Source organism: Actinoallomurus spadix, assembly GCF_024055725.1.
GTDB lineage: Bacteria > Actinomycetota > Actinomycetes > Streptosporangiales > Streptosporangiaceae > Actinoallomurus > Actinoallomurus spadix.
In genome coordinates this window covers 344,293-444,586 of sequence record NZ_JAMXMX010000002.1, presented here as the reverse complement: position 1 = coordinate 444,586, position 100,294 = coordinate 344,293, and the positions used below count along the sequence as shown (strand labels likewise).

100 protein-coding genes, 1 pseudogene and 1 riboswitch (1 of these 102 cut by a window edge) are annotated in these 100,294 nt (G+C 72.4%); of the genes and pseudogenes, 50 read left to right on the top strand and 51 right to left on the bottom strand.

From position 1 onward, the window contains the following. Positions 1-54: 54 nt before the first annotated feature. Positions 55-1,092, bottom strand: a complete 1,038-nt coding sequence (locus NE235_RS04165; RefSeq protein ID WP_252799490.1) for a beta propeller repeat protein — start codon at positions 1,090-1,092, stop codon at positions 55-57. A 210-nt stretch (positions 1,093-1,302) separates the two neighbouring features. Here NE235_RS04165 and NE235_RS04160 point away from each other — a divergent pair, with 210 nt between their 5' ends. The 3 genes from NE235_RS04160 (at position 1,303) to NE235_RS37140 (ending at position 7,355) form a co-directional block, all read left to right on the top strand. After that, complete coding sequence (locus NE235_RS04160) at positions 1,303-4,179, top strand: helix-turn-helix transcriptional regulator (protein ID WP_252799489.1); 2,877 nt, start codon at positions 1,303-1,305, stop codon at positions 4,177-4,179. 125 nt (positions 4,180-4,304) lie between these two features. After that, entirely contained in the window at positions 4,305-4,454 is a 150-nt protein-coding gene (locus tag NE235_RS04155; RefSeq protein ID WP_252799487.1) for a hypothetical protein, read from the top strand. A gap of 9 nt (positions 4,455-4,463) precedes the next feature. Then, positions 4,464-7,355 carry an ATP-binding protein gene (locus NE235_RS37140; RefSeq protein WP_289848109.1) on the top strand — a complete coding sequence of 964 codons (2,892 nt, stop codon included), beginning with the start codon at positions 4,464-4,466 and terminating at the stop codon, positions 7,353-7,355. 66 nt (positions 7,356-7,421) lie between these two features. Here the strand turns inward: NE235_RS37140 and NE235_RS04140 are convergent, their stop codons facing one another. Further along, positions 7,422-7,520, bottom strand: coding sequence for a DUF397 domain-containing protein (locus NE235_RS04140; RefSeq protein WP_252799486.1), 99 nt, complete (start codon positions 7,518-7,520; stop codon positions 7,422-7,424). Positions 7,521-7,535: 15 nt separating this feature from the next. Here NE235_RS04140 and NE235_RS04135 point away from each other — a divergent pair, with 15 nt between their 5' ends. Then, positions 7,536-7,721, top strand: a complete 186-nt coding sequence (locus NE235_RS04135; RefSeq protein ID WP_252799484.1) for a hypothetical protein — start codon at positions 7,536-7,538, stop codon at positions 7,719-7,721. A gap of 858 nt (positions 7,722-8,579) precedes the next feature. Here the strand turns inward: NE235_RS04135 and NE235_RS04130 are convergent. Both NE235_RS04130 and NE235_RS04125 read right to left on the bottom strand, forming a co-directional pair. Further along, complete coding sequence (locus NE235_RS04130; RefSeq protein ID WP_252799481.1) at positions 8,580-9,377, bottom strand: class I SAM-dependent methyltransferase; 798 nt, start codon at positions 9,375-9,377, stop codon at positions 8,580-8,582. A 261-nt stretch (positions 9,378-9,638) separates the two neighbouring features. Continuing rightward, the gene (locus NE235_RS04125) at positions 9,639-10,385 is read right to left on the bottom strand and encodes an IclR family transcriptional regulator (RefSeq protein WP_252799479.1); all 747 of its coding nucleotides are present in this window, start codon (positions 10,383-10,385) and stop codon (positions 9,639-9,641) included. Positions 10,386-10,547: 162 nt separating this feature from the next. On the opposite strand from NE235_RS04125, the gene NE235_RS04120 reads away from it, so the two are divergent. From NE235_RS04120 to NE235_RS04090, 7 genes are all read left to right on the top strand, one after another. Then, positions 10,548-11,036, top strand: a complete 489-nt coding sequence (locus tag NE235_RS04120; RefSeq protein WP_252799478.1) for a DUF5666 domain-containing protein — start codon at positions 10,548-10,550, stop codon at positions 11,034-11,036. Between the two features lie 134 nt (positions 11,037-11,170). Next, a complete protein-coding gene (locus NE235_RS04115) occupies positions 11,171-11,869 on the top strand; it encodes a response regulator transcription factor (RefSeq protein ID WP_406567532.1) in 699 nt (232 codons plus the stop codon). Beyond that, positions 11,866-13,236, top strand: coding sequence for a sensor histidine kinase (locus NE235_RS04110; RefSeq protein WP_252799475.1), 1,371 nt, complete (start codon positions 11,866-11,868; stop codon positions 13,234-13,236). Before NE235_RS04115 ends, NE235_RS04110 begins: the two co-directional genes overlap by 4 nt. 32 nt (positions 13,237-13,268) lie before the next feature. Continuing rightward, positions 13,269-15,155, top strand: coding sequence for an acyl-CoA dehydrogenase family protein (locus NE235_RS04105; protein WP_252799473.1), 1,887 nt, complete (start codon positions 13,269-13,271; stop codon positions 15,153-15,155). Between the two features lie 144 nt (positions 15,156-15,299). Continuing rightward, positions 15,300-15,845, top strand: coding sequence for an RNA polymerase sigma factor (locus NE235_RS04100; protein WP_252799471.1), 546 nt, complete (start codon positions 15,300-15,302; stop codon positions 15,843-15,845). Continuing rightward, positions 15,838-16,935 (top strand): CU044_5270 family protein, encoded by a 1,098-nt coding sequence (locus NE235_RS04095; protein WP_252799469.1) that lies wholly within the window; start codon positions 15,838-15,840, stop codon positions 16,933-16,935. Before NE235_RS04100 ends, NE235_RS04095 begins: the two co-directional genes overlap by 8 nt. Before the next feature lie 153 nt (positions 16,936-17,088). Beyond that, a complete protein-coding gene (locus tag NE235_RS04090) occupies positions 17,089-18,039 on the top strand; it encodes a DUF6891 domain-containing protein (protein ID WP_252799467.1) in 951 nt (316 codons plus the stop codon). Between the two features lie 39 nt (positions 18,040-18,078). Here the strand turns inward: NE235_RS04090 and NE235_RS04085 are convergent, their stop codons facing one another. The 4 genes from NE235_RS04085 to NE235_RS04070 form a co-directional block, all read right to left on the bottom strand. After that, complete coding sequence (locus tag NE235_RS04085; protein ID WP_252799466.1) at positions 18,079-18,480, bottom strand: MerR family transcriptional regulator; 402 nt, start codon at positions 18,478-18,480, stop codon at positions 18,079-18,081. A gap of 87 nt (positions 18,481-18,567) precedes the next feature. After that, positions 18,568-19,713: an acetyl-CoA C-acetyltransferase gene (locus tag NE235_RS04080; protein ID WP_252799463.1), complete on the bottom strand. Its 1,146-nt coding sequence runs from the start codon at positions 19,711-19,713 to the stop codon at positions 18,568-18,570. A gap of 141 nt (positions 19,714-19,854) precedes the next feature. Further along, on the bottom strand, positions 19,855-20,175 hold the full coding sequence (locus NE235_RS04075) for a DMT family transporter (protein ID WP_252799461.1): 321 nt from the start codon (positions 20,173-20,175) through the stop codon (positions 19,855-19,857). Beyond that, on the bottom strand, positions 20,172-20,825 hold the full coding sequence (locus NE235_RS04070) for an FMN-dependent NADH-azoreductase (protein ID WP_252799460.1): 654 nt from the start codon (positions 20,823-20,825) through the stop codon (positions 20,172-20,174). The genes NE235_RS04075 and NE235_RS04070 overlap by 4 nt, the downstream gene beginning before the upstream one ends. A gap of 90 nt (positions 20,826-20,915) precedes the next feature. Between NE235_RS04070 and NE235_RS04065 the strand changes: the two genes are divergently transcribed. Further along, a complete protein-coding gene (locus NE235_RS04065; RefSeq protein ID WP_252799458.1) occupies positions 20,916-21,548 on the top strand; it encodes a TetR/AcrR family transcriptional regulator in 633 nt (210 codons plus the stop codon). 11 nt (positions 21,549-21,559) lie between these two features. Next, positions 21,560-22,099, top strand: coding sequence for a redox-sensitive transcriptional activator SoxR (gene soxR / locus NE235_RS04060; protein ID WP_252799456.1), 540 nt, complete (start codon positions 21,560-21,562; stop codon positions 22,097-22,099). Here the strand turns inward: soxR and NE235_RS04055 are convergent. Then, positions 22,087-22,464, bottom strand: a complete 378-nt coding sequence (locus tag NE235_RS04055) for an ArsR/SmtB family transcription factor (RefSeq protein ID WP_252799455.1) — start codon at positions 22,462-22,464, stop codon at positions 22,087-22,089. The two genes, soxR and NE235_RS04055, sit on opposite strands and share 13 nt — an antisense overlap. 62 nt (positions 22,465-22,526) lie before the next feature. Here NE235_RS04055 and NE235_RS38565 point away from each other — a divergent pair. After that, positions 22,527-22,802 (top strand): annotated as a pseudogene (locus NE235_RS38565) (alcohol dehydrogenase catalytic domain-containing protein); the annotation flags it as partial. Here NE235_RS38565 and NE235_RS04050 read toward each other — a convergent pair. Beyond that, a complete protein-coding gene (locus NE235_RS04050) occupies positions 22,685-22,927 on the bottom strand; it encodes a hypothetical protein (RefSeq protein ID WP_252799453.1) in 243 nt (80 codons plus the stop codon). The pseudogene NE235_RS38565 and the gene NE235_RS04050 sit on opposite strands and share 118 nt — an antisense overlap. A 69-nt stretch (positions 22,928-22,996) precedes the next feature. Between NE235_RS04050 and NE235_RS04045 the strand changes: the two genes are divergently transcribed. Continuing rightward, entirely contained in the window at positions 22,997-23,545 is a 549-nt protein-coding gene (locus tag NE235_RS04045; protein WP_252799452.1) for a zinc-binding dehydrogenase, read from the top strand. A 168-nt stretch (positions 23,546-23,713) separates the two neighbouring features. Then, entirely contained in the window at positions 23,714-24,757 is a 1,044-nt protein-coding gene (locus tag NE235_RS04040; protein WP_252799450.1) for an FUSC family protein, read from the top strand. A gap of 5 nt (positions 24,758-24,762) precedes the next feature. Here the strand turns inward: NE235_RS04040 and NE235_RS04035 are convergent, their stop codons facing one another. Continuing rightward, positions 24,763-25,344: a DUF4142 domain-containing protein gene (locus tag NE235_RS04035; RefSeq protein ID WP_252799448.1), complete on the bottom strand. Its 582-nt coding sequence runs from the start codon at positions 25,342-25,344 to the stop codon at positions 24,763-24,765. A gap of 135 nt (positions 25,345-25,479) precedes the next feature. On the opposite strand from NE235_RS04035, the gene NE235_RS04030 reads away from it, so the two are divergent. Beyond that, positions 25,480-25,647, top strand: a complete 168-nt coding sequence (locus tag NE235_RS04030) for a hypothetical protein (protein ID WP_252799446.1) — start codon at positions 25,480-25,482, stop codon at positions 25,645-25,647. Between the two features lie 74 nt (positions 25,648-25,721). Then, positions 25,722-26,330 carry a class I SAM-dependent methyltransferase gene (locus tag NE235_RS04025; RefSeq protein WP_252799445.1) on the top strand — a complete coding sequence of 203 codons (609 nt, stop codon included), beginning with the start codon at positions 25,722-25,724 and terminating at the stop codon, positions 26,328-26,330. Here NE235_RS04025 and NE235_RS04020 read toward each other — a convergent pair. Beyond that, positions 26,318-27,322 carry a zinc-dependent alcohol dehydrogenase family protein gene (locus tag NE235_RS04020; RefSeq protein ID WP_252799443.1) on the bottom strand — a complete coding sequence of 335 codons (1,005 nt, stop codon included), beginning with the start codon at positions 27,320-27,322 and terminating at the stop codon, positions 26,318-26,320. The genes NE235_RS04025 and NE235_RS04020 overlap by 13 nt on opposite strands. A 91-nt stretch (positions 27,323-27,413) precedes the next feature. Here NE235_RS04020 and NE235_RS04015 point away from each other — a divergent pair, with 91 nt between their 5' ends. Together NE235_RS04015 and NE235_RS04010 are read left to right on the top strand one after the other, a co-directional pair. Next, positions 27,414-27,971, top strand: a complete 558-nt coding sequence (locus NE235_RS04015) for an RNA polymerase sigma factor (RefSeq protein ID WP_252799441.1) — start codon at positions 27,414-27,416, stop codon at positions 27,969-27,971. After that, positions 27,964-29,133 (top strand): CU044_5270 family protein, encoded by a 1,170-nt coding sequence (locus NE235_RS04010; protein WP_252799439.1) that lies wholly within the window; start codon positions 27,964-27,966, stop codon positions 29,131-29,133. Before NE235_RS04015 ends, NE235_RS04010 begins: the two co-directional genes overlap by 8 nt. Before the next feature lie 58 nt (positions 29,134-29,191). Here the strand turns inward: NE235_RS04010 and NE235_RS04005 are convergent, their stop codons facing one another. Together NE235_RS04005 and NE235_RS04000 are read right to left on the bottom strand one after the other, a co-directional pair. Beyond that, positions 29,192-31,423, bottom strand: a complete 2,232-nt coding sequence (locus NE235_RS04005; RefSeq protein ID WP_252799437.1) for an ATP-binding SpoIIE family protein phosphatase — start codon at positions 31,421-31,423, stop codon at positions 29,192-29,194. Positions 31,424-31,522: 99 nt separating this feature from the next. Next, a complete protein-coding gene (locus NE235_RS04000; RefSeq protein WP_289848106.1) occupies positions 31,523-32,236 on the bottom strand; it encodes a metal-dependent transcriptional regulator in 714 nt (237 codons plus the stop codon). A 162-nt stretch (positions 32,237-32,398) separates the two neighbouring features. On the opposite strand from NE235_RS04000, the gene NE235_RS03995 reads away from it, so the two are divergent. Further along, entirely contained in the window at positions 32,399-33,046 is a 648-nt protein-coding gene (locus tag NE235_RS03995; protein WP_252799435.1) for a UdgX family uracil-DNA binding protein, read from the top strand. 4 nt (positions 33,047-33,050) lie between these two features. On the opposite strand, the gene NE235_RS03990 is transcribed toward NE235_RS03995, so the two are convergent. The 3 genes from NE235_RS03990 to pdxH form a co-directional block, all read right to left on the bottom strand. Further along, entirely contained in the window at positions 33,051-34,322 is a 1,272-nt protein-coding gene (locus NE235_RS03990) for an FG-GAP and VCBS repeat-containing protein (protein WP_252799433.1), read from the bottom strand. A gap of 123 nt (positions 34,323-34,445) precedes the next feature. Beyond that, positions 34,446-35,780: an MFS transporter gene (locus tag NE235_RS03985; RefSeq protein WP_252799431.1), complete on the bottom strand. Its 1,335-nt coding sequence runs from the start codon at positions 35,778-35,780 to the stop codon at positions 34,446-34,448. After that, positions 35,777-36,433: a pyridoxamine 5'-phosphate oxidase gene (gene pdxH / locus NE235_RS03980; protein WP_252799430.1), complete on the bottom strand. Its 657-nt coding sequence runs from the start codon at positions 36,431-36,433 to the stop codon at positions 35,777-35,779. The genes NE235_RS03985 and pdxH overlap by 4 nt, the downstream gene beginning before the upstream one ends. A gap of 174 nt (positions 36,434-36,607) precedes the next feature. Between pdxH and NE235_RS03975 the strand changes: the two genes are divergently transcribed. The 4 genes from NE235_RS03975 (at position 36,608) to NE235_RS03960 (ending at position 39,908) form a co-directional block, all read left to right on the top strand. Beyond that, on the top strand, positions 36,608-37,714 hold the full coding sequence (locus tag NE235_RS03975; RefSeq protein WP_252799428.1) for a citrate synthase 2: 1,107 nt from the start codon (positions 36,608-36,610) through the stop codon (positions 37,712-37,714). 73 nt (positions 37,715-37,787) lie between these two features. Next, complete coding sequence (locus tag NE235_RS03970) at positions 37,788-38,069, top strand: hypothetical protein (RefSeq protein WP_252799426.1); 282 nt, start codon at positions 37,788-37,790, stop codon at positions 38,067-38,069. A gap of 85 nt (positions 38,070-38,154) precedes the next feature. After that, positions 38,155-39,261: a phosphoserine transaminase gene (gene serC / locus NE235_RS03965; protein ID WP_252799424.1), complete on the top strand. Its 1,107-nt coding sequence runs from the start codon at positions 38,155-38,157 to the stop codon at positions 39,259-39,261. Between the two features lie 8 nt (positions 39,262-39,269). Beyond that, on the top strand, positions 39,270-39,908 hold the full coding sequence (locus NE235_RS03960) for a hypothetical protein (RefSeq protein WP_252799423.1): 639 nt from the start codon (positions 39,270-39,272) through the stop codon (positions 39,906-39,908). A gap of 857 nt (positions 39,909-40,765) precedes the next feature. Here NE235_RS03960 and NE235_RS03955 read toward each other — a convergent pair. Next, entirely contained in the window at positions 40,766-41,146 is a 381-nt protein-coding gene (locus NE235_RS03955; protein ID WP_252799421.1) for a winged helix-turn-helix transcriptional regulator, read from the bottom strand. Positions 41,147-41,222: 76 nt separating this feature from the next. Between NE235_RS03955 and NE235_RS03950 the strand changes: the two genes are divergently transcribed. Continuing rightward, complete coding sequence (locus tag NE235_RS03950; RefSeq protein ID WP_252799420.1) at positions 41,223-41,633, top strand: RidA family protein; 411 nt, start codon at positions 41,223-41,225, stop codon at positions 41,631-41,633. A 63-nt stretch (positions 41,634-41,696) separates the two neighbouring features. On the opposite strand, the gene NE235_RS03945 is transcribed toward NE235_RS03950, so the two are convergent. Continuing rightward, positions 41,697-43,103: a hypothetical protein gene (locus tag NE235_RS03945; protein ID WP_252799419.1), complete on the bottom strand. Its 1,407-nt coding sequence runs from the start codon at positions 43,101-43,103 to the stop codon at positions 41,697-41,699. 101 nt (positions 43,104-43,204) lie between these two features. On the opposite strand from NE235_RS03945, the gene NE235_RS03940 reads away from it, so the two are divergent. Together NE235_RS03940 and NE235_RS03935 are read left to right on the top strand one after the other, a co-directional pair. After that, positions 43,205-43,582 carry a hypothetical protein gene (locus NE235_RS03940; RefSeq protein WP_252799417.1) on the top strand — a complete coding sequence of 126 codons (378 nt, stop codon included), beginning with the start codon at positions 43,205-43,207 and terminating at the stop codon, positions 43,580-43,582. After that, the gene (locus NE235_RS03935; protein ID WP_252799415.1) at positions 43,579-43,854 is read left to right on the top strand and encodes a hypothetical protein; all 276 of its coding nucleotides are present in this window, start codon (positions 43,579-43,581) and stop codon (positions 43,852-43,854) included. Before NE235_RS03940 ends, NE235_RS03935 begins: the two co-directional genes overlap by 4 nt. Positions 43,855-43,940: 86 nt before the next feature. On the opposite strand, the gene NE235_RS03930 is transcribed toward NE235_RS03935, so the two are convergent. The 4 genes from NE235_RS03930 to NE235_RS03915 form a co-directional block, all read right to left on the bottom strand. Then, entirely contained in the window at positions 43,941-45,881 is a 1,941-nt protein-coding gene (locus tag NE235_RS03930; protein ID WP_252799414.1) for a hypothetical protein, read from the bottom strand. A 34-nt stretch (positions 45,882-45,915) separates the two neighbouring features. Continuing rightward, positions 45,916-46,950 carry a hypothetical protein gene (locus tag NE235_RS03925; protein ID WP_252799412.1) on the bottom strand — a complete coding sequence of 345 codons (1,035 nt, stop codon included), beginning with the start codon at positions 46,948-46,950 and terminating at the stop codon, positions 45,916-45,918. A gap of 166 nt (positions 46,951-47,116) precedes the next feature. Further along, positions 47,117-47,635, bottom strand: coding sequence for a Uma2 family endonuclease (locus NE235_RS03920; RefSeq protein WP_252799410.1), 519 nt, complete (start codon positions 47,633-47,635; stop codon positions 47,117-47,119). Between the two features lie 214 nt (positions 47,636-47,849). Then, on the bottom strand, positions 47,850-48,179 hold the full coding sequence (locus NE235_RS03915; protein WP_252799408.1) for a tudor domain-containing protein: 330 nt from the start codon (positions 48,177-48,179) through the stop codon (positions 47,850-47,852). Between the two features lie 82 nt (positions 48,180-48,261). Here NE235_RS03915 and recD2 point away from each other — a divergent pair, with 82 nt between their 5' ends. Beyond that, positions 48,262-50,481 (top strand): SF1B family DNA helicase RecD2, encoded by a 2,220-nt coding sequence (recD2, locus tag NE235_RS03910; protein WP_252799405.1) that lies wholly within the window; start codon positions 48,262-48,264, stop codon positions 50,479-50,481. A gap of 26 nt (positions 50,482-50,507) precedes the next feature. Here recD2 and secY read toward each other — a convergent pair whose 3' ends face one another. Together secY and NE235_RS03900 are read right to left on the bottom strand one after the other, a co-directional pair. Further along, positions 50,508-51,806 carry a preprotein translocase subunit SecY gene (secY, locus tag NE235_RS03905; protein WP_252799403.1) on the bottom strand — a complete coding sequence of 433 codons (1,299 nt, stop codon included), beginning with the start codon at positions 51,804-51,806 and terminating at the stop codon, positions 50,508-50,510. A 182-nt stretch (positions 51,807-51,988) separates the two neighbouring features. Continuing rightward, complete coding sequence (locus NE235_RS03900; protein ID WP_252799401.1) at positions 51,989-52,507, bottom strand: hypothetical protein; 519 nt, start codon at positions 52,505-52,507, stop codon at positions 51,989-51,991. A gap of 278 nt (positions 52,508-52,785) precedes the next feature. On the opposite strand from NE235_RS03900, the gene NE235_RS03895 reads away from it, so the two are divergent. The 3 genes from NE235_RS03895 (at position 52,786) to NE235_RS03885 (ending at position 55,054) form a co-directional block, all read left to right on the top strand. After that, the gene (locus NE235_RS03895) at positions 52,786-53,238 is read left to right on the top strand and encodes a nuclear transport factor 2 family protein (protein ID WP_252799398.1); all 453 of its coding nucleotides are present in this window, start codon (positions 52,786-52,788) and stop codon (positions 53,236-53,238) included. A gap of 49 nt (positions 53,239-53,287) precedes the next feature. Beyond that, positions 53,288-54,028 (top strand): SDR family NAD(P)-dependent oxidoreductase, encoded by a 741-nt coding sequence (locus NE235_RS03890; protein WP_252799397.1) that lies wholly within the window; start codon positions 53,288-53,290, stop codon positions 54,026-54,028. A 186-nt stretch (positions 54,029-54,214) separates the two neighbouring features. Then, the gene (locus tag NE235_RS03885) at positions 54,215-55,054 is read left to right on the top strand and encodes a phosphoribosylaminoimidazolesuccinocarboxamide synthase (protein WP_252799395.1); all 840 of its coding nucleotides are present in this window, start codon (positions 54,215-54,217) and stop codon (positions 55,052-55,054) included. A gap of 99 nt (positions 55,055-55,153) precedes the next feature. Here the strand turns inward: NE235_RS03885 and NE235_RS03880 are convergent, their stop codons facing one another. The 5 genes from NE235_RS03880 to NE235_RS03860 all read right to left on the bottom strand — a co-directional run bounded on the left by NE235_RS03880 (position 55,154) and on the right by NE235_RS03860 (position 58,869). Beyond that, a complete protein-coding gene (locus NE235_RS03880) occupies positions 55,154-56,176 on the bottom strand; it encodes a C40 family peptidase (RefSeq protein ID WP_252799393.1) in 1,023 nt (340 codons plus the stop codon). 9 nt (positions 56,177-56,185) lie between these two features. Beyond that, positions 56,186-56,497, bottom strand: a complete 312-nt coding sequence (locus tag NE235_RS03875; RefSeq protein ID WP_252799391.1) for a hypothetical protein — start codon at positions 56,495-56,497, stop codon at positions 56,186-56,188. Positions 56,498-56,639: 142 nt separating this feature from the next. Further along, the gene (gene thpR / locus NE235_RS03870) at positions 56,640-57,179 is read right to left on the bottom strand and encodes an RNA 2',3'-cyclic phosphodiesterase (RefSeq protein WP_252799388.1); all 540 of its coding nucleotides are present in this window, start codon (positions 57,177-57,179) and stop codon (positions 56,640-56,642) included. Between the two features lie 92 nt (positions 57,180-57,271). After that, a complete protein-coding gene (locus tag NE235_RS03865) occupies positions 57,272-58,516 on the bottom strand; it encodes an MFS transporter (RefSeq protein WP_252799513.1) in 1,245 nt (414 codons plus the stop codon). After that, positions 58,513-58,869 (bottom strand): MarR family transcriptional regulator, encoded by a 357-nt coding sequence (locus tag NE235_RS03860; protein WP_406567531.1) that lies wholly within the window; start codon positions 58,867-58,869, stop codon positions 58,513-58,515. The genes NE235_RS03865 and NE235_RS03860 overlap by 4 nt, the downstream gene beginning before the upstream one ends. Before the next feature lie 393 nt (positions 58,870-59,262). On the opposite strand from NE235_RS03860, the gene NE235_RS03855 reads away from it, so the two are divergent. Then, complete coding sequence (locus NE235_RS03855) at positions 59,263-59,508, top strand: DUF2530 domain-containing protein (protein ID WP_252799383.1); 246 nt, start codon at positions 59,263-59,265, stop codon at positions 59,506-59,508. Positions 59,509-59,578: 70 nt separating this feature from the next. Here NE235_RS03855 and NE235_RS38065 read toward each other — a convergent pair whose 3' ends face one another. Both NE235_RS38065 and NE235_RS03845 read right to left on the bottom strand, forming a co-directional pair. Further along, positions 59,579-62,845 carry a sugar transferase gene (locus tag NE235_RS38065; RefSeq protein WP_252799382.1) on the bottom strand — a complete coding sequence of 1,089 codons (3,267 nt, stop codon included), beginning with the start codon at positions 62,843-62,845 and terminating at the stop codon, positions 59,579-59,581. Between the two features lie 134 nt (positions 62,846-62,979). Then, positions 62,980-63,825, bottom strand: coding sequence for an NAD(P)H-binding protein (locus NE235_RS03845; RefSeq protein WP_252799380.1), 846 nt, complete (start codon positions 63,823-63,825; stop codon positions 62,980-62,982). A gap of 80 nt (positions 63,826-63,905) precedes the next feature. On the opposite strand from NE235_RS03845, the gene NE235_RS03840 reads away from it, so the two are divergent. Next, a complete protein-coding gene (locus NE235_RS03840; protein WP_252799378.1) occupies positions 63,906-64,502 on the top strand; it encodes a TetR/AcrR family transcriptional regulator in 597 nt (198 codons plus the stop codon). A gap of 105 nt (positions 64,503-64,607) precedes the next feature. Here NE235_RS03840 and NE235_RS03835 read toward each other — a convergent pair whose 3' ends face one another. Then, positions 64,608-67,604 carry a sacsin N-terminal ATP-binding-like domain-containing protein gene (locus NE235_RS03835; protein WP_308206017.1) on the bottom strand — a complete coding sequence of 999 codons (2,997 nt, stop codon included), beginning with the start codon at positions 67,602-67,604 and terminating at the stop codon, positions 64,608-64,610. 53 nt (positions 67,605-67,657) lie between these two features. Then, positions 67,658-68,470, bottom strand: coding sequence for a DUF3027 domain-containing protein (locus tag NE235_RS03830; RefSeq protein WP_252799377.1), 813 nt, complete (start codon positions 68,468-68,470; stop codon positions 67,658-67,660). Positions 68,471-68,530: 60 nt separating this feature from the next. On the opposite strand from NE235_RS03830, the gene NE235_RS03825 reads away from it, so the two are divergent. Further along, positions 68,531-69,958 carry an MFS transporter gene (locus NE235_RS03825; protein ID WP_252799376.1) on the top strand — a complete coding sequence of 476 codons (1,428 nt, stop codon included), beginning with the start codon at positions 68,531-68,533 and terminating at the stop codon, positions 69,956-69,958. 99 nt (positions 69,959-70,057) lie between these two features. Here NE235_RS03825 and NE235_RS37130 read toward each other — a convergent pair whose 3' ends face one another. Both NE235_RS37130 and NE235_RS03815 read right to left on the bottom strand, forming a co-directional pair. After that, positions 70,058-70,444: a cold-shock protein gene (locus NE235_RS37130; protein ID WP_308206016.1), complete on the bottom strand. Its 387-nt coding sequence runs from the start codon at positions 70,442-70,444 to the stop codon at positions 70,058-70,060. 45 nt (positions 70,445-70,489) lie between these two features. Then, positions 70,490-71,113 carry an HAD family hydrolase gene (locus NE235_RS03815; RefSeq protein WP_252799374.1) on the bottom strand — a complete coding sequence of 208 codons (624 nt, stop codon included), beginning with the start codon at positions 71,111-71,113 and terminating at the stop codon, positions 70,490-70,492. Positions 71,114-71,355: 242 nt separating this feature from the next. On the opposite strand from NE235_RS03815, the gene NE235_RS03810 reads away from it, so the two are divergent. Together NE235_RS03810 and NE235_RS03805 are read left to right on the top strand one after the other, a co-directional pair. Further along, complete coding sequence (locus NE235_RS03810) at positions 71,356-71,784, top strand: hypothetical protein (RefSeq protein ID WP_252799372.1); 429 nt, start codon at positions 71,356-71,358, stop codon at positions 71,782-71,784. A gap of 106 nt (positions 71,785-71,890) precedes the next feature. Next, the gene (locus tag NE235_RS03805) at positions 71,891-72,508 is read left to right on the top strand and encodes a TetR/AcrR family transcriptional regulator (RefSeq protein ID WP_252799371.1); all 618 of its coding nucleotides are present in this window, start codon (positions 71,891-71,893) and stop codon (positions 72,506-72,508) included. A gap of 24 nt (positions 72,509-72,532) precedes the next feature. Here the strand turns inward: NE235_RS03805 and NE235_RS03800 are convergent, their stop codons facing one another. The 3 genes from NE235_RS03800 to NE235_RS03790 are packed head-to-tail and all read right to left on the bottom strand — an operon-like array spanning position 72,533 to position 74,683. Next, on the bottom strand, positions 72,533-73,405 hold the full coding sequence (locus NE235_RS03800) for an ABC transporter permease (protein WP_252799369.1): 873 nt from the start codon (positions 73,403-73,405) through the stop codon (positions 72,533-72,535). After that, positions 73,317-74,141, bottom strand: coding sequence for an ABC transporter ATP-binding protein (locus tag NE235_RS03795; RefSeq protein ID WP_252799367.1), 825 nt, complete (start codon positions 74,139-74,141; stop codon positions 73,317-73,319). Before NE235_RS03795 ends, NE235_RS03800 begins: the two co-directional genes overlap by 89 nt. Then, positions 74,138-74,683: a MarR family winged helix-turn-helix transcriptional regulator gene (locus tag NE235_RS03790; RefSeq protein ID WP_252799365.1), complete on the bottom strand. Its 546-nt coding sequence runs from the start codon at positions 74,681-74,683 to the stop codon at positions 74,138-74,140. The genes NE235_RS03795 and NE235_RS03790 overlap by 4 nt, the downstream gene beginning before the upstream one ends. A 260-nt stretch (positions 74,684-74,943) precedes the next feature. Between NE235_RS03790 and NE235_RS03785 the strand changes: the two genes are divergently transcribed. Both NE235_RS03785 and NE235_RS03780 read left to right on the top strand, forming a co-directional pair. After that, positions 74,944-76,197: an MFS transporter gene (locus tag NE235_RS03785; RefSeq protein ID WP_252799363.1), complete on the top strand. Its 1,254-nt coding sequence runs from the start codon at positions 74,944-74,946 to the stop codon at positions 76,195-76,197. A gap of 66 nt (positions 76,198-76,263) precedes the next feature. Beyond that, complete coding sequence (locus NE235_RS03780; protein ID WP_252799362.1) at positions 76,264-78,603, top strand: helicase-associated domain-containing protein; 2,340 nt, start codon at positions 76,264-76,266, stop codon at positions 78,601-78,603. 6 nt (positions 78,604-78,609) lie between these two features. On the opposite strand, the gene NE235_RS03775 is transcribed toward NE235_RS03780, so the two are convergent. Together NE235_RS03775 and NE235_RS03770 are read right to left on the bottom strand one after the other, a co-directional pair. Then, entirely contained in the window at positions 78,610-79,047 is a 438-nt protein-coding gene (locus tag NE235_RS03775; protein ID WP_252799361.1) for a pyridoxamine 5'-phosphate oxidase family protein, read from the bottom strand. Between the two features lie 54 nt (positions 79,048-79,101). Beyond that, a complete protein-coding gene (locus tag NE235_RS03770; RefSeq protein WP_252799359.1) occupies positions 79,102-79,854 on the bottom strand; it encodes an AraC family transcriptional regulator in 753 nt (250 codons plus the stop codon). A 78-nt stretch (positions 79,855-79,932) separates the two neighbouring features. On the opposite strand from NE235_RS03770, the gene NE235_RS03765 reads away from it, so the two are divergent. The 3 genes from NE235_RS03765 to NE235_RS03755 all read left to right on the top strand — a co-directional run bounded on the left by NE235_RS03765 (position 79,933) and on the right by NE235_RS03755 (position 83,450). Beyond that, complete coding sequence (locus tag NE235_RS03765; protein ID WP_252799357.1) at positions 79,933-81,150, top strand: MFS transporter; 1,218 nt, start codon at positions 79,933-79,935, stop codon at positions 81,148-81,150. 108 nt (positions 81,151-81,258) lie between these two features. Next, positions 81,259-81,723 (top strand): hypothetical protein, encoded by a 465-nt coding sequence (locus NE235_RS03760; protein WP_252799356.1) that lies wholly within the window; start codon positions 81,259-81,261, stop codon positions 81,721-81,723. Positions 81,724-81,797: 74 nt separating this feature from the next. Next, positions 81,798-83,450 carry a DNA repair helicase XPB gene (locus tag NE235_RS03755; protein ID WP_252799353.1) on the top strand — a complete coding sequence of 551 codons (1,653 nt, stop codon included), beginning with the start codon at positions 81,798-81,800 and terminating at the stop codon, positions 83,448-83,450. A 58-nt stretch (positions 83,451-83,508) separates the two neighbouring features. On the opposite strand, the gene NE235_RS03750 is transcribed toward NE235_RS03755, so the two are convergent. Next, a complete protein-coding gene (locus NE235_RS03750; RefSeq protein WP_252799351.1) occupies positions 83,509-83,955 on the bottom strand; it encodes a nitroreductase/quinone reductase family protein in 447 nt (148 codons plus the stop codon). 123 nt (positions 83,956-84,078) lie between these two features. On the opposite strand from NE235_RS03750, the gene NE235_RS03745 reads away from it, so the two are divergent. Next, the gene (locus NE235_RS03745; RefSeq protein WP_252799346.1) at positions 84,079-84,792 is read left to right on the top strand and encodes a TetR/AcrR family transcriptional regulator; all 714 of its coding nucleotides are present in this window, start codon (positions 84,079-84,081) and stop codon (positions 84,790-84,792) included. Between the two features lie 83 nt (positions 84,793-84,875). Continuing rightward, on the top strand, positions 84,876-85,211 hold the full coding sequence (locus tag NE235_RS03740) for an XRE family transcriptional regulator (RefSeq protein ID WP_252799345.1): 336 nt from the start codon (positions 84,876-84,878) through the stop codon (positions 85,209-85,211). 115 nt (positions 85,212-85,326) lie between these two features. On the opposite strand, the gene NE235_RS03735 is transcribed toward NE235_RS03740, so the two are convergent. Both NE235_RS03735 and NE235_RS03730 read right to left on the bottom strand, forming a co-directional pair. After that, on the bottom strand, positions 85,327-85,917 hold the full coding sequence (locus tag NE235_RS03735) for an LURP-one-related/scramblase family protein (RefSeq protein ID WP_252799343.1): 591 nt from the start codon (positions 85,915-85,917) through the stop codon (positions 85,327-85,329). 34 nt (positions 85,918-85,951) lie between these two features. After that, positions 85,952-86,524 (bottom strand): TetR/AcrR family transcriptional regulator, encoded by a 573-nt coding sequence (locus NE235_RS03730; RefSeq protein ID WP_252799342.1) that lies wholly within the window; start codon positions 86,522-86,524, stop codon positions 85,952-85,954. Between the two features lie 60 nt (positions 86,525-86,584). On the opposite strand from NE235_RS03730, the gene NE235_RS03725 reads away from it, so the two are divergent. Together NE235_RS03725 and dacB are read left to right on the top strand one after the other, a co-directional pair. Next, positions 86,585-87,079: an HXXEE domain-containing protein gene (locus NE235_RS03725; protein WP_252799340.1), complete on the top strand. Its 495-nt coding sequence runs from the start codon at positions 86,585-86,587 to the stop codon at positions 87,077-87,079. 77 nt (positions 87,080-87,156) lie between these two features. After that, positions 87,157-88,716: a D-alanyl-D-alanine carboxypeptidase/D-alanyl-D-alanine endopeptidase gene (gene dacB / locus NE235_RS03720; protein ID WP_252799338.1), complete on the top strand. Its 1,560-nt coding sequence runs from the start codon at positions 87,157-87,159 to the stop codon at positions 88,714-88,716. Positions 88,717-89,132: 416 nt separating this feature from the next. Here the strand turns inward: dacB and groL are convergent, their stop codons facing one another. The 4 genes from groL to thrC all read right to left on the bottom strand — a co-directional run bounded on the left by groL (position 89,133) and on the right by thrC (position 93,411). Then, a complete protein-coding gene (gene groL / locus NE235_RS03715; protein ID WP_252799337.1) occupies positions 89,133-90,764 on the bottom strand; it encodes a chaperonin GroEL in 1,632 nt (543 codons plus the stop codon). 496 nt (positions 90,765-91,260) lie between these two features. After that, positions 91,261-91,461 (bottom strand): cold-shock protein, encoded by a 201-nt coding sequence (locus NE235_RS03710; protein WP_252799336.1) that lies wholly within the window; start codon positions 91,459-91,461, stop codon positions 91,261-91,263. Positions 91,462-91,891: 430 nt separating this feature from the next. Then, entirely contained in the window at positions 91,892-92,170 is a 279-nt protein-coding gene (locus NE235_RS03705) for a MoaD/ThiS family protein (protein ID WP_252778086.1), read from the bottom strand. Further along, a complete protein-coding gene (gene thrC / locus NE235_RS03700; protein ID WP_252799334.1) occupies positions 92,167-93,411 on the bottom strand; it encodes a threonine synthase in 1,245 nt (414 codons plus the stop codon). Before thrC ends, NE235_RS03705 begins: the two co-directional genes overlap by 4 nt. 15 nt (positions 93,412-93,426) lie before the next feature. Further along, positions 93,427-93,592, bottom strand: a riboswitch (SAM riboswitch). Between the two features lie 298 nt (positions 93,593-93,890). On the opposite strand from thrC, the gene NE235_RS03695 reads away from it, so the two are divergent. Continuing rightward, complete coding sequence (locus NE235_RS03695; protein ID WP_252799333.1) at positions 93,891-95,312, top strand: alpha,alpha-trehalose-phosphate synthase (UDP-forming); 1,422 nt, start codon at positions 93,891-93,893, stop codon at positions 95,310-95,312. Positions 95,313-95,426: 114 nt separating this feature from the next. On the opposite strand, the gene NE235_RS03690 is transcribed toward NE235_RS03695, so the two are convergent. Next, positions 95,427-95,993 (bottom strand): RNA polymerase sigma factor, encoded by a 567-nt coding sequence (locus NE235_RS03690; RefSeq protein WP_252799331.1) that lies wholly within the window; start codon positions 95,991-95,993, stop codon positions 95,427-95,429. A 48-nt stretch (positions 95,994-96,041) separates the two neighbouring features. Between NE235_RS03690 and NE235_RS03685 the strand changes: the two genes are divergently transcribed. Continuing rightward, positions 96,042-97,865, top strand: a complete 1,824-nt coding sequence (locus NE235_RS03685; protein ID WP_252799330.1) for a serine/threonine-protein kinase — start codon at positions 96,042-96,044, stop codon at positions 97,863-97,865. A gap of 44 nt (positions 97,866-97,909) precedes the next feature. Continuing rightward, positions 97,910-98,449, top strand: coding sequence for a PadR family transcriptional regulator (locus NE235_RS03680; protein WP_252799327.1), 540 nt, complete (start codon positions 97,910-97,912; stop codon positions 98,447-98,449). A gap of 87 nt (positions 98,450-98,536) precedes the next feature. On the opposite strand, the gene otsB is transcribed toward NE235_RS03680, so the two are convergent. After that, complete coding sequence (otsB, locus tag NE235_RS03675; RefSeq protein WP_252799326.1) at positions 98,537-99,349, bottom strand: trehalose-phosphatase; 813 nt, start codon at positions 99,347-99,349, stop codon at positions 98,537-98,539. 111 nt (positions 99,350-99,460) lie between these two features. Continuing rightward, positions 99,461-99,766: a DUF3263 domain-containing protein gene (locus tag NE235_RS03670; RefSeq protein WP_252799324.1), complete on the bottom strand. Its 306-nt coding sequence runs from the start codon at positions 99,764-99,766 to the stop codon at positions 99,461-99,463. Between the two features lie 99 nt (positions 99,767-99,865). On the opposite strand from NE235_RS03670, the gene NE235_RS03665 reads away from it, so the two are divergent. Beyond that, a protein-coding gene (locus NE235_RS03665) for an SAM hydrolase/SAM-dependent halogenase family protein (RefSeq protein WP_252799323.1) crosses the window boundary here: on the top strand, positions 99,866-100,294 show its 5' portion. 390 nt of this gene lie beyond the right edge of the window; only the first 429 of its 819 coding nucleotides appear in the window; its start codon is at positions 99,866-99,868; the stop codon falls past the right edge of the window.

The following is a 100,294-nucleotide window of genomic DNA, read 5'->3' as shown; positions in this document are numbered from 1 at the left end:
GGGGGGGGGGGGGGGCCGGCGGTTGGGGGGCCCGCCCCCGGGTACGCGTCGTGATCAGCGGCCGTACTTGACGGTCACGTCGGCCTGCTCGACGTCGTCGTCTCCCTTGGCCACGGTCAGGACGCCGACGCCCCAGACGGACGTCGTCCCCTTCACCTGGGCCAGCGCCTCGATCCGCGTGGTGTGGCCGGCGCGCTGCGGCAGGACCGACACGCTCCAGTGACCCGCGTGGTACCGCAGGAGCCGGGTCCCGTCCGCGACCGCCCACAGGCCCTTGGCGCCGTCGGACGCGAGGGCGCCGACGAGCCCGACCCCGTGGCCCGGCGACAGGGCCGCCCACTTCTTGCCGTTCCAGTGCAGGACCTTGCCGCCCATCGATCCGGACACCCAGACGTTCTTCGCGCCGAGGGCCCGGACGCTGTCGTACATGACGTCCTCGGTGCCGGTGGAGACCCGGCGCCAGGTCTTGCCGTTCCAGTGCGTGACGGCCGCCTCGTAGCCGTTCTTCCCGCGTACGAGGCCGATGGCCCAGATGTCACGGCTCGACACGGCGCTGACGTCGGACACGGAGCCGGGCACCGAGACGGTCTTCCAGTGCTTGCCGTCGAAGTGCCGGGCGTGACCCGCGGCGAGGTCGTTCGTACCCCTGCCCAGCAGCCAGACGTCCTTCTTGCCGATGGCCGCGACCGCGTCACCGCCCGGTTCGTAGGTGGTGTGGGTGGGGCCGGTGTGCCACTTCTTGCCGTCCCAGCGGAGCGAGTAGGCCTTGTCGCGGCCGTCCGTGCCGGTGACCCAGACGTTCGTGCCCGACGAGGCGGCCACGTGGTCGAGGTAGATCCCCTTGAGGGCGGCCGGGACCGCCACCTTCTTCCAGGTCTTGCCGTTCCAATGCCGTACGAGCGCACGGTTCTTGCCCGAGACGGTCTCGCCGCCGACGGCCCAGGCGTCCTTCGCGCTGACGGTCGCGACGGCGCGGAGCGCGGCGTTGGCGTGGGTGGCCGTGATCCGCCAGCCGGTGGCGGCGGCGGCCGAGGAGGCGAAGACGGCCGTGAGGGCCGTGGCCGTACCGGCCACGGCGATGAAGCGTCGCATCGACAACCTTCTGGTCGAGAGAGGAGAGGCCGGAGCAAGATCGATAATTTACGCGAACCGCCCCTTCGAGGCGGCGGCTTTCGACGGAGGCCGAAACCGGGATGCTCGATCCACCGCCACCGGGGGGCCGTGCCCGATCTGGGCGGCGCGTACGGGTGGACGGAACGAAATTGAGTCTGTTCTGTCCCTGTTCGATGGCATTCTTGGGGCGTGCGGAGTCATCAGGGGGTCAGTGCCGTCCTGGCCGGGAGAGGGAGTGAGCTCGCCTTCCTGAACCGGGCTCTGCGGGAGGCGTCCGGCGCCCTGCTGGTCGGCGGCGAGGCCGGCGTCGGCAAGAGCCGGTTGATCAAGGAGTTCCTGGACGCGAACCCCGGCGTACGGACCTTCGTCGGCGGCTGCCTCCAGATCAGCGCCGAAGGCCTGCCGTTCGCCCCGTTCAGCGCGATGCTGCGCCGTCTGGTCCGGGAGATCGGCGTCGACGGTGTCGCCGCGCTGCTGCCCGGCGGAACGCCCGCGGGACTGGCCCGGCTGCTCCCGGAGTTCGGGCAACCCGACACCGAGACCGGTACGGCAGAGGCGCGCGTCCGGCTGTTCGACCACGTCCTGCTGCTGTTCGAACGGCTCACCGAGAAGGAGCCCGCCGTCCTGGTCATCGAGGACGTGCACTGGGCGGAACGTTCCACCCGCGACCTGCTCAGCTACCTGATCCGCAACCTGCCGGCCGGCCTGCTCGTCATCGCGACGTACCGCTCCGACGAGCTGCACCGCGACCATCCGCTGCGCCCGCTGCTCGCCGAGCTCGGCCGGGTCGACTGGGTCCGGCGGCTCGACCTCGACCGCCTGCCCCGCCGCGCCGTCGCCGAGCAGGCCCGCGGCATCCTCGGCCGGGACCTCGACCAGCCCTCCCTCGACGCGGTGTACGAGCGCAGCGAGGGGAACCCGCTGTTCGTCGAGGCCCTCCTGTCCTGCGACGGCCAGATCAACGACGAGCTGCCCGAGTCGCTGCGGGACCTGATCCTCGGCAGTGTCCGCAAACTGCCGGAGGAGACGCAGGAGGTCCTGCGCGTCGCCAGCGCCGGCGGCGACCGGGTCGAGCACGCGCTGCTCGCCGCCGTCACCGGCCTGGACGACGGCGCGCTGTCCCGGGTCCTGCGGCCCGCCGTCGCCGCGAACGTCCTGGTCGTCGACGGCGAGGCGTACGGCTTCCGGCACGCCCTCATGCGCGAGGCCGTCCACGGCGACCTGCTGCCCGGCGAGCACACCCGCACGCACACCCGGTTCGCCGAGGCGCTGGAGAACGATCCCTCCCTGGTCCCGATGGGCCGCGCGGCCGCCGAGCTCGCCCACCACTGGTACTCCGCCCATGACGCCACCTGGGCGCTGATCAGCGCGTGGAAGGCGGCGCAGGTCGCCAAGGAGGCCACCGCGTACACCGAGTGCCTGCGCATGCTCGACCGCGTCCTCGAACTGTGGGACAAGGTGCCGGACGCCGCCGAACACCTGGGCGCCGACCACGTCACGGTCCTGGAGCGCGCCATCGACGCCTCCGACCTGGCCGGGGAGACCGAGCGCGGCGTGGCCTTCGCGAAGGCGGCGCTGAAGGAGATCGACGATCCGATCCGCGCCGCCGGGGTGCTGGAGCACCGCGGCCGGCTCAAGATCCGTCTCGGCCATCCGAAGGCACTGGAGGATCTGCGGGAGGCCGCCCGGCTCGTGCCCGCCGATCCGCCCAGCACGGCGCGGGCGCGGGTCCTGTCCACGCTCGCCCAGCAGCTCTACCTGCTGCCGACCGGGCTGGAGGAGGCACGCGCGCTCGCCGCCGAGGCGTTGCACACCGCCCGCGCGGTCGGCGACGCGACGGTCGAGGCGCACGCGCTGACGACGATCGCCGGCTGCGACTTCTCCGACGCCGACGGCGAGGGCCACCTGACCGAGCTGGCCAGGGCCGAAGCACTGTACGCGCGGGGCGGCGTCGACGACTCGGCCATGTTGCGCATCGCCACGAACGAGTCGCACGTCCTGGAGGGGATGGGCGAGCACGAGCGCGCCGTCGAGGTGGCACGGCGCGGCGTCGCACTCGCCGGCAAGCACGGCCTCGCGCGCACCTCCGGCGCGTTCCTGACCATCAACCTGGCCGAGCCCCTGATGTCGCTCGGCCGCTGGGACGAGGCCCTCGAAGTCGTCGAGCACGCGCTGGAGCTGTCCCCGCCGCCGCTCACCCGAGCCTCGCTGCACCACATCATCGGCGTCATCGCGGTGGCGCGCGGCGACCTCGACACGGCCGCCCGCGCCGTCGCCACGCTCGACGCGGTGCTCGCGCCGACGTTCTCCCGCACCCAGGAACTCTTCCCCTCCGAGGGTCTCCGGATCGACCTGCGACTCGCCCAGGGCGACCTCGACGGCGCCCTGGACGCGGTCGAGGTCGTCCTGACGGAGTTGCGGCCGTCCGTCAGCGCGCGGTACGGCCTGCCGCTGCTGTGCTCGGCCGCGCGGGCGTGCGCGGAGGCCGGTGGTGAACGCGCCGCACGGCTGCTGACCGGAATCCGCGCGGCCGCCGAGAAGACGCCCGACGGAGGCTGCGTCCAGCGGGCGTACGCCCTGCGACTCGAAGCCGAGGCGGCCCGCGCCGAGGGCGTGCGCGACCGGGCGGCGTGGGCGGCCGTCGCCGCCGCCTTCGAGGCGCTCAAGGAGCCCTACCCCCTGGCGTACGCGCTGCTGCAGACCGCCGAGGCGGGCGACCCGCAGGACGGCGACACGCGGGAGGACACGGCCGCGCGGCTCCGGCGGGCCGCCGAGATCGCCGACGACCTCGGCGCCCGGCCGCTGCGGGAGCGGATCGAGGCGCACGCCCGGCGGTCCAGGATCGCGCTGGGCGGCCGGACCGACGCGCCCGTGCTCGGCCTCACCCCGCGGGAGCTGGAGGTCCTCCGGCTCGTCGCCGAGGGGTGCGGCAACCGCGAGATCGCCGGCCGGCTGTTCATCTCCGCCAAGACCGCGAGCGTCCACGTCTCCAACATCCTGGCGAAACTGCAGGTCGCGAGCCGTGGCGAGGCCGCCGCGGCCGCGCACCGCCTGGGCATCGTCTGACGCGTCTTAGTCCCTTAGGGCCGCTCAGGAGGCGGGCGCGCGCCGGATAAGGCGTTCACCCGATGTGCCGGGTCCCCTCTTAGAACGAGCCTTGATGGTGTCAGCGACTCACGCAGGAGGACACCATGCACCCCGACATCATGTACGCGCTCAGCACCGAGCGTACGCGGGACCTGCGCCGTGAGGCGGCGCGGGAGCGCCGGGCCCGGCGTCTCCCCCGCACCCGGCGACTGCGCCTCCGGACGCCGCGGCCGCGTGCCGTCTGGGCGTCCTAAGGACCGGACATGCGTGGCATTCTGGACGGCGTGCGCGCGCATGAGGTGAGCCCCGCCTTCGTAGGACGGCGCTCGGAGCTCGCCGTCCTGACCGACGCCCTCCGGCGGGCCGAGGCCGGCACCCCCGGAGCCGTGCTGATCGGCGGAGAGGCCGGCGGCGGCAAGACCCGCCTCGTCGGGGAGTTCGCCGAGCGGGCCTGCCGGGAAACGCTCGTCCTCACCGGCGCCTGCCTGCAGCTCAGCACCGTCGGCTTCCCGTACGCCCCGTTCACCGCCGCGCTCCGCCAGCTCGTACGAGAGGCGGGCGCGGCGGAGATCGCCGCCCTCATGCCGCGCGACGGCGCCCGCGACCTGGCCCGCCTGCTCCCGGAGTTCGGTGAGCCGGCCGCCGAGCGGGACCCGGACAGCGCACGGGTCCGGCTGTTCGAACAGATGCTGGTGCTGCTGGAACGACTGGCCGAACGCCGCCCGCTCGTCCTCATCGTCGAGGACGCCCACTGGGCCGACCGGTCGACGCGCGACCTGCTCATCTTCCTGCTGCGCAACCTCCGGCACGCCGCCGTGCTCCTCGTCATCACCTTCCGCTCCGACGAACTGCACCGCTCCCACCCGATGCGCCCGGTCATCGCGGAGCTGGAGCGCATCGAGGGCGTGGTCCGGCTCGATCTGCCCCGCCTGACCCGTACGGAGACCGCAGGGCAGCTCGCCGGCATCCTCGGCCGCGAACCCGACCCCACGGTCGTCGACGCGGTCTACGAGCGCAGCGCCGGCATTCCCCTGCTCGTCGAGGCGACCGCCGACTCCCCCGACTGCGGCCTGTCCGAGTCCGTACGGGACCTCGTCCTCGCCGGTGTCAACCGGCTGCCCGAGGAGACGCAGGACGTGCTCCGGCTCGCGTCGACCGCGGGCGTACGGTTCGGGCACGCGCTGCTCGCCGCGGTCACGGGACTGGACGACGGGAGGCTGTCGTCGCTCCTGCGGCCGGCCGTCGACGGCAACGTCCTGGTGGCCGACGAGCGGGCGTACGCCTTCCGCCACGCGCTGATCTGGGAGGCCCTGCACGACGAGCTCCTCCCCGGCGAACACTCCCGCGCCCACCAGCGGTTCGCGGAGGCCCTGGAGGCGGACCCGGCGCTGAGCGCCGGCGGCCGGCCCACCGTCGAGATCGCCATGCACTGGCAGAACGCGCACGATCCCGAACGCGCCCTGCGCGCCGCCTGGCGGGCGGCCCGCGAGTCCGAGGCCGCGTTCGCCTACGCCGAGCAGCTGCAGATGCTCGAACGCGTCCTGGAACTCTGGGAACGCGTGCCCGACGCGGCGGAGTGCACGGGCGTGGACCACGTCCGCGTGCTCAGGAAGGCCGCCGAGGCGGCCGACGCCAGCGGCGAGCCCGACCGCGGCCTCGCCTTCGTCCGTTCCGCCCTCGCCGAGGTCGACGAGGAACGCGACCCCGAGCAGGTCGCGTCGATCCTGGGACGGCGCGCACGGCTGAAGCGCGACCGCGGGCACGCCGGCCACCTGGACGACCTGTGGCGCGCCGAGCGCCTGGTACCCGCCCCCTCGCCGACGCGTGCCCTGCTCCTCACCCGGCTGAGCCGCAGCCTCATCCTGCTGGGCCGGGACGACGAGGCCCTGCCGATCATCGAGGAGACGCTGGAGCTGGCCGACCGGTTCGGCGACGACTGCGTCGCGGCGGACGCCCTGAACAACCTGGCCATCGCCGACGCCCACCAGGGCCGGTACACCGAGGCCCTGGAGGGACTCCAGAAGGCGACCGCACGAGCCGAACGCTCAGGGGACGACGACGGGCGGCTCCGCGCGCTGGTCAACGTCTCCGACGCCCTCCAGGCCCAGGGCCGCTCCGAGGACGCCGCCGTCGCCGCGCAGAAGGCCCTCACGACGGCCGAGAACCTCGGCCGCGCCCGTACGCACGGGGTCTTCGCCGCCGGCAACCTGGCCGAGGCCCAGCTGTCACTCGGCCGGTGGGACGACGCCCTGGAGACGCTCGAACGGGCCGACGAGCTCTCCCCCGTGCCGGGCCTGCGCGGGCAACTGCTGCTGAACCGCGCCGCCATCGCCATCGCCCGCGGGGAGGGCGATGTGGCCGAACCGATCGTCACGGAGCTGACCGCGATGTCCTCGGCCGGCGATCCGTACCCGCAGCAGATCCTTCCGCTGGCCGGCCTGCTGATCGAGTGGCGCCTCGCCGAAGGCGACGGCCCCGGCGCCGTCGCGGCAGCCGAACGCGCCATCACCGACCATGAGCTGACCGGGGACGCCCGGCACATCTGGCCGATCCTCCTCGCGGGCATCCGCGCCTGCGCCCTGCACCCCGCCGCCGCGCTCGCCGCCCGGCTGCGCGAGGTCGCCGCCGCGACGCCCGCGCACGGCGCGGTCATGACGGCCGAACGCGCGACCTTCGAGGCCGAGTCCGCCCGCGCCGGCGGCAGGCCGGACCGCGCCGCCTGGACGGCCGCCGTCGCCGCCTGGGACGCACTCGGCCGGCCGTACCCGCTGGCGCGGGCACTGCTGCGGGCCGCCGAGGCCGCCGTCGCCGACGGCGACCGCGATGAGGCGTCGGCCCTCCTGGGCCGCGCGGCCGGCCTCGCCGACCGCCTGAAGGCCAGGCCGCTGCGCGCCGACCTCGACCTGATCGCCCGGCGCGCCCGCCTCCGCCTGGACGGCGGACCGGCCGGTCAGGCGCCGCTCGGGCTCACGCCCCGCGAACAGGAGGTGCTGCGCCTCCTCGCGGAGGGCCGCAGCAACCGCGAGATCGCCGAGGAGCTGTTCATCTCCGCCAAGACAGCCAGCGTCCACGTCTCCAACATCCTCGCCAAACTGAACGTCCCCACCCGGGGCGCCGCCGCGGCCGCCGCCCACCGCCTCCGCCTGACGGGCTGACGGGCTGACGGGCTGACGGGAAGAACCAGGTCACCGATCGGGGAGCGTTTACGTCCGGCCGGCGAATCAGCTCTCGACGAGGACGACCTCGACACAGGCACCTTGCTGCTCGGAACGGCGGGACTTTCGCCAGTCGAGGGCAGGGGGAAGATCACGCTGGGTCATGAGCACCGTCTCTCCATGAGGGGTCGTGAATCGGCCGCCTGTCGCCGGATGCGGGCCGGCGTCAAAGGGGTCACCTGGAGGGTGATGTTCGGCCGGGCCGCCATCTCCCTCAGGTACGGCAAGACGGTAAACGTCGTCATGGCCGCACCCGGCATCGAATTGACGACCATCGAACTCGCCGAAGTCAGACGACTGGCATGAATGAGGCAACGACGGTGGTCGCATCCTGCACAGAAACACCGACCAGGCACCACGAACCCCGTATCTTCGCTCCGCGCGCATGACACTGTTCTGCCGACGGATGGGTTCCCGGGCTGTCCCATCGTGTCTCAGGCCGTCTACTCAGGCGAGAAGTTCTCGGCTGGCTCAGATTTCGTGATGGTGGCCTGTCGTCGCCGTACGCTCAGGGATACAACGCGCCATCTCGGGCAGAGCGGGCACCACCGGGAGGCACCTTGTTCCCGTGAGCGTCTACTGAGAGAAGAATCCTCTCGCTTGGGTAGACACCCCTGGAAAACAAGCCGGCACCCCCGGGCGCCGGCCAGGACCAAGCCCGCACTGTGCAGGTGGAAACACTCAGCCAACGACGAGCCGCAGGCATCACGGAAAGTGAGCCAGGACCACGGCCTTTGGGTCTGTCGCGCGCTGGCCGGCTTCCTGCACCTTCCTAACGACGGCACGAGGGTCGAGGTCATCGAAGGGGAGATCGTCGTGTCGCCCGGGCCATCGAGGTCACCCCCCAATCGAATGCCGCCAAGGATGGGGAACCCGGGGCGTCCCGCATCACGTCGTACGCTCGTCCGGGGACACGATCCGGCTTCCGGAGCCGTTCAAGCTGGACGTTCCGACCGGCGAGTGGGAGCCCTGTGGCTGTGTAGGTGGGAAGTGGCCGCGTTCTTCGGCCGGAGCTGACCGCAGGGCCAGCCCGATCTCGGCAGCCGGATACGCCGTTCGCCTGCTCTCCGAACGCGGGCTGTACATCGCTACACCTCTGAGAGCCGAAACGCCGAGGGTCCTGGCCGTATCGACGGCCAGGACCCTCGGCGTTACGTGTTGGGGTTACTCGGGGACGCGGGCGACGCAGAAGACGGTCTGGCCGAAGGGCGGGCGGATGACGCGCTCGATGAGGCGGGTCGTCGGCACGACGGTCCGGTCGTAGATCTTGACGAGCTTCGGGTCGGGGTAGCCGGCGCCGCCGCGGCGGACCGCGGCCCACCAGGCGATGCCGCCGAGGAAGTTGATCGGCTTGAGCACGTCGATGCCGAGCCCGGCGCCGGTGACGGTCGCGGCGAGGGTCTTCGGCGTGTAGCGGGTGACGTGACCGACCTTGCGGTCGAAGTCGCCGTACAGCTGCATGTAGCCGGGCACCCAGATGACGATGCGCCCGCCGGGCTCGACCACGGCGGCGAGGTCCTTCAGCGCCTGGACGTCGTCCTTGATGTGCTCCAGGACGTTCATCATGACGACGGTGTCGACCTTGCGCCTGATCTTGATCTCGGCGGGCAGCGCGAGGTCGAGGACCTCGACGTCGTCGTTGCCCTGGTAGCGCTTGGTCAGCTGCTCGACGCAGTAGGGGTCGTTGTCGCTGACGACCAGGTAGTCGAGACGGCCCGCGAACTGCTCAGAGAAGTGGCCCAGGCCGGAACCGACCTCCAGGAGGGACCGGCCGACGTGCGGGGCGACCATGTCGTACTCGTACTGGCGGTAGTTCTTCGCCTCATCGCCGCCGAGGTGGTTCTCCAGCTGGCCTTCGCCGGCCGCGGGCTGATCACCTTCGAAGGTCTCCGGTGCCGGCCGGTTGCTGCCGAGCAGGCCGAGCAGGGAACGTGCGATGGAATTCTTCTGCGCTGAAGGCATGCGATCACTCGCTGAAATGTCGACGACGTGGCCCGGGTGGGTGAAGAGTCTATCCACAGCCGGTGCTCGTGCGAGCACCGTCGACCGGTGCGGGAGGTGCCCCGCCCCGGGCCATGGTGGCCGGAAGGCCGGACCCTTCGACAGCCGTGGCCATGAGCACATCGAGGTCGGACCAGGGCCCGGGACGGGAATCTGTGGGGGCCGCTGCCCTTATTGCACAAAGGTTCACGATAACGCGGGATAGCCGCAAGACGACGGTTTTCAGATGGTGAGTGCCAGGTTGATCCGGGCGGCGGCGTCCCTGATGCGCGGCGCGGACGCCTCGATCCTCGCCAGCTTCACCGGGCTGCAGGAGACCGCCACCGCTCCGATCGTCTCGCCCGACGCGTCGGTGACGGGGACGGCGGCGCACCCGATGCCCAGGACGTACTCCTCCCGGTCCAGCGCGAGCGGAGAGCCGAGCCGGCGTTCGAGCTCGCCCTCGTGGGTGATGGTGTGCGGGGTCAGGCCGATCAGCGGATGCCGGGACAGGTGGTCACGGCGGGCCGGCGGGGGCAGCTGGGCCAGGACGCACTTGCCGATCGCGGTGGCGTGCGCGGTCTGGCTCAGCCCCGCCGACAGGTCGACCCGGGGCGTCCGGGGGCCGTCCGCGATCTCGACGACGCGGATCTCGCCGTCCTCGTACAGGCTGAGGTACGCCGCCGCCCCCAGCTCGTCGCGGAGCGACCGCAACGCCACGCGGACGCGGGCGAGCCGGTCCTGGGCGCGCCGGTCGCCGGAGAGGGAGTCCACCCGGTCGCCGAGAAGGTAGGCCCCCTCCCTCGTGCGGACGACGTATCCCTCGTGGACGAGGGTGCGCAGCAGGTGGTACGTCGTGGCGAGCGGCAGTCCGACCTGGCGGGCGAGCTGTTTGGCCGGCGCGCCGCCGGGGTGCGACGCCACCGCCTCCATGAGGTGCAGCCCGCGCTGGACCGAGACGATGAGGGTCGGCCTCCGTGTCTCTTTCATCACGGACAGCGAACCCCGGCTTGACCTTTCGGTCAAGCGATTCGCCGAATCTATCGGCCTTGGACCGTTCCTGGACACCTCCCACCGTTTTCCCAGAATCCTCCCCCAGGTTCTTGAAGTCCTTGCTCTTCACTGGGTGACGGCAACCTGAAGGAGGCCGAGATGAACAAGAAGATTCTGGGCGGTGTGTCCGCGCTGGCCGTCGGAGTCGTCGGCACGGGCGTCTACCTGGCGGTTCCGGCGGCGGCCGGTCCGTCGCCGAGCACGCCCGCCAGGGCGAAGGCGGCCGAGCGGCATCCGGGGCGGCACCCGCGTGCCGCCCGCGCCGCCCGCGGCATCCACGGACAGGCCACCGTCCGTACGAAGCAGGGGTTCGCCCAGGTCGACTGGCAGCGGGGCACGCTGACCGCGGTGAACGGCGGGACGCTCAGCGTCCGCAGCGCGGACGGCGTCACCTGGCAGTGGAGGACCGACGGCACCACGAAGGTCCGCAAGAACGGCGCCAGGTCGACCGTGTCCGGCCTGACCGCGGGCGACTTCGTCGTCGTCCTCGGCAGGGACGCGAGCGGCACCCGTACGGCCAGGCGGGTGATCATCCCGAAGAAGATCCCGGCCCGCGCGACCGCGTCGCCCGCTCCCTCACACGGCTGAGCCGGCGCGCTCGGGCCGAGCCCCCGACCCGGGGGCCACGTCCCCTCACGCGGCCGAGGCGCCGCCCGGGCCGGGAGGGCCGCGCCCTTCCCGGCCCGGGACGCGGGAGCAGCACGTTCGACGACGGCGCGATGATGGAGCCGATGGACGATCCCCGAGTGCTCGTCGTCGACGACGAGCCGAACATCCGCGACCTCGTGAAGGTCGCCCTGCGCTTCCACGGGTTCGCCGTCGTGACGGCGGCGACGGGCGACGAGGCGCTGCGCCGGGTCCGCGAGGACCGGCCCGCGCTGATCGTGCTGGACGTCATGCTGCCCGACCTGGACGGCTTCGAGGTGTGCCGCCGCCTGCGGGGGAACGGCGACGAGACGCCGGTCATCTTCCTCACCGCCCGGGACACCTCGTCGGACACGGTGACGGGGCTGGCGCTCGGCGGCGACGACTACGTCACCAAGCCGTTCGCGGTGGACGCCCTGGTCGCCCGCGTACGGGCGGTGCTGCGCCGCGCCCGGCCGCAGGGCTCCGCCGGCGACGCCGCCGACGAGGTGCTGCGCGTGGCCGACCTGGAGGTCGACGTCGCCCACTGGACGGTGCGCCGGGCGGGCGCCGAGATCGAGCTGTCGCCGACCGAGTTCCGGCTGCTGACCTACTTCATGCGCAACCCCGGCCGGGTGCTCACCCGCGCGCAGCTGCTGGAGAACGTCTGGGGCTGGGACCACTCAGCGGGCTCCCCGGTCGTCGAGACCTACGTGAGCTATCTGCGCCGCAAGCTCGGCCCGGACCTGATCCACACCCAGCGTGGCGTCGGTTACGCGCTGCGGCCTCCCACGTGAGGTCGCTCAACGCCCGGCTCGTCGCCGGACTGCTCGCGGTGACGGCGGTGGGGCTGACGCTGATGGGCCTGGTCAGCGCGGTCGTGCTGCGCGGCTACCTGCTGCACCGGGCCGACAACCAGCTCGAGGGCGTCCGCCGGCGGCCCGCGCTCGCCCACGCGGCCGACACCGCGGCCCCCGGCCGGTACATCGTGCTCACGGTGACGCGGGACGGCCGGATGCGCGCGGCCGCCGGCGGCCCGGATCCGGCACGGGCACTCGACCGCGCGGCCCGGGTCGGTCCTGGGCCGCTGTTCGCCGAGGGGCAGGGCGGCAGGCCGTTCCGGTTCGGCAGGATGCGCGCGATCGCCCGGGTGAACGCGCGCGGGAACCTCACCGTCATCGTCGATCCGCTCACCGAGGTGCACGCGGCCGTCGCGGGCCTTCTCGTCGTCGAGTCGGCGACGGGGGTGCTTCTGCTGTGCCTGGTGGCGCTGCTCGGCCGGGGGCTGGTCCGGCGGGGGCTCGCGCCGCTGTCGCGGATGGCGGCCACGGTCCACGGGATCGCGAGCGGCGGGGACCTGAGCGCCCGGATGGAGGAGTCGCCGTCGGAGGTGGGCCGGCTGGCGGGCGCGATCAACGTGATGCTGGGCCGGATCGAGCAGGCGTTCCTCGCGCGGCTGCGGTCGGAGGCGAAGGTACGGGAGTTCGCCGCGGAGGCGTCGCACGAGCTGCGTACGCCGCTGACGACGATCCGCGGCTACTCGGACCTGTACGAGCAGGGCGCGGTGAGCGCCGAGGAGGCGATGCGGCGGATCTCCGGGGAGGCCGCGCGGATGGGGCGCCTCGTCGACGAGCTGCTGGAGCTGGCGCGCCTGGACAAGGGGTCGGCGCTGTCCCCGGCGCCGGCCGACCTGGCCGTGCTCGCGCGGGACGCGGTGGCGGACGCGGCGGTCGTCGAGCCGGACCGGCCGATCACGCTGGACGCGCCGGACTCGCTGGTCACGGTGGCCGACGAGGCCCGGGTCCGGCAGGTCCTGGCGAATCTGCTGGCCAACGTGCGCGCGCACACGCCGCCGCGCACGCCGGTGACCGTACGGCTGAGGGCGGCGGACACCATGGTCGTCCTGGAGGTCGCCGACGAGGGGCCGGGGATGGCGCCGGAGGAGGCGGAACGGGCGTTCGACCGGTTCCACCACGCGCGGGACAGCGACGGCAGCGGGCTGGGCCTGGCGATCGTCGCGGCGATCGCGGCGGCGCACGGTGGGCGTGCCGCGCTGCGTTCGGCGCCGGGCGCGGGCACGGTCGTACGGGTCGAGCTGCCGCGTCTCGCGCCACTCCGGGACGCTGCGGGCGACCCTCCGCATACCGGACCTACTGGCGGGTAGAACCAGAGAGTAACTTCCTACGGAGGTGACTCATGGCGCACGTGGACGAACGCACCGCCCGCCGCGTCGCCGAAGAGGCCCGCGAGAAGGCGTGGCGTCTGCCCAGCTTCGGCAAGCAGCTCTTCCTCGGCGACTTCCGGCTCGACCTCATCCACCCCCATCCACGGCCGGATGAGGAGGATCAGGGCAAGGGAGAGGAGTTCCTCGCCCGGCTCCGGGAGTTCTGCGAGACGAAGGTCGACCCGCGGGTCATCGAGCGCGAGGCCCGGATCCCCGACGACGTGATCAAGGGGCTGAAGGCCCTCGGCGCCTTCGGCATGAAGATCCCCGAGGAGTACGGCGGCCTCGGCCTCAGCCAGGTCTACTACAACAAGGCGCTCATGCTCGCCGGGTCGACCCACTCCGCGCTCGGCGCGCTGCTGTCGGCCCACCAGTCCATCGGCGTACCCCAGCCGATCAAGCTGTTCGGCACCGACCGGCAGAAGCGGGAGTTCCTGCCCCGCTGCGTCAACGAGATCAGCGCGTTCCTGCTCACCGAGCCCGACGTCGGCTCCGACCCGGCCCGGCTGCGCACCACGGCCGTCCCGGACGGCGACGAGTACGTCATCGACGGCGTCAAGCTGTGGACCACCAACGGCGTCATCGCCGACCTGCTCGTCGTCATGGCCCGGGTCCCGAAGTCGGAGGGCCACCGCGGCGGCATCACGGCGTTCGTCGTCGAGGCGAAGAGCGAGGGCGTCACCGTCGAGAACCGCAACGCCTTCATGGGCCTGCGCGGCATCGAGAACGGCGTCACCCGCCTCCACCAGGTCCGCGTGCCCGCCGCCAACCGCGTCGGCGAGGAGGGCCAGGGCCTGAAGATCGCGCTGACCACCCTCAACACCGGCCGCCTGTCCCTGCCCGCCATGTGCGCCGGGGCCGCCAAGTGGGCCACGATGATCGCCCGCGAGTGGTCGCGGGAACGCGTCCAGTGGGGACGCCCGGTCGGCGAGCACGAGGCCGTCGCCGCCAAGATCTCCTTCATCGCCGCGACCGCGTACGCGCTGGAGGCGATGGTCGACCTGTCCAGCGCCCTCGCCGACGACAGCCGCAACGACATCCGCATCGAGGCCGCGCTCGCCAAGCTGTACGCCTCGGAGATGGCCTGCCGCGTGGCCGACGAGCTCGTGCAGATCCGCGGCGGGCGCGGCTACGAGACCGCCGAGTCCCTGGCCGCGCGCGGCGAGCGCGGCGTGCCCGCCGAGCAGCTCCTGCGCGACCTGCGCATCAACCGCATCTTCGAGGGCTCCTCGGAGATCATGCGGCTCCTCATCGCCCGCGAGGCCGTGGACACGCACCTGTCCGTGGCGGGCGACATCATCGACCCCGACGCCGACCTGAAGGCCAAGGCCAAGGCCGTCGGCCGCGCGGGCGGCTTCTACTCCACCTGGTTCCCGACCCTCCTCGCCGGGGCGGGGCAGCGGCCCGGGTCGTACGCCGGGTTCGGCCCGCTCGCCCGGCACCTGCGCTACGTCGAGCGCTCCTCGCGCAAGCTCGCCCGCTCGGTGTTCTACGCCGCCGGGCGCTGGCAGGGCGGCCTCGAACGCCGGCAGGGCTTCCTCGGCCGCATGGTCGACATCGGCGCCGAGCTGTTCGCGATGAGCGCCGTCTGCGTCCGCGCGAAGGCCGACGACCGGCCCGAGGCGTACGAGCTGGCGGAGGCGTTCTGCGCGCAGGCGCGGGTCCGGATCGGCGAGCTGTTCGACCGGCTCTGGCACAACACCGACGCCCTCGACGCCAGGCTCGCCCGCCGGGTCATGGACGGCCGGTACACCTGGCTGGAGGAGGGCGTCCTGGACCCGTCCATCCCCGGCCCGTGGATCGCCGAGCCCGCCCCCGGCCCGAGCCGGCGCAAGAACGTCCACCACACCGTCGCCTGACCGGAGAGCACCCTCCGATCCCCGGCGCGTCGCATACGGCGACCGCCGGGGATCGATCATGTGGCGGGAAAGCGTTCGAGACTTCGTCGGAGTACCGGTGACAGCTCTCGCTCACCGGAAGGTGCCCACGATGGACGACCGCCCATGAGGGGCGCGCGGGTCGCCGAACCCGCCGTACGACCACCCGACGCGTTCGCGGCGCTGTACGACGAGCACTTCCCCTCGATCTACAACTACGTCGCGAGCCGCCTGGGCAGGGACGTGGCCGACGACCTCGCCGCCGACACGTTCGTCATCGCCCTGCGCAAGCAGGGCGAGTACGACCCGGAGAAGGGCGCGGTACGCCCCTGGCTCTTCGGCATCGCCACCCGGCTCGTCGCCCAGCACCGGCGCCAGGAGACGCGCCGGTACCGCGCCCTGGCCAGGGTCGGCCGGGAGGAGATCGCAGACAGCCACGAGAACCGGGTGATCAACTGGGTCAGCGCCGAGGGCCTTCAGCCACGCCTCGCCATCGCGCTGGCCGCGCTGCCGCGCGGTCAGCGCGACGTCCTGCTGCTCAGCGCCCTCGCGCAGTTCTCCCACGAGGAGATCGCCCAGGCGCTCGGCATCTCGTACGGAACGGTCGGCTCCCGGCTGAGCCGGGCCCGCAAGAAGGTGCGCGACGCACTCGGGGAGGACAACGATGGATGACGAGCGCATGATCCGCAGCCTCCTCCAGGAGGCTCCGCCGTCCGCCGAGGTGATCGCCGAGGGACGGCACCGGCTGTACGCCGAGCCGCCGCGCCGGCGCCGGTGGAGGACACCCGGGCTCGGCATCGCCGGGCTGGGCCTGGCCGCGGCGGCCACGGCCGCCGTCCTCGCCGTCACCACCGGCGGTTCACCGACGGCACCGGTTCACCAGGCGCCTCCCCGGCAGCTGAGCGCGCGGCAGGTGCTCCTCGCGGCCGCGGAGAAGGCGGCGAGCGAGCCCGTCGGACGGTACTGGCACACGCACGTGATCAGCGGTCAGGCCTACCACGTCGCGAAGGGCGACTACGTGATCGACGGCGCCCGGCACGAGATCGACCAGTGGACCGCGCGCAGCGCCCAGGACGACGACGTCTTCCGCAGCCGGTTCGCCGGCGCGGTCCCGCAGACGGCGGCCGACCGGGCGGCCTGGCGGCGGGCGGGGTCGCCGGCGACCTGGCGCGTGCTGTCGAACGGTCAGTACATCCGGCAGACCGCCACCCCGGACCGCTGGGACCTCGCCCGGCTGACGCCCGCCGAGAAGAAGGGCTACGACAAGCTGGTCGCCCGGGTACGGAAGCAGTGCGCCGGCCGCTCGCGGGGCTGCCCCCAGCCGGAGCTCACCCAGGCCGAACGGGAGGCGCTCGCCGACGACCCGGCGGCGCTGCGCCAGCGGCTGCTCACGACCTCGGGCAAGGGCGGACCGGGCAACGTCCTCACCCGGGCCGGTGACTTCCTCGCCCGGCCCGGCTCGTCGAAGCTCAGCGCGGCCGTCTTCCGCGTGCTGGCGGACGCGCCGGGCATCCGCAACGCCGGGCCGGTGACGGACCTGCGAGGACGCGCCGCGATCGCGCTCACCGCCCGCTCCTCGGACCGGAGCGGCACGTTCGACACTCAGCTCCTGCTGCAACCCGGCACGTACCGCGTGCTCGGCACCCAGACGGTGCTGGTGGCGGGCGGCCGGGGGCCCGAGACGGCGGGGATGAAGCCGGGGACCGTCTTCACGGAGCAGCTCTTCCTCGAGATGGGCTGGACGGACTCCGCGCCCCGTTGAGCGTGCCCGGGCCCCGGTGGCCGCGCTGGCCGCGCCGTTCCAGCAGCGGGACCACCGATGCGGCGCTGCGGCAACCGGTACACGGCCCGGCGGCACTACGACCGCACGCGTTCCTGAGCGGGAGATGTCTCCGCGGTCTGCGATGATCGCCGCGTGAACGGCACAGTGGACCGCGACGAGCTCCGGAACGACATCCGCGAGGCCCTCGCCATCGGTGACCAGGACTTCGACACCATCATCGAGGACTGCGTCGAATACCTTCACGGCGTGGCGGAGGCCGGCGCGGTGCGCGCGGCGGCGACCGAGATCGCGGCGGAGGAGTTCGCGGCGTACCGGGCCGAGCAGAAGTCCTGGCCGGACGTCCTCGACACCGACCGGCTCATCGGCGCGTTCCGGGAACTGGAGACCGCCGGGATCATCGCCCGGGAGAACTTCACCTGCTGCCAGAGCTGCGGCACCGCCGAGATCGGCGGGGAGGCGCCGGAGGGCGCCGAGCCGCGTGGATACGTCTTCTGCCACCACCAGGACGTCCAGGCCGCCGTCGACGGCCAGGGGGTGCACCTCTCGTACGGCGCCTTCGACGGCGGCGAGGCCGCGGCAGAACGGATCGGCGAGGAGGTCGTCGCCGTGCTGCGCCGCCACGGCCTCGCGCCGGAGTGGAACGGCGCCCCCGGCCGGCGGATCCTGGTGCCCATGACATGGCGGCGGCGGCGCTTCGGGCGGCTCGCCGCCTGGCCCGGCGGCCCCGCACCGGAGGACGCCGCCCCGCTCAAGGTGACCTACCGCGACTACGCGCGCGGGTGCGGCGAGGACGCCCCGGTCCCGATGCCGCTCGCCGCGGCCCGCCGGGTCCTGCTCGACCTGACGCCGAGGACCGGTGGCTTCGCGACGTTCGAGGGCCGGTCCGGCGCCATCGTCCAGGTGATCTGGGAGGACGGGCCCCGGCTGTGGCTGGAGAGCCCGGACGCCGCGACGCGGAGCTCGCGGGGCCGCCACGTCACGCCGGCCGAGGCGGAGGAGATGATCCGCGTCCTCGCCGACGAGGACCGCGCGGACCTGACCCGGCTCGGTGGCCTGGAGATCCGGCCCTGGTCGGCGGACTGAACCGCCGACCGGCCCGGCGGCGCCCCGCCGGGTGAGCCGTCAGATCGGCGGGATCCGCTCGCGGCGCATCCGCGGGATCATCGGGCGCCGCTCCAGCTGGATGACGCGGTCCCAGGCGGCGTCGAGCTGGGCCTCCAGCTCCCGGATGCGCTTCTCCAGGCCCATGATGTGGCGGATGCCGGCCAGCGTGACGCCCTCGTCGGCGAGTTCGATGACGCGGCGGATCCGGCCGATCTCGTACGCCGAGTAGCGCCGGTGGCCGCCCGGCGTGCGCCGGGGGCTGACCACGCCGTACCGGTCGAGGCGGTGCAGGAACCGCCGGCGCGTCTCCAGCATCGCGGCGGCCTGGCCGACGGAGTACAGCGGCCGGTGTTCTTCTTCAGTGAGGACCATGACGCGTGCCATCGTGGGGCACGCCGTGCCGCTCGGCTGCCCGTACACGCCCGGGTTGTGCGCTTCTTTACGCCTGAAGGGCTTTACGCGGAGAGGGCGGGGCGCCGGCGCCCCGCCCCCTCCGATGGTCCTCGGTCAGAGGCGCTCGATGATGGTGGCGTTGGCCTGGCCGCCGCCCTCGCACATCGTCTGCAGGCCGTAACGGCCGCCCGTGCGCTCCAGCTCGTGCAGGAGCTTGGTCATCAGGATGCTGCCCGTGGCGCCCAGCGGGTGGCCGAGCGCGATGGCGCCGCCGTTCGGGTTGGTCTTCTCCAGCGAGGCGCCCGTCTCGCGCGCCCAGGCGAGCGGGACCGGCGCGAACGCCTCGTTGACCTCGAACACGTCGATGTCGTCGATCGACAGTCCGCCCCGCCGCAGGGCCTTCTCGGTGGCGGGGATCGGCCCGGTCAGCATGTACACCGGGTCGGAGCCCTCGACGACGAGCGTGTGGATGCGGGCGCGGGGCGTCAGGCCGTGCTCGCGGACCGCCTCCTCGGAGGCGATCAGGAGCGCGCCGGCGCCGACCGAGATCTGGGAGGCGATCGCGGCGGTGAGCTCCCAGCCCTCGCGCAGCGGCTGCAGGCCCGCCATCTTCTCCAGCGAGGTGTCCGGGCGGGCGCCCTCGTCCTTGGCCACGCCCGCGATCGGCGCGGTCTCCCGGTCGAAGTAGCCGTTCTCGATGGCCTTGACGGCGCGCTGGTGGCTCTCCAGCGCGAACGCCTCGAGGTCTCCCCGCTTGAAACCCCACTTCTCGCACATCAGCTGCGCGCCGCGGAACTGGGAGATCTCCTGGTCGCCGTAGCGCGCGGACCAGCCTTCGCCGTACGGGAAGGGCATGCCCTTCTCCAGCGCCATGACGACGTTGGAGCCCATGGGGACCATGCCCATGTTCTCGACGCCGGAGGCCACGACGAGGTCCTGGGTGCCGGACAGGACGCCCTGGGCGGCGAAGTGGATCGCCTGCTGCGACGACCCGCACTGCCGGTCGATGGTGACGCCGGGGACCCGCTCGGGCAGGCCCGCGGACAGCCAGGCGGTACGCGCGAGGTCGAGCGCCTGCGGGCCGACCTGGCTGACGCAGCCCATGATCACGTCGTCGACCGCCTCGGGGTCGACGCCCGTGCGCTCGACGAGCTCCTTCAGCACGTGCGCGCCCAGGTCGGCCGGGTGCACGGCCGCGAGGGCGCCCTTCTTGGTGCCGACGGGGGTACGGACCGCTCCGACGATGTACGCCTCGGCCACGACGCCTCCAAGTATCTTCCCGGGTTCCGTCCCATGAGAACCGAACAACATTCGGTCAGTACGAGGTTACCTCGCTCCGCGCCCCCGTCCATATGATGACGCCCACTCTCGGCCCGGCGCCCGGCGCCCGGCGCCGTCCCGTCAGGCGGGTCCGGTGAACCGGGCGAGTACCACGCCGCCGACGATCAGCGCGAGCGCGGCCAGCCGTCCCACCGTGACGGGATCGCGGTTCACGACCACGCCGAGGCCGATCGCGCCCACCGCGCCGATGCCCGTGAACACGGCGTACGCGGTGCCGACCGGCAGCGTCTCCATGGCCCGTGACAGCAGGTAGACGGCGGAGGCGGCCAGCAGGAAGCACACCAGGGTGGGCAGGGGGCGCGTGAACCCGTGCGTCGGCCTGATGCTCTGCGACCAGGCCACCTCGATCAGGCCGGCGGCCCCCAGCAGGACCCAGTTCACGAAGCCTCCCCGCCGAGAGCGCGTACGGCGGCGAGCGCGGCCTCGTACGAATCGGCGTGCTCGGCGCGCAGGTGCGCCAGCCGGGGGTCGATGAGCGCGTTGGACAGTTCGGCATTGACGAAGACGGCGTCGTCGACGCCGAAGTGGCCGCCGAAGAAGTCACGGAGGTAGCGCTCCTGGTGGTCGAAGGGCGCGCGCGGCGTCCCCGGCCCGTACGCCCCGCCACGGGCCGCGACGACCACGAAGCGCCGGCCCTTGAGCGACATGCGCGGGAAGGTGATCTGGTCGATCCACGCCTTGAGCGCCGCGGGGACCGAGAAGTTGTACATGGGCGTCCCGATCAGGACGACGTCGGCGGCGACGACCTCCGACAGCAGCGGCTCGACGATCGACCAGGCGCGCGCCTGCCCGGGCGTGCGAACCGCCTCGGCGTACCGGCCGATCTCGGTGATCTCGTGCTCCAGCACGTGGTCGCACAGCTGGGTCCACGCCTCGTCGATGTGGGGCACCGGGTCGGCGGCGAGGTCGCGGTACACGTAGCCGCCGCCCGGGTGGGCGGCGCGCCAGGCGTCCGCGAACGCGGCGCTGAGCCTGCGGGACAGCGAGTTCCGCCGCGCGCTGGCGTCGAGGTGAAGCAGGTTTCGTGACATGACACTCCCATAAGTGGACGCTTCGTCCAGTTCGTGTCGACACTTTAGGAGACAACCGGACGCAATGTCCACTTAGGTAGAATGGTGGTCATGAACCGACGGACGGACCTGCTCACCGGCGCGGAGATGGGCGGCGTCCACGAACGCGCCGACGCGGCACGCAACCGCCGCAAGATCCTGGCCGCCGCCGAGGAGCTGTTCGCCGAGCGCCGCGCGGTCACGATGGAGGAGATCGCCCGCGCCGCGGGCGTCGGCCGCGGCACCCTCTACCGCCGCTATCCCGACCCCGCGGCGATCGCGCTCGCCCTGCTCGACCAGCACGAACGCGACCTGCAGCAGCGCCTCCTGTCCGGGGAGCCACCGCTGGGCCCCGGCGCGCCGCCGCGCGACCGTCTCGTCGCCTTCTACGGCGCGATGACCGAGCTGCTGGACCGCCACGCCCACCTCGCCCTGGGCGCCGAGACCGGCCGGTCGCGCTTCGCCACCGGCGCCTACGGATTCTGGCGCGCGCATGTGCGGGCCCTGCTGTCCGAGGCCGGTGTCCCCGACCCCGACACGCTGGCCGACCAGCTCCTCGCCCCCCTGGCACCCGAGGTCTACGATCACCAGCGCCGCCGGCTCGGGCTCTCCAACGACCGGATCGTCGCCGCCCTCACGCGCATCGCCGACGGGCTCCTGCCGGCCCCTCCGTCACCGGTGTCGAGCGGCGAGCCCGGCTCCTAGAGTGGGGTCTCATGGAGCAGCCGCCGTGGGACGCCCGTGAGCTCACCGTCGGGCAGGTCGCCGCGCGGAGCGGCGTCGCCGTCTCCGCGCTGCACTTCTACGAGGCCAAGGGCCTGATCCGCAGCCGGCGCACGGCGGGCAACCAGCGCCGTTACACGCGGGACGTCCTGCGGCGCGTGGCGTTCATCCGGGTCTCCCAGCGGGTCGGCATTCCCCTCAGCGAGATCCGGGAGGCTCTGGCGCGGCTTCCGGACGAGCGCACTCCCACGCCGAGGGACTGGGCGCGGCTCTCCGCCACCTGGCGCCGTGAGCTCGACGCCCGCATCGAGCAGCTGCAGCGGCTGCGCGACGACCTGACCGACTGCATCGGCTGCGGCTGCCTGTCACTGAGCCGGTGCCGCCTGTCCAACCCGAACGACCAACTGGGCGCCCAGGGCCCCGGCCCCCGCCGGCTGCTCACCGAGACGGCGGCCGGCTCCGCGTCCGAGCGGGTACCGGCCTCCGCGTCCACCCCGGAACCGGATCCCTGCGACGGGGCTCACTGCGGCTGAGGCGACGGGCTTTCGAGCTGCCGCTCGTACGCCGTGACGAGGGCGTCGAGGACGCCGGGGAAGCGGGTGTCGAGGTCGTCGAGGCGCAGGGCGGTCCAGCGCCGGTTGCCGTCCTCGCGCTGACGGATCACGCCGGCCTCGCGGAGCACCCGGAAGTGGTGGGTGAGCGTGGACGGCGCGACGTCCACGGGGAACGTCCCGCAGGCGCGCTCCGGGTCGGCGCGCAGCGTCCGGACGATCGTCATCCGCGTGGGATCCGACAGCGCGTGCAGAACGTCCAGCAGGTCGATCTCGGCGGCGTCGGGGTGGGTGAGCGCGCGACGCTGCGATCGGGGCATGGCGGTGACCTCTCTTTCGACAATCATCGTACAACCGTGATACGACTTTCGTCGTACGACGAACGTCGAAAGTCGAAAGAGGGAACGTCATGCGTGCTCTGGTGATGACCGCGCCGTCGGAAGGCCCGGACCGTACCGAGGTGCGGGAGGTCGAGACGCCGCGTCCCGGCCCCGGCGAGGTGGCCATCGACGTGACCCACGCCGGAATCAACTTCCTCGACGTGATGGCCCGCCGCGGCGACGCCGGCTACGTCCCCGCGTGGCCGCACACGCCGGGCAAGGAGGTCGCCGGGACGGTCCGCGAGGTCGGCGAGGGCGTGCCGGGCCTGGCCGTCGGGCGGCGGGTCGCGGCGTTCACGCCCGGATCCGGCGGCCTGGCCGAGGTCGCCCTCGCGCCGGCGGCGCTCACCGTGCCGATCCCGGACGCGGTGCCGTCGGCCGTCGCGGCGGCGACCCCGCTGATGCTCGCGACCGCGCTGCTCCTGCTCACCGACGCCGCCCGGTTCAACCCCGGTGAGACCGTGGTGGTGCACTCCGCGAGCGGCGGCGTCGGCGGGCGGTGGCCCGGCTGGTCCCCGCTTTGGGCGGCGGGCGCCTCATCGGCACCGTCGGCCGCGCCGACAAGATCCCCGCTGCGCGGGAGAGCGGCTACGACGTCGTGGTCTCCCGGGACGGCGATCCGGCCGAGGCGATCCGCGCCGCCGGCGGCACGGTGGACGTCGTCCTGGACCCCCTCGGCACCACGATGCTGGAGACCGACCTGGCGGTCACCGCGCCGGGCGGGCGCATCGTGCTGTTCGGCAACGCGGGCGGCGGTGAGACGGCCGCGCTGCCCGACCTGCAGCGGCTGCGCGCCGGCAACGTCGCCGTCGCCGGATTCAGCATCAGCTCCCTCGCGGTCACCGCCCCGGACCGCGTGGCGAGGGCGCTGCGCCGCCTCCTCGGCCTCCTCGCGGACGGCCGGCTGACCTTCCCCGTGACCGAGGTCGGCTCCCTCGCCGAGGTCCCCGGCGTCCACCAGCGTCTCGCCGAGGGCCGCGGCACTGGCAAGTACGTCGCGCGTGTGGCGGAATCCTGGGGGAAAGTGGCGCTGCCCGCGGGCCGCTGATGATCGATCGTGCCCCGCGGGTCACAGGTTAAACGGCCGCGCGATCCGGGCACCAGGGTGAAGATGCGCAGGACTCCCCCCACCGAATGGCCTCGTCCACGACCGCGGAACCTGCTGCGCTCGGCCGGGAACGCCGTGCGTCATCCCGGACGGGAGCGGGACATCGTCGTGCAGTCTCTCAAGGCGGCCGGGGCGGCGCTGCTCGCCTGGGTGATCGCAGCCATCTGGCTCGACGCGCCGCTGGCCTACCTCGCCCCCTGGGTCGCGCTGCTGATGGTGAACGCCACCGTCTACCGCTCGATCGTGAAGGGGGTGCGGCAGCTCGCCGCCGTCGTCGTCGGCCTGCTGGCCGCCACGGGCGCCCATCTCCTCGTCGGCGACCGCACCCTGACACTCGCCTCCGTGCTCATCGTGATGACGCCGCTGGCGTACTGGCGCAGGTTCGGCGACGAGGGCATCTACGCGGCCACGACCGCGATCCTGGTGCTCACCTCGGGTGCTCCGTCCGCGCACCAGCTCGTCTCCCGGCTGCTGGAGACCGGGCTGGGCACGCTCGTCGGGGTCGGGGTGAACGCCCTCATCGTGCCGCCGGTCCACCTGCGGGGTGCCCGCCGGACCATCGAGTCCGTCGCCGACGAACTCGCCGGACTGCTCGAAGGAGCGGCCACGGCGCTCCGGGACACCTGGCGAGCGGACACGGCCACCGAGTGGCTCCGCAAGGCCGAGCGGACGTGCGCGCACGCCGAGGACGCCTGGACGGCGATCGAGCGGGGCCGGGAGAGTCTCTGGCTGAACCCCCGCCGGCCGCAGGCCGAGGACCCGGACCCGGATCCGGCGCCCGCCCTGCTGCCGCTGGAGGTCGTCGCCAAGCGCACGGCGAGCCTGCAGCGCACGCTCGTCGACGCCTTCGCCGCCGGCATGCCCGAACCCGGCCGGGAGCTCGTCGCGCTCTACTGTGACGTGCTCGACCACTGCGCCGACACCGTACGGGCGTTCCGGTGCCGGCACTTCGAGACGTCCTGGCCGCCACCGGCCGAGGACGACGCGCTCCGAGAGGCGGACGAACGGCTGCGGGAGCGGCTGCGCGCCCGCCGGTCCGGTGCGGACGGCGGGTCGGCCGACGAGGCCCTGTGCATCCCGATCGACCGGCTCCTCAGCGCGCTCGACGACCTGCTCACCTCCGAGCCCGCCTCCGCAGCGGCGAGCCGGTGACGGGGTCAGCCGGACGACTGGGCCTTCCGCAGCATGGCCAGGTGGTCCTGCAGGTGGGGCAGGGTCTGCTTGGCGAGGGAGACGACCTCCGGCGACGCCCCCTGGGAGACCTGCCGCTTGGTCTTCGCGATCGCGCCCTCGTGCCCGCTGATCATCGTGCTGAGGAAGTCCTGGTCGAACGTCTTGCCCGACTCGTTGCGCATCCGGTCCGCCGCGTTCGTGTCGGCGGGCGCCGGTGTGGTCGGCAGTGACACGCCGAGCCGCCGGGCGGTCGCGACCACCTTCCGGTCGAGGCCGGTGTGGTCCTTCACGAGCTTGCGGCCCGCCTCGCGCACGGCCTTGGTGGCGCCCTTCTTCGCCGCCAGCCCGCCGGCCTCGACCTCCGCGAGGTTCGCCTGGTGGATGTCGGCCAGCCAGGTGCGGTCCTGCTCGGACGGTTGCCCCGTGGCCGCCGGCGACGCCGTCGGGGAGACCGCCGGAGTGGCCGTCCTCGCCGACGGCTGCGCGCCGCCGGCGCCGCAGGCCGTGCCCGCCGCGGCGAGGACGGCCGCCGCCGGTAGCGCGAGCAGGTACCCATGACGCTGCATTGAGTGCCCCCTGTGAGTAGTCACTATGTCACTCATCGTAGTCGACCATCGGCCTGCCCGCGGAGCAACGGCGTCCTGCGGCCGGGGCACGCGCCGGGTTACGCTGGGCGCGGGTCGGACCGGAGGAGAAATAGCGTGAGTGGGGTCGTAACCCTCGCACTGTTGGCGATCCTGCTGGCGTTCATCGCCAGCCGCGCCTTGAAGCGGGTCGGGCTCGGCATGTCCCGGGACCGCGTGATCGGGCTCATGGTCGTCTTCGTGATCGTGGTACTCATGATGTGGGGGCAGCAGGCCGGGAAATAGCGCCGTCCCTGAACCAGAGGTGCCGCCGTGGCGTCATATCGCGTACGGAGCACCCTTCTGCCGGGAGACGATCGATGCCACAAGTCAGCGCGCACGTCAGCGAGACCGCCTGTCATCTGCGCAGACTCGTGGACTTCGCCGAGCCCCGGCCGGAGGACACCTGTCTCGACGTCGGCTGCGGCGCGTCCGGCGTCCTCGGCCCGTGGGTGCGCGAGGTGACCAGCGCGGACGCCGGGGCCGTGCCCGAAGGGCCGTTCACGCTCATCACCGCCCGCCTGACCCCGACGCCGGACGCCGACCCCGTCGCCCTGATCCGGCGGCTCCTCGGCGTCTGCGCCGGACGGCTCGTCCTCGCCGACGTCGTACGGACCCGGGCCGGTGACAGCGGCTGCGTCGAGCGCGTCCGCGACCCGGACCGTACGACGACGCGCACCTTCGGCGAGCTGGCCGACCTCGTGCGCCAGGCCGGCGGCGAGACGCGCCGCTTCGACGTGTTCACGATCGAACGGCCGGTCGAGCCGTGGCTCGCCGCGTCGGGCGGCTCTGACGACGTCCGCGCGGAGCTGACCGCCGAGCTCGACGGCGGGCCGAAGACCGGCGCCCGGCCCCGTCTCATCGGCCGGGAGCTGTGGTTCACCCAGTCGTGGGCGTACGTCGCGGCCGAGCCCGCTCAGCGGGGGTAGCCGGGCGGGAGCAGCACCGCCGCGCCGTTCACCCGGTCCCCGGCCAGGTCCGCCAGGGCGCGGTCCGCCTCGCTCAGGGGATAGGGCGTCACCGTGACCTTCAGCCCGAGCCGGTCGGCGAGCCGGAGGAACTCCTCACCGTCCGCCCGGGTGTTCGCGGTGACACTGCGGAGCCGGCGCTCCTGGAACAGGTGGTCCTGGTAGTTCAGCACCGGAAGGTCGGTCAGGTGGATGCCGGCGATCGCGAGGGTGCCGCCGCGGTCGAGGCGTTCGAGGGCGGCCGGGACGAGCTCTCCGGCGGGCGCGAAGATGATCGCCGAGTCGAGGGGTTCCGGGCTCGGGTCGAACGAGTCCTGCGCCGACGCCGCGCCGAGGTCCAGGGCGAGCCCGCGGGCGGCCGCCGCCCGCGTGAACACGTGCACGACGGCACCCTGGGCGATGGCGACCTGCGCCGCCAGGTGCGCCGACCCGCCGAAGCCCCAGATGCCGAGCCGGCCGGCCGGCGGGACCGCGGCGGCGCGCAGCGCGCGGTAGCCGATGATTCCCGCGCACAGCAGCGGCGCGAGCTCCGCGTCGGGCCGGTCGCCGGGCAGCGGATAGGCGTACGCCTCCGGGGCGACCGCGAACTCGGCGTACCCGCCGTGCGCGTCCCAGCCGGTGTACACGGAGTGGGGGCAGAGGTTCTCGTCGCCGCGCCGGCAGTAGGCGCACATGCCGCAGGTGCCGCGCAGCCACGCGACGCCGATCCGGTCCCCCGCCGCGAACCGGGCCCCCGGGGTGACGACCTCACCGACGATCTCGTGGCCGGGGGTCACCCCGGGCAGGTGCGGCGGCAGGTCTCCCTCCGCGACGTGCAGGTCGGTCCGGCACACGCCGCAGGCGCGGACGCGCAGCAGCACCTCCCCGGCCCCGGGCTCGGGGACCGGCCGGTCGACCGCCCGCAGCGGCCCGGTCCCGATCGGCCCGGGCGCGCGGACCCCCCACGCCAGCACGCCTCCAGATTAGTTTCCGCCGCGCGGGAAAGCGGCGACCGGCCGCGGGTGATACCCAGTGACCGCCATCCGCGCCATGGAAAGGCACCTGATGACAGGGGACCCCCCACCCGCCCCGGCTGAGCGCTTCGACGACGTCTTCGACGCGCACTTCGCCGAGATCCACCGGTACGCGGCCAAACGGCTCGGCCCGGACGCCGCCTCCGACGTCGCGGCGCAGACGTTCCTGGAGGCGTTCCGGCAGCGCCGGCGCTACGACCCGGCTCGCGGGAGCGTGCGCACCTGGCTGTACGGCATCGCGACCAAGGTCGTCGGCCGGCACCAGCGGGCCGAGACGCGCGCGCTGCGGGCGCGCGCCCGCCTCGGCCCCGGCCGCGACGCCGAAGGGCACGCCGACCGGACCGACGAGCGGGTCAGCGCCGAGGGCCTCCGTGGCGAGCTCGCCGGGGCGATCGCGGCGCTGCCGCGCGGCCAGCGCGACGTGCTGCTGCTCGTCGCCCTGGCCGACCTCAGCCACGAAGAGGTCGCGGCGGCGCTGGGGATCTCCTATGGCACGGTCGGCTCCCGGCTGAGCCGTGCCCGAACCAAACTGCGCAAGGCGCTCGGCGGGACCAACCCGATGCTCACTCTGGAGGAACAACATGGATGAGGTGCGGATGGTCCGGGACGCCTACCCCGAGCCCGCCCCGCCCACCGGCCGCGAGATCGCCCGGGCGAAGGCACTGCTGACCAGGCCGCCGCGCCGTACGGCGCCCCGCCTGTGGTGGGGCCTCGGCGGCGTCGTCGCGGCGGGCGCGGCCGCGACCGTGGCCATCACGCTCGTCGGCGGCAACACGCCCTCCGGGGGCCACACGCCCGCAGCGTCCGGCACGGTGCGACTCGACGCCAAGAGCGCCTTCCTCGCGGCGGCGACGAAGGCCGAACAGCAGGCGACCGGCAATTACTGGTACGTCGACATCATCGACGGCCAGTCCTACATCATGCGGCCGAAGACGGGAACCTACGCGATCACCGGAGCGACCACGGAGCAGTTCATCTGGCACGGCGCGAAGCGCGGCATGGGCGAGGCCTACTACGGCCGTGATCTTCCGGCTCACCCGGTGACCACGCAGGATCAGGCGCTGTGGCGCAAGGCCGGGTCGCCGAAGAGCTTCCACGTCTGGTCAGGCGATCATCACTACACCTACTCCGCCAAGGGGACGAAGTGGAGCGCGGACGGCCCGGAACGCGGGTTCGTCCCCAAAGGCGGCGGCGAGTTCATGGGTCAGTCGACCGCGAAGCTCCAGAACCTCCCGACCGACCCCACCGAGCTCGCCCAGATGTTCCTGAGCGAGTCGGCGTTGGATCCGAAGAAGATGGGTCTGCCGCGGAAGCCGTCGCCGACCGCGGTGGCCAACGGGAAGATGCAGAAGGTGGCGGCCCTGGTGGGGTGGACTCCGACGCCGCCGAAGGTCCGGGCGGGCCTGATGCGGGCGCTGGCCGCCCAGCCGGGCGTCCACGCGATCGGGCACGACACCGACCCGCTGGGTCGCCGGGGCGTCGCGCTGGCCGCCGGCGAGATGACGGCGACGAGGACCGGCGAGTACGGCGGCCCGAAGGCCGAGCAGGGGACCTACAGCTGGCGCAAGGTCGACATCTTCGACGAGCGCACCGGTGCGCTGCTGTCCGTGCAGACCGAGCTGACCAAGCCCGGCGGCCCGTACGCGGAGATGAAGCCGGGCTTCATCATCGACTACCAGGCCAACCGCTCGGCGGGTTGGAGTGGCACCAAGCCGACGCCGCCGCCCACGCTGCCGTTCGACCTGCGTTAGAAGACGCGCATCGGGCCTGGAGGCCGTCCCTGCGGACGGCGTCCAGGCCCGAGGTGGTTCAGGTGGACTTCAGGGGGATCTCGAACCAGACGGCCTTGCCGTCGCTGGTGGGGCGGGAGCCCCAGCGGGCGGCGAGCTGGTCGACGAGGTAGAGGCCACGGCCGCCCTCGTCGGTCTCCCCCGCGCTCCTGATGCGGGGCAGCCGCATGTCCTTGTCCAGCACCTCCACCCACGCGGCCTTCTCACCGCGCCGCAACCGGAGGGTGAACTCCTTGGTCGCGGGCTCGCGTCGGCTCAGGTCGGGCAGGTCCCAGGAGTCGTCGAGACCACCGGGGCCGTCGAGGCCCAGCGCGCCCTCGAGCACGAACTCGCGCCGGGGGGCGGGGGTGTTGGCCGCGTGCAGCACGACGTTGGTGACGACCTCGGAGACCAGCAGGCAGGCGAGCTCGGACTGCTCGTCCAGCATGCCCCAGTCGGCGAACGTCTCGGCGGCGAGCCGGCGCGCCTCGGACACCATGATCGGCTCGGCGGGGAAGGTGCGCTCCTCGAACCGGAGCCGGGTCGGCGCGGTGCGCACCACCACGATGGCCACGTCGTCGTCGATGTCGCCGGGCACCGCGTCGTACGCCGCGTTGGCGATCGCCTCGACGCCGCCGCGCGCGGCCCTGCGGACGGCGTCGTACAGCAGCTCCCGGGCCTCCTCGCGGCTGTGGTAGTCGCCGTCCTCCTTCGGGCGGCGCTCGATCAGGCCGTCGGTGTAGAGGACGAGGGTGCTGCCGGGCGGTAGCTCGCGGGTCTCCTCTTCGTACCGGATGTCGCCGCCCAGGCCCGGCTGGCGGACGCCGAGCATGGCGCCCCGGCCGGTGGCCTCGAGCTCCCCCACCTCGCCGTCGAGGACCAGCAACGGCGGCTGGTGGCCGGCGTTCGCGAAGGACAGGATCCGGGACCAGGCGTCGTACACGAAGTAGGTGACGGAGACCAGTGGGGTCTCCTCGCCCTCGGCCGCGTCGCCGGAGCCGGCCGGGGTGCTCATCGTGCGCACCCATTCGTCCAGCTTCGTGAGGATGTCGGCCGGCGGCTTGTCGTCCTGCGCGAACGCGCGCAGCGCGGCCCGCAGCTGGCCCATGACGGCGGCGGCGCGGGCGCCACGGCCCTCGACGTCGCCGATGACCAGGCCGACCCGGCCCGCCGACAGCGGGATCACGTCGTACCAGTCGCCGCCGACCTGCGTCTGGATGCCCTGGCCGTGCGACTCCAGGGGGCGGGCCGGTTCGTACCGCCAGGCGATCTCCAGGCCGTCGGGGGTCGGCGGCCGGTCGCCCGGCAGGAGGTGCTTCTGGAACGCCAGGGCGGTCTCCCGCTCCTCCTCGAACAGCATCGCGTTGTCGATCGCGAGGGCGACCCGGCTGGCGATGGCGCCGATGAGGTCACGGTCGAACCCGTCGTAGTGCGGGTCGGGCCGGACGGTGACGCCGGACAGGGCCAGGCTCATCACGCCCAGCAGCTCGCCGCGCGCGAGCAGCGGAGCGGAGATGATCGAGGTCACGCCGACCTCCTCGGCGAGCCGCTTGCTCGCCGGGGTCGGCGCCTTCATGTAGTCGGCGATGACGTCCTCGACCAGCACCGCGTCCCGCCGGGTCATGGCCTTGGCGTTGAAGTGCCCGGCGGGGTACTCCACCGTCTCGCCGACGTCGGCCCACGTGCCCGGCGGCGGGGTCCAGTCGGCGGCGTGCCGGGACACCCGGCGGACGAGCTTGTCCCCGCTGAACAGGTCGATGAAGCAGTGGTCGGCGAACTGCGGGACGAGCGTGTCGGCGACACGCCGCAGCGTCTGCGGCAGCTCCAGCGAGGCGGCCAGCCGCTCACCGACCCGCTCCAGCAGGCCGTAGCGGTCCTGGTCGCGCTGGTTGCTGCGCAGCGCCTCCCGGCCGAAGATGACGATGCCCTCGATGCCGCCCGAGGGATGGCGCAGGGGCACGGCGTACGCGCGGGTGTAGATGGTGCCGCCGTCGGCCCGGACGTTGCAGAAGGTCCCCTCCCACACCGCGCCGCGCAGCACCCGCCGGGCCAGGTCCTTGGCCTGCTCGTGATCCTCCTCGGCGACGCCGAGCGAGAGCCACGACCGGCCGATGTACTCCGGGCCGCCGAAGCCCAGCAACGTCTCGGTGAAGGCGTTGGTGTACAGGACGTTGCCGAACCGGTCACAGACGACGACCGCCATCTCGACGGCGTCCAGGACGGTCTTCGGCGGCAGGAGAGCGTCGATGGGCGGATCACCCCTACGCTTCATGGGCCTGTCACCTTGCGATCGCTCACTCGGCCCCCCGGATATGGTCCCCCCGGACTATTGAACGACGAACGCCGCACCGGGATACGTCGAACCGGCAACTCAGCGCTTCGAGACGAAGACGTGAGCGGCGACACGATGCGGAATCTCAGTGGAACGGCTGTCGGCTGCGTCGTCACAGGTCACTCGAATGCCTTCGTCGGCGGCCGCAAGCGTCACCTCTCGTCCCGGTTGAATCCCGATCTCCTTGAGCCTGAGCATCAGCGCGCGATCGCCCTGCACCTGCTCGCTGATCCGCTGGACGACCACGGGCACTCCGGTCGCGGTCGCGACCTCGGTCATCAGCGCCAGCGGCTCCGCCGTCCGCGGGTCGGCCCACGCCTCGACGTCGGCACCGAGCTCGGCCAGGCCGGGGATGGGGTTGCCGTGCGGGCACGTCGACGGGCCGTCGAGCAAGGTGACCAGGCGCCGCTCGACCTCCTCCGACATCACGTGCTCCCAGCGGCACGCCTCGACGTGGACGTCCTCCCAGGGCAGGCCGATGACGTTGACCAGCAGGCACTCGGCGAGACGGTGCTTGCGCATGACCCGGACGGCCAGCGACCGGCCGGTGTCGGTGAGCTCCAGGTGACGGTCGCCCTCGACCTTGAGCAGTCCGTCGCGCTCCATCCGCGCCACCGTCTGGCTGACCGTCGGACCGCTCTGCGACAACCGCTCGGCGATACGCGCGCGAAGCGGGACGATGCCCTCCTCTTCGAGCTCGAAGATCGTCCGGAGGTACATCTCCGTGGTGTCGATCAAGCCGTGTGCGGTCAAGGCTTCCTCCAGTCTCGCCCCATGCTACGGCGGATCAGCGACGGTTGGGGAACCGAAGACGACGGGGGACGATGCTCCTACGCTTTTGTTACGAACGTTCCGCGCGGACCCGGTCTTCCCCTACGGGCACGGGCCGCGCGACCTGGGGAGATTGGCCGCGCGATGACACGTTTCGAGGGAGCCGAGCACTACGTCCCGGCGGGGGCGGACCTCGACGGTCTGCGCCGTGCCGTCCAGGACTGCCGGGGCTGTGACCTGTACGAGCACGCCACCCAGGCGGTTCTCGGGTCGGGCGTCGCGGCCGCGCGGGTGGTGCTGGTCGGCGAGCAGCCCGGCGATCAGGAGGACCGGCAGGGCGCGCCGTTCGTGGGCCCGGCCGGCCGGCTGCTGGACAAGGCGCTGGCCGAGGCGGGCATCGAGCGAGGTGACGCGTATGTCACCAACTCGGTGAAACATTTCAGATTCAACCAGTCGGGGCCCGGCAAGCGCCGCATCCACCAGACGCCCGACGCCGCCCACATCACGGCGTGCAGGCCGTGGCTCACCTCCGAGCTGCGGATCATCGACCCGGAGGTGATCGTCATTCTCGGCGCGACGGCCGGCAAGGCGCTCCTGGGCCCTTCGTTCCGGGTGACGAAGCAGCGCGGCCAGTTGATCCCGCGGCCGCCGCTGGACGACGAGTCGGCCACGCAGAACGGCTTCTACGTCCCGACCGTCCACCCGTCGGCCGTCCTGCGCGCCGACGACCGCGACGCGGCGTTCGCCGGCCTGGTCGCGGACCTGAAGGTCGCCGCCCAGGTCCTCCACTAGACGGTCAGCCGGACAAGGCGCCGCCGAAGGCGGCTTTGACGGCGGACAGACCGGCCGCCTTCCCGCCGAACACCGTCATGCCCGCGATGCCCTGCCCCGGATAGACCGAGACGCCGCCGTCGCCGCCGTTCTCGCCTGGGGTGCCGACGGTGAGGTCGAGCCTCGTGTCGCCGTCGAGGTCGGCCAGGGACAGCGCGGCGCCGTACCGGTCGCCGGTCTCCGCGACGCCCGGCACGCCCTCGGTGTCCTGACTGAACGACGAGGAGCCCGCGCCGAGGCTCCAGTGGGCGTCACCGCGCAGGACGGTGACGGCCCCGGCGTTCCGGCGCTCGCCGATCGCCTCGCCGGGCGCGCCGACCACCACGTCCGCGCGCCCGTCACCGTCGCGGTCGCGGGCGACGACCGCCGCACCGAACTCGTCCCCCGTCTCGCCCTTTCCGGGCACGCCCTCGGTGTCCTGCCCGTACGCCCGGGGATGGCCCAGGTCACCGCCCGGGTAGACCTTCACGAGACCGCCGTGCGCGCCGCCGGGGTCGCCCGCGACGACGTCGCCGCGCCGGTCCCCGTTCACGTCGGCGATCGCGAGGCCGCCGGTGGACCCGACGCTCGCCGTTCCCGGCACCGGGCGCAGGCCGGTCCGCGATCCGTGGAGGAGCCGGAGGACGCCGTCGGCGTTCCAGGCCGCGTCCGCGTACCCGTCACCGTTCAGGTCCCCGGCCGCGATCGCGACCCGGCGGGACGCGTGGCCCTTGACGGTGGTCACGATCTTCGGGACGCCGGCGGTGAAACCGATGATCAGGAGCGCGGAGTTCCCCGCCGCCAGGAGGTCGGGACGCCCGTCGTGGTCGACGTCGCCGACCGCCAGGGCCCGGCCCGCCCCGTCGCCCGGGGTCAGGACGGCCCGGCGGCTCAGGCCGGACCGGGTCCCGCCGAAGATCTCGATCGTGCCGTGGCCGGGCGCGCCCACGGCCAGGTCCGTACGGCCGTCCCCGTCGAAGTCCGCGGTCACGACGGCCGTCCCGAACGCCCCGCCGGACCGGAGCGGCGCGAGGACCTGGTGGTGCCCGAGGTCGACGCCGTTCCGGGAGCCGTACACGACCGTCACCCGGCCGCCGCCGCTCGCGGCCGGCGCCCCGATCACCAGGTCGCCGTAACCGTCTCCGTCGAGGTCGGCGACTCCAGGGGTACGGGCGGCGGCGTGGGCGGGGGCCGCGCCGAGCGCCGCGGGCAGGCCGATCAGGGCGAGCGTCATCGCCGCTCGCATGCGTCGTCGCATGAGGGTCCTCGGTTCCGGGCGGGTCGGAAGATCACGTAGGCGGTGCGAACGGTAGTGCGCCGGCCCCTCCCGGGCAATGCCCCGCCGCGGCGAGTCCCTCCCCTGTTCGGATCTTCGTCCCGGTCATCCGTCGGTCGTGTACCGGAGGAAGGAGGGGACGGCCAGCCCGACGAGGACGACGAGGATCGCGCAGGCGAGGCCGCCGCCGACCCAGGAGGCGGTCGCGCCGGCCGCGGCGCCCACGGCCCCGGCGCGCAGGTCGCCCAGCCGGGGACCGCCCGCGACGACGACCGTGAAGACCCCCTGCAGGCGGCCGCGCATCTCGTCCGGGGCGTACGTCTGCAGGATCGTCTGCCGGAACACCGCCGACACGAGGTCGGCCGCGCCGCCGAGGGCGAGGAACAGCAGCGCCAGCCACAGCGCGTGCGCGAGCCCGGCCGCCGCGACGGCCAGCCCCCAGGCCGCGATCACGGCGATCAGGGCGATGCCCTGGCGGCGGATGCGGCCGATCCAGCCGGACATGAGGCCGCCGAGGACCGCGCCGACGGCGATGGCCGCGACGAGCCAGCCGACGGCCTGCTCACCGCCGAACCGGGTGTCGGCGACCTCGGGGAACAGCGCCCGCGGCATGGCCACGCCCATCGCGATGATGTCGACGACGAACGACATCATCAGCACCGGGCGGGTGCCGAGGAACCGCAGGCCCTCGAAGACCGAGCGCAGCCCGGGACGGCGGCCGGTCTCGTCGCCGAGGGGCGGCATCGCCGGCAGGCGGATCGCGGCGTACAGGCCGACCGTGAACAGCGCGGCGTCGAGGCCGTACGCCAGCGCGTACCGGCCGCTGCCGATCACGACACCGGCCAGCACGGGGCCGATGAAGGTCGCGGTCTGGGACGCGGTGAAGTTCAGGGTGTTGGCCGCCGGGACGAGCGTGACCGGCAGCAGACGCGGGATCACGGCGCCCCGCGTCGGCGAGGTGATCGCGAACCCGACCGACTGGACGACGACCAGCCCGATGATCAGTGGAACGTTCCCGACGTGGAGGAGCGCCTGGAGGAACAGGCCCAGAGTCGACGCCCACGTGACGAGGGACGCCAGGACGAGCAACCGCCGGCGGTCCATGGCGTCGGCGACCGCGCCGCCCCAGAGCCCGAAGACGATCAGCGGTACGAGGTTGGCCGGGCCGAGCAGTCCCACCCACAGCGAGGACTTCGTCAGGGTGTACACCTGGACGGAGATCGCCACCGAGGTCAGCTGGAAGCCGGTGAACGAGACGGCCTGCCCGAGCCACAGCCGCCGGAACGCCGCGTGGCTCAGGGGACGCGTGTCGATCGCCGCCCGCCGCGCCAGCCCGCGCAGCCGCGAGGTCCGGGCGGGTCGCGAAGCCGCGGCGGGGGCGTCCTCGGTCAGAGAGTCGAGCTCGGAGGAAGAGGAGGGGGGATCGGGGTTGGGACTCACGGCCTAAGTCTCTCGATGACCCATTCGCCCTCTTCGTTCGGGTGGGCGCGCCGGTAGCGGAGCCGGTCGTGCAGGCGGTTCGTACGGCCCTGCCAGAACTCCACGGTCGCCGGGAGCACCCGGTAACCGCCCCAGAAGTCCGGCATGGGCACCTCGTCCGGCCAGCGCGCGGCGAGTTCGGCGTACCGGCTCTCCATCTCGCTCCGGCCGGCGACGACCGCGGACTGGTACTCGCTCGCCCAGGCCCCGATCTGCGAGCCGTGCGGGCGGCTGCGGAAGTACTCCTCTGACTCCTCCCGCGACAACCGCTCGGCGACGCCCTCGACGATCACCTGGCGGCGCAGCGGGTGCCAGGGGAACAGCAGGGCGACGCGAGGGTCGGTGGAGATCGCCTGCGCCTTGCGGGACCGATGGTTCGTGAAGAAGCGGAATCCTTCCGGGCCGTACCCCTTCAGCAGGACCGTCCGCGCGCTCGGCCGCCCGTCGGCGTCGACGGTGGACAGGACCATGGCGTTCGGCTCGGGCAGGCCCGCCCCGACGGCGTCGGTGAACCAGGTTCCGAACTGCGTCAGGGGGTCGGCCGCGAGGTCGCGGGCATGTAGGCCCACACCGGCGTAGGACTCACGGAGGGCGGCGACATCAAGGTGCTCCACGACAGGACATCCTCTCGCGAGAGACCATGGACGACGAGACAAGGTTCCCGCGAGAGTTGCTCAAACGGAAAGAATTGCGCATCTCACACCCCCCCGGGTACGGCTCACGGAGGATGAAGCGGTTCAATTACCAGTTGGCGCTGTACATCAAGGGGACGAAAGGCAGGACAGAACATGTCCGACTTCAAACCCGGCCTCGAGGGCGTAGTCGCCTTCGAGACTGAGATCGCGGAACCGGACAAGGAGGGCGGCGCTCTCCGGTACCGGGGAGTCGACATCGAGGATCTCGTTGGCCGCGTCTCCTTCGGTGACGCGTGGGGGCTGCTGGTCGACAACAGCTTCACCCCCGGGCTCACTCCGGCCGAGCCTCACGTGCTGCCCGTGCACTCCGGTGACGTCCGCGTCGACGTCCAGAGCGCGCTGCCGATCATCGCTCCGGCGTACGGCATGCGCCCGCTGCTGGACATCAGCGACGAGCAGGCCCGCGAGGACCTCGCCCGCACGTCCGTGACCGCCCTGTCGTTCGTGGCGCAGAGCGCCCGCGGCCTCGGCCTGCCGATGGTCTCGCAGAACCGCGTGAACGAGGGCAAGACGATCACGGAGCGGTTCATGATCCGCTGGCGTGGCGAGCCGGACCCGAAGCACGTGAAGGCCATCGACGCGTACTGGGTCTCCGCCGCCGAGCACGGCATGAACGCCTCCACCTTCACCGCCCGCGTCATCGCCTCCACCGGCGCCGACGTGGCGGCCTCGATCTCCGGCGCCATCGGCGCGATGTCCGGCCCGCTGCACGGCGGCGCCCCGGCCCGCGTGCTGCCGATGATCGAGAAGGTCGAGCAGCTCGGTGACGCCCGCAAGGTCGTGACCGACATCCTGGACAACCACGAGCGCCTCATGGGTTTCGGACACCGCGTCTACCGCGCCGAGGACCCGCGCGCCCGCGTGCTGCGCCGTACCGCCAAGGAGCTGAACGCCCCGCGGTACGAAGCGGCCAAGGCGCTGGAGGACGCCGCCCTCGCCGAGCTGCGCGAGCGCCGTCCCGACCGCGCGATCGAGACGAACGTGGAGTTCTGGGCCGCGGTGATCCTCGACTTCGCCGAGGTTCCGCCGCACATGATGCCGGCCATGTTCACCTGCGCCCGCACCGCGGGCTGGGCCGCGCACATCCTGGAGCAGAAGCGCACCGGCCGTCTGGTCCGCCCGAGCGCCCACTACGTCGGCCCGGCGTCCCGCCCGGTCACCGACGTCGAGGGCGCCTCGGAGGTGCTGGACCGGCACTGAAGGAGTCCGGCTCCGTACGGCCCGTGATGCCCCCGGCACCACGGGCCGTTTCTGCGGGAGGGAGGAGCTGACCGTGTACACCGGTCCCCGCGACGAGGAGCCCGACGAGCGCGACGTCGAGCTGCTGCGGTACGAACGCGAGCGGCGCGAGCGAGCCCGGCGGCGCGACGCGGTCTCCTGGCGGATCATCGCCTGGGTGATGGCCGGGGCCCTGGCCCTGCTGGCGTACGACTCCGGCGGCGCGGCACTGGACGCCCACCGCGCGGGCCGCCCGTGGCTGTACCCGGCGACCGTCTCCGTCGCCTGCGCCCTCGGCCTCCTCGCCCTGATCGCCTGGGCCCTCCGCCGCCGCTGAACCGGGCGGACCCGGCCCGGCTCGGTGTCTCAACCTGTGGAAAAGTCCGCTGCGGATCGCCGATGCTGAACTAGTCTTACTGCACGTGACCGACATCGTGATCCCCGACAGCCTCAAGCCCGCCGACGGCCGCTTCGGCTCCGGGCCGTCGAAGGTCCGCCTCGAGCAGCTCGCCGCGCTGGCCGAGTCCGGCGGCACCTACCTCGGCACCTCGCACCGGCAGCGGCCGGTCAAGTCCCTCGTGGGGCGGGTCCGCGAAGGTCTGGCGCGGCTGTTCTCGCTGCCCGACGGCTACGAGGTCGTGCTGAGCAACGGCGGCACCACGGCGTTCTGGGACGCCGCCGCGTTCGGGCTCGTACGGGAGCGGTCCCAGCACCTGGTGTTCGGCGAGTTCTCCTCGAAGTTCGCCAAGGTCACGAAGAAGGCGCCCTGGCTGGCCGACCCGTCGGTGATCCAGAGCGAGCCGGGGTCGCGCCCGTCCCCGGTGGGGGACGACACGGTCGACGTGTACGCCTTCACCCACAACGAGACCTCCACCGGCGTCGCCATGCCGATCGAGCGGCCGTCGGGCTCCGGCCTCGTTCTCGTCGACGCCACCAGCGGCGCCGCCGGCCTGCCGGTCGACGTGGCCGAGACCGACGTCTACTACTTCGCGCCGCAGAAGGGCTTCGCCTCCGACGGCGGGCTCTGGCTGGCGCTGATGTCCCCGGCCGCGCTCGCCCGGGTCGAGGAGATCGCCGCGTCCGGCCGCTACATCCCGGACTTCTACGACCTGACGGTCGTGGTGAACAACTCCCGCAAGGACCAGACGTACAACACCCCGGCGGTGGCCACCCTGCTGCTCATGGCCGAGCAGGTCGAGTGGTTCCTGGAGCACGGCGGCCTGGAGTGGTCGACCGGCCGCAGCGCCGACTCCGCGCGGCGTCTCTATACCTGGGCGGAGAAGACCTCCTACACGACCCCGTTCGTCGCCGACCCCGCCCACCGCTCCAACGTCGTCGGCACGATCGACTTCGAGGGCGTCGACGCCGCCGAGGTCGCGAAGGTGCTGCGCGCCAACGGCATCGTCGACACCGAGCCGTACCGCAGCCTGGGTCGCAACCAGCTGCGCATCGCGATGTACCCGGCGATCGACCCGGACGACGTCGAGGCGCTCACCGCCTGCATCGACCACGTCGTCGAGCGCCTCTGACGCGACGAATGGGCCTCCCCGACACCGCTCCGCCCGCGACGACCGGCCCGGAGCGGCCCCTCTCTCCTACCCGCCGGCTGCTCGGCTCGTCGGCATGGGCCTGTGCGATCCCCGTCCTGTTCGTTCTCGGCGCGTTGCTCGCCCAGTACCCGCACGGCCTGATCGTGGTCGGCGTGATCGTTGCACTCGCGGCCTGGGCCACCGCCGCGGTCCTCACCGGCGGCATCTGGCACCGCGCGGGCGCCGCCGTGCTGGTCTCCTGCAGCGGCCTGGCGCTGACGCTGTTCGCCGGCCCCGGCCTCTACGAGGCGTACATGAAGGCCGTCGGCGACCCGGCGCCCGCCGTCGTCACCAAGGTCGTCGACCGGGACGGCCGGCGCGGCGCGGACCTGTTTTGCACCGTGGTCGAGCCGACCGGCACCGTCCACGTGGTCTCCCAGCAGGAGAACTGCTTCGACCACATCAGGCCCGCGCAGCGCGTCACCATCCGCAAGGACCCCCTGGGCCTGCTGGACCCGCGCCTGCCCGACGGCCCCGACCAGCCCCCGCTCGAAGTCACCGTGTGGATCGCCACGGGCCTGTTCGTCCTGACCGGTGCCACGGTCTTCTACGCCGGCCAGCGCCGCCGCCCCGCCAAGACCGCCTGATCGTCAATCCGTCCGTCCATGGACGCCCGCGTCCGGATGCCATGAGGTGACCAGCCGCGACTTGCCGACGCGACGTCGCCCGCGCATCAACAACGCCCGCCCCGACCGCCCGCCCCGACCGCCCGGCTCGGCCGCCGCGGGCGACCCGGCCCAGCATTCGATCCAGCGCCGCGAGTTCGCGCCGCCGCCCGATGAAGCACGCCGACTTCACCGCCGCAGCGACCACGACGCCGCCGCTCTGGGCACGTTGCCGCCGTTGTCGACGATCGAAGACCGATTCGCCGGATTCCTTACGGCACCAGCGACGTCAAAGCGGCTGATCGATCCGGCCAGACCGCGCAGCACGGGGTGGGGCGCGCGCCGCAACCGCCCGCCTCGGCAGCCGGCGGTCGCGTTGGGCGCTGTCCCCTCAGGAGGGAGAAGTGGCTCTTGGCGCAGTTTCCGTGATGCCTGCGGCTCGCCGTTGGCTGGGGCGTTCCACCTGCACAGTGCGGGGTTGGTGCGGGGTTGGTTCTGGCAGGCGCCGGGGATGGCGGCCTGTTTTCCAGGGGCGTCTACCCAGACGAGAGGATTCTTCCCTCAGTGGACGGCGACGGGAACAAGGTGGCCCCGGGCGGTGCCCGCTCTGCCCGAGATAGTGCGTTGTGTCCCTGAGCGTGCGGCGATGACGACGAGCCACCATCACAAGATCTGAGCCAGCGCCCCCAGCCGTTCTCACACAAACCGCTCCTCCGCTGCGAGTTCTCCCAGCAAAGCGGAGATCGTTCAGGCACTTCGTGTGCGAAAAGACGAGGCACTCACCCGGGCGTTCGCTTCGCCGCGGGCGTCCAGCCGGTGACGGGAGCAGCCCCTCTCCCCTACCCGCCCATGCGGCTTTCTTCTTCCCTCAGATCGAAGGCATCCCGGGCGCGCGTGATGGCGGGCATGTTCGCCGAGGCCCATGCCAGCAAAACGTCGATGGGAGGCCGCAGGGTCTTGCCGAGTGGCGTGATCCGGTACCTGATCGCCACCGGGCGGGTGGAGACGACCTCGCGCTCGACCACGCCGTTCCGCTCGAGTCGCCGAAGTGTCGCGGTCAGCGACTTCTGCGTGACCTGCGGGATGGCCCGGCGCAACTCGTTGAAGCGGCACGGGCGTTCGCACAGTTCGCTGAGCACACTGAGCGACCACTTGTCGAGGACTTGGTCGAGCAGCTCGCGATGCGTCGGGCCGATGAGGAATTCGTCCTCGGTATCCATGGGGAAACCTGGTCTCGTTGAAGTGTCCTTCTTCTACTAAGTAGCTTACGGATACCTAGATCAGAGGGGAACACCGATGACCGTCCAGCACTTCACGCCGGAAGGCATGCTGCAGCCGACTCCGTATCACCACGTGGCCGTCGGCACGGGCTCGACGCACATCCACGTCAGCGGGCAGGTCGCACGCCGGGCCGATGGGACCCCGGTCGCACCCGGCGACCTGGCCGGGCAGGTCGCCCAGGCATTGCGCAACATCTCCGTCGGGCTGGCGGGCGCGGGAGCATCGTTCGCAGACGTGCTGCGGCTGACGTTCTACGTGACCCGATGGAGCCCGGAGAAGATCGGCGACTTCATGGCCGGTGTCGAGGCCGTCGCCGATGAGATCGGGCTCCGGCTTCCCATGCCGCCGGCCTCCTTGATCGGTGTCGAGTACCTCTTCGAGCCGGATGTGCTCGTCGAAGTCGAAGCGACTGCGCTGCTCGACTGACGCCCCCGACCCGCTGTGAACCACTGGCATCCACTGCTCTTAGGGGGCAGTAGATGCCAGTGATCATGTCGGCCGGACACCGGGCGCCCTCCTCAGCTCCAGGTACCGCTCGTGGAAGTCCCGCGCGTGGCCGGTCTCCGGGTAGCGGGCCGTCAGCGCCGCGTCCAGATCCCCCGCGCGCGAGCGCAGGGATTCGAAGACGCGTGACGATTCCAGTGCGGTGACGCCGGCTGCCGCGGCCGCATCCGGAGCGCCGAGGTGGCAGAGCGCGATCCCCAGGTCGATCCGTGCGATGGCCACGTGGCCCGGCGACGGATCCGATGACGGGGTCGCCTCATGAACGGCCACCGCGCGTTCCGCATGACGTTCGGCCTGCTCGTAGTCCTCCAGCCAGATGAACGCCGAAGCGGGGTAGGCCGTCACGGCGTACTCGGCCAGCGGACCGGTGTCCATGCCGAAACGGGTCGGCGGCTCGGTGGGCAGACGGTTGTGCAGCTCTTCGGCTCCTCGGAGCAGGTCCTCGCACTCGGCCCGATGCCCGAGGCGGGCATGGGCCCGCGCCGCCTTGGCGCGGAGGCGGACGGCGATGGGGTGGTCGTCGGGGGCTCGGGCGATGCCCTTGTGGGCGGCGGTGACGGCGTGCTCGGGGCGGTCGGTGTAGGTGGCGATGGAGGCGAGGGCGTCGGCGGCCCAGGCGCACAGCTCGTCGTGGCCGGCCTGGTCGGCGTGTTCGAAGGAGTCGATCGCGTACGCCTCGGCGGTCAGCGGATGGCCCAGGTCGTGGGCGAGCCAGGCGAGCAGCTCCGACAGCCACGCCGCCCAGACGTACAGCTCACGCCCTTCCTTGAGCGTGTGCGGACCCCGGATCAGTTCGTGCACGCGGGCCCGGTACGCGCGGGCGACCGCGAAGACCTCGGCGGGCGGCTCGCTCGTATAGGACCGGTCGATGGCGGCCACGGCCGCCTGAAGATGATCGAAGGTCCCGGCGCCGACCGCGGAGGCTCCGGCGAGCCGGGTGAACTCCATCGCCTCGGTGGCGGCCTCTCCCAGCACCGCGGCCATCGCGGCGGGCGCGACCGACGCGGCCAGGCCAAGGCGGAGGGCGTCGCGGCGCTTCGTGGCACCCACCTCCTCCCACCCCGAGCCTGCGCCGCCTCCGCCGTACCCGGCCAGGCCCAAATCCGGCGGCGGCCGGAACAGCTCCTCCTCGGTCGTGTCGAACGCCGTGGCGTAGGCCGCCGTCCAGTCGCGAGGGAAGTGCTCGCCCTTCTCCCAGCCGAGGATCTGCCGGACGAGCGAGGTCACGGGCGGGTACGGCCGGCCGGTGGCCTTCAGCAGCCGGCGCGCCATCTCGTGCTTGTTCCACCCCCGCCGCTCCCGTTCCGCTCGTAACCGCGCCGCCCACCACGGCAGCGTCTCCGCACCGGCCACGGCCTTCTCCTCCTGATCGACCCCCGATGACCCGGACACACGGACAGTGTCCGGGTGGTGTCGCCCAGTATCGGTCTTCTGTGGTCCCTCCGCAGAGACTTCACTCAACGTCATCAGCGAACACGAGAGGTGACGTCGCGATGACAGGTTCTCCCCCTACGGGTCCGGTGACTCCGGCGTCCGTCGACGCGCGTACGGCGCAGCTCACCGGGCGGCTGGCGGACGCGCTGACGGCGCGCGGGCTGCGGGCCCGCGTCGCGCAGGGCGCCCGGGTGCTGGCGAGCAATCCCGCCGGTGAGCCGCCGGACGACGACCACCACGCGAAGATCCTCAGCCCCGGTCTGCGGCAGACCGTGGTGTGCGGGGCCGACCGCGACGGGCGGCTCCTGTGGTTCTGGCAGTGGTCCGGTCCGACCCGCGAGTCGCCGCCGGAGTACGAGCCGCTGTGCGCGGCGGACGAGATCTCCCACGCGGCGGACAGGATCGCCGGGGTCCTGCGGGTCGTGGAGGGCCGGTGACGCGCTCGGCGGGCCGTACCCGGCGGCGTCCCCGGACGCCGGGCGGCGCGGGCCGGAACCTGCACGCGGAGACGGTCGCGGCGAGCCTGCAGGGCATGTACGGCGGGTGGGTGATCATCTGGTCGGCCTGGCGGCAGGCGTTCACCGCGTTCTGCGCGATCGGCGCCGATCCGCTGATCATCGACGAGACGTCCGTGTCCCGGCTGCTGCAGCGGATCGGCGAGGTCGAACTGGAGGTGAGGACGCCCGGGCGGCCGTCGTCTCGGGCGTGAGGCGTGGCGGTGCGGCCGGTGCGAGGTTCTCGTCCGGCCAGGCGGGTGCCGCGCCGCATCCGGCGCGGCACCCGGCCCGCGAACCCTCAGAGCTCCGGGGGTGGGGCGGCGGCGTGGCCGGCGTCGGGCGGGCCCCACGGCAGGCCGTGGCGCTCGCAGGCGCGGCGCAGCTCGCCCAGGTCCGGTGGGAAGGACACCCTCCGCAGCACCCGGCCCACCGGGCTCCACACGACGAGGCGCGGCGCCTCGGACTCGTCGATGCCGACGCCGCCGAGCGCCTGCCGTGTCACGCTCCACTCGGTCCGTCCGAGACGCGTCACCGAGGAGATCCCCGACGCGGAGACGCGCAGCTGCGGGCGGTTGCGGTCGTACAGCCAGGTGCCCGCGAGCCCGAGGACCAGGCCGGTCGGCGCGGACCACGACAGCGCGGTCCAGAACCCGCCGAGGTCGCCGCGCAGCCAGATCGACCCGAGGACGGCGACGAGCTCGCACAGCGTCGCGGTGACCGCGTAGGCGAGCACGCGGGTGCGCCGGGGCACGTCGAGCTGGACCGCGGGCAGGGTCTCGGTGTCCTCCTCCGCGTCGATCATCGAGGAGGGTTCGAGGGCCGTCTCGATGCGGGTCATGGAGCCGTGGAACGCCGCGTTGACGTACGCGTCGTACTCCGCGTCGGTGATCGGCAGCCGCATCCGGCGCGCCGACTCCCGCAGGTCCGTCCGGGAGATGCGCAGCATCGACAGCGGCGCGGCGAGGAACTCGTCGCCGTCGTCGTCGTACATCCGCAGCCAGGCGTGGCCGTCCACGGTGAGGAGCTCCATGCCGCCGATGCGGTCGCGCGGCATCCGCAGGATGACGTCGCCCGCGCCGTCGGCCCAGCCGATCCCGTCCTCGTCGACGACGAGGCGGCCGCCGGGCACGCGCGCGAAGATGTCCGGCAGCCCGGCGAGGCCGTACTGGGACGGCCGGCGCACACCCTGGTCAGGGGTGACGACCTGGTAGCCGCGCTCGCTGAGCGCGTGCGTGAGCTGGAAGGCGTCCAGGCCCTGAGCGGGGAGCCGGGCCAGGACCTGCAGCCGGTGCCCGAAGACCGTGACGACGGTGTGCCGGCCGGTCAGCGTGCCCGACGCGGGGTCGACGGCCGTGCCCGGGCCGACGACGACGGCGGCGACGTGGTCGGCGCGGACCCGCCACTCGGCGACCGTGGCGTGCCGGACCCGCAGCTCCGTCGGGGTGATGGACCAGGTCAGCGGGGCGCTGCCCAGCCGGCGGCGGCGGGCGCCGAGGACCGCGACCGCGCCGACGACCGCCCACAGGCCGCCCATGACCCGGTCGCCGAGGCCGAGCGCACCGCCGAGGGCGATCCGGGCGAGCATCGTCAGGGCCAGCAGCGCGAGGAGGATCCCGAGCGCCACCGCACGGCGCCGGCCCGTGACCGTGTTGCCGAGCGTGGCGGGCGTGCTCTGGAGGGCCGGGTGCGGCTCGTGCGCGACGGCCAGCAGCGTCGCCTCCTGGTCGCGCAGGCGCTGCTCGGCGCGGCGGCCGAGCGCGCGCGGCGCGTCCTCCTCCGACGGCAGGTCGCCCTCGTCGAACACCGAACGGTCGCCGTCGATCACGTGCGTGGTGATGCCGAGTCGGCGGGCCGTCATGTAGAACGTCAGCGGGTCGAAGCCCATCTCCGTGAGAGTCCCGGCCGTCGTCGAGCCGAACCGGTGAAAGATCGTCAGGACCTCGTCGTCCGCTGTGACCGAGAACTCCTCGATCCGGTCACGTTCGTACGTCTCGACCACTGAGCCGTCGGCCGCGAGGCGTTCGAGGCCCGCGGCGGACAGACGCCAGACGCCGGGGCGGCGGGCCCGCAGGCCGAGCAGCCACGGCATCACGTTGCAGGCGACGATCGCGCCCATCCACGCGGCGGGATTCGGGATGGGCAGCAGGGCCACCAGCAGGGACAACAGCGCGAACGGGCCGGGGGCGACAGGACGCGGCCGCCGTACGGGGGCCCGAAGGCCGATCAGCTCGAGGTCCACGAGAAGAGATCGTGACACGTCACCGTCCCATTCGTCATGACGCTCGTCTGCGAGCGAACACCACAACACCGGTCAGGGCGAGCGCCCCGACGACCACCAGTCCCAGCGTCCGGCGGCCCGCCTTCATTCCGCCGCCCGTCCCGTCTGCGGGCGTCGCGCGTCCCTTCGGCTTCGCCGTCGGGGACGGCAGCGCCTCCTTGGGCACGGGTTCCCGCCACAGCGGCTGCCGTACGCCCTCGCCGCTGAACAGCAGCGACCTGCCGTCGGCGGTGTACGTGATGCCCTCGCCGAGCTTCTGGTCCGGGACCTTCACCCCGGTCAGCTCCTTACCGGGCGCGGTGTAGATCTCGGCGTCCCAGTAGCCGCGGATGACGAACGTCCGCCCGTCGGGGGCGAACGCCCCGTCGGTCGCGTACAACGGGGCGTCACCGACCTGATGCATGATGTTGAGGCCGCGCGAGCTGAGCCGCTTCGGGCCCTCGTACAGCGACCCGCCGAACTCCTTGCTCGCGACGTAGAGCCGGTTCGTCCGCGGATCGATCATCAGGGTCTCGGCGTTGTGCGGTCCGTCGTCGAACTTGATGCGGTACGCCGTGGCGCGCACCGTCTGCGTGCGGATCGTCCGGGGCTCCGGGATGCGGTAGACGGTGGAGTACGGCTGGTCCTTGAGGTTGTCGCCGATGTCCCCGACGTACAGGCCGCCGTCCCCGCCGACCGCCATCGCCTCCCAGTCACGGTTGCGCGCCCCGCCGAGAGTGATCGCCGCCCGGACCCGGCAGTCGTCCGCCCCGAGCGCGAAGAGCCGGGGGCTGCCGCCCGAGTCGTTGAACGTGTAGACGATGCCTGGGTGGCGGCGGCTCGCGGCCAGCCCGCTGGACTCGTCGATGCGCGGATCGTCGATCGTGCACTGCCGCGTGACGCCCGCGGCGACCGCCCGCGCGTCGGCCCGTACGGGCATGGCCCACACCAGCGGCCCGCCCACGGCGAGGAGGGCGGCGAGCGTACGCGACGGCGCGCCCCTGGCCGGTGTCGATCCTCCGGGGGACCTGCCCCGGCGCGGCCGCCTCAATGGAGCAGCGTGCCCAGCACGACGGCGAAGACGAGCGCGGCCAGAACGGTCGGCAAGAGCCATCGAGGAGCACGGTTCACACCGCCGAGCCTATGCGCTTCGCCCCGAGAGTCGAGCAACCCCCACCCCCGGCGTCGCCGTGTGCTCGGACCGCCCCGACGCGTGGTCAGCGGCCCCTCGTCCGCCGCAACCGAGCCGGATCGATCTCCACGGCGAACGGGCGGGTCAGCTTCACCGGCTCCTCCGAGGCGACGACCTCCCGGTAGGTCCCATCGGCCGGTTCGAAGACGGTGAGCCTGGGGACAGGGACGAGCTCCGCGATCCAGTAGTGCGGGATGCCCGCCTCGGCGTAGGCCTCGAGTTTTTCGCCGAAGTCCCGGTTGCGGCTCTGCCGGTTCCCACTGATCTCCACGGCCAGCACCACGTCGGCGGCTTCGTACTCCTGAGGCTCGGACTCGAAGGCGTCCAGCGTCACCACGACCAGATCGGGCACCTTCAGCCAGTCGTCTCGGCGATGCGTGACAACCTCGACCGCCGGTACGACTCCCAGCCCGGCGGTCCGGGCCGGCTTCTGAACGATGTTGGCCAGTTCCAACACGGCGACCTGGTGTGCGGCCCCTGGCGGCGGGCTGACGATCAGGACACCGTCGTCGATCTCGTACCGGTGGAACTCGTCCTCCGGCATTCGGCGGAGATCCCCGACTATCCAAGGCCCGTGACGTTGCGTGATTGACACTGACACTATGTGTCCCCTCCGGGACCGGAGCATAGACGGAGGTGGCCTGAGCTGTCCTCGATCTGGGGCGGCATGACGGTAGAACCGGCCGCCCACCGTCTGCGGAGGGCGGCCGGTCGGGTGGTCGGCTAACGGTTCGACCACTCGAGCGGTACGGGCGGGGTCACTGGGCGGTCTCGGCGATGGTGCCCTTCAGGACCTGCCGGCCCTGCGCGGTGCCGAGGCAGATCAGGTTGTACTGCGTGCCGGCGGGCACGGCCGTGGCGATGGTGACCGGTGCGGTGTTGCCGGCGGCGATGGTGTGCTCCTGGCCGAGGTCTCCGCCGTCGCGCCGTTCCGCGAAGCAGGACAGGGCGTTGTGGTGCGGGGAGGTCACCTGGACCGCGATCCGGTAGTGGCCGGCCGCGGCCGGGGTGGATCCGTTGCGCAGAGCCACGGCCCGGTCCTTGGCCGGCTCGGTCTGGGCGAACCAGTACGAGACGGACTGAGCCACATTGTGCGCCGCGACGTCCTCAAGGCCGCGGAAGAGACCGGGCCCGGCCTGACTTGTCCTTGATCTGGGGCAGTATGACCACGTGACGGACGGACAGGCGGCGCCTCCGGGCACTCGGGTGCTGGAGGCCGTACTCGAGCGGATCACCTTCGCCAGCGAGGAGACCGGGTACACCGTCGCCCGGGTCGCCACCGACCGGACCGGCTCGGAGCTGCTCACGGTGGTGGGACCGCTGCTGGGCGCACAGGTCGGGGAGAGCCTGCGGCTGACGGGCCGGTGGACCTCCCATCCGAAGTACGGCCGGCAGTTCGAGGCGATCTCGTACACCACCGTGCTGCCCGCGACCGTGCAGGGCATCCGCAAGTACCTCGGGTCCGGCCTGATCAAGGGGATCGGGCCGGTGATGGCGGACCGGATGGTCGAGCACTTCGGCACCGACATCCTGCGGGTGATCGAGGAGGAGCCCGAGCGCCTGGTCGAGGTGTACGGCCTGGGGCCGAAGCGGTCCGGCCGCATCGCCGCCGCCTGGGAGGAGCAGAAGGCCATCAAGGAGGTGATGGTCTTCCTGCAGGGTCACGGCGTGTCGACGTCCCTGGCGGTACGCATCTACAAGCAGTACGGCGACGAGTCGATCTCGGTCGTGCGCAAGGAGCCGTACCGCCTCGCCGCGGACGTGTGGGGCATCGGGTTCAAGACCGCCGACACGATCGCGCAGGCCGTCGGCATCCCGCACGACAGCCCGGAGCGGATCAAGGCGGGCCTGGCGTACACCCTGTCCCAGGCGGCCGACAACGGGCACTGCTACCTGCCCGAGCCCAACCTGATCACCGAGGCGACGAAGATCCTGGAAGTGCCGCGTGAGCTCGTCGGCCCGTGCCTGGAGGACGCGGTCGCGGCGGAGGAGCTCGTCCGCGAGCGGGTCACGGCCGAGAACGGCGAGATCCCCGCGGTCTACCTGCCGCCGTTCCAGCGGGCGGAGCGGTCCCTGACCACCGGGCTGCTGGAGCTGCTGCGCGCCGGCACGGACCGGCTGCCCGGCTTCCAGGACGTCGACTGGGACAAGGCGCTCGCCTGGCTGCGGCAGCGGACCGGGACCGGCCTCGCGCCCGGGCAGGAGGACGCCGTACGCCTGGCGCTGACCGAGAAGGTCGCCGTGCTGACCGGCGGCCCCGGGTGCGGGAAGAGCTTCACCGTACGGTCCGTCGTCGAGCTGGCGCGGGCGAAGCGGGCCAAGGTCGTGCTGGTCGCGCCCACGGGACGGGCGGCCAAGCGGCTGGCCGAGCTGACCGGCCACGAGGCGGCGACCGTGCACCGGCTGCTGCAGCTACAGCCGGGCGGCGACCCGAAGTTCGACCGCGACAACCCGCTCGACGCCGACCTGGTCGTCGTCGACGAGTCCTCGATGGTCGACGTCATCCTCGCCAACAAGCTGGTCAAGGCGATCCCCCGCGGCGCTCACCTGCTGCTCGTCGGGGACGTCGACCAGCTCCCCTCCGTAGGCGCCGGCGAGGTGCTGCGCGACCTCCTGGCCGCCGACGCGATCCCCCGCGTCCGCCTCACCAAGATCTTCCGGCAGGCGCAGGAGTCCGGGATCGTCGTCAACGCGCACCGGATCAACGCGGGACAGCACCCGAAGACGCACGGCTTCCCGGACTTCTTCCTGTTCCCGTGCGAGGAGGCGGAGGCGACCGCCGAGCTCACCGTGGACATCGTGGCGCAGCGAATCCCGCGCAGGTTCGGGCTCGATCCGCGCCGCGACGTGCAGGTCCTCGCGCCGATGCACCGCGGCCCGGCCGGCGCGGGCAACCTCAACACGCTGCTGCAGGAGGCGCTCACGCCCCACCGCGACGGGCGGCCCGAGCGGCGGTACGGCGGGCGGGTGTTCCGCGTCGGCGACAAGGTCACCCAGCTGCGGAACAACTACGACAAGGGCGACGCCGGGGTGTTCAACGGCACGGTGGGCGTGGTGACCGGGCTGTCCCTGGAGGAGCAGACGCTGACCGTGCTGACCGACGAGGACGAGAGCGTCGACTACGACTTCGCCGAGCTGGACGAGCTCGCCCATGCGTACGCCGTGACGATCCACCGCTCGCAGGGCAGCGAGTACCCGGCCGTGGTCATCCCGCTGACCACCAGTTCCTGGATGATGCTGCAGCGGAACCTGCTCTACACCGCCGTGACCCGCGCCAAGAGGCTCGTGGTGCTGGCCGGCTCCCCCAGGGCCCTGGCCGCCGCCGTCCGCACGGCGGGCGCCGGCCGCCGCCACACCGCCCTCGACCACCGCCTCCGTACCGCCGGCTGACGTCCGGCGGTACGAAGGCGGCCGCGCTACCGCAGGAATCCCTCGTAGTGGTGCTGCTGCAGCCGGCTCTCGATCTGCTTGACGGTGTCCAGCGCGACACCGACGACGATCAGGAGGCTCGTCCCTCCGAACGGGAAGTCCTGCGTGGCTCCGAACAGCGACAGCGCGAGCATCGGGATGAGCGAGATCAGCCCGAGGTAGAGGGCACCGGGCGCGGTGATGCGGGTGAGCACGTAGTCGAGGTACCCGGCCGTCGGCCGTCCCGGGCGGATACCGGGAACGAACCCGCCGTACTTCTTCATGTTGTCGGCGATCTCGGTCGGGTTGAACGTGATCGCGACGTAGAAGTACGTGAAGAAGACGATCAGCCCGAAGAGCGTGACCATGTGCCAAAGGTCGTCCTGCCGGGTGAGCGGGGCGAGCGTGCGGTTGAGGAGGACGTTCCGGGGCCAGAGGCGCGCCGCGAGCGCCGGTACGTACAGCAGCGACGAGGCGAAGATCGCCGGGATCACGCCGGCCTGGTTGACCTTCAGCGGGATGTACGTCGACGTGCCGCCGTACGCCCGCCGGCCCACGACGCGCTTGGCGTACTGGACCGGGATGCGCCGCTGGGCCTGCTCGACGAAGACGACTCCGGCCATCACCGCCAGGCTCGTGACCGTCACCAGGGCGAACGTGAACCCGCCCTTCCTGGTGTAGATGTTCCAGAACTCCGTGGGGAAGACGGCGACGACCTGAGTGAAGATCAGGATGGACATGCCGTTGCCGACGCCCCGCTCGGTGATCAGCTCGCCGAGCCACATGATGACGGCGGTGCCGGCGACCATGCAGATCACCATCGTCACGACGGTGAGGATCCCTGTTCCGTACAGGATCCGCTGCCCGCAGCCGGGGAACAGCTCGCCGGACGCCGCCATCGCGACGACCGTCGCCCCCTGCAGGATCGCCAGCGCGACCGTGAGGTAGCGGGTGTACTGCGTGATCTTCGCGGTGCCGGCCTGCCCCTCCTTCTTCAGCGTCTCCAGACGCGGGATGACCACCGTGAGCAGCTGCAGGATGATGCTGGCGGTGACGTACGGGTAGATGCCCAGCGCCATGACCGAAAGCTTCAGCAGCGCTCCCCCGCTGAACAGGTTGACGAGGCTGAAGACGTCGGCGCGGTCGCCGTGGGCCGCCGCCTGCGCGCACGCCCTGACGGCCGACACGTCGACGCCCGGTGCGGGCAGGTTCTGGCCGAGCCGGAACACGACGACGATGCCGAGGGTGAACAGCAGTCTCCGGCGCAGGTCAGGGGTCCGGCAGGCGCGCAGGAAGGGGGTCAGCATCCGCCCTCCCCGATGTGGACGGCCCGGAGACCGGAACGGCGGGCGGAAGAGGAGGGTCGGGGGGACGCGGGTGATCCGGCGAGCACCGAACGGGCTCGCCGTGGGGTGATACGTGAGATGACATGCCTCCACACGGGAACGCCACGGCCGTCAGGAGACGCCGCGGTCGACGAACGGGAACGTCAGGAACCCGTGTGCGAAGGAGGACCGCGCAGACCGACCGCGGAGGCGAGAACGGCCGAGGGCGTGACCGCGCGCGCCGCGACGACGGCGGCCGAAGGCGGGCCGGGCGGCAGGTACTCCACGACCGCCGGCACCACGGCGCTCGAACCGGCTCCGCCGGCCTGCACGGAGACGGTGCCCGGGGCGCCCCGGCCGTCCGTGGCCGAGACCGCCTCGTCCCGTACGACGGGGGCGCCGGCGCTGAAGGTGCGGGAGGGAACCGTCGCGCCCCGGCCGCCCGGTGTGCCCGTCAGGGCCGCCGCGTGCGAGGACCCAGGGCCCCGGCTCCGGTCGAGGGCGGACACGGTCGCCGCCGGCCCACCGGTCCCCGCCGCGTTGGCGCTCTCCCCGCCGCCCACGCGGACGACCCCGGCCACGGCGGTTCCAGGGATCGCCGAGAGCACGACGGTGATGACGAAGCCGAAGAAGCCGGCCAGGAGCGTCAGCAGCCGTCGCCGGAGCTCGGTGTGGCCCTTCATGTCCACCCCCGGCGTCCGCCCTGCCCTGTCCCGGCCGGCGGCGCGTCAGCACGCACCGGCCGATCGTCGATCACGATAGTCCGCGATCGCGCGGAAGATCCACGTTTCGGGCAAGGCACCGGGCGAACCTCGGCCGCACCGGACATTCGCGTCCGCCGCCGCGGCCGCCGGTGCAACCGCTCCCGGCCTTCCGGGGTTCTTGGGGGGACGGCGCGCAGCGGTGGATCACGAGGGTGCACCGAGCCGCGCCGACGCGATGAGGAAGGGTGCTGATCCCGATGAGCGGTCACGGAGACGCCCGTACCGTGCTCGATGAGTTCTTCGCGGCGGAGGCCGCCTACATCACCGCCGGCGGTCCGGGCGTCGCCGACTTCGGCGGCATGGCCGCGCGTCTCCACCCCGACGTGGTGATGCACCAGGCGCCGACGCTGCCCTACGGCGGCGTGTGGCGTGGCCACGACGGCCTGGAGCGCTTCATGGCCGCGATGAGCCGGACCTGGCGCTCCCTTGAGTTCCTCGAACGGCGGCAGTGGACGGACGGCGACACCGTCATCGTGTCCAACCACGGCAGGCTGACCGCCCGCGCCACCGGCCGGTCGATCGAGACGACGGTGCTCCAGGTGTTCACCGTCCGCGACGGGCTCATCGCAGAGATCCGGCCCTTCTACTGGGACACCGCCGCGATCAACGAAGCCCTGCGGACGGCCGTGTCCAGCGACGTCACGGCGTGACGTCGATTCACCCAACCGACGAAGAGAAGACGAAAAGAAGAGGATGAGCATGTCACGTCTTACCGGCAAGGTCGCCCTGGTCACCGGCGGCAGCCGCGGCATCGGCGCCGCGATCGCCTACCGGCTCGCCAACGAGGGCGCCGACGTCGCGATCACCTATGCGCGCTCCGACGAGGAGGCCCAGCAGGTGGTGACGAAGATCGAGGCGACGGGGCGGCGTGGGATGGCCCTGCGGGCCGACGCGGCGGACCCGCAGGCGGTCGTGGGAGCGGTGGATCGGGTCGCGGCCGAGTTCGGCCGCCTCGACATCCTGGTGAACAACGCCGGGATCGGGGTGATCGGCCCGCTGGAGGACCTCTCGCTGGAGCAGGTCGACCAGGCGCTCGCCGTGAACGTCCGGGGCGTGTTCCTCGCGTCGCAGGCGGCGGCCCGGCACCTCGGCGACGGAGGGCGGATCATCAGCATCGGCACCAGCCTCTCGTCGCACGTGCCCGGCCCGGGGATGAGCGTGTACGCGATGAGCAAGTCGGCGCTGGTCGGTCTCACCAAGGGTCTGGCGCGTGAGCTCGGCGGGCGCGGGATCACGGTGAACGCGCTGCACTGTGGCGCGGTGGACACCGACATGAACCCCGCGGACGGCCCGTTCGCCGAGGGCCAGCGGGCGCTCACCGCGGTCGGCCGCTTCGGCGACCGCGACGAGATCGCCGGCCTGGTCTCCTACCTCGCCGGAGCCGAGGCCGGCTACGTCACCGGCACGGCGGTGGCGATCGACGGCGGCCACGCCGCCTGATCGACCGGGGACCGGGCGGCGCCCACCGGGGAATCCGGGCGGCGCCCGCCGGAGCCACCGGGCGTCCGCCGGAGGGGACCGGGCGTCCGCGCATCCCCGCTCGGGCCGATCACCTGCTGAACCGATACGTTCTGAGTAGCGGTGAGTCGGCCCGAGCGGGCCCCGGGCGTGAGATTGAGAGAGCACATGGAGCTGGTGCATTCGGGCAAGGTCCGCGACGTGTACGCGGACGGCGACGACCTGATCCTCGTCGCGACCGACCGGGTGAGCGTGTACGACGTCGTGCTCCCGACGCCCATCCCCGACAAGGGGAAGATCCTCACTCAGCTGTCGCTGTGGTGGTTCGAGCAGCTCGCCGACGTCATGCCCAACCACGTGATCTCCGCCGACGACGTCCCGGAGGAGTGGGCCGGGCGGGCGATCCGCTGCCGCCGGCTGGAGATGCTGCCGGTCGAGTTCATCGCGCGGGGCTACCTGGTCGGCCTGGGGCTGAAGGAGTACCAGAAGCAGGGCACGGTGTCCGGGGTGGCGCTGCCGCCGGGGCTCGTCGAGGCGTCGCGGCTGCCGGAGCCGGTGTTCACGCCCACCACCAAGGCGACGACCGGGCACGACGAGTTCATCACCTTCGACGAGGTCGCCCGGGAGATCGGCGCGGAGACCGCCGAGCGGCTCCGGGACGCGACCCTGGAGATCTACCGGCGCGGGGCGGAGCTGGCCGCCGAGCGCGGCATCATCATCGCCGACACGAAGCTGGAGTTCGGCCGCGCGCCGGACGGCACGCTGGTGCTCGCCGACGAGGTGCTGACCTCGGACTCGTCCCGGTTCTGGCCGGCCGGCGAGTGGGAGCCGGGCCGTCCCCAGCACTCCCTGGACAAGCAGTTCGTCCGCGACTGGTCGGCGACCGTCACCGACTGGGACCGCACCCCGCCGGGGCCGCCGATCCCGGACGACATCGTCGCGGCGACCCGCGCGCGCTACATCGAGCTGTACGAGCGGCTCACCGGCCGCACCTGGGACACCGCCTGAGCCTCGGCGGAGACCCTCGAGGCCGGCGCTGCGCCCAACGCCGGCTCAGCACTCGGCACCGGCCGCCGGTTCAGGCCGCCGGCGGCCGGCTGCGGTGCGTCAGGACACGCCCGGGCGGGTGAACCCCATGTATCCGCCCGGGTAGTTCTTATAGCTCTCGATTCTGACGTGCGCTCCGGTGTGCGGCGCGGCGATCATCAGGCCCTTCGCCGGATCGATCACGATGCCCACGTGCGAGGCACCGTGGAAGAAGACGAGGTCGCCCGGCTTCTCCGACCCGTTCGGGATCCGGGGACCGGCTGCCCACTGAGCCTCGGAGGTCCGGGGGATGTTGATCCCGGCGGCGTGGTAGGCCTGTGAGGTCAATCCCGAGCAGTCGAACTTGTCCGGGCCCGTGGCACCCCAGACGTACGGATCGCCGAGCTTGCTCCGCGCGTACTCCATGATCGTCTTGGCCCTGGGGTTGGGCGCGTTGCTCAGGGCGGTGGGCGGGAACGGGATGTCGCCAGGTGAGTGCCCGTAGGAGACCGGCGCGGGCGGAGCGTACGACGTGCTCGGCGATCCGCCGTTGGGCGACCCGCCGTTGGGCGCGCCGGCAAGGGTCGTGGTGCGGGGCGGCATCAGGCCGTTCAGGGTGGAGGCGACCTTCTCGTCCGCCGTTCTGGCGTCCTCCACCACCTGGTGGATGTCCTTCTGCAGTTGATTCTTCTGCTGGGTCAGGTTGTTCAGATGCTGCCCGTTGGCCTTGGCGAGGATGTGGTCGGGGTCGGTGATCGTCCCTGTGGAGTCGACCACGAATCCGAGGTTCTCCGCCTGGCCGCGGAGTGAGATCAGCTTGTTGTGCGCCTGCGCGAAGGTCGCGTAGGCCTCCTTCAGGCAGGTCTCGACCTTGCGGAGGGCGGCCGCGGAGTCCGCCGCCCGGATGTGGGCCGCGGTGACGAACGAGTGGGCCTCGGTGGACGCCAGTCCGTCCCAGCGCTTCGCGACCGCCGTGGTGATCGCTTTGAGGCTGTGGGCGTGGTCGTGCACGGCGGACGACCACTTGTTCCAGCCCTCCGCGCTGTCCTTCCACATCTCCGGCTGCGCGGTCAGCAGCTCCTGGTAAGTGATCTGCGAGCTCATCCCGGAGCCTCAGACGTCCTCGACGCGCGGCATGGCTCGCTGCGCCGCTGCCCGACCCACGTCCTCGCCGGTCGAGTAGGTCGTACGTGTCCGATGGAGCCGGTGGACGGCGTCGTGGCCCTCCTCGACGTGACCGTTGAGATGGGTCGCCCACGCCGAGGTCAAGGCATTCAGCGCCTCATTTGCGCTCCAGCCCCAGTGGTGATTGCAGGGCGGGTGATGCGCGTCGAGCTTTCCGGCCAGTGTCACGGCGGCCTCTCGGACGTCTCGCGCCCCCAGCCGCAGACCGTCGGACTCTACGCCGAGCGATTGTTCGTCCATATCGACCTCGTAGATGGTTCGGTCCGAGCTTCCCTTAATGATCTCACTATCGCGCGTTACACCGGCAGATACCAATCTTTCGGTCGATATCAGCCTCCGACGCCCGGCGCTGAGACGGCGATCGCCCCACCGCCCGTACGACTCAGGCGAGGGGCCAGGTGGCGAGGGTCTCGTAGCGAGCCTGGGCGCCCAGGTGGCTGCGGATGAGGTGGATCTCCTCGGCCGCCCACGGGCTGCCCTGGTAGCCGCCGAGCTCGGCCACGAGCGACCGCAGGTCCAGCGGGTCGCGGGCGCGCGCCATCGTCAGGTGGGGATGGAAGCGCTTGTGCTCGTCGACGTCGATCCCCTCGCGCCGCGCCGCGGCGACACACGAGTCGGCGAGGCGGCGCAGGTCGGCCTCGACGCCGGTCCACAGCACCCGGGCGGAGGCGGCGCGCGGGAAGGCACCCGCCCCGGCGAACGCCAGTGCGCGGCGCGGATGCCGCCCGGCGGCTCGCTCGAGCCGGGGCAGCAGCCGCGGCACGATCTGCTCGTCGACCTCGCCGTAGAACGCCAGCGTCACATGCCAGGACGGCCGGCGCGTCCATTTCAGGGCCGGGTGGGCAGGCCGGTGCGGGGCGAAGGCGGCCTCGACCTCGTCGAGAACGTTCGCCGGGGGCAGCAGCGCGACGAAGAGCCTCACGACGTCAGCCTCTCACCTCGCGGCGAGCCGCTGAGAGCCGCCGCGCGCCGCCTGCCGGGAGCCGCCGGGAGCCACCGCCCTGCCCATGCGGCTCACCGGGTGGCGAGCAGTTCCCGGAGCCGGGCGCCCCGTACGGCGTCGAGGGCCGGGCGCGGTGCCATGAGCGCGATGACCCCGAGGACGGCCGCGAGGGACACGACGCCGCCGATGATCAGGCTCGAGCGCGGTCCGAAGATCTCGGCCAGCCAGCCGATGAGCGGTGAGCCGATCGGCGAGCTGCCCGCGAACACGAGCATGTACAGGCCCATGACCCGGCCGCGCATCTCCGCCGGGACACTGAGCTGCATCACGGCGTTCGCGGCGGTGTTGAAGGTCAGCAGCGCCATGCCCGTGGGCACGAGCAGGACGAGGAAGGACGTGTAGTCCGGCATCAGGCCGGACACGATCTCCAGCACGGCGAAGAGCGTCGCGGCGGTGAACAGGAGCCGCATCCGCAGGTTCCGGCGGCGGGCGGCCAGCAGCGAACCCGACAGCGCGCCGACGGCGAGCGCGGTCGAGGCGAGACCGAACGACGACGCGCCGCTGTGGAACACCTGGCGGCTCATCAGCGCGGTCGTCATCTGGAAGTTCATGCCGAACGCCGCGACGAACAGCACCAGGACCAGCACCATCACGAGGTCGCGGCGCTGCCGGACGTAGCGCAGCCCTTCGCGCAGCTGCCCCTTGGCCCGGGGAACCGGCGCCTTGAGGTGGAGCTCCTCCTCGCGCATCAGGTACAGGCCGAGCAGCACGGCGACGAAGGAGCCGGCGTTGACGAGGAAGACCGGGCCGGTGCCGATCGCGGCGATCAGCACACCGGCGACGGCGGGGCCGAGGATCCGCGCCATGTTGAAGATGGCGCTGTTCAGCGCGATCGCGTTCGCCAGGTCGGCGCGCCCGACCATCTCCACCGCGAAGGTCTGCCGGGTCGGGTTGTCCACGACCGTGGCCATGCCGAGGCCGAACGCCAGGGCGTAGACGTGCCAGACCTGGGCCGTGCCGGTGATCGCGAGCAGACCGAGGCCGAGGGCCAGCATGCCCATCACCACCTGGGTGACCATGAGCACGCGCCGCTTGCGGTACCGGTCCGCCAGCACGCCGCCGTACAACCCGAACAGCAGCAGCGGCAGGAACTGCAGGCCGGTGGTGATGCCGAGCGCCGCGCCGCTGCCGTGCGTCAGGTCGAGGACCAGCCAGTCCTGGGCGACCCGCTGCATCCAGGTGCCGGTGTTGGAGACGACCTGCCCGGCGGCGAACAGCCGGTAGTTGCGGTTGCGCAGCGACCGGAAGAGGCTCAGACCTTGCTGAGACGCTCCAGGATCGGCGCCGCCTGGCGCAGGATCTCCTGCTCCTCGGGGGTCAGTTCCGCCAGCCGCTGGGCCAGCCACGCCTCCTTGCGGCGCCGCTCCTCCTTCAGGAGCCGCTCGCCCTCCTCCGTCACGCTCAGCATGACCTGACGCCGGTCCGTCGGATGCGGGCTGCGCGTCAGCAGGCCCCGCTCCTCCAACGCCGCGATCACTCGGGTCATCGAGGGCGGTTGCACCTTCTCGTGCTCCGCCAGCTCGCCCGGGGTCAGCGCGGCGTGTCGTGAGACGGCGCCGAGCGCGGCGAGCTGGGTGACGCTCAGGGACTGTCCCGCCTGAGCGCGCATTCGCCGTGACAGTCTGCTTACGGAGACGCGCAGGGCGGCTGCCAGTCCCGCACGGCTTCTGGTCTGTGAAGTTGGCATGTTCTTTAGCATGAGTCATTACTCTCGCTAACGATACGCGGGTGTCTCGTATTCCGCAATCTCGTTAGCAATGCGTACGACCCTGCCCTCCTCCCGGAGAACGGCACCTCGTGCCACCGATCACCGAGCCCAGCCGTCGACGAACCGCTCCGGCGAGCACCTGCCCGGAAGGTAACGCACCAGATCACAGCGCGACAGACCAGGACCCCACAAACCCGGTGCCGACCCTCGGCGGCCTCCACAGGCACGCGCGCCGCCGGCCGTCACCGGCCCTGAGGATCACCACGATCGGCCGGGCCGGTTACGCTGACCGACATGAGTCCCGAGCGGCGTCACGTCCCGGAACCGATCAAGACCAACGACGTCCTGACCGCCGCCGTCGGCGCGGCGGCGTTCGCCGTGGCGTTCATCGTGCTCCTGCTCGTCCCGCTGCCCGCCCGCCACCACTGGTGGCGCTGGGTCTGCGTGACCGGCTTCGCGATGGGCGTCTTCGGCTGCTGGTACATCCCGCGCCTCCAGCGCGCTCGCGAAGCCGCCGCCCACCGCCATCCGGCTCCGTGACACCGGGGCCGGAAGCCGCCGACCGCCACCACCCGGCTCCGTGACACCGGGGCCGGAGCAGGGCGCGAGGTCAGCCTGACCCGCCCGTCCGTTCCGCGGGAGCGCCGCTCCGGCCCGTGACGATTTCGCCGAGATGGGTCAGCGCCGGATTCCCCGGCAGCCAGTACTCGCCGTGAGCCTCCCGGCTGAGACCGCCGAAGTACCACGGTCCCCGGGTGCCCGGATGCGACACGAACGTCCGCGCCCCGAAGGCCGGGGCGGTCGGCCGCCGACCATGGGCCGCCAGCAGCCGGATGAAGTCCCATCGGGCGATGGTCGCGTGCACGTGGTAGCCCACCTCGCCCTGCCGTACACCGGCCAGGCGCAGACGGCCGGCGTGCGGGACCCCGACACCCGGGCTGCCTTCGAAGACGACGTCGTCCGCGTTGAGCAGACCGTCCCGCGCCGCGTATCCGACGACCACGCTCCCGTAGCTGTGCCCGATCACCGTGTTGTGCGAGCGGGGTCCCTGATGCGTGACGCGCAGGCCGTCCTGGAACCGGTGAAGATCCGGCGTGGCCGCATGCGCGAACCGGCGGTCGACCGCCCTCGGGATCGTCTGCGGCGCCTCGTAACCCAACCAGGTGATCACAGCCGTCGACGGCTCACCGGCCTGCCGTGCCGCCACCGCGACGGCCTCCCCCGTCCGCATCCGGGTCTCGATGGTGCCGAGCCGCGACCTCGCCCCCGGAACGTACGTGGCGACGTGCGCGGCGGTGTCCGGGTCACCGAAGGCGATGATCGCCCGCCCGGTTCCCTCGGTGCTGACGGACAGCAGGTACGCGCGCGGGTGCTCGGCTCCGCCCGGCAGCGCCAGCCGCTTCTCGATGACGCGCAGGCCGTTCAGTGCGTCGTCGATCTCGGACAGACGTCGGCGGGAGGTCTCGTCGCGCGCCGACGGCGCCTCGATCCGCTGCCATTCCTCGGTCAACTCGGTCTTCTGCTCCTGGAGGAGCACGCGGTTCGCGCGGTCCCTCACCTCGGCCGGGATGCCGTCCAGGCTCCCGAGCAAGGCCGGGTGCGCGGTCTCCCAGGCGGTCCGTTCCCGGGGCGTCAACGCGGTCCACCATCGATGGACGTCGACGGGTAGCGCCGCGTGGCCGGGAGGCGCGGTGCCCGGATCACCGGCCCCGCTCGGCACGTGGCCGGGAGGCGCGGTGCCCGGATCGCCGGCACCGTCCGGCGCGTGCGGCGGGACGTCCGCCGGGGGGTTCGCGGCCTCGTGCGCCGGCGAGGCGCGGCGATCGAGGAAGGACAGACCGATCTGCAGCGTCGCCTTGATGATCTTCCTGTCCAGCTCCGGACTCGCGTTACGGAAGTACTCGATGTCCAGTTCGGCCCGTCGGCGCAGGTACTCCTCGCTCTGCGGAGTCAGGGTGATGCTCTCGTTGCCGAACATCCCGAGCAGCCCGGGTCGCGAGGCCTTGTACGCCTCGTACCACTCGTTGAAGAGATCAGGATCGAGGACCTCGGCCATCCGCCGAATGTCGCCCTCCAGCAAGGGTCGCGGCCCGACCAGCGCCATCTCTCCCTTGAGGATGTTCAGCAGCTGCGGCAACTCGTCGATGGTGAGCTTGCGGAGGATCCTCCCGACCGGCGTCGCCCGTGGGTCACCGGATCCCAGGCTGGCGTCGGTACCCCGCCCGTCCCGCATCGTGCGCAGCTTGTGGATCAGGAACGTCACCCCGCCCTGGCCGACCCGCTCCTGGGAGAAGAACGGGCTCCTGCGGTCCTCGGCGAACTTGAGCGTGGCCCCAACGAAGATCAACGGGCCTGCGATCGGCATCAGCATCCACGCCCGTCTCCTGTCCGCTCGCCTCTTCTCCTCGCTGCGGACCCAGTCCGGGCCGATCTTGGGTGCGGCCCCAGGGGCGTCCGGTGTCCCGGACGCGTCCGAACTCCACCCCGAGAGCGCAGTCGACCGCTTCAGCCGCAGCCCCGCGCGGAGGGCACCGCCCACCGCTTCGGCGCCCGCGCCGAGAAAGGCCATGCCGAATCCGGACTCGGCGGCGCGTTCCAGGTCCCAGCCGTTCCCCGACGCCGCGTCGGCGGTCGCCATCGCCACGGTGCCCACCGTCCCGCCGGTCAGGAACCGCGAGGTGATGCCCTTCGCCCCACGCGACTCCAGCGCGTCCGCCAGGGCGGTGAGCGCCGGTCCCCGGCGCAGCACCGATGGGAGCGCCGCGTGCGAACCGCCCATGAGACCGCCGGCGACCGCTCCCTGCCACAGCGCACGGGCCAGTTCCGAGGGATCGGCGGTGCCGCGGAAGAGCTGATCGATCGCGTCCAGGCCGCCGGAGTAGGCCGCGCCCAGCACGGCCTCGCGGATCATACGCTGCGTGATCAGCAGCGCGATCCCTTCCAGCCGGATCAGCGGGGCGACCGCCGCCTCCACCGCCGGGCCGAGCAGCGTCGCCGCGAGCATCAGCGTCAGCACGTACGCCGCCGACGCCTCGAAGTGCCGCTGCGCCTTCGCGATCGCGTCGATCCCGGACTCGCAGTAGGCCTCGAGCTCCTCGCACCGCCGTTTCAGCTCCTCGAGCAGCCCGCCCTTCCCGTGCACCAGGAGTGCGGCCCACTCCGACCGTTCGGTCGCGTCCCCGAACCCGCTGTCCGGCACCCGGCCGGAATGCCACGCGACGTGCTCCCGCGCGGACTCGACCGCATGCGCCAGGGCGGCGGCGGCGTCCCGCAGGTCCGCCACGCCGCCGATGTCGCCGTCGGGCCATGGGCACCCCAGCCCCACCGACTCGAAGAACCACTGTGCCCGGAGAACGATCCCGGGTGGCGGCACCGTCGAGGGCGGTTCGCCGAGGGAACCGTCCAATCGGCAGGGCGGCACTCGCGGCACCGAGGACGGGCCGCTCAGGCCGGTCGGTGCGCCCATCGCCGCCTCCGCCTCGGCGTAGTGCAGGCCCGACCGCTCCAACCTCGATCCCAGCCTCCGCAGCAGATCCACCGCCGCGGTCAGGTCCTTCAGCAGGTCATCCCGTCTGCCGACGAAGCCGGGCGCGCCCGCGCCCGGGTCGCCTTCGAACAGGGCGCGCCCCAGATCGTCCTGGCCGAAGGGCTGCCGGGCCACCGCCCGGCGGAACGCCCTCGCGTCCTCCTCGAACCGATCAGCGGCCAGGCCGACGCCCCTTCCCGCGCCCACCCACACGTCGGGTACGGCGCGGTACCCCCGCATCGTCCCGGCGCCGTCCGCACGGGACGTCGGGGCGTCTCCCGCTCGGTGCGGGGGCAGCAGCGCGGTGGGGCCATGTGCCGCCGGAGGAGTCCTCGGTCCGAGGGTCGACACGACCGCTCCTAAGATCGTTCCGGGCAACCGAAACGGAACCTTAGCGTGACGGCCCGAGGCGGTCCCTGGTCCGGATACGGGAACGCCGGCGGAGGGACGCTCCCGTCACCGAGGTCGATCGGCGACGACCGGTCTTACCGGAAGGCGGCCGCGTTACGGTGGGCCCAGTCGGCGAAGGTGCGGGGCGCCCGGCCGATGACGCGCTCGACGTCGGGGCTGACGCGCCGTTCCCCGGGGGTCGGCTCGCCGAGGATGGCGAGGGTCGTCTCGGCCACCGGCTCGGGCATGAACGTCACCATCTGCGCGAGGGCCTCGTCGCGCGTCTGCTCGACGAACCGGATCGGCTCGCCGATCGCGCCGCTGATGGCCTCGGCCTGCTGCCGGGGCGTGACGGGAACGGGTCCGGTCAGCGTGTAGACCCGCCCCGTGTGGCCGTCCTCGCGCAGGGCCGCGGCCGCGACCTCGGCGATGTCGTCCGGATCGATGATCGGCAGGCCGACGTCGCCGAAGGGCGCGGCGATGGTCCGCCGCGTGCGGACCGGTTCGGCCCAGGCGTACCTGTTGGAGGCGAGACCGCCGGGGCGCAGGATCGTCCAGTCCATGCCCGATCCTCGTACGGCGTCCTCGATGGACCGCATGACCATCCCATGGGAGGGCGACTGCGGCCGGGTCGCGACCCCCTGGGAGGACAGCAGCACCACCCGCGTGACACCGCCGGCCTTGGCGGCGTCGAGGACGTCCTGCGGGTCGAGCAGATGCGCGCTGGCACCGCCGTTCTGCAGGAACAACGCGTCGGCGCCGTCGAAGACGGGACGGAGGCCGTCCGGAGCGGTCAGGTCGGCCCGGCGGTGCCGGACACCCTGCGGAACGTCCGCCTCCGAGATCCCCCGGGACGTCGCCACCACCTGCTCGCCGGCCTCCGCGAGGATCCGCACGAGGGCTCGTCCGACGTTCCCGGTCGCGCCTGTCACCACGATCATGTCGATCTCCCAGTTAGTTAGCTGACTGACTAAAAGGGACCGTAGCACAGCCTCCGAGGGTGCTGTCTATAGTCAGTTGGGTGACTGACTCAACGAAGCCCCGGGCGCGCGGAGCGGACAAGCGCCGCCGCCTGACGGCGGCCGCCGCCGAGGTCATCCATCGGCAGGGCGTCGAGCGCACCACCATCGCCGACATCGCCAAGACCGCCGACGTCCCCGTCGGGAACGTCTACTACTACTTCAAGACCAAGGACGACCTGATCCAGGCGGCCCTGTCCGAACACGAGGGTGCCCTGAGCGAGCTCACCGCCGAGCTCGACCGGCTTCCCGATCCCCTCGGCCGCCTCAAGGCCCTGGTCGGCGTCTGGGTCGACCAGCGCGACCTCGCCGCCCGCTTCGGCTGCCCCACCGGGACCCTCGCCGTCGAACTCGACAAGCGCGCAGACGGCGGCCTCGATCAGGAGGCGGCCCGCGTCATCCGCCTGCTGCTGGACTGGGCGGAGCGCCAGTTCCGCGCACTCGGCCTCGCCGACCCCGGCGATCTCGCCCTCACGCTCGTCGCCGGCTACCAGGGCATGTCGCTCATGGCCAACGCCCTGCGCGACCCCGGCATCATGACGCGCGAGGGCGCCCGCCTGACGCGCTGGCTCGACACGCTCACCGCCGATGTCTCCTGACCCCGGCGACGCCCGCCGGAGCGGAAGCGCGGGAACGGCCGCCTGAGACGCCGCTCCCGCCTTCGCGGAGTTCCCCCCGTCACGCGGCAGCGTTCCCCGCGCCGGTCACCCGCCGAGGTCCTCCTCGGCGAGGAGATCCGCGAGGTTCCCCGGCTCCCGGAGGGCGGCCTCGGTGAGCAGGCGGTCGGCCCAACGGTCGCAGGCCCAGGCCAGGCCGCGCGCCAGGCCCGCCGGGCCGCTCGCGTGCACGGTCCCGTCGGCGTACCACCAGGGGATCTCCTGGCCGTCCACGATCAGCCGATCGTGGTGAACGTACGAGGCGGGCGCCTCGGGCAGCACCGCGCGCGCCACATCCGGCACCGGACGCTCCACCCCTGCCGACTCGATCACGCCGGGCACCTCTTCGCCGCCCAGCGCCAGGTCCAGCAGGTCCGCCAGGTGCGGCGGCACGAACAGCAGCGGCTGGCCGCGCAGCAACGGCAGCAGGTCGGGACGGTCGACGACGATCGCGTCCTCCGCCGGAACGATCTCCGGCTCACCGTCCACCAGCGCCCGTACGCGCTCCGGCGGCTCGACGTCCGGGTCCTCCGTACGGGCAAGCGCCGCCCACAGCTCGCGCAGCCGCTCCCTGGACACCGCGTGAGCCGGGTCGGCGAGACGGTCCAGGAGCTCGGCCGGGCCGTCCGGCTCGGCGAGCAGCGCCGCGACGGTGGTGCGCACGCCGAGCGCCGTCGCGACCCCCGGGTCCAGGCCGGGCGGGGCCGGGTCGTACAGGTCGGCGAGGTCCTCGCCCACGCACAGCTCACCGGGGCGCCGGCCGTTCAGGACGGGATGCCGGCTCAGCCACCACGCGGTGTACGAGGGTGCGTCCACCTGGCGGCCGTCGGCGAGCACGACCCGGGCCGGCTCGACGATGGCGGCCCGCAGTCCCGGCTCGGCCAGCAGCCGGAACGCGCCCGCCCAGTCGGCGACGAACTCCAGGTCGCGTACGGCGGTGAACTCCGGGATGACGTACCCCGCGCCGAACCGCTCCGCCCACAGGTCCTCATCGTCGAGGTGGAACTCCGGCTCGATGACGTCCTCCGCCCGGATCAGCGCGAACGTCCGCAGCACCCCGGCGGCCTCCAGCACCTCCGCGCCGTACCGCTCGACCAGGCCGGCGTCCGCGACCCCGAACGGCGCGTCCTCGGCGATCACCTCGGCCAGCGGCGCTCCCGGCAGCAGCAGCTCCCCGGCGGGGTACGGCTCGCCGTCGTCGCCCGGCAGCGCCAGCTCCGCCAGCCACGGCTCCTCGCCCGGCCGCAGATGGGCGCGGCCCACGAGGGTCAGGACGGCGTGCCAGATCGGCTCGGGATCCTCCTCGTCGTACGACGCGGCGACCGCCGCGCGCGTCGCCGGGTCGGTCAGCACGGCGCGCGGACCCGCCTCGACCGCCCCGAGGCGCAGCAGGAGCGGGTGCGCCGCCTCCGGGTGGACGACGCGCAGGCCCAGCGCGTCCAGGCCCTCCGGGTCGGTGACGAGGAGCCCGCGCGGACCGCGTACGGTGCGGCCGTCGGCGAGGGGCACGGGCAGCCCGGCGAGCGCGTCCCGGTCGGCGCCGTCCAGCGCGGCGTACAGGCGCCGCCACCAGGCGGGCTCGCGGTCCAGGCCGGCGAGCGCGTCGGCGACGTCGGCGAGGCTCAGGCGGCGGACTCCGAGCGCGGCGAGGGCCGGGTGGCGGGCCGGCCAGCCGGCGGGCAGCAGCCCGGGCAGGACCTCCGCGAGCACGCGGGGCAGCGCGGCGGGCCCGTCGACGACCACGGCGTCACGCCCCCGGACCCGGACCGGCTCGATCCCCGGCTCACCCGGCCTGCCGCTGAAGTCGCCCGGCTCGCCGCCCGGGTCACCCGGCCCGCCGCCGAGGTCGGCGACGGACGCCTTGCCCGCGTCGTCGGCGACGGGCAGGAGCGGCAGGTCCGGGAGGCGGGCCAGGACGGCGCGGCGGATCCGGGCGTCCAGCTCGCCCTTGGCGACCGGGCCGGGCACGAGGTCGAGGAGGCGCGGGGTCGGCGGCAGCAGCGCGGTGTACGCCTCCGCCGCCCGCTCGATCAGGAAGTCGGTCAGCGGGCCGGGGGCGACGTGCCGCCGGTCGGGGGCCAGCGGGAAGGACGCGATGAGGAGCGCGGGCAGGCCCAGCGGCTCGTCACTGGGCGTGGGGGCGTGGACGACGGCCGGTACGTCGTCCGGCAGCGGCTCGTCGGCGATCGCCCAGCGCACCTGCCAGTACGGCCGCTCCTCGACCGGCCGGTCCGCCAGCAGGTCCGCCGTCACCGTGCCGTGGGCCTCGGCGGTGCGCCAGGTCGTGCCGTTCACGGTCACCGTGCCGGTCCCGGCGCCCTCCGCCGGCCTGTCCCAGGTCGCGCGGAGCGTACGGACGTCGCCGTCCACGTCGATCGTGATCTCGGCGAGGGCCGGCAGGGACAGCAGCAGGGCCGGTCCGGTCTCCGCCAGCAGCCGCCGGACCAGCGCCGCCGCGTCCGCGTCGCGCAGCGGCAGCCGTACGAGCGTGTCGTACCCCTCCGGCACCGGCCGGCCGGGTGCCGCGAACGGCAGCCGCAGGACGGGCACGTGACCGCCGCGGCGCCCCAGCTCGGCGGCGAGGGCGGGCACCCCCTCGGCGGCCGCGCGTGTCCGCTCGGCGGACCAGACGACCGCCGGACCGCTACCGGAGACGATGACGGGCTCGTCGCTCACCGCGACCATGGCGGCGAAGCCGACGCCGAACCGGCCCACCGCGTGGGTGTCGCCGCGCTTGGCGGAGGCCCGGAGCGTGCTCAGCGCCTCGACCCCGGCGGCGTCCAGTGGCGCGCCGGCGTTGGCGGCCTCCAGGACTTCGTCCCGCAGGGTGAAGCGGATCCGGCCGGGGACGCCGGCGCGGGCGGCGGCGTCGGCGGCGTTCTGCGCCAGCTCGACGATCACCCGGTCCCGGTAGCCGCCGCGCGTGTGATCCTCTTCGGCGTTGGCATCCTCACGGAACCGCGCCGGTGACGCGGTCCAGGCGGCCAGCACCCGGTCCCGGATCGCCGTGGTGCCGAACGGGTCGTCCATCTTCTGCCTCTCCACGGCCGTTCCGCTGCGGGCCGCCGGCCGCCTGCGGCGCGGCCGGCTGAAACCGGTCAGCTGTGGCCGAGGGCCTCTTCCTCCGTGAGGGTGGCCGACGGCACGACGTCGTAACCCATCTCGTCGACGATCGGGGGCGCGGCCTCGGTCGGGGGCGGTGTCACGACGGCCTCGGAGTGGGCGCCGCAGCCGTGGTCGATGGAGACGACCCTGCCGTCATCGGGGGCGTACTCGTTGGCGCAGACCCCGAAGCACCGCCGCAGCGAGCCGGCGAGCGGCACGAAGAAGCCGCACGTGGCGCACTGGGCGGGGGCGGAGCGGGCGATCGGCGTGTCGGGGCCGTGGTCCCCCGCGTGCCAGCGGGCCGCGGCCTCCTCCCGGCCCTCGGCGGACAGCACGCGGGCCTTGCCCAGGCCCAGCTCCCAGCCGAGCTCCGCGCCGGCCTCCTCGCACGGGGCGAACCCGGGTGCCAGGCGCGGATCGTCCGGGGGCGTCGGCAGCAGGTCGCCGGGGCCGAGGTCGCCGGGACGCAGCCGGTCGCTCCAGGGCACCCACTCGGGCGCGAGCATCGCGTCCTCGCCGGGCAGCAGAACGCTCTCGCTGACGGTCGCGTGCTTGGCCCGGGCCGCGCGGACCACGGAGACGGCCCATCGCCAGCCGCGGTACGCCGGGTCGAGGCAGACGAAGTAGTGGGTGACGACCCGGTCCGCTTCGGCCACCATGCCGACGTGCTCGCCGACGAACTCCGGCCGGGACGTATCCTCGGCCGCCGCGCGTGCCAGATCGACGGCCTCGGCGGCGATGGAGTCGATCACGGGGGTGCGGCTGCGCCGGTTGGCGGCCGGACTGGTGGAACGCACAGGACTCACATACACGATTGTCGCCCATGGACGGGCATGGGTTCGCCGTGAAGAGGCAGACTGGACGGCATGAGTTTGTGGTCACGTACGGGCGCCGCCGGGCGGGCGGTGCGCGCGGTGGCCCGGAGGATCGCGCGTGCGGCGCGCAGGGCCACCCACGCCGGAGGCGCGGGCGGCAGCGGCCTGGGCGCGTTGATCGAGCTGAACGCCCTGAACAGCGCCGGTGACGCGCTGATCGCCGTGGCGCTGGCGGGCACGATGTTCTTCAGCCTGGACGTGCAGCAGGCCCGCGGCCAGGTCGCGCTGTACCTTCTGGTGACGATGGCGCCGTTCGCGCTCGTCGCGCCGCTGATCGGCCCGGTCCTCGACCGCATGCGCCACGCCCGCCGCATCGCGATCGCGGGCACGATGCTGGCCCGGGGCCTGCTGTGCTGGGGCATGGCCGGCGCGGTCCTGCACAAGGATCCGGTGACGCTGATGCCGGCGGCGTTCGGCGCGCTGGTGTTGTCCAAGGCGTTCGGGGTGTCGCGGAACGCCGTCACGCCCCGCGTGCTGCCGCCGGGTCTGGGCCTGGTCACCGCGAACGCCCGCGCCTCCTTCACCGGCGTGGTCGCCGCGTCCGTCATGGCGCCGCTCGGGGCGGGCCTGGTCGCCGTCACGAACGCGGGCTGGGTGCTGCGCGCCGCCACGGTCCTGTTCATGGTCGGCGCGATCTCCGCGATGCGGCTGCCGTCGCACGTGGACACGCCCCTCGCCGACGCCGTGCAGGCCGCGGGCGGGGAGGCGAGGAACGAGGAGGCCGACGCGACCGGGGAGCCGGGCGAGGCCGGGGGCCACGCGGACGGCCGGGGCCGGTGGCGGACCCTCCTGCGGGTCGGGCCGGTGGTCTCCGAGGCGATGCTGGTCAACGCCGCCCTGCGGGCGCTGGCCGGGTTCCTGATCCTCTACCTGGCGTTCCTGCTGCGGACCAAGGGCTTCGTGGACGTCTTCTCCCCGAACCTCGCGCTGGGCCTGCTCGCCGCGGCGGCCGGCGCGGGCGGTCTGGCCGGCACCGGCCTGGGCGCGCTGGTCAAGGAGCGGGCGCCACGGGCCATCCTGTTCGGCACGCTGCTGGCGGCGACCGTCACGGCGGCGGTGTGCGCGGCGTTCTTCGGGCTGATCGCCGCCCTGGTGGTGGCGTTCGTCGGCGCGCTCGGCCAGTCCCTGGGCAAGCTGGGCCTCGACGCGATCGTGCAGCGCGAGGTCGGCGACGAGATCCGCTCATCGACGTTCGCGGTGACCGAGACGGTGCATCAGCTCGTCTGGGTGGTCGGCGGGCTGGTCGGGCTGGGCATGTCGATCGTGGCCGCCAACGGCCACATCGCGCTCGCCGTGGTCGCGGGCGCGCTCGCGCTGTCGCTCGTCACGCTGGCCGCCCCGCGCAGGCACCGCCGCGCCGTACGGCGCCGCGAACGCGCCGCGGAGGGCGAGCCCAGCGTCGCCGACACCACCGCCTGACGGCGCCGGACCGTGCTCGCCTCCGCGTCACACGGCCCGTCGTGCCTCACCGGCCACCGGCCGGCCCCCTAGGGGAGGCCCACCGCCGCCGGCTCGCGGCTACTGGGGGTCCAGGTCGTCCGCGACCGCGCGCAGCACCTCGCCGATCTTCTTGGCGACCCTGCCCTCGGGGTGCTTGCCCCGCCGGTAGGTGTTCGAGACGCCGTCGAGGAGTTTGATGAGGTCCTCGACGATCGGCACCATCTCGTCGGGCTTCTTGCGCTTGGCCTTGACCACCGAGGGCGGGTTGTCGAGCGCGCGGACGCTGAGCGCCTGCTGTCCCTTGCGGCCCTCGACCACCCCGAACTCGACGCGCTGCCCGGGTTTGAGCGAGGTCACGCCGCCGGGGAGCGCGGAGGAATGAACGAACACCTCACCGCCGTCATCGCGGGTGAGGAAGCCGAATCCCTTGTCGGCGTCGTACCACTTGACCTTGCCAGTGGGCACAGGGGACCTCGTTGCTAGCTCTTGTCCGGGCGAGTCACATCAAGGCTATTGCCTCGACGGGGAACCAGGGCTGATCAGTTCGTTCAAAGTGTCCGGGAAACCCCGCAAATCGGGCAACACGATATCGGCTCCGTAGGCTCGGAGCGCCTCTGAATCGTACGGCCCCGTGGCGATCGCGACACTCCGGGCACCCGCCGCCCGCGCCGCGTCGATGTCTGCGACGTGGTCTCCGGCGTACGCCGTGGCGCCGAACCTCCGCAGCGCCTCGCCCTTGCCGGCCGCGTAGAAGCCGCCCGCGACCTCGTCGACGTTCAGGCCGAGGAAGGTCACGGTGGCCTCGGCGTCGTGCTGGTTCTTGGCGGTGACGACGATGACGCGCCCGCCCCGGGCCCGTACGGCGTCGACGGCCGCGCCCGCGCCGGGCATGGGCGCCGTGCGGGGCACCGCGATCTCCTCGTAGACGGCGCGGTACCGGGCGGCCATCTCCGGGACGTGCTCGGGCGGGAACCAGTGGGCCAGTTCGAGTTCGAGCGGCGGGCCGAGCCGCGAGACGACGGCGGCGATGTCGATGAACACCCCCGTCTCCACCGACAGCCGGTCGTAGACCGCGGCGATGGCGTCACGGGTGTCGGCGAGTGTCAGGTCCAGGTCGAATCCCACAGCGAGCACGCGCCATAGGGTACGTACCATGCCGACACACGCGTGCCCGCGCCCTCCCGGTAGTGGCGATGCGACGGGATCCGAGTGGGAGGGCGCGGAGTCTGCGCGAAATGTGGATCTATTGATTTGGTCACCGGCCGAGCCTGCATTAATTACAAGCCCGTAACTGCGGTTACGTGTTGCGGATATACCCAGTGACCGCCCTCCGAACCGCACAGACGTCGATCCGCTCCCGAGAGTAAGAAAAGAAAATGGCGAGATGGCGTAGTAAATCCGGGAATGTCGCCGAGGATTCCGGTCAGGGTGCCGGCAAGGACTCCGGGAGGGACTCCGCCGAGCGGACCGTTCCGCAGGCCGGACGGCACCGACCCGACGGCGAGCGGCTCCGGAACGGCCTGGGCAGGGCCACCGGCGCCCTGGCGACCCTGGTCGCGGTGGCGGCGACGGTCATCGCCGTCATCCTGGCCCTGCACATCGCGTTCGTGGTGTTCTCGGCCAACCAGGCGAACCCCATCGTGCGCACGGTGAACGACTGGGCGCACGGGCTCGCCTGGGAGTTCCGCGACATGTTCACGCCCAAGGACCGGCGGGTGCGGGTGCTCGTCGACTACGGGATCGCCGCCGCCGTCTACCTCATCGCCGGAAGGGTCATCGCGGGGCTGATCCGCCGGATTCGCTGAGCCCCGCGTTCGTACGCGCCCGGCGCCGTGCCACATACGGCCGCGTTCGCCGGACATCGGCCGGCCGTTCGATGGCCTACGCTCTTTCTCGGAGGAGCTACCGAAAATGCAGAGATCGACCCGAGAACGGATCGTCGCCGAGGCGCTCCGGCTCTTCGCCGAGCGCGGATACGCCGCGACGTCCGTGGCGGAGATCGAGGCCGCGGCGGGCCTGTCCCCCGGGGCCGGCGGCCTCTACCGCCACTTCCGCTCGAAGGAGGAGGTCCTGGCCTCCGCCGTGCGTGAGCACATCACCCGTACGGCCGAGCAGATCTCCACGACCTTCGAGCAGTCGGCGGCGCTTCAGGAGCAGCCTCTGGCGGACCGGCTGCGCCTCGCGGCCGCCGCGGGTCTGCGCAAGATGCGGGAGGAGGCGGACCTCATCCGCGTCCTGTTCCGCGACCTGGACAAGTTCCCGGGTCTCGTGACCGAAATGCGCGAGGGCATCGCCAACCCCCTGTACGACCTGTTCGCCAAGTGGCTGTCCGGCCAGCCGGAGCTGGCCGCGGCCGACGAGGACTGGGACGCCGTCGCGCTCGTGCTCGGCGGGTCGATCGTCAACTACTGGCTGGCCCAGGACGCCCTGCACGAACCGCCGAACCTCGTCGACGAGGACCGTTTCGTGGGCGGCTGGACCCGCCTCGCCATGGGCCTGGTCGGCACCAGGGCGGAGGCGGTCCAGTAACTCCTCGGCGCCGCCGGGCGCGGCTCAGCGGACGAGGCGGCCCAGCAGCGCCGACGCGGCGGCGATTCCGGCGATCGCGGCCACGACGAGCACGCCGAGGTCCAGCGGCAGGTGCCCGGGCGTGCCGATGAGCAGGTTCCGCAGGGCGTCGACCTCGTAGCTCAGCGGGTTGACGTGGCTGATCGCCTGGAGCCACCCCGGCATCAGACCGACCGGGTACAGCGCGTTGGAACCGAAGAACAGCGGCATCGTGATCGCCTGGCCGATGCCCATGAGCCGGTCGCGGGACATGGCCAGCCCGGCGATGGTCATGGACAGGCAGGAGAAGAACGCGGTGCCGAGCATGACGATCACGACGACGCCGAGCCACCGCAGCGGGTTCAGCGTCAGGGCCACGCCGAGCAGCGCGGACAGCACGAGGATGGCGACGGCCTGCGCCAGCGAGCGCACCCCCGCGGCGAACGCCTTGCCGGTGACCAGCGCGGCCCGCGGCGTCGGCGTGACGAGCAGCTTGGCCAGCACGCCCGCGTCCCGCTCCCAGATGATCTGAATGCCGTAGAAGATGGCGATGAACAGCGCGGACTGCGCCAGGATGCCCGGCGCGAGGTAGTCCAGGTAGGGAACCTTCCCCGTCGGGATGGCGCGGATCCGGGAGAACGTCTCTCCGAAGATCAGCAGCCACAGCGCGGGCTGGATCGCGCGGGTGTACAGCTCGGTCCGGTCGTGCCGCATCTTCTGCAGCTCGACGATGCACATCGCGGTGACCCGGGCGAGCAGCAGCCGCCACGGGGCGCGCGGGGCCGGTGGTTCAGCCGAGCCGGCCGGCGGTGCGCCGAGTGCGGCGCGCGTCGCGGAAGCCGTCTCCCGGCTCGTCGAGCCGGTCTCCGGTGTAGGCACGGAACACCTCCTCCAGGGTGGCGCCCGGTTCGAGCCCGGACTTGAGTTCGGACGGCGTGCCGAGGGCCTGCACCCGGCCGCGGTGCATCAGCGCGATCCGGCCGCAGTGCTGGTCGGCCTCGTCCATGTAGTGGGTGGTGACGAGGACGGTCATGCCGGTCGCCCGCCGTACCTCCTGGATGCGCTCCCAGACGCCGTCGCGCGCGACCGGGTCCAGGCCGATCGTCGGCTCGTCGAGGATGAGCAGGCGCGGGGCGCTGACGAGGGCCTGGGCCAGCTCCAGCCGCCGGATCATGCCGCCGGAGTACGTCTGGGCGCGCCGCTCGGCCGCGTCGGCGAGCCCGACCGCGGCCAGGACCTCCTCGACGCGTTCCCCGCGCTGCCGCCGCGGCACGTCGAACAGGCGGGCGAACAGCCCGACGTTCTCCCGTCCGGTCAGCGCGGCGTCGGCGGACAGTTGCTGAGGCAGGTAGCCGATCGCCCGGCGCACGGCCATCCGGTGGCGCGCGACGTCGAGCCCGAACACCTCCACCATGCCGGGCCGCGCCGGCAGCAGCGTCGTGATCAGCCGGATCGTCGTGGTCTTGCCGGCTCCGTTCGGCCCGAGCAGGCCGAAGATCTCCCCTTCGGCCACGTCGAGGTCGACGCCGTCCACCGCGACCTTGTCGCCGAACGCGTGCCGCAGGCCCCGGCACACGATCGCGTGGCGATCGGCCGGTCCGCTCTCGCCGTTCATCGTTCACCCCCGTCGGAAGATGGGTGTTCTCGTTCGTCGCCCGCGTCGCCCGCGTCTTCGTGCGCGGCGTCGCTCGGGGCGCCGTTCGCGGCGCCGTCCTCCGCCAGGCGGGCGAGGAGGCGGCGCAGGGCGGGCAGCGCGGCGGTGATCGACGCCCGGTCCTCCTCGGACAGTTCGCCGAGGTGGGCGCCGACGAGCCGGGCCCGGCGGTCGCGCCAGGCCGCGAGACGCCGGCGCGCCGCGTCGGTGAGCTCGAGCCGGGCGGCCCGGCGGTCGTCCGGATCCGTCTCCCGGCGCAGCATCCCGGCGCGGACGAGCTGGTTCACCAGGGTGCTGACCGAGTTGTCGGCCAGCCGGAGCTCGCGCGCGGCCGCCGCCACGCTCACGCCCGGATTGCGGTCGACGACGACCATGAGCTCGATCTGGGCCGGGCGCAGGTCCGGTGGCGGTGCCGCCTCGCGCAGCCTGCGCCGTACGACACGGCGCATCGCCATCGTCACGTCCATGAGGTCGCCACCCAGCCGGACGCCATCGCTACCCATAAATCCGGATATTACCTCCTTAGCAGAGGTAATCAATTCCCCTGGGGCTTTTGGGACCGGCGTGACCACTGAGGATGTGGCGGCAGGGAAAGGGTCCTCCACCGGTCCCGCCACTCGTCACCGACGGTAAAAAAGCCGCTCCATGGAGTGGCCGGTCATCGGACATGGCCGGCGCGGTCCCCAGGCCCGGCCCCCCCGCCCCGCCTCCGGCCCGCTTCGAGATCGGATCGGAGCGTCATGTCCGTACGAGAGGAACGAAAGTGATCGCCACCGTGCGGAGGTTCCTGTCCCTGGGCCGCCCCGCCAAGGTGCTGCTGCTCAACGAGATCGGGGAGACGGCCGGCCTCCTCATGCTCGCGCCGTACCTCGCCGACCACCTCACGCACCACATCGGGCTGGCGGTCTGGCTCGTCGGCCTCCTCCTCGGACTGCGTCACTTCAGCGAGGGCGTGTTCGCCATGGGCGGCACCCTCGCCGACCGCGTCGGCTACAAGCCGGTACTGGTCGCCGGCTGCGGCCTGGAGGCACTGGCCTGCGCGCTGTTCGGCCTGTCGGCGGCCGTGCCGTGGCTGATCGGGGCGTCCATCTTCAGCGGACTCGCCCGCGCGCTGTTCGTCCCCTCCCGGCGCGCGTACCTCGCCCAGGTCGAGGAGGAGCGCAAGGTCGAGGCGTTCGCCCTGGCGGGTGTCTGCCGCCGGATCGGGGTGCTGGTCGGCCCGGTCGCCGGCATCCCGATGATGCACGCGGGCTTCGAGGCGCTGTGCCTCACCTCCGCCGCGATCTTCGCCGTCCTGGCACTGGTGCAGTGGCGGCTGCTGCCGCCGTGCGCCGGCACCCACCAGGGCTCGGACCGCCCGTTCTGGGCCGAGTGGCGGGAGGCGCTCGGCGACCGGGTTTTCCTCGCCTTCGCCACGACGATGTTCGCGTCGTACTCGCTCGTCTACCAGCTCGGTTTCGGGCTGCCGATCGAGGTGCGCCGCGTCTCCGGCGGGCGGGCCGGCATCACCGCCCTGTTCGTCCTGTCGGCCATCCTCGGCCTCGCCGGGCAGGTCCGGCTCACCCTCTGGTGCGAGCGCCGCTGGACGCCCGGCCAGGTCATGGTGCGCGGCCTCATCGTGATGGGCGTCGCGTTCGTCCCGCTGATGCTGCCGCCCCCGCACGGCGGGACGCTCGTCCGGCTGCTCCCCGTCATGCTGTGCGCGGGGATCCTGACCATCGGCACGATGATGGTCTTCCCGTTCGAGATGTCCACCATCGCCGACCTCGCCGGCGACCGCGGCGTCGGGACGTACTACAGCGTCAACAACCTGCTGTCCGGGGTCGGCTCCGTCTTCGGCAACCTGCTCAGCGCCGCCGCGATCGGCCTGTCCCGCGCCCTGGACCTGGCGGGCCTGCCGTGGCTCGTGCTGCTGCTGCTCGGCCTGCTGTCCGCCACCGCGCTGACCTTCGTGAACAGGGGCGACCGGCTCTCCGTCGGCCGGCCGGCCCCGGCCGGGGTCGGCACGGCCCCCTGACGGCCGATCGATCTCGATCTCGCGCGCGGGACCATCAGGTCGTCATCCGCGAATACCGTTGTGGGCGTGAGCACGGACACCTACGCCGACTGGCTGCGGGCGCGCGGCGACGAGGATCTGCGCGCCCTGTTCGCGGCCCGTCCCGAGCTGATCACCCCCGTGCCCGCGGACATGGGAGCGCTGGCCGCCCGGGCCTCCGCGGCATCCGCCGTGTCGCGGGCGCTCGACCGCCTGGACCGGCTAGCGCTGAACCTCTTCGAGGCGGCCCTGGTCCTGCCCTCGCCCATCGCATACGGCGACCTCCTGGCGGCCGTCTCCCGCGAGCCGTCCGGCGCCGCCCCGATCCGGGAGGCCGTCGACCGGCTGCGCGACCTGGCCCTGATCTGGGGCGACGACGACGCCCTGCGAGTGGTGCCCGGCGGGCGGCAGGTGATCCCGCACCCGGCCGGCTTGGGCCCGCCCGTCCGGGAGGCGTTCGCGGCCTACCCGTCCGACCGCCTGTCCGCGCTGCTCGGCGACCTCGGCCTGGAGTCGGTCGACGAGATCCCCGGCCGGGCCGGCGCGCTGGTCGAGGACGCCGGCCCGGAGGCCAGGGCCGCCCTCGACCGGCTCACCTGGGGACCGCCCGTCGGCCGGGTCGACGGTGCCCGCCGGCCCGTCACCCTCGCCACGGCCTCCTCCCCAATCGAGCGCCTCCTCGCGCGCGGCCTGCTGGCCGCGACCGACGACCGGACCGTGACGCTGCCCCGCGAGATCGGGCTGCACCTGCGGGACGGCCGCGTGTTCACCGACCTGCGGACGACACCCCCTCCGCTCGGCGGCACCGCCCGCGCCGGCCGGCTGGTCGACCGGACCGCCGGCGGCCAGGCGTTCACCTTCGTGCGCACCGTCGAGGACCTGCTCGACCGCTGGGGCGTCGATCCGCCCGGCGTGCTGCGCGGCGGTGGCCTCGGCATCCGCGACCTGCGCGCGACCGCGACCGCGCTGGACGTGCCGGAATGGACGGCCGCGCTGCTGATCGAGGTCGCGTACGCCGCCGGGCTGCTCGCCCGCGACGGCGACCACGACGGCCCCGCGGGCGCGTGGTGGCTGCCGACCCAGGCGTACGACCTGTGGCGGCTACGCGACGTCCAGCGCCGCTGGACCGACCTGACCACCGCCTGGCTGCTCACCGACCGCGCGCCCGGCCTCGCGGGCGAACGCGACGACCGCGACCGGCTGATCAACGCCCTGTCCGACGAGGCCGTACGCGTCAGCGCCCCGCAGGTGCGCCGGTCCGTCCTCGGCGCCCTCGCCGACGCCGAACGCGGCACGGCGCCGAACGCCGACGAGATCTTCGCGTACCTCGCCTGGCAGCAGCCGCGCCGGGGCGGCGCCCTCCGCGAGCGCCTCGTCGGGTGGACGCTGCGCGAGGCCGAGGCCATCGGCGTCACCGGACTCGGCGCGCTGTCCGGCCACGCCCGCGCGCTCCTGGCGGGCGGTGACGCGGCCAAGGCGCTGGCCGCGGTGCTGCCCGAGCCGGTCGACCACGTGCTGATCCAGGCGGACCTGACCGCCGTCGCCCCCGGCCCGCTCGTCAGCGACCTGGCCCGCGAGCTGGCGCTGGCCGCCGACGTCGAGTCGACCGGCGGCGCCACCGTCTACCGCTTCACACCCACGTCCGTACGCCGGGCCCTCGACGCGGGGCGCGGCGCGTCGGAGCTGATCGACCTGCTGAAGCGGCACTCGACGACCGACGTGCCGCAGCCGCTGGCGTACCTCATCGAGGACGTCGCCCGACGGCACGGCCGGCTGCGGGTCGGCGTCGCCTCGGCGTACGTCCGCTGCGACGACCCGGCCGTGCTCGACGAGATCATCGCGGACCGGCGCTCGGAGCAGCTCCGGCTGCACCGGCTCGCCCCGACCGTCCTGGCCTCCCGCGCCCCCCGCGGCGAGTTGCTGGAGTCGCTGCGCGCGCTGGGGTACGCCCCGGTCGCCGAGTCGCCGGAGGGCTCCGTCGTGGTCACCCGGCTCGACGCGCGCCGCGCCGAGACCACCCACGGCGCGTATGAGCCGGCGCACCACTCCCAGGTCGGCGGCGTCGCGGGCCCGGACGACTCGGTCGTGACGGCCGCCGTCCGCGCCCTCCGGGCCGGTGAGCGGGCCGCGCGGACCACCGCCCCGGCGGGGGCGCCGCCGCGCTCGCCCGCGATGGCGATGGTCCAGCAGCTACGGCAGGCCGCCGACCGGGGCGCCCGCGTGTGGATCGGCTACCTCGACCAGCAGGGCCAGGCGTCGAGCCGCATCATCGAGCCCGCGCGCGTCGAGGGCGGGTTTCTCACCGCGTACGACGCGACGCGGGCCGCCGTCCAGCGGTTCGCCCTGCACCGCATCACCGGCGTCGCGGAGGTCGACGGATCGCCCTAGGGCCGGTCACTCCGGGCGTTTGCCGAAGTCGGCGCTGCACCAGTGCTCCGGGCGGATCCGGAACAGCGCGAGGCCCTCTCCGTGGGTGCTCCGCAGGTACCGGTCGCCGAGGTCGGGGCCCAGGTAGCGATGGGCCAGCTCGGCGCGCTCGGTCTCGCCGGCGGGTTCGTCGATGGCCGTGACCGGCCCCTCGACGGTGACGTACCGGTAGGGCGGGTCGTCGTTGTGCGCGCACAGCGAGACGCGGCCCGCCTCCCTGATCAGCTCGGCCTTGCGGCTGCTCGCGCCGGTGATGAAGTACAGCTCGCCGCCGGGCTGGTAGCAGTACCACAGCGGCATCGTCACCGGTGCCCGGTCGCCGCCGTCGCCGGCGACGCTGAGGACGCCGATCCGCACGCCCGCCAGGAACGCCTCACGCTCCTCGACGCTCATCACCTGGCTCACATCGGGACCCTTTTCCGCGCCGCGCCCCGCGCCAACGCCCGCCGCGGCAAAGTTTCAGCGCGGACCGGAGCCGCCCGCGTACCGGCCCGGCGTCACGCCGAACGCCTGCCGGAACGCGTCGATGAACGCGCTCGGGCTGCGGAAGCCGCTGGACGTGGCGACCTCGGTGACCGGCGCGCCGGTGGCCAGGAGCGTGAGGGAGTGGTGCAGCCGCAGCTGGGCGCGCCACTGCGGGAACGTCATTCCGGTCTGGTCGCGGAAGAGCCGGCTGAGCGTGCGTTCGGAGGCGCCGACGGCCCGGCCCAGCTCCGCGAGGGTGCGCCGGTCCGCGGGGTCGTCGGCGAGGATCGCGGTGAGGTCGCGCAGCCGGGGGTCGGCCGGAGCGGGCAGGCGCAGGGCGAGCGCCTCGACGCGGCAGAGCTGGTCCAGGGCGACCGTCTCGAGGTTGTGCCGCTGCCGGCCGGTCAGTCCGGTGTCGTCGGTCAGCGCGACGATCACCTCGCGCAGCAGCGGGGTGACGGCCAGGACGGTGGGTTCGTCGAGCCGCAGCGGGTTCACGGCGGGTTCGAACAACAGGGTGCGCATCTCGGTGTGGCCGTGCGCGCGGTGGGCGTGCGGCATCGTGGCGGGGATCCACACGGCGCGGTGCGGCGGGACGACCCAGGCGCCCGCGCCGGTCGAGACCTCCAGCACCCCGCGGCTCGGGTAGATCAGCTGGTGCCGCGCGTGATCGTGCCAGTCGATCCAGGTCCGGGGCGGGAGCGCCCGGAGTGTCCAGCCTTCGAGATCGAGGCGGGTCACCGACATTGTTCGGCAGAATAGCGGAAGTCCGCCGGTGGTGGTCCCCGGGATCCTGTCGATCATGTGTGCTCCAGGAGTTCGACGATGACCGCCACCGGCGACCGCGACGGCGCCACCGGGACCCTCGGCCGGCCGTCCGGCGGCCGGGCCGCGCGCCCCTCGCCGTGGCGCCGGATGTGGCTGTGGGGGCTCGCGCACGCGGTCGACGACCTCTACCAGGGCCTGGTTCCCGCGAGCGTGCCGTACTTCGTGCTGGACCGGCACTACGGGTACGTCGCCGCGTCCGGGCTGACCATGGCCGCGACCTTGGGCAGCGCGGTGCCTCAGCCGTTCATCGGCCTGGCCGTCGACCGCCTGCGGCTGAGCTGGCTCGCCGCCGCGGGCGTCGCGCTCGCCGGGACGGGACTCGGGCTGGCGGGCCTCGCCGGCTCGTACGCGCTCGTCTGGACGCTGATCCTGATCTCGGGGCTGGGCGTGGCGATGTTCCACCCGGCGGCGGGCAAGGGCGCGCGGGAGACGGCCGGGGACAGCGCCGCCGCGATGAGCGTGTTCGCGGCGGGTGGCAGCGTCGGCTTCTTCCTGGCGCCGGTACTGGCGACGCCCGCGCTTGTGTCGATGGGCGTCGGCGCCCTCGCGCTGTTCATCCCGCCCGCCGTGCTGGTCGGCTTCGTGCTGTTCCGGCGGCGGCACCGGCACCGGGCCGACGCCGCCGCGGCCGCCGCGCGTACGGGCACCGACCGCTGGCCGCCGTTCCTCGTGCTGACCGGCATCGAGATCGTACGGTCGGTGGCGTTCACCGGGGTCAACACGTTCATCGGGCTGTACTGGATCCGGCACCTGCACGCGTCGCGGGAGGTCGCGGGCGTGGCGCTGGCGTGCTTCCTCGTCGGCGGCGTCGGCGGGACGCTCCTCGGCGGGCGCGTCGCCGACCGGATCGGCCTCGTCCGCACGGTGCAGCTCGGCGGCGTCGTGGCCCTCCCGGCGCTGGCGGGTCTGCGCCTGGCGCCCGGCCCGGTCCTGCCCCTGCTGTTCGCCGTGCTGAGCGGCGTCGCGCTGAACATCCCGTTCGCGGTGCTCGTCAAGCTCGGCCAGGACTACCTGCCGACGCGGCCCGGGACGGCCGCCGGGGTCACGCTCGGTCTGGGGGTCAGTGTCGGCGGCCTGATCGCGCCGGTGTTCGGCCTGGTCGCCCAGGCGCACGGTCCGCAGGGCGTGTTCGTGGCCCTGTGCGGGGTTCCGGTCGCCGCCCTCGTGCTGGGCCGGTTCCTCGTCGAACCGGGCGGTGGCTCGACGGACGATTGACGCAACACGGCAAGATGGAACCAAACGGTGATCGGGTAAGTCGGACTTATCCGCCATGCTTGGCATGTCGATTACGTTCTTCGACCTACGAGCTGGGGGCTCACCACCGTGACATGGCAGGACCCGTATGGGCAGTACGGTCAGAGCCCACACGGCCAGGACCCTTACCAGCAGCAGGGCTGGCAGAACACCCAGCCCGGCTGGCAGGACCCCTACGCCCAGCAGCAGGGGTACGGAACGCAGCAGGGGTACGGGCAGCAGCAGGGCTACGGCTATTACGGGCCGCCCGGCGCGCCGCCCGCCGGCTCGAACGGCGGCGCGGTCGGAGCACTGATCGCCAACATCGTCTCCGCCCTGCTGTGCTGCGGCGGCATCGCCTGGCTGCCCGGGATCATCCTGGCCGCCATGGCCATGAACCGGAACACCACGGACCCCGAGTCGGCCAAGCAGCTCACCCTCTGGTCCTGGGTGTGCTTCGCGCTGAACTTCGTGCTGGTGGCCGTCCTGATCGTGGTGCTGTTCGCCATCGGCGTGATCGGCGAGAACTCGGGCACGAGCTCGCCCACGTACTGACCGATCCGGCGCGGGAAGCCTCACGGGGGCTCTGGCTGTTGGACACTGAGACCCCACCGCCAGAAAGGCATCACGTGACCGACGGCCCGCTGATCGTCCAGTCCGACAAGACCCTGCTGCTCGAGGTCGACCACGACGCGGCGAACGCGTGCCGGAAGGCGATCGCGCCGTTCGCCGAGCTGGAGCGCGCGCCCGAGCACGTCCACACCTACCGGATCACCCCGCTCGCGCTGTGGAACGCCCGCGCCGCGGGCCACGACGCCGAGCAGGTGATCGACGCGCTCATCACCTACGCGCGGTACCCCGTACCGCACGCCCTGCTCGTCGACGTCGCCGACACGATGGGCCGGTACGGCCGGCTGCGGCTGGAGAAGCACCCGACCCACGGCCTCGTCCTCGCGTCGTCGGACCGCGCGGTGCTCGAAGAGGTGCTGCGGGCCAAGAAGCTCAAGCCGATGTTCGGCGAGCGCGTCGACGACGACAGCGTGGCCGTGCACCCGAGCCAGCGCGGCGCGCTCAAGCAGGCCCTGCTGAAGCTCGGCTGGCCCGCCGAGGACCTCGCCGGGTACGTCGACGGTGAGACCCACCCGATCGCCCTGGAGGAGGACGGCTGGGAGCTGCGGGCGTACCAGCGGGACGCCGCCGAGTCGTTCTGGCACGGCGGCTCGGGCGTCGTCGTGCTGCCCTGCGGCGCGGGCAAGACCATCGTCGGCGCCGCCGCCATGGCGCACGCCTCCGCGACCACGCTGATCCTCGTCACCAACACCGTCTCGGCGCACCAGTGGAAGCAGGAGCTGCTGCGCCGCACGTCGCTGACCGAGGACGAGATCGGCGAGTACACCGGCACCAAGAAGGAGATCCGGCCGGTCACCATCGCGACGTACCAGGTCCTGACCACCCGCCGGAAGGGCGTCTACGCCCACCTGGAGCTGTTCGACGCCCGCGACTGGGGCCTCGTCCTGTACGACGAGGTGCACCTGCTGCCCGCGCCGATCTTCCGCATGACCGCCGACCTGCAGACCCGCCGCCGCCTCGGCCTGACCGCCACGCTGGTGCGCGAGGACGGCCGGGAGGGCGACGTGTTCTCTCTCATCGGCCCGAAGCGGTACGACGCGCCGTGGAAGGAGATGGAGGCGCAGGGCTGGATCGCCCCGGCCGACTGCGTCGAGGTCCGCGTGACGCTGACCGACTCCGAGCGCCTCGCGTACGCCACCGCCGAGCAGGAGGAGCGCTACCGCTTCTGTGCCACCACCGAGACCAAGACGTCGGTCGTGCAGGCCCTCGTCGAGCGCCACCGCGGCGAGCAGCTCCTCGTCATCGGCCAGTACATCGACCAGCTCGACGAGCTCGGCGAACGCCTCGACGCGCCGGTCATCAAGGGCGAGACGAAGATCAAGGAGCGGGAGCGGCTGTTCGACGCGTTCCGCAGCGGTGAGCTGCAGGTCCTGATCGTCTCCAAGGTCGCCAACTTCTCGATCGACCTGCCGGAGGCGTCCGTCGCCATCCAGGTGTCGGGGACGTTCGGATCGCGGCAGGAGGAGGCCCAGCGGCTCGGCCGGGTCCTGCGCCCGAAGGCGTCGGGCAAGGGCGCGCGGTTCTACTCGGTCGTCGCCCGCGACACGCTCGACCAGGACTACGCCGCCCACCGCCAGCGCTTCCTCGCCGAGCAGGGCTACGCCTACCGCATCGTCGACGCCGACGCCGTCTACAGCGACGAGGACATCTGACCGGCCCTTCGCCGGCGGCCCGTCCCTGCGCGGGCCGCCGGTCGTGGCGGCTGCGGGCTCAGTCGATCCGGAAGACCGGCACGGTCGCGGCGATGGCCGCGAGCCGCTCGTCGTCGGCCTTCTTGATGTCCTCCTCGAAGAACCGGGCGACCTCCCAGCCCCAGCGCTTGAAGTACTGCCGCAGCAGCGCCGGCTTCTGCTCGTCCGGCAGCTCGGTGACGGTGATCGCCTCGGTCCGCCGGCCGAGGCGCAGTTCGCCCTCGCCGGAGACGCGGATGTTGCGGACCCACTGGGTGTGGCCGCGCGGAGCGATCAGGTAGCGGGTGCCGTCGTAGGTGAGGACGTTGACCGGGTTGGTGCGCCACTCGCCGCTCGTCCGCCCCCGTACGGCCAGGATGCGCGTGCCGAGCAGGCTGATCCCCTTGCGGGTCAGGAAGTGGACGACCTTGTTGAAGTAGACCTCGAACCCGGCGGCCTGCACGTGCCGCGGCTGAACGGCGGTCATCTGGATCTCCTCAATGTGAGCACTGCTCTCGATCGAGATCAGTGTGCACCAGAAGAGCGAGACAAAGCAAGAGCAGTGCTCTCGTATTTGTTCACCGATCTGTCGAGTGACAGACTGGAAGACATGAACGCGAGCCGTACCGCACGCGAGCGGGCCAGGTCCGAGCTGACCCAGGAGATCAAGGAGGCCGCCCGACGCCAGCTCTCGGTGTCCGGCGCCCAGGCCCTCTCGCTGCGGGCCGTCGCCCGCGAGCTCGGCATGGTCTCCTCGGCGCTGTACCGCTACTTCGCGAGCCGCGACGAGCTGCTCACCGCCCTGATCATCGACGCGTACGAGGCCCTCGCCGCCGAGATCGAGGCCGCCGACCGCGCCGCCCTCTCAGCCGACTTCCGGGGCCGCTGGGAGGCGGCCTGCCGGGCCACGCGTGCCTGGGCGACCGCGCATCCCCACGAGTACGCGCTCCTCTACGGCTCCCCCGTGCCGGGCTACCACGCCCCCGAGACGACGATCGCCTCGGGCTCCCGGGTGCCCATCGCGCTCATGACCATCGTCCGCGACGCGCACGAGGCCGGCGCGCTGACCCTCCGGGACGAGGAGCCACTGCCCCCGACCCTGACCGACCAGGCCGTCCGCATCACGGAATTCCTGGGATCCGACATCCCGAACGATGTGGTCATCCGGAGCGTCACCGCCTGGACCCAGCTGTTCGGCATGATCACCTTTGAGCTGTTCGGCCAGTACGCCAACAGCCTCGACCCGGCCGACACCTTCTTCGACTACAGCGTCGACCGCATGGCCGACCTGATCGGCCTCCCCGAGACCGATCAGGTCGAATGACCTCCCCGCGCGGTCGACGCCTCGCCACCCCTCAACGCCGAGGATGCTGGTCGCCCAACGGCACTCACCGACGAGGAAGACGCATGAACCGAAAGTGGGATGACGTCAAGCGGGAAGCCGCGCAGATCCGCGAGGAGCAGGGGCGAGAATTCACTGATGAGATGCGGGCGAGGATTCGACGCCAGATGCTGGACGAAATCCACGCCTATCAGTTGGCGGAGGTCCGCCGCCGTCAGTCCCGCACTCAACGAGAAGTGGCCGCAGCCATGGGCGTCTCGGCTCCCAGGGTGTCCGCGATCGAACACGGCGACATGAACAAGGTGGAGATCGCCACGCTCCGTTCCTACGTCGAGGCGCTCGGCGGAAAACTACGAATCATCGCCGACTTCGGGGACGACGACTCCTGCATCGTCGCATGATCCCGCGACGGCGGTCGCCCGTCCTGACCGCCGCAGCATCAGGGCCGAGGTCGCGGGTTGCTCCACCGACCAGAATCCTCGGCGCTCGACGCCGCGTGACCGCGGGCGCCGGGGCTCATTTCTTGTTCTCGCGGAGTACCACGTCGATGGTGATGGCGGTCGAGATGACCAGGGTGCGGAGCGGGTCGGGGAGCTGGTACGGGATCTGCACCGCGTAGCGGTCGGCCGTGGTGAACCAGGCGGCGGCCAGGCCCTCCCACTGCTTGTTCACCCGGGCGACCTCGACGCCCTGCCAGTCGGTGATCGTGAAGTCCCAGGCGAAGAAGTCGCCGCGGATCTCGCCGAGCTGGCGGTCCTGCGGGTCGAGCAGCGTGAAGCGCGGCCGGAGGCCGAAGTGGCACTGGATCGCGCCGATGGGCTGGCCGTTCGGCCAGGTGATCTGCACCTTCGGCGTGACCAGGGCGAAGGGCTTGTCGATGATCAGCATCGGCATGCCATCGGGCCGTACGACGTGCAGGGTGTGGCGGGTGTTCCCGGAATACTGGGAGAACATGAAGCGCATGGCCTTCTTGCCGCCGGAGAGGTTCGGCTCCCCCACCGTCGCGACCGGCTGACCCTGACCATTGAAGACGGTGTACCGCGACTCAACGGCGAGAACTCTCTTGGGCTGCTCGACGAGCAATACGGGGGAGTTGAAGAGATCCACGGCGGAAGCTTACGACCTTGATCGGACCGGCATGCTATGGAAGGCCCGCTCCGTGGATCACCAGGTCGAACACGGCGGACGCCGACGCCGCCGGAGCCGGGACGCCCATGACGATCGGCCGGTACAGGGACGGGCCCACCACGACGTCCATGAGGAGGTCCGGATCGACCTCGGGGCGCAACGAGCCCTCGGCGACCGCCCGGTCGATCAGGGCCCGGGCACGGTCCCGTAGCGGGTGGACGAACCGCCGGCGGTACTCCCCCGCGAGTCCCGGGTCCGCCATGATCTCGGCGGCGAGGGCCGGGAGTGCCCGGCCGGCGACGGTCTCGGCGAGCCCTTCGTACGTGACCTCGAGCAGGCGGCGGAGGTCGCGCAGCGGGTCGCCGGTCTCCTCGATCGACCGGTCCCCCAGGTGCGTCGCGATGGCGTCGAGGACCATCTCCCCCTTGGACGGCCAGCGCCGGTAGATGGTCGTCTTGGCGACTCCCGCGCGCCGGGCGACCTCGTCGATCCGCAGGGCCGGGTACCCGGCCTCGGCGAGGAGTTCGAGTGTCGCCGCCAGGATCGCGCGGTCGCGGGCCGCGTCGCGCGGTCTTCCGATACTCACGGTTGCGTATTATGCCAGCCACACCTTACGCTACCGAAGGTTTCGTTAAGGGAGGCGATGATGACCGGATGGCGAGGGTGGTCGTGGGCGCTGGCGGGCGCGTTCGCGCTGCACAACGCCGAGGAGGCGCTCACGATGCCCCGCTTCCCCGGCACGGCGGGCCGGCTCGACCAGGCCACTCTCAACCGGCTCATGACGGCGATCTCCGCGCTCGGAGTGGCGGCCGCCGCCGCCGGCACGACCGGCCGCCCCACCCCGTGGAAGCCGTACCTGCCCGCCGGGATGGCCGGAGTGATGCTGCTCAACGTGGCGCTACCGCACGTTCCGGCGGCCGTCGTCGCGCGCGGGTACGCCCCCGGACTCGTCACCGCGGTCGGCCTCAACCTGCCGATCGGCCTCGCGGTGCTGCGCGGCGCCGTACGAGAGGGCGCGATCACCCGGCGCGGCCTGCGCCGCACCATGCCCGTCGCGCTCGGGGTCCTGGCCTGCGCTCCGCTAATCGTGGCCGCCACCCGGGCCGCCACGCGAACGGGCGGGTCTCGCCGGCCGATCTGACCGCCAGGCGGCCCGATAACGGGCGAATATCGCAAGTGTGGAATGCAGCCGTATCTTGATCGTTACGATCGGTTGCCATGAGTCGATCTCTGAAAGGGACGATCGCCGTCCTGGCGGGCGGAGCGGCCGTCGCGACGGCGGCCGTGGCCCTAACACAGACGGATACCAGCACGGCGACGCCGACGGCCTACACCAGCGGTGATCTCAAGGCCGACCTCGACAACATCCTCACGGACGGCCGCCTCAAGGGCGCGAGCATCGGTGTCATCGTCCGCAACGCCAAGACCGGCGCGGTCCTCTACGACCGTGACTCCGACGCACAGGAGATCCCTGGCTCCAACAACAAGATCGAAACGTCCACCGCGGCATTCGGCATCCTCGGCGCCGGCTACCGGTTCCGTACGAGCGTCTACACGCGCGGCGGGAACCTGTACCTGAAGGGCACGGGCGACCCGACCCTGCGGGCGGCCGACTACGACAAGCTCGCCGCCGCGGTCGCGGCCAAGGGCATCAAGAAGATCAAGGGCAGCCTGGTCGCCGACGACACCTGGTTCGATCGGCAGTTCACCCCGCCGGGCTGGGACCCCTCGGACCTGCCCTACTCCTACGGGGCTGGGATCTCCGCGCTGAACGTCTCGCCGGACGACGTGTTCGACGCCGGATCGATCGGCGTGACCATCACCCCGGGTCAAGAGGGCAAGCCCGTCAACGTCACGCTGAATCCCCCGACGAGCGTCGTGAAAGTCGACAACCGGGCGACGACGGGGAAGGCGGGGACGGGTTCGACCGTGTCGGTCGACCGTACGGGCGGCACGAACACCATCGTCATCACCGGGTCCTACCCCGCGGACGGCGGGAAGGAGGACCATCTCTCCGCCGCGCCGAACCCGACGCAGTACGCGGCCGACGTCTTCCGCAGGGCGCTCACGGCCCATGGAGTCACCGTCGCGGGGGCGACCAAGCGGGCCGCGACCCCCAAGACCGCCAAAGTGGTCACCACCCGGCGGTCGATCCCGCTGTCCGAGCTGGCGACGCCCTTCCTCAAGCTCAGCAACAACCAGATCGCCGAGATCCTGACCAAGGCGATCGGCCGTAAGGTCGCGGGCAAGGGCACCCGGGCGGCGGGCATCGCCGCGACGTCCCGGTACCTCAAGACGCTCGGCGTCGACACCACCAAGGTCAAGCAGACCGACGGCTCGGGGCTCTCGCGTACGAACCAGACGACGCCCCGGCAGGTGAGCACCATCCTCAAGGCCGTACAGGCGAAGCCCTGGTTCTCGACCTGGTACAACGCGCTACCCATCGCGGGTCAGCCCGACCGGCTCGTCGGCGGCACCCTGGCCTCACGGATGAAGGGAACCCCCGCGGCCGGGAACGTCCACGCGAAGTCCGGCACGCTCACCAGCGTGACCGCGCTGAGCGGTTACGTGAAGGACGACACCGGGCAGCCGCTGATCTTCTCGATCATGTTCAACGGCTACCAGGGCGGTGCGCCGAAGGACATCGAGGACAAGATCGTGGTCCGGCTCGCGGCGGGCACGTCCGTCTCCGCGCAGAACACCGTCCGCAAGGAGGCGACGCGGAGCGGCGGGCACCTCGAGTCCTCCTGGACCAAGGGCAAGGCCACGAACCGCTGATCGCGACCACCGGCCGCTGAGCGGCCCTGCCGACGCAGTGCCCCGTACGCGCGAACCCGCGCGTACGGGCACTCTCGTCCGCGCGGGTCCACGGCGCGCGCACGGTCTCGGAATCGGAGTTACCCACCACCCATCAACGCTGAGGATGCTGGTCGCTCCAACCACGAAAACCCTCGGCAGTCATCGCCGCGCAGCTGCCCCATCACGATTCAAAGGAGCGTCCGCCGATGACCGGCTGCGACGCGCCTGACGACACTCACCGGCAAGGAAGAACGTATGAGCCCGTGGGCCGGCGGCGACCCGGCCGGCCTGCCGGCCGTGCTCACCGCCTGGTTCGGCCCCGACCCTCATGACGTAGGCGGGTATGCGAAAGGGGCGGTCCCGGTACTGCGGACCGCCCCTTGACGCGAGTGGACTCAGAAGTCCATGCCGCCCATGCCACCGGACGGGTCGCCGGCCGGAGCCTTCTCCTTCTCCGGCTTCTCGGCGATGACGGCCTCGGTGGTGAGGAACAGCGCCGCGATGGACGCGGCGTTCTGCAGCGCCGAGCGCGTCACCTTCGCCGGGTCGATGATGCCCGAGTCGAACATGTTGACGTACTCGCCGGTCGCGGCGTTCAGGCCGAAGCCCGGCTCGAGGTTGCGGACCTTCTCCGCCACCACGCCGCCCTCGAGGCCGGCGTTCACCGCGATCTGCTTCAGCGGCTCCTCCAGCGCACGGCGCACGATCTGCGCACCGGTCGCCTCGTCGCCCTCGAGGTCGGTCTTCTCGAACGCCTTGACGCTCGCCTGCAGCAGCGCGACGCCACCGCCGGGCACGATGCCCTCCTCGACGGCCGCCTTCGCGTTGCGAACGGCGTCCTCGATGCGGTGCTTGCGCTCCTTCAGCTCGACCTCGGTCGCCGCGCCGGCCTTGATGACGGCCACGCCGCCGGCCAGCTTGGCGAGACGCTCCTGGAGCTTCTCGCGGTCGTAGTCCGAGTCGGAGTTCTCGATCTCGGCGCGGATCTCGTTGACCCGGCCCGCGATGTCGTCGGGGTTGCCGGCGCCATCGATGACCGTGGTCTCGTCCTTCGTCACCACGATGCGCTTGGCCTGGCCGAGCATGTCCAGCGTGGTGTTCTCGAGCTTGAGGCCGATGTCCTCGCTGATGACCTGGCCACCGGTCAGGATCGCGATGTCCTGCAGCATGGCCTTGCGGCGGTCACCGAAGCCCGGGGCCTTGACGGCGACGGACTTGAAGACACCGCGGATCTTGTTGACGACCAGGGTGGCCAGGGCCTCGCCCTCGACGTCCTCGGCGATGAGGACCAGCGGCTTGCCGGCCTGCATGACCTGCTCCAGAACCGGCACCAGGTCCTTGTTCGCCGAGATCTTCGAGCTGACGATCAGGATGTACGGGTCGTCGAAGACGGCCTCCATACGCTCCGGGTCGGTCACGAAGTAGTGCGAGATGTAACCCTTGTCGAAGCGCATGCCCTCGGTCAGCTCGAGCTCCAGACCGAAGGTCTGGCTCTCCTCGACCGTGATGACGCCTTCCTTGCCGACCTTGTCCATCGCCTCGGCGATCATCTCGCCGATCGAGGTGTCGCCGGCGGAGATCGAGGCCGTGGAGGCGATCTGCTCCTTGGTCTCGACGTCCTTGGCGATCTGCGCGAGCTGCTCGCTGACGCGCTCCACCGCGGACTCGATGCCCCGCTTCAGGGACATCGGGTTGGCGCCGGCGGCCACGTTGCGCAGGCCCTCGCGGACCAGCGCCTGGGCCAGCACCGTCGCCGTCGTCGTGCCGTCACCGGCTACGTCGTCGGTCTTCTTGGCGACCTCTTTGACGAGCTCGGCGCCGATCTTCTCCCAAGGGTCCTCGAGCTCGATCTCCTTGGCGATGGAGACACCGTCGTTCGTGATCGTGGGGGCGCCCCACTTCTTCTCCAGAACGACGTTACGGCCCTTGGGACCGAGGGTCACCTTCACGGCGTCGGCAAGCTGGTTCATGCCGCGCTCGAGGCCGCGCCGCGCGTCCTCGTCGAACGCGATCATCTTTGCAGCCATAGGCTCCAGATCCTCCCGGAACGGGGTGGCTTTCACGCGGATCGAGTCGACGCCCGCGACGGACGACCTCCCCCGACGACGTCCATTCCGCCGCCGGATGCGAGGCCTCATCGCCTCGATCACTTGGTTGGCACTCTCAATACTAGAGTGCCAACCGCTTGTTTAGCACTCTCCCTTTGCGAGTGCAAGCGGAGTCATCCCTCACCAGGGTGAACATCTCCCCATGCCGCTCCGGAGAGGGGCATCGACCGAGGTGGGGAACGTCCTGCGGCGGACGGCCGCAGCGGCACACCGGACGACCGGCACCGCCTTCGGAGGCCGCGCAGCGGCGTACCAGGCGGCGGAGAGACGCACCGGGCGGCAGAGAGGCGCCGGGAGGGCCGGAGGGCCGGGGCACCGCAAGCGCCGGGACGGCCAGGGGTGCAGAGCGCCGGGGGCACCGGGACGGCCGGAGGCCCGGCGCCGCGAGCGCCGGGCCTCCGTCGGGCTATGGGACCTAGAGTGCCCGGACCGTGTCCGCCTGCGGGCCGCGGTCGCTCTGCGTGATCTCGAACTCGACCCGCTGCCCCTGCTCGAGGCTGCGGTAGCCATCCGCGACGATGGCCGAGTAGTGCACGAACACATCCTTGCCACCGTCGACCGCGATGAAGCCGTAGCCTTTGTCCGCGTTGAACCATTTGACGGTGCCTTGCGCCATTCCCAACAACTCCCACCAGGGCAATTCCCGTGACCATTGGCCACGGTCACTGATTCGAGCCCGCCGGACCAGTGCGGAACCCGTCGATCGCCCGCCGACTCTGCTGCGGCGGCCATCGCCGACCCTACACACGGCTACGGTCCGTGGAACAGCCCTCACCCCGAAAGTGCCGACGGCCGATGCTGGTCAAAAACCCAGCCGCTCCATCCGGAACTAACGACACATGTCCATAAATCCGTATAGAGGAGACACAATTCTCGATCAGGAAAGCGGAGGAGGCACGCCCGGCTCCGCCATTTCGACGGCCCCAACGCGCGATCCCCGGTGCTCACCGAGTCGGGTAACTCGGCGAGCACCGGGGATCGTGGCCGGGCTTGCGATCACGGGGCGTCACCCGCGCGGCCGGTGACCACGCGGTTCGCCCCGCGGGTCAGCCGCCGGCGACGGCCGGGATGATGGAGATCTGGGCGCCGTCCGGCGTCGGCGTGTCGAGGCCGTCGGCGAACCGCACGTCCTCCTCCCCCACGTACACGTTGACGAACCGGCGGATCTTGCCGTTGTCGTCGAGGATGCGCGCGGCGATGCCGGAGTAGTTGGCGTCCAGGTCGGCGACGACCTCGCGCACGGTCGACCCCGTCGCCTTCACCTCGGCCTCGCCGCCGGTGTAGCTGCGGAGGATCGTCGGGATGCGGACACTGATCGAGCTCACGCCAGACCTGCCTTTCGGAATGCCTCGAGGGTCGGGGCGATGTTCGCGGACGGCTTGGCGACCGGGGCCACCGCGTCCAGGGTCTTGAGACCATCGCCGGAGTTGATGAACACGGTCTCGGCGTCAGGGTCGAGCACGCCGGCCGACAGGAGCTTGCGCAGCGCGCCCAGCGTCACGCCGCCCGCAGTCTCGCCGAAGATGCCCTCGGTGCGGGCGAGCAGGCCGATGCTGTCGACGACCTCCTCGTCCGAGACGTCCTCGATGGCGCCTCCGGTGCGGCGCACGGCGTCGAGGACGTACGGCCCGTCGGCGGGGTTGCCGATCGCGAGGGACTTGGCGATGGTCGAGGGCTTGACGGGCTGCACGACGTCGTGGCCGGCCTTGAACGCGGCCGAGACGGGCGAGCAGCCGGTCGCCTGGGCACCGAAGATCTTGTACGGCCGGTCCTCGACCAGGCCGAGCCTGATGAACTCCTGGAACGCCTTGTCGATCTTCGTGAGCTGGGAGCCGGACGCGATCGGGATCACGATCTGCTCGGGCAGCCGCCAGCCGAGCTGCTCGGCGATCTCGTATCCGATGGTCTTGGAGCCCTCGGCGTAGTACGGCCGGACGTTCACGTTGACGAACGCCCAGTCCTCCTGCTCGCCGGCGAGTTCGGAGGCCAGCCGGTTGACGTCGTCGTAGTTGCCGTCGACCGTGACGAACGTCCCGCCGTACACCGCCGTCGTGATGATCTTCTGGCGTTCGAGGTCGGAGGGGACGAAGACCGCGCTGCGGATGCCGGCGCGCGCCGCCGCGGCCGCGACCGCGTTCGCGAGGTTGCCCGTGGACGGGCAGGCCAGCACCTTGAAGCCGAGCTCGCGGGCGGCGGCGAGCGCGACCGCGACCACGCGGTCCTTGAACGAGTGGGTGGGGTTGCCGCTGTCGTCCTTGACCCACAGCGACCGCAGGCCGAGCGACTCGGCGAGGTTGTCGGCGCGGACGAGGCGGGTGAAGCCGGGCTCGGTGTTGGGCGTGTCGGCGACGTTCGACGGGACCGGCAGCAGGCCGCGGTAGCGCCAGATGTTGCGCGGACCGGATTCGATCGTCTCGCGGGTCACGCCGGTGTGGTCGTAGGAGACCTCGAGGGGGCCGAAACACAGCTCACAGGCGTAGCGAGGACCCAGATCGTAGGTTTCTCCGCACTCACGGCACGTCAGTGCCGTCGCGGGGCCGAGGTTTCGGGCGGCGTTCTGCGACATGAAGCGAGGCCTCTCTCCTCATCTTTCCCGTGCCACCTTGGTCACGAGCCGGAGTTGGCACCTGTCCCGGGCGGCCTCGCTACGAGCGAGTTGCGGCGTGTCTTCGCACGCTGTGAACCGCATGTCCGGGAGGGTTGCCGGGGCTTCAACGGGCCGGTCCCTCCACCCCTCTGGATGAGCGTTATTAAGTTGTCTGAGGACTTGTATACGTGACTGACCGGTTCCCCGCCAAGCGCGTCTCAGGTCGCGAGACACCGGCGTCGCCGGCCCCGGGCCCGGCGACGCCCAGGTCACGGGAACACCTTCGCGGCCGGTTCCGGCCCGGTGGCGCGTCGTCGTGAAATCCCGCCGCGACCGGCTTTTCACGAGGTGACATGCCTCGATGATCCAGGTCGGGATCCTTTCGGGAGGCCGCCCGGATCACCCGACCACCGGGCCTTCTTGAGCCGCCGTTCACGTCGGCCGGTTACGCTCCCCACATGGGTGACTCGCAGGTCCTGGTCGCATCCAACCGCGGTCCCGTCTCGTTCGCGCTCGCCGACGACGGGACCCTCTCGGTCCGGCGCGGCGGCGGCGGCCTGGTCTCGGCCATGGCGGGCCTGGACGGGGACATCCTGTGGATCTGCGCGGCGCTCTCGGACGCCGACCGCGCGGCGACCCGACGGGCGGAGGACGGGCGGCTGGACGCCTACGGCGCCGGCGCCGTCCGCATGCTGGACATCCCGGCCGCCACCTTCCACCGCGCGTACAACTCCGTCGCCAACTCCACGCTGTGGTTCGTCCACCACATGCTGTACGACACTCCGAACGCCCCGCACTTCGACGCCCGCTCCCGCCGGGACTGGCAGTCCTACGAGGCGTACAACGCGGCGTTCGCCGACGCGCTGGCCCGTGACGCGCGGCCCGGCGCGAAGGTCGCGATCCAGGACTACCACCTGACGCTCGCCCCGGGCATGCTGCGTGACCGCCGCCCCGACCTGAAGATCGCGCACTTCTCGCACACGCCGTGGGCGCCGCCGGAGTACTACCGCCTGCTGCCCGACGACATCGGCCGCGAGGTGCTGGAGGGCGTCCTCGGCGCCGACCACGCCGGCTTCCACGCCGAACGCTGGGCCGACGCGTTCATGGACTGCTGCGCCGCCGTGCTGCAGGCGAAGGTCGACCGGGTCGCCCGTACGGTCACCCACGCGGGGCACGTCACCAGGATCGGCGTGCACGGTCTCGGGGTCGAGGGCGCGTCGCTGCGCGCCCGCGCCGCCGAAGCCGACGTGCGGGCCCGCAGGCAGGCGCTGCGCGAGCAGGTCGGCGACCGCAAGCTGATCGTGCGGATCGACCGCACCGAGCTGTCCAAGAACATCGTCCGGGGGCTCGCGGCCTACCGCGAGCTGCTGGCCAGGCATCCGGAGTGGCATGGCCGGGTCGTGCACCTGGCCTTCGCCTACCCGTCCCGGCACGACCTGCCGGAGTACCGCGAGTACACCGCCGCCGTGCAGCGGACGGCGGCCGAGATCTCCGACGAGTTCGGCGACAGCGGCTGGGAGCCGCTGATCCTGCAGGTCAACGACGACTATCCGCGCTCGCTGGCGGCGTACGGGCTGGCGGACGTCCTGCTCGTGAACCCCATCCGGGACGGCATGAACCTCGTGGCCAAGGAAGGTCCGGTGCTGTCCGAGGACGGCTGTGCCCTGGTGCTGTCCCGCGAGGCGGGGGCCGCCGCCGAGCTGGGGGCCGACGCGCTGATGATCAATCCGTTCGACGTGTCGCAGACGGCGCAGGCCCTGAACCAGGCGCTGCTCCTGCCGCGCCGCGAACGCGCCGAACGCTGCGCCCGGCTGACCGCCGCCGCGACGGCCCTGCCGCCGCAGCGCTGGTTCGCCGCGCAACTCGACGCCCTCGACTGACGGCGCCGGTGAGCCGGGCGGCTCACGGACCGGACGAGTGGCGACGGCGGCGGCCGATGCCGCAGGCGGTCCCCGTACCGTCCGGGACCGGAGCCGTACGGGCCCGGTCGGCGGTCAGGACTGGGCGGCCGACCCGTAGTCGTCGCCGAGCGCCTGGCGGAACTGCTTGCGCGCCTCGTGGATCCGTGACTTCACCGTGCCCAGGGGCAGGTTGAGCTGCTGGGCGATCTCGCTGTACTCCAGCTGGGACACGTCCCGCAGCACCAGCGCCTCGATGAGGTCGGGCTTGCGCCGCTCCAGGTCCTCCATCGCGTCCAGGATGTCCACCCGCGAGCCGGCGATGACGCTCGTACGGCGCGGGTCGGGACGCTGCTGCGGCAGCTCACCGGCCTGCTCCATCGAACGGCGCTTGAGCGAACGGTAGGTCGAACGCGCGGAGTTCGCGACGACGACGTGCAGCCAGGTGCTGAATCGCGAACGGCCCTCGAACCGTCCGATATTGCGCGCGACCTGCATGAGCGCGTCCTGACACGCTTCTTCGGCGTCCTGACGGCACGGCAGGAATCGGCCGCAATGGCGCAGAACATCCGGCTCGATCACTTTGAGCAGTTGATTCAACGCCGCGGTGTCGCCCTTGGCGGCCCGTGCCGCCAGTTCCTCGGTCCGCTCGTCGTACGCCATGACACTGCCTCGCCCTCGATATCGCCCGGCATTGGGCATGATACGGGGGTGTCCATACCTTCAACCGTCGGCCGTTACCGAATCGATCGTGTCCTCGGGGCCGGAGCATTCGCCTCCGTCTGGCTGGCCCGGGACGAACTGCTCGATGCCCCCGTGGCCGTGAAGGTGCTGGCCGGCGGACTCATCGACGACCTCGACGTGCGCAATCGCTTCCTGGAAGAGGCCAAGATTCTGCGCCGCGCCGATTCCGAACGCCTCGTCCGCGTGCACGACATCGGCGAACTCGAGGACGGACGGCCGTACTTCGTCATGTCCTACGCCGATGGCGGAACGCTCGAGGACCGGATGCGGAACCGGCGGCTCACGGTCGCCGAGGTGCTGCGGCTGGCCATCGAGATCGCCCACGGCGTCGAGGTGATCAACCGGCTGGGCGTCATCCACCGCGACCTGAAGCCGTCGAACATCCTGTTCCAGTCGACGACCGACGGCGGCGAACGCCTCCTCATCGCCGACCTCGGGCTCGCCAAGGCGCTCGCGCACGCCTCCGGGGCGTTCACGATGCCCGTCGGCACGCCGGGGTACATGTCCCCGGAGCAGGCGCGGTTCGGCGGCGGGCTCGACGTCCGCGCCGACGTGTACGGCCTGGGCGCGCTGACGTACCACCTGCTCACGGGGGATGCGCCGGGTCCGGCTCCGGTGCAGTCACCGCCGAGCGCGGCGCGGGGCGATCTGCCGCCGGCCGTCGACGAGATCGTGATGCGGGCGCTCGAGGGCGACCGGGAGCGCCGCTGGCCGTCGGCGGAGGCGTTCGCGGCCGCGCTGAGCGTTCCGCTGATGTCCGTCGCCGGCGACGCGACGGTCCGGGACGAACCCGGCAGCGACGCGACGATGCTGGACCCGGGAACCGGCGAGTGGGCTCCCGGCGGCTCGTACGGCGCGGGGCCGGTGGACCGGACCGGTGACGAGGGGTCGGGGCGGACCCTGCGGGTCTCCCCGGTCCCGGACGATCCGCCGGAACCGGGCGGCGGCGAGGACTCGCCGTCGAGCCGTACGCTCCGGGTCCCCCCGGTCGGCGACGACCCGGGCCCGGCCGCGTCCGACGCCCGCGGTCCGGCGCCGTACGACAACGCCCGCGACCGGACGATCCAGACGCCGCCCCCGGCGGAAGGCGGCAACGCCACCGTCGTCGACCTGCCCATCGAGCGGCCGTACGGCCCGGGCGGCGCCGGGGGCGACCGGCCCGCCGCGGGTCCCGGGGCGCGGCCCGGCGGGACGGGCGGCGGGTCGCCGGGAGGGCCGAGCCGCAAACGGCTGGTGGTCATCGCCGGGCTCGCCGCGGTGCTGGTCGTCGGAGGCGGTGGCGCGTACGCGATCGGGAAGCTCACCGGGGGCTCCTCGTCGAAGACCAAGCCCGGGGACGGCCTCGTCACCGTGAGCGACGTGGCGGGCCGGCTCAGCATCCGCGTCCCACCGTCCTGGGTGCTGCAGAGGCAGCACACCACCTGGCCGGTCGCCGTCGCGGACCGCGCGAAGGCGCCCGCGCTGCGCGCGACCCCCGACTACGGCCAGTTCGTCAAGGACGACGTTCCGACACCGGGCGTCTTCGCCGGGCTCACCCACGACCTGAACGTCACCCTGCCGCCCCGCACCCTGGGCAGCCACCGGGCCAAGTGCACGCCGGGCGCTCCGCAGGCGTACCACCACGGCACGCTCGCCGGGCAGATCACCCCCTGGCACTGCGGCACGATCACCATCAACGAGACCGGGCTGCGGGACACGAAGGGGAAGTACGCGATGTGGGTCCGCGTGAAGATCACCGGCTCGCCCGACCTCACCCGGAAGATCCTCGACAGCATCCAGGTCAAGGGCTGACCCGCCGTACGATATATCGTTCGACATATCGGCGGAGAGAGGCCATGCGCAGAGGATCAACGCACCGTGAGGAGCGCGCGGCGTTCGGCGACTGGGGGCCGGGCTTCGGCCCGCGTGGCCGGGGCGGACGCGGCGGGCGCCGTACGAAGCGCGGCAACGTACGGGCCGCGATCCTCGCGCTGCTGGCCGAGCGCCCGATGCACGGCTACGAGATGATCCAGGAGCTGGAGAACCGCACCGGCGGGCTCTGGCGGCCCAGCCCCGGCTCGGTCTACCCGACGCTGCAGCTCCTGGAGGACGAAGGGCTCATCTCCGGGCGGGAGTCGTCCGGCAAGCGGCTGTTCGCGCTGACGGACGCCGGGCGCGCCGAGACCGAGGCCGCCGCCGGGCGGACACCGCCGTGGGCGGAGATCACCGAGGACGCCGGCGAGGCCGCCACCCACCTCCACTCCGCGATGGGCCGGCTGATGATGGCCCTCCGGCAGGTCATGCACGCCGGCAACGAGGAGCAGCGCGAGCGCGCCCTCGACGTCATCAACGACGCCCGACGCCGTCTGTACGGCATCCTCGCCGAGGACGACTGACCGACCCCGCGAGCGCGGCCGACCCCGCGAGCGCGGCCGACCTCGGCGAGCGCGGCCGGGGAGCGCGCGCCTCCCGGGAGGCGCGCGTCAGCCCAGGTCGTCGGCGAGGCGCTCGATGAGGCCGACCACGCCCGGCGGGCCGTCGACGACGACGTCCGCGCGCTCGGCCAGCGCGGTCACCTCGTCCGACGAACTGCAGACCTTCACGCCGGGCGTGCCCTCCTTGCGCAGCGCGTCGATCGCGTCGTACGCCGCGAGGTCGCCGAGGTCGTCCCCGGCGAACAGGACCGCCGACGCGCCGCGCTCGGCGGCCAGCGCGCGCAGCGCCGCGCCCTTGTCCATGCCGGGCGGGCGGAGTTCGAGCACGAAACGGCCCGGCTCGACCGCGAGGCCGGTGCGCTCGGCCAGGGCCTCGATGAGGCTCCGCAGGCGTTCGAGGGCGACCTGCGGCTCAGCGGCCCGGCGGGTGTGCACCGCGAGCGCGAGTCCCTTGTCCTCGACCGCGACGCCCTCGGGGGCGTTCGCCAGGATCCGCGGGAGCTTCGCGCGGACCTCCGCGACGCCCGGCGGCGGCTCCGGCACGTCCAGCACGCCGTTCTCCCAGCGTTCGCGGCCGTACTGGCCGAGGACGACGAGGCCGTCGAGGTCGGCGAACCCGCCGGCCTCGACGGCGGTCGCGGCGGGACGGCCGGTGATGACCACGACCGTGCCGACGAGCGGCGCCAGGCGGCGCAGCGCCGGGACGACGCCCGGATGCGCCCGCGCGGCGGCGGGGTCGTCGACGATCGGCGACAGCGTCCCGTCGAAGTCGAAGCCGATGAGCGCCTCCCGCGGGCGGTCGCGGATCGCGGCCAGCCCCTCGGCTCCGGCGTCCGTCCGGGCCTCCGGCTCAACGCTCATCGGTCGTCCCTCTCCTTCGCCGCGCGGACGCCCGTCACGGGCCGGCCGTCCACGGGAGGCGGCCGGGCACCGGCTCGCCCGCCGGGAAGGATGCGCGCCGTGCCGGGCGGGTCAGGTTCGGATACCGAGCCTACGCGCCGCCCGCTGGCGCTGACGGGCGGATCGCTGACGCCGCAGCCGCTTCACCAGCATCGGGTCGTACTCCAGCGCCTCGGGACGCTCGATCAAGCGGCCCAGGATCTGGTAGTAGCGGGTCGAGGACATGTCGAACAACTCCCGGATCGCCTGCTCCTTGGCGCCTGGGTGCTTCCACCACTGTCGTTCGAAGTCGAGGATCTCGCGGTCGCGGTCGGTCAGGCGGCCGTCGTCTTCCTTCTTCTTGTCAGGGCCATCGCCCCGGGCGTTCGCCGGTTGCATCAGGTCCCCTCTGTACGGGTCGGGGGGCTGTCATGCTACGCGTGATCGTCGACTTGTTCGCGGTGTTCTCCGGGTAAGGCCTCGACGTAGTCTGCAAACGTGGCCTCCATCGACTGCGTATCGCTGCTGACCGACTACGGGCTGGAGGACGGGTTCGTGGCGGCCTGTCACGGGGTGATCGCGCGGATCGCCCCGAGCGCCCGGGTCATCGACATCAGCCACCTCGTCCCGCCCGCCGACGTCCGGCGCGGGGCCGCCATCCTCGCCCAGACGGTGCCGTACCTCCCGGAGGGCGTACACGTCGCGGTCGTCGACCCCGGTGTCGGCACGACCCGGCGGGCGGTCGCGGTGGCCGCCGGCGGCCGGATCTTCGTCGGGCCGGACAACGGCGTGCTGTCCTGGTGCGTCCCCGACGGCGGCGCGCGCGCCTTCGAGCTGACCAACCGGGACCTGTGGCTCGCGCCCACGTCGGCGACGTTCCACGGCCGCGACATCTTCGCCCCGGTGGCGGCGCACCTGGCGGCGGGC

What these genes read in the sequence shown, in the direction of transcription:
- NE235_RS04165 (WP_252799490.1), bottom strand. Translation starts at nt 1,092, where the DNA reads ATGCGACGCTTCATCGCCGTGGCCGGTACGGCCACGGCCCTCACGGCC.
- NE235_RS04155 (WP_252799487.1), top strand. Translation starts at nt 4,305, where the DNA reads ATGCACCCCGACATCATGTACGCGCTCAGCACCGAGCGTACGCGGGAC.
- NE235_RS37140 (WP_289848109.1), top strand. Translation starts at nt 4,464, where the DNA reads ATGCGTGGCATTCTGGACGGCGTGCGCGCGCATGAGGTGAGCCCCGCC.
- NE235_RS04140 (WP_252799486.1), bottom strand. Translation starts at nt 7,520, where the DNA reads ATGACCCAGCGTGATCTTCCCCCTGCCCTCGACTGGCGAAAGTCCCGC.
- NE235_RS04135 (WP_252799484.1), top strand. Translation starts at nt 7,536, where the DNA reads ATGAGGGGTCGTGAATCGGCCGCCTGTCGCCGGATGCGGGCCGGCGTC.
- NE235_RS04130 (WP_252799481.1), bottom strand. Translation starts at nt 9,377, where the DNA reads ATGCCTTCAGCGCAGAAGAATTCCATCGCACGTTCCCTGCTCGGCCTG.
- NE235_RS04125 (WP_252799479.1), bottom strand. Translation starts at nt 10,385, where the DNA reads ATGAAAGAGACACGGAGGCCGACCCTCATCGTCTCGGTCCAGCGCGGG.
- NE235_RS04120 (WP_252799478.1), top strand. Translation starts at nt 10,548, where the DNA reads ATGAACAAGAAGATTCTGGGCGGTGTGTCCGCGCTGGCCGTCGGAGTC.
- NE235_RS04115 (WP_406567532.1), top strand. Translation starts at nt 11,171, where the DNA reads ATGGAGCCGATGGACGATCCCCGAGTGCTCGTCGTCGACGACGAGCCG.
- NE235_RS04105 (WP_252799473.1), top strand. Translation starts at nt 13,269, where the DNA reads ATGGCGCACGTGGACGAACGCACCGCCCGCCGCGTCGCCGAAGAGGCC.
- NE235_RS04100 (WP_252799471.1), top strand. Translation starts at nt 15,300, where the DNA reads ATGAGGGGCGCGCGGGTCGCCGAACCCGCCGTACGACCACCCGACGCG.
- NE235_RS04095 (WP_252799469.1), top strand. Translation starts at nt 15,838, where the DNA reads ATGGATGACGAGCGCATGATCCGCAGCCTCCTCCAGGAGGCTCCGCCG.
- NE235_RS04070 (WP_252799460.1), bottom strand. Translation starts at nt 20,825, where the DNA reads ATGTCACGAAACCTGCTTCACCTCGACGCCAGCGCGCGGCGGAACTCG.
- NE235_RS04065 (WP_252799458.1), top strand. Translation starts at nt 20,916, where the DNA reads ATGAACCGACGGACGGACCTGCTCACCGGCGCGGAGATGGGCGGCGTC.
- soxR (WP_252799456.1), top strand. Translation starts at nt 21,560, where the DNA reads ATGGAGCAGCCGCCGTGGGACGCCCGTGAGCTCACCGTCGGGCAGGTC.
- NE235_RS04055 (WP_252799455.1), bottom strand. Translation starts at nt 22,464, where the DNA reads ATGATTGTCGAAAGAGAGGTCACCGCCATGCCCCGATCGCAGCGTCGC.
- NE235_RS04035 (WP_252799448.1), bottom strand. Translation starts at nt 25,344, where the DNA reads ATGCAGCGTCATGGGTACCTGCTCGCGCTACCGGCGGCGGCCGTCCTC.
- NE235_RS04025 (WP_252799445.1), top strand. Translation starts at nt 25,722, where the DNA reads ATGCCACAAGTCAGCGCGCACGTCAGCGAGACCGCCTGTCATCTGCGC.
- NE235_RS04015 (WP_252799441.1), top strand. Translation starts at nt 27,414, where the DNA reads ATGACAGGGGACCCCCCACCCGCCCCGGCTGAGCGCTTCGACGACGTC.
- NE235_RS04010 (WP_252799439.1), top strand. Translation starts at nt 27,964, where the DNA reads ATGGATGAGGTGCGGATGGTCCGGGACGCCTACCCCGAGCCCGCCCCG.
- NE235_RS04005 (WP_252799437.1), bottom strand. Translation starts at nt 31,423, where the DNA reads ATGAAGCGTAGGGGTGATCCGCCCATCGACGCTCTCCTGCCGCCGAAG.
- NE235_RS03995 (WP_252799435.1), top strand. Translation starts at nt 32,399, where the DNA reads ATGACACGTTTCGAGGGAGCCGAGCACTACGTCCCGGCGGGGGCGGAC.
- NE235_RS03990 (WP_252799433.1), bottom strand. Translation starts at nt 34,322, where the DNA reads ATGCGACGACGCATGCGAGCGGCGATGACGCTCGCCCTGATCGGCCTG.
- NE235_RS03975 (WP_252799428.1), top strand. Translation starts at nt 36,608, where the DNA reads ATGTCCGACTTCAAACCCGGCCTCGAGGGCGTAGTCGCCTTCGAGACT.
- NE235_RS03960 (WP_252799423.1), top strand. Translation starts at nt 39,270, where the DNA reads ATGGGCCTCCCCGACACCGCTCCGCCCGCGACGACCGGCCCGGAGCGG.
- NE235_RS03955 (WP_252799421.1), bottom strand. Translation starts at nt 41,146, where the DNA reads ATGGATACCGAGGACGAATTCCTCATCGGCCCGACGCATCGCGAGCTG.
- NE235_RS03950 (WP_252799420.1), top strand. Translation starts at nt 41,223, where the DNA reads ATGACCGTCCAGCACTTCACGCCGGAAGGCATGCTGCAGCCGACTCCG.
- NE235_RS03940 (WP_252799417.1), top strand. Translation starts at nt 43,205, where the DNA reads ATGACAGGTTCTCCCCCTACGGGTCCGGTGACTCCGGCGTCCGTCGAC.
- NE235_RS03920 (WP_252799410.1), bottom strand. Translation starts at nt 47,635, where the DNA reads ATGCCGGAGGACGAGTTCCACCGGTACGAGATCGACGACGGTGTCCTG.
- secY (WP_252799403.1), bottom strand. Translation starts at nt 51,806, where the DNA reads ATGCTGACCCCCTTCCTGCGCGCCTGCCGGACCCCTGACCTGCGCCGG.
- NE235_RS03900 (WP_252799401.1), bottom strand. Translation starts at nt 52,507, where the DNA reads ATGAAGGGCCACACCGAGCTCCGGCGACGGCTGCTGACGCTCCTGGCC.
- NE235_RS03895 (WP_252799398.1), top strand. Translation starts at nt 52,786, where the DNA reads ATGAGCGGTCACGGAGACGCCCGTACCGTGCTCGATGAGTTCTTCGCG.
- NE235_RS03890 (WP_252799397.1), top strand. Translation starts at nt 53,288, where the DNA reads ATGTCACGTCTTACCGGCAAGGTCGCCCTGGTCACCGGCGGCAGCCGC.
- NE235_RS03885 (WP_252799395.1), top strand. Translation starts at nt 54,215, where the DNA reads ATGGAGCTGGTGCATTCGGGCAAGGTCCGCGACGTGTACGCGGACGGC.
- NE235_RS03880 (WP_252799393.1), bottom strand. Translation starts at nt 56,176, where the DNA reads ATGAGCTCGCAGATCACTTACCAGGAGCTGCTGACCGCGCAGCCGGAG.
- NE235_RS03875 (WP_252799391.1), bottom strand. Translation starts at nt 56,497, where the DNA reads ATGGACGAACAATCGCTCGGCGTAGAGTCCGACGGTCTGCGGCTGGGG.
- NE235_RS03860 (WP_406567531.1), bottom strand. Translation starts at nt 58,869, where the DNA reads ATGCGCGCTCAGGCGGGACAGTCCCTGAGCGTCACCCAGCTCGCCGCG.
- NE235_RS03855 (WP_252799383.1), top strand. Translation starts at nt 59,263, where the DNA reads ATGAGTCCCGAGCGGCGTCACGTCCCGGAACCGATCAAGACCAACGAC.
- NE235_RS03845 (WP_252799380.1), bottom strand. Translation starts at nt 63,825, where the DNA reads ATGATCGTGGTGACAGGCGCGACCGGGAACGTCGGACGAGCCCTCGTG.
- NE235_RS03825 (WP_252799376.1), top strand. Translation starts at nt 68,531, where the DNA reads ATGAGTTTGTGGTCACGTACGGGCGCCGCCGGGCGGGCGGTGCGCGCG.
- NE235_RS03810 (WP_252799372.1), top strand. Translation starts at nt 71,356, where the DNA reads ATGGCGAGATGGCGTAGTAAATCCGGGAATGTCGCCGAGGATTCCGGT.
- NE235_RS03805 (WP_252799371.1), top strand. Translation starts at nt 71,891, where the DNA reads ATGCAGAGATCGACCCGAGAACGGATCGTCGCCGAGGCGCTCCGGCTC.
- NE235_RS03795 (WP_252799367.1), bottom strand. Translation starts at nt 74,141, where the DNA reads ATGAACGGCGAGAGCGGACCGGCCGATCGCCACGCGATCGTGTGCCGG.
- NE235_RS03790 (WP_252799365.1), bottom strand. Translation starts at nt 74,683, where the DNA reads ATGGGTAGCGATGGCGTCCGGCTGGGTGGCGACCTCATGGACGTGACG.
- NE235_RS03770 (WP_252799359.1), bottom strand. Translation starts at nt 79,854, where the DNA reads ATGTCGGTGACCCGCCTCGATCTCGAAGGCTGGACACTCCGGGCGCTC.
- NE235_RS03765 (WP_252799357.1), top strand. Translation starts at nt 79,933, where the DNA reads ATGACCGCCACCGGCGACCGCGACGGCGCCACCGGGACCCTCGGCCGG.
- NE235_RS03750 (WP_252799351.1), bottom strand. Translation starts at nt 83,955, where the DNA reads ATGACCGCCGTTCAGCCGCGGCACGTGCAGGCCGCCGGGTTCGAGGTC.
- NE235_RS03745 (WP_252799346.1), top strand. Translation starts at nt 84,079, where the DNA reads ATGAACGCGAGCCGTACCGCACGCGAGCGGGCCAGGTCCGAGCTGACC.
- NE235_RS03740 (WP_252799345.1), top strand. Translation starts at nt 84,876, where the DNA reads ATGAACCGAAAGTGGGATGACGTCAAGCGGGAAGCCGCGCAGATCCGC.
- NE235_RS03725 (WP_252799340.1), top strand. Translation starts at nt 86,585, where the DNA reads ATGACCGGATGGCGAGGGTGGTCGTGGGCGCTGGCGGGCGCGTTCGCG.
- dacB (WP_252799338.1), top strand. Translation starts at nt 87,157, where the DNA reads ATGAGTCGATCTCTGAAAGGGACGATCGCCGTCCTGGCGGGCGGAGCG.
- groL (WP_252799337.1), bottom strand. Translation starts at nt 90,764, where the DNA reads ATGGCTGCAAAGATGATCGCGTTCGACGAGGACGCGCGGCGCGGCCTC.
- NE235_RS03710 (WP_252799336.1), bottom strand. Translation starts at nt 91,461, where the DNA reads ATGGCGCAAGGCACCGTCAAATGGTTCAACGCGGACAAAGGCTACGGC.
- thrC (WP_252799334.1), bottom strand. Translation starts at nt 93,411, where the DNA reads ATGTCGCAGAACGCCGCCCGAAACCTCGGCCCCGCGACGGCACTGACG.
- NE235_RS03695 (WP_252799333.1), top strand. Translation starts at nt 93,891, where the DNA reads ATGGGTGACTCGCAGGTCCTGGTCGCATCCAACCGCGGTCCCGTCTCG.
- NE235_RS03690 (WP_252799331.1), bottom strand. Translation starts at nt 95,993, where the DNA reads ATGGCGTACGACGAGCGGACCGAGGAACTGGCGGCACGGGCCGCCAAG.
- NE235_RS03680 (WP_252799327.1), top strand. Translation starts at nt 97,910, where the DNA reads ATGCGCAGAGGATCAACGCACCGTGAGGAGCGCGCGGCGTTCGGCGAC.
- otsB (WP_252799326.1), bottom strand. Translation starts at nt 99,349, where the DNA reads ATGAGCGTTGAGCCGGAGGCCCGGACGGACGCCGGAGCCGAGGGGCTG.
- NE235_RS03670 (WP_252799324.1), bottom strand. Translation starts at nt 99,766, where the DNA reads ATGCAACCGGCGAACGCCCGGGGCGATGGCCCTGACAAGAAGAAGGAA.